The sequence below is a fragment of the Microbacterium pumilum genome (assembly GCF_039530225.1).
In the GTDB taxonomy this organism is placed as follows: domain Bacteria; phylum Actinomycetota; class Actinomycetes; order Actinomycetales; family Microbacteriaceae; genus Microbacterium; species Microbacterium pumilum.
The window spans coordinates 3489027-3604369 of the sequence record NZ_BAAAOH010000001.1; the positions used below are offsets into that span (position 1 = coordinate 3489027).

The 115343-nt window shown below is 68.5% G+C and carries 95 protein-coding genes and 1 tRNA gene (2 of these 96 cut by a window edge); 59 read left to right on the forward strand and 37 right to left on the reverse strand.

Features of this window, described 5'->3' with window-relative positions:
* On the forward strand, nucleotides 1–38 hold the final stretch of the coding sequence (locus ABD188_RS15755) for a sugar ABC transporter permease (protein ID WP_344064356.1). It extends 886 nt beyond the left edge of the window; the window shows 38 of its 924 coding nt (coding positions 887–924); its start codon lies off the left edge, out of view; it ends in the stop codon at nucleotides 36–38.
* A gap of 88 nt (nucleotides 39–126) precedes the next feature.
* Entirely contained in the window at nucleotides 127–3738 is a 3612-nt protein-coding gene (locus ABD188_RS15760) for a glycosyl hydrolase 53 family protein (RefSeq protein ID WP_344064359.1), read from the forward strand.
* Between the two features lie 110 nt (nucleotides 3739–3848).
* Here the strand turns inward: ABD188_RS15760 and rsmI are convergent, their stop codons facing one another.
* Nucleotides 3849–4667 carry a 16S rRNA (cytidine(1402)-2'-O)-methyltransferase gene (rsmI, locus tag ABD188_RS15765; protein ID WP_344064362.1) on the reverse strand — a complete coding sequence of 273 codons (819 nt, stop codon included), beginning with the start codon at nucleotides 4665–4667 and terminating at the stop codon, nucleotides 3849–3851.
* A gap of 23 nt (nucleotides 4668–4690) precedes the next feature.
* Between rsmI and ABD188_RS15770 the strand changes: the two genes are divergently transcribed.
* Nucleotides 4691–6322, forward strand: a complete 1632-nt coding sequence (locus ABD188_RS15770; protein ID WP_344064365.1) for a dolichyl-phosphate-mannose--protein mannosyltransferase — start codon at nucleotides 4691–4693, stop codon at nucleotides 6320–6322.
* 4 nt (nucleotides 6323–6326) lie between these two features.
* Here the strand turns inward: ABD188_RS15770 and ABD188_RS15775 are convergent, their stop codons facing one another.
* Complete coding sequence (locus ABD188_RS15775; protein ID WP_344064368.1) at nucleotides 6327–8165, reverse strand: thioredoxin domain-containing protein; 1839 nt, start codon at nucleotides 8163–8165, stop codon at nucleotides 6327–6329.
* Between the two features lie 97 nt (nucleotides 8166–8262).
* On the opposite strand from ABD188_RS15775, the gene zwf reads away from it, so the two are divergent.
* Together zwf and ABD188_RS15785 are read left to right on the forward strand one after the other, a co-directional pair.
* Complete coding sequence (gene zwf, locus ABD188_RS15780; protein WP_344064371.1) at nucleotides 8263–9723, forward strand: glucose-6-phosphate dehydrogenase; 1461 nt, start codon at nucleotides 8263–8265, stop codon at nucleotides 9721–9723.
* Nucleotides 9720–11582 carry a glycoside hydrolase family 15 protein gene (locus ABD188_RS15785; RefSeq protein ID WP_344064374.1) on the forward strand — a complete coding sequence of 621 codons (1863 nt, stop codon included), beginning with the start codon at nucleotides 9720–9722 and terminating at the stop codon, nucleotides 11580–11582. The genes zwf and ABD188_RS15785 overlap by 4 nt, the downstream gene beginning before the upstream one ends.
* Nucleotides 11583–11594: 12 nt before the next feature.
* Here the strand turns inward: ABD188_RS15785 and ABD188_RS15790 are convergent, their stop codons facing one another.
* Nucleotides 11595–12434, reverse strand: a complete 840-nt coding sequence (locus ABD188_RS15790) for an aldo/keto reductase (RefSeq protein ID WP_344064377.1) — start codon at nucleotides 12432–12434, stop codon at nucleotides 11595–11597.
* 60 nt (nucleotides 12435–12494) lie between these two features.
* Here ABD188_RS15790 and ABD188_RS15795 point away from each other — a divergent pair, with 60 nt between their 5' ends.
* From ABD188_RS15795 to ABD188_RS15805, 3 genes are all read left to right on the forward strand, one after another.
* Entirely contained in the window at nucleotides 12495–16628 is a 4134-nt protein-coding gene (locus ABD188_RS15795; RefSeq protein WP_344064379.1) for a DUF3418 domain-containing protein, read from the forward strand.
* Between the two features lie 29 nt (nucleotides 16629–16657).
* A complete protein-coding gene (locus ABD188_RS15800; protein ID WP_344064382.1) occupies nucleotides 16658–17599 on the forward strand; it encodes a quinone oxidoreductase family protein in 942 nt (313 codons plus the stop codon).
* 82 nt (nucleotides 17600–17681) lie between these two features.
* On the forward strand, nucleotides 17682–19034 hold the full coding sequence (locus ABD188_RS15805; protein ID WP_344064385.1) for an O-acetylhomoserine aminocarboxypropyltransferase/cysteine synthase family protein: 1353 nt from the start codon (nucleotides 17682–17684) through the stop codon (nucleotides 19032–19034).
* Here the strand turns inward: ABD188_RS15805 and ABD188_RS15810 are convergent.
* On the reverse strand, nucleotides 19007–20335 hold the full coding sequence (locus ABD188_RS15810) for a M20/M25/M40 family metallo-hydrolase (protein ID WP_344064388.1): 1329 nt from the start codon (nucleotides 20333–20335) through the stop codon (nucleotides 19007–19009). The two genes, ABD188_RS15805 and ABD188_RS15810, sit on opposite strands and share 28 nt — an antisense overlap.
* 35 nt (nucleotides 20336–20370) lie before the next feature.
* Here ABD188_RS15810 and ABD188_RS15815 point away from each other — a divergent pair, with 35 nt between their 5' ends.
* The 9 genes from ABD188_RS15815 to ABD188_RS15855 all read left to right on the forward strand — a co-directional run bounded on the left by ABD188_RS15815 (nucleotide 20371) and on the right by ABD188_RS15855 (nucleotide 30297).
* Nucleotides 20371–21372, forward strand: coding sequence for a Gfo/Idh/MocA family protein (locus ABD188_RS15815; RefSeq protein ID WP_344064391.1), 1002 nt, complete (start codon nucleotides 20371–20373; stop codon nucleotides 21370–21372).
* A 1-nt stretch (nucleotide 21373) separates the two neighbouring features.
* Nucleotides 21374–22240 carry an NYN domain-containing protein gene (locus ABD188_RS15820; RefSeq protein ID WP_344064394.1) on the forward strand — a complete coding sequence of 289 codons (867 nt, stop codon included), beginning with the start codon at nucleotides 21374–21376 and terminating at the stop codon, nucleotides 22238–22240.
* Nucleotides 22241–22322: 82 nt separating this feature from the next.
* Complete coding sequence (locus tag ABD188_RS15825; protein ID WP_344064397.1) at nucleotides 22323–23510, forward strand: ROK family transcriptional regulator; 1188 nt, start codon at nucleotides 22323–22325, stop codon at nucleotides 23508–23510.
* A gap of 8 nt (nucleotides 23511–23518) precedes the next feature.
* Nucleotides 23519–24610, forward strand: coding sequence for a sugar ABC transporter substrate-binding protein (locus ABD188_RS15830; RefSeq protein ID WP_344064400.1), 1092 nt, complete (start codon nucleotides 23519–23521; stop codon nucleotides 24608–24610).
* A 17-nt stretch (nucleotides 24611–24627) separates the two neighbouring features.
* Nucleotides 24628–25518, forward strand: a complete 891-nt coding sequence (locus ABD188_RS15835; RefSeq protein ID WP_344064403.1) for an ATP-binding cassette domain-containing protein — start codon at nucleotides 24628–24630, stop codon at nucleotides 25516–25518.
* A complete protein-coding gene (locus ABD188_RS15840; RefSeq protein WP_344064406.1) occupies nucleotides 25515–26774 on the forward strand; it encodes a sugar ABC transporter permease in 1260 nt (419 codons plus the stop codon). Before ABD188_RS15835 ends, ABD188_RS15840 begins: the two co-directional genes overlap by 4 nt.
* Nucleotides 26775–27055: 281 nt before the next feature.
* Nucleotides 27056–28135 carry a substrate-binding domain-containing protein gene (locus ABD188_RS15845; RefSeq protein WP_344064409.1) on the forward strand — a complete coding sequence of 360 codons (1080 nt, stop codon included), beginning with the start codon at nucleotides 27056–27058 and terminating at the stop codon, nucleotides 28133–28135.
* 87 nt (nucleotides 28136–28222) lie between these two features.
* On the forward strand, nucleotides 28223–29029 hold the full coding sequence (locus tag ABD188_RS15850) for an ATP-binding cassette domain-containing protein (RefSeq protein WP_344064411.1): 807 nt from the start codon (nucleotides 28223–28225) through the stop codon (nucleotides 29027–29029).
* Nucleotides 29026–30297, forward strand: coding sequence for a sugar ABC transporter permease (locus ABD188_RS15855; protein WP_344064414.1), 1272 nt, complete (start codon nucleotides 29026–29028; stop codon nucleotides 30295–30297). The genes ABD188_RS15850 and ABD188_RS15855 overlap by 4 nt, the downstream gene beginning before the upstream one ends.
* Nucleotides 30298–30346: 49 nt before the next feature.
* Here the strand turns inward: ABD188_RS15855 and ABD188_RS15860 are convergent, their stop codons facing one another.
* The gene (locus ABD188_RS15860; protein ID WP_344064417.1) at nucleotides 30347–31045 is read right to left on the reverse strand and encodes an NAD-dependent deacylase; all 699 of its coding nucleotides are present in this window, start codon (nucleotides 31043–31045) and stop codon (nucleotides 30347–30349) included.
* Nucleotides 31046–31059: 14 nt separating this feature from the next.
* On the opposite strand from ABD188_RS15860, the gene ABD188_RS15865 reads away from it, so the two are divergent.
* Entirely contained in the window at nucleotides 31060–32352 is a 1293-nt protein-coding gene (locus tag ABD188_RS15865; protein WP_344064420.1) for a DUF4921 family protein, read from the forward strand.
* Nucleotides 32353–32355: 3 nt separating this feature from the next.
* Here ABD188_RS15865 and ABD188_RS15870 read toward each other — a convergent pair whose 3' ends face one another.
* Complete coding sequence (locus tag ABD188_RS15870) at nucleotides 32356–32742, reverse strand: DoxX family protein (protein ID WP_344064423.1); 387 nt, start codon at nucleotides 32740–32742, stop codon at nucleotides 32356–32358.
* A 173-nt stretch (nucleotides 32743–32915) separates the two neighbouring features.
* On the opposite strand from ABD188_RS15870, the gene ABD188_RS15875 reads away from it, so the two are divergent.
* Nucleotides 32916–34370: an MDR family MFS transporter gene (locus ABD188_RS15875; RefSeq protein ID WP_344064426.1), complete on the forward strand. Its 1455-nt coding sequence runs from the start codon at nucleotides 32916–32918 to the stop codon at nucleotides 34368–34370.
* Nucleotides 34371–34393: 23 nt separating this feature from the next.
* Here ABD188_RS15875 and ABD188_RS15880 read toward each other — a convergent pair whose 3' ends face one another.
* From ABD188_RS15880 to ABD188_RS15890, 3 genes are all read right to left on the reverse strand, one after another.
* Nucleotides 34394–35911 carry an ATP-dependent DNA ligase gene (locus tag ABD188_RS15880; RefSeq protein ID WP_344064429.1) on the reverse strand — a complete coding sequence of 506 codons (1518 nt, stop codon included), beginning with the start codon at nucleotides 35909–35911 and terminating at the stop codon, nucleotides 34394–34396.
* A gap of 51 nt (nucleotides 35912–35962) precedes the next feature.
* Nucleotides 35963–36388, reverse strand: a complete 426-nt coding sequence (locus tag ABD188_RS15885) for a DoxX family protein (protein ID WP_344064431.1) — start codon at nucleotides 36386–36388, stop codon at nucleotides 35963–35965.
* Nucleotides 36389–36450: 62 nt separating this feature from the next.
* A complete protein-coding gene (locus ABD188_RS15890; RefSeq protein WP_344064434.1) occupies nucleotides 36451–37191 on the reverse strand; it encodes a DUF1684 domain-containing protein in 741 nt (246 codons plus the stop codon).
* A 114-nt stretch (nucleotides 37192–37305) separates the two neighbouring features.
* On the opposite strand from ABD188_RS15890, the gene ABD188_RS15895 reads away from it, so the two are divergent.
* The gene (locus tag ABD188_RS15895; RefSeq protein ID WP_344064437.1) at nucleotides 37306–37773 is read left to right on the forward strand and encodes a heme-binding protein; all 468 of its coding nucleotides are present in this window, start codon (nucleotides 37306–37308) and stop codon (nucleotides 37771–37773) included.
* A gap of 36 nt (nucleotides 37774–37809) precedes the next feature.
* Here ABD188_RS15895 and ABD188_RS15900 read toward each other — a convergent pair whose 3' ends face one another.
* From ABD188_RS15900 to ABD188_RS15920, 5 genes are all read right to left on the reverse strand, one after another.
* Nucleotides 37810–38688, reverse strand: coding sequence for an LLM class flavin-dependent oxidoreductase (locus tag ABD188_RS15900; protein WP_344064441.1), 879 nt, complete (start codon nucleotides 38686–38688; stop codon nucleotides 37810–37812).
* Between the two features lie 92 nt (nucleotides 38689–38780).
* A complete protein-coding gene (locus ABD188_RS15905) occupies nucleotides 38781–39728 on the reverse strand; it encodes a hypothetical protein (RefSeq protein ID WP_344064444.1) in 948 nt (315 codons plus the stop codon).
* A gap of 288 nt (nucleotides 39729–40016) precedes the next feature.
* Nucleotides 40017–42674 (reverse strand): ATP-dependent Clp protease ATP-binding subunit, encoded by a 2658-nt coding sequence (locus ABD188_RS15910; RefSeq protein ID WP_344064447.1) that lies wholly within the window; start codon nucleotides 42672–42674, stop codon nucleotides 40017–40019.
* A 108-nt stretch (nucleotides 42675–42782) separates the two neighbouring features.
* Entirely contained in the window at nucleotides 42783–43634 is an 852-nt protein-coding gene (locus tag ABD188_RS15915; protein WP_344064450.1) for a hypothetical protein, read from the reverse strand.
* Nucleotides 43635–43757: 123 nt separating this feature from the next.
* Nucleotides 43758–44789 (reverse strand): NAD(P)-dependent alcohol dehydrogenase, encoded by a 1032-nt coding sequence (locus ABD188_RS15920; protein WP_344064453.1) that lies wholly within the window; start codon nucleotides 44787–44789, stop codon nucleotides 43758–43760.
* Between the two features lie 104 nt (nucleotides 44790–44893).
* Between ABD188_RS15920 and ABD188_RS15925 the strand changes: the two genes are divergently transcribed.
* Nucleotides 44894–45607: a TetR/AcrR family transcriptional regulator C-terminal domain-containing protein gene (locus tag ABD188_RS15925; RefSeq protein ID WP_344064456.1), complete on the forward strand. Its 714-nt coding sequence runs from the start codon at nucleotides 44894–44896 to the stop codon at nucleotides 45605–45607.
* Between the two features lie 40 nt (nucleotides 45608–45647).
* The gene (locus tag ABD188_RS15930) at nucleotides 45648–46781 is read left to right on the forward strand and encodes a class I SAM-dependent methyltransferase (RefSeq protein ID WP_344064459.1); all 1134 of its coding nucleotides are present in this window, start codon (nucleotides 45648–45650) and stop codon (nucleotides 46779–46781) included.
* Between the two features lie 7 nt (nucleotides 46782–46788).
* On the opposite strand, the gene ABD188_RS15935 is transcribed toward ABD188_RS15930, so the two are convergent.
* The 5 genes from ABD188_RS15935 to nrdH form a co-directional block, all read right to left on the reverse strand.
* Nucleotides 46789–47514: a hypothetical protein gene (locus ABD188_RS15935; RefSeq protein ID WP_344064461.1), complete on the reverse strand. Its 726-nt coding sequence runs from the start codon at nucleotides 47512–47514 to the stop codon at nucleotides 46789–46791.
* Between the two features lie 157 nt (nucleotides 47515–47671).
* The gene (gene nrdF / locus ABD188_RS15940) at nucleotides 47672–48649 is read right to left on the reverse strand and encodes a class 1b ribonucleoside-diphosphate reductase subunit beta (protein ID WP_344064463.1); all 978 of its coding nucleotides are present in this window, start codon (nucleotides 48647–48649) and stop codon (nucleotides 47672–47674) included.
* Nucleotides 48650–48683: 34 nt separating this feature from the next.
* Nucleotides 48684–50840: a class 1b ribonucleoside-diphosphate reductase subunit alpha gene (gene nrdE / locus ABD188_RS15945; RefSeq protein WP_344064467.1), complete on the reverse strand. Its 2157-nt coding sequence runs from the start codon at nucleotides 50838–50840 to the stop codon at nucleotides 48684–48686.
* Nucleotides 50822–51256, reverse strand: coding sequence for a class Ib ribonucleoside-diphosphate reductase assembly flavoprotein NrdI (gene nrdI, locus ABD188_RS15950; RefSeq protein WP_344064470.1), 435 nt, complete (start codon nucleotides 51254–51256; stop codon nucleotides 50822–50824). Before nrdI ends, nrdE begins: the two co-directional genes overlap by 19 nt.
* A 33-nt stretch (nucleotides 51257–51289) precedes the next feature.
* The gene (nrdH, locus tag ABD188_RS15955; RefSeq protein ID WP_344064473.1) at nucleotides 51290–51523 is read right to left on the reverse strand and encodes a glutaredoxin-like protein NrdH; all 234 of its coding nucleotides are present in this window, start codon (nucleotides 51521–51523) and stop codon (nucleotides 51290–51292) included.
* A gap of 382 nt (nucleotides 51524–51905) precedes the next feature.
* Between nrdH and ABD188_RS15960 the strand changes: the two genes are divergently transcribed.
* Nucleotides 51906–53111 carry an MFS transporter gene (locus ABD188_RS15960; protein ID WP_344064476.1) on the forward strand — a complete coding sequence of 402 codons (1206 nt, stop codon included), beginning with the start codon at nucleotides 51906–51908 and terminating at the stop codon, nucleotides 53109–53111.
* A 77-nt stretch (nucleotides 53112–53188) separates the two neighbouring features.
* Nucleotides 53189–54076: an intradiol ring-cleavage dioxygenase gene (locus ABD188_RS15965; protein ID WP_344064479.1), complete on the forward strand. Its 888-nt coding sequence runs from the start codon at nucleotides 53189–53191 to the stop codon at nucleotides 54074–54076.
* 41 nt (nucleotides 54077–54117) lie between these two features.
* On the opposite strand, the gene ABD188_RS15970 is transcribed toward ABD188_RS15965, so the two are convergent.
* Nucleotides 54118–54537 (reverse strand): pilus assembly protein CpaE, encoded by a 420-nt coding sequence (locus ABD188_RS15970; protein ID WP_344064481.1) that lies wholly within the window; start codon nucleotides 54535–54537, stop codon nucleotides 54118–54120.
* A 54-nt stretch (nucleotides 54538–54591) separates the two neighbouring features.
* Between ABD188_RS15970 and ABD188_RS15975 the strand changes: the two genes are divergently transcribed.
* Complete coding sequence (locus ABD188_RS15975; protein WP_344064484.1) at nucleotides 54592–55353, forward strand: alpha/beta fold hydrolase; 762 nt, start codon at nucleotides 54592–54594, stop codon at nucleotides 55351–55353.
* A gap of 12 nt (nucleotides 55354–55365) precedes the next feature.
* On the opposite strand, the gene ABD188_RS15980 is transcribed toward ABD188_RS15975, so the two are convergent.
* Nucleotides 55366–56364, reverse strand: a complete 999-nt coding sequence (locus tag ABD188_RS15980) for a TIGR00341 family protein (protein WP_344064487.1) — start codon at nucleotides 56362–56364, stop codon at nucleotides 55366–55368.
* A gap of 183 nt (nucleotides 56365–56547) precedes the next feature.
* On the opposite strand from ABD188_RS15980, the gene ABD188_RS15985 reads away from it, so the two are divergent.
* From ABD188_RS15985 to ABD188_RS16005, 5 genes are all read left to right on the forward strand, one after another.
* Complete coding sequence (locus tag ABD188_RS15985; RefSeq protein WP_425561380.1) at nucleotides 56548–57669, forward strand: acyl-CoA dehydrogenase family protein; 1122 nt, start codon at nucleotides 56548–56550, stop codon at nucleotides 57667–57669.
* Nucleotides 57670–57832: 163 nt separating this feature from the next.
* Entirely contained in the window at nucleotides 57833–59104 is a 1272-nt protein-coding gene (locus tag ABD188_RS15990; protein WP_344064493.1) for a DUF445 domain-containing protein, read from the forward strand.
* 53 nt (nucleotides 59105–59157) lie between these two features.
* A complete protein-coding gene (locus ABD188_RS15995; RefSeq protein ID WP_344064495.1) occupies nucleotides 59158–59499 on the forward strand; it encodes a gamma-glutamylcyclotransferase family protein in 342 nt (113 codons plus the stop codon).
* Complete coding sequence (locus ABD188_RS16000) at nucleotides 59499–60392, forward strand: arginase family protein (protein WP_344064497.1); 894 nt, start codon at nucleotides 59499–59501, stop codon at nucleotides 60390–60392. Before ABD188_RS15995 ends, ABD188_RS16000 begins: the two co-directional genes overlap by 1 nt.
* On the forward strand, nucleotides 60389–60892 hold the full coding sequence (locus ABD188_RS16005; protein WP_344064499.1) for a SixA phosphatase family protein: 504 nt from the start codon (nucleotides 60389–60391) through the stop codon (nucleotides 60890–60892). Before ABD188_RS16000 ends, ABD188_RS16005 begins: the two co-directional genes overlap by 4 nt.
* A 19-nt stretch (nucleotides 60893–60911) precedes the next feature.
* On the opposite strand, the gene hutI is transcribed toward ABD188_RS16005, so the two are convergent.
* From hutI to hutH, 3 genes are all read right to left on the reverse strand, one after another.
* Entirely contained in the window at nucleotides 60912–62216 is a 1305-nt protein-coding gene (hutI, locus tag ABD188_RS16010) for an imidazolonepropionase (RefSeq protein WP_344067174.1), read from the reverse strand.
* A 151-nt stretch (nucleotides 62217–62367) separates the two neighbouring features.
* Entirely contained in the window at nucleotides 62368–64020 is a 1653-nt protein-coding gene (hutU, locus tag ABD188_RS16015) for a urocanate hydratase (protein WP_344064502.1), read from the reverse strand.
* Nucleotides 64021–64052: 32 nt separating this feature from the next.
* Nucleotides 64053–65669: a histidine ammonia-lyase gene (gene hutH / locus ABD188_RS16020; RefSeq protein ID WP_344064505.1), complete on the reverse strand. Its 1617-nt coding sequence runs from the start codon at nucleotides 65667–65669 to the stop codon at nucleotides 64053–64055.
* Nucleotides 65670–65730: 61 nt separating this feature from the next.
* On the opposite strand from hutH, the gene ABD188_RS16025 reads away from it, so the two are divergent.
* A complete protein-coding gene (locus tag ABD188_RS16025) occupies nucleotides 65731–66540 on the forward strand; it encodes an IclR family transcriptional regulator (RefSeq protein WP_344064508.1) in 810 nt (269 codons plus the stop codon).
* On the opposite strand, the gene ABD188_RS16030 is transcribed toward ABD188_RS16025, so the two are convergent.
* Entirely contained in the window at nucleotides 66527–67528 is a 1002-nt protein-coding gene (locus ABD188_RS16030) for a LacI family DNA-binding transcriptional regulator (protein WP_344064511.1), read from the reverse strand. The two genes, ABD188_RS16025 and ABD188_RS16030, sit on opposite strands and share 14 nt — an antisense overlap.
* 197 nt (nucleotides 67529–67725) lie before the next feature.
* On the opposite strand from ABD188_RS16030, the gene ABD188_RS16035 reads away from it, so the two are divergent.
* The 4 genes from ABD188_RS16035 (at nucleotide 67726) to ABD188_RS16050 (ending at nucleotide 72960) form a co-directional block, all read left to right on the forward strand.
* Entirely contained in the window at nucleotides 67726–68985 is a 1260-nt protein-coding gene (locus ABD188_RS16035; RefSeq protein ID WP_344064514.1) for a sugar ABC transporter substrate-binding protein, read from the forward strand.
* A gap of 2 nt (nucleotides 68986–68987) precedes the next feature.
* A complete protein-coding gene (locus ABD188_RS16040; protein ID WP_344064517.1) occupies nucleotides 68988–70112 on the forward strand; it encodes a carbohydrate ABC transporter permease in 1125 nt (374 codons plus the stop codon).
* Between the two features lie 119 nt (nucleotides 70113–70231).
* Complete coding sequence (locus ABD188_RS16045) at nucleotides 70232–71023, forward strand: carbohydrate ABC transporter permease (protein ID WP_344067177.1); 792 nt, start codon at nucleotides 70232–70234, stop codon at nucleotides 71021–71023.
* Nucleotides 71020–72960: a glycogen debranching N-terminal domain-containing protein gene (locus ABD188_RS16050; protein ID WP_344064520.1), complete on the forward strand. Its 1941-nt coding sequence runs from the start codon at nucleotides 71020–71022 to the stop codon at nucleotides 72958–72960. Before ABD188_RS16045 ends, ABD188_RS16050 begins: the two co-directional genes overlap by 4 nt.
* Nucleotides 72961–73064: 104 nt before the next feature.
* Here ABD188_RS16050 and ABD188_RS16055 read toward each other — a convergent pair whose 3' ends face one another.
* Nucleotides 73065–73547 carry a YbaK/EbsC family protein gene (locus ABD188_RS16055; protein ID WP_344064523.1) on the reverse strand — a complete coding sequence of 161 codons (483 nt, stop codon included), beginning with the start codon at nucleotides 73545–73547 and terminating at the stop codon, nucleotides 73065–73067.
* Nucleotides 73548–73762: 215 nt separating this feature from the next.
* On the opposite strand from ABD188_RS16055, the gene ABD188_RS16060 reads away from it, so the two are divergent.
* The 4 genes from ABD188_RS16060 (at nucleotide 73763) to ABD188_RS16075 (ending at nucleotide 78572) form a co-directional block, all read left to right on the forward strand.
* Nucleotides 73763–74836 carry a Glu/Leu/Phe/Val dehydrogenase family protein gene (locus ABD188_RS16060; protein WP_344064526.1) on the forward strand — a complete coding sequence of 358 codons (1074 nt, stop codon included), beginning with the start codon at nucleotides 73763–73765 and terminating at the stop codon, nucleotides 74834–74836.
* Between the two features lie 187 nt (nucleotides 74837–75023).
* Nucleotides 75024–76616 (forward strand): AMP-binding protein, encoded by a 1593-nt coding sequence (locus tag ABD188_RS16065; protein ID WP_344064529.1) that lies wholly within the window; start codon nucleotides 75024–75026, stop codon nucleotides 76614–76616.
* A gap of 65 nt (nucleotides 76617–76681) precedes the next feature.
* Nucleotides 76682–77809: an epoxide hydrolase family protein gene (locus ABD188_RS16070; RefSeq protein WP_344064532.1), complete on the forward strand. Its 1128-nt coding sequence runs from the start codon at nucleotides 76682–76684 to the stop codon at nucleotides 77807–77809.
* Between the two features lie 4 nt (nucleotides 77810–77813).
* Complete coding sequence (locus ABD188_RS16075) at nucleotides 77814–78572, forward strand: ZIP family metal transporter (protein ID WP_344064535.1); 759 nt, start codon at nucleotides 77814–77816, stop codon at nucleotides 78570–78572.
* 116 nt (nucleotides 78573–78688) lie between these two features.
* Here ABD188_RS16075 and ABD188_RS16080 read toward each other — a convergent pair whose 3' ends face one another.
* The 4 genes from ABD188_RS16080 to ABD188_RS16095 all read right to left on the reverse strand — a co-directional run bounded on the left by ABD188_RS16080 (nucleotide 78689) and on the right by ABD188_RS16095 (nucleotide 84938).
* The gene (locus ABD188_RS16080; RefSeq protein ID WP_344064539.1) at nucleotides 78689–80083 is read right to left on the reverse strand and encodes an HNH endonuclease signature motif containing protein; all 1395 of its coding nucleotides are present in this window, start codon (nucleotides 80081–80083) and stop codon (nucleotides 78689–78691) included.
* A 216-nt stretch (nucleotides 80084–80299) separates the two neighbouring features.
* On the reverse strand, nucleotides 80300–82315 hold the full coding sequence (locus ABD188_RS16085; protein WP_344064542.1) for a glycosyl hydrolase family 28-related protein: 2016 nt from the start codon (nucleotides 82313–82315) through the stop codon (nucleotides 80300–80302).
* 310 nt (nucleotides 82316–82625) lie between these two features.
* Nucleotides 82626–83459 (reverse strand): MerR family transcriptional regulator, encoded by an 834-nt coding sequence (locus tag ABD188_RS16090; protein ID WP_344064545.1) that lies wholly within the window; start codon nucleotides 83457–83459, stop codon nucleotides 82626–82628.
* 234 nt (nucleotides 83460–83693) lie between these two features.
* Nucleotides 83694–84938, reverse strand: coding sequence for a glutamyl-tRNA reductase (locus tag ABD188_RS16095; protein ID WP_344064548.1), 1245 nt, complete (start codon nucleotides 84936–84938; stop codon nucleotides 83694–83696).
* An 18-nt stretch (nucleotides 84939–84956) separates the two neighbouring features.
* On the opposite strand from ABD188_RS16095, the gene hemE reads away from it, so the two are divergent.
* The 5 genes from hemE (at nucleotide 84957) to hemL (ending at nucleotide 90081) form a co-directional block, all read left to right on the forward strand.
* Nucleotides 84957–86009: a uroporphyrinogen decarboxylase gene (gene hemE / locus ABD188_RS16100; protein WP_344064551.1), complete on the forward strand. Its 1053-nt coding sequence runs from the start codon at nucleotides 84957–84959 to the stop codon at nucleotides 86007–86009.
* Between the two features lie 205 nt (nucleotides 86010–86214).
* Nucleotides 86215–86898 (forward strand): hydrogen peroxide-dependent heme synthase, encoded by a 684-nt coding sequence (gene hemQ, locus ABD188_RS16105; protein WP_344064554.1) that lies wholly within the window; start codon nucleotides 86215–86217, stop codon nucleotides 86896–86898.
* A complete protein-coding gene (hemC, locus tag ABD188_RS16110) occupies nucleotides 86895–87806 on the forward strand; it encodes a hydroxymethylbilane synthase (RefSeq protein ID WP_344064558.1) in 912 nt (303 codons plus the stop codon). The genes hemQ and hemC overlap by 4 nt, the downstream gene beginning before the upstream one ends.
* On the forward strand, nucleotides 87803–88768 hold the full coding sequence (gene hemB / locus ABD188_RS16115) for a porphobilinogen synthase (RefSeq protein ID WP_344064561.1): 966 nt from the start codon (nucleotides 87803–87805) through the stop codon (nucleotides 88766–88768). Before hemC ends, hemB begins: the two co-directional genes overlap by 4 nt.
* A gap of 41 nt (nucleotides 88769–88809) precedes the next feature.
* Entirely contained in the window at nucleotides 88810–90081 is a 1272-nt protein-coding gene (hemL, locus tag ABD188_RS16120) for a glutamate-1-semialdehyde 2,1-aminomutase (RefSeq protein WP_425561381.1), read from the forward strand.
* Nucleotides 90082–90247: 166 nt separating this feature from the next.
* On the opposite strand, the gene ABD188_RS16125 is transcribed toward hemL, so the two are convergent.
* Both ABD188_RS16125 and ABD188_RS16130 read right to left on the reverse strand, forming a co-directional pair.
* Nucleotides 90248–92680, reverse strand: a complete 2433-nt coding sequence (locus ABD188_RS16125; RefSeq protein ID WP_344064568.1) for a glycoside hydrolase family 2 TIM barrel-domain containing protein — start codon at nucleotides 92678–92680, stop codon at nucleotides 90248–90250.
* A 29-nt stretch (nucleotides 92681–92709) separates the two neighbouring features.
* Nucleotides 92710–93405, reverse strand: a complete 696-nt coding sequence (locus ABD188_RS16130) for a TetR/AcrR family transcriptional regulator (RefSeq protein ID WP_344064571.1) — start codon at nucleotides 93403–93405, stop codon at nucleotides 92710–92712.
* Between the two features lie 210 nt (nucleotides 93406–93615).
* On the opposite strand from ABD188_RS16130, the gene ABD188_RS16135 reads away from it, so the two are divergent.
* From ABD188_RS16135 to ABD188_RS16175, 9 genes are all read left to right on the forward strand, one after another.
* Nucleotides 93616–95160, forward strand: coding sequence for an ABC transporter substrate-binding protein (locus ABD188_RS16135; RefSeq protein WP_344064574.1), 1545 nt, complete (start codon nucleotides 93616–93618; stop codon nucleotides 95158–95160).
* Nucleotides 95161–95225: 65 nt separating this feature from the next.
* On the forward strand, nucleotides 95226–96167 hold the full coding sequence (locus tag ABD188_RS16140; RefSeq protein WP_344064577.1) for an ABC transporter permease: 942 nt from the start codon (nucleotides 95226–95228) through the stop codon (nucleotides 96165–96167).
* Nucleotides 96164–98026: a dipeptide/oligopeptide/nickel ABC transporter permease/ATP-binding protein gene (locus ABD188_RS16145; protein ID WP_344064580.1), complete on the forward strand. Its 1863-nt coding sequence runs from the start codon at nucleotides 96164–96166 to the stop codon at nucleotides 98024–98026. The genes ABD188_RS16140 and ABD188_RS16145 overlap by 4 nt, the downstream gene beginning before the upstream one ends.
* Complete coding sequence (locus ABD188_RS16150; protein ID WP_344064583.1) at nucleotides 98023–98877, forward strand: ATP-binding cassette domain-containing protein; 855 nt, start codon at nucleotides 98023–98025, stop codon at nucleotides 98875–98877. Before ABD188_RS16145 ends, ABD188_RS16150 begins: the two co-directional genes overlap by 4 nt.
* Entirely contained in the window at nucleotides 98874–101306 is a 2433-nt protein-coding gene (locus ABD188_RS16155; protein WP_344064586.1) for a beta-glucosidase family protein, read from the forward strand. The genes ABD188_RS16150 and ABD188_RS16155 overlap by 4 nt, the downstream gene beginning before the upstream one ends.
* Nucleotides 101303–102436, forward strand: a complete 1134-nt coding sequence (locus ABD188_RS16160) for a serine hydrolase domain-containing protein (RefSeq protein ID WP_344064589.1) — start codon at nucleotides 101303–101305, stop codon at nucleotides 102434–102436. Before ABD188_RS16155 ends, ABD188_RS16160 begins: the two co-directional genes overlap by 4 nt.
* A gap of 16 nt (nucleotides 102437–102452) precedes the next feature.
* Nucleotides 102453–103970, forward strand: a complete 1518-nt coding sequence (locus tag ABD188_RS16165) for a glycoside hydrolase family 43 protein (RefSeq protein WP_344064592.1) — start codon at nucleotides 102453–102455, stop codon at nucleotides 103968–103970.
* The gene (locus tag ABD188_RS16170; RefSeq protein ID WP_344064595.1) at nucleotides 103967–106792 is read left to right on the forward strand and encodes an alpha-L-rhamnosidase; all 2826 of its coding nucleotides are present in this window, start codon (nucleotides 103967–103969) and stop codon (nucleotides 106790–106792) included. The genes ABD188_RS16165 and ABD188_RS16170 overlap by 4 nt, the downstream gene beginning before the upstream one ends.
* Before the next feature lie 17 nt (nucleotides 106793–106809).
* A complete protein-coding gene (locus ABD188_RS16175) occupies nucleotides 106810–108594 on the forward strand; it encodes a DUF5605 domain-containing protein (protein WP_344064598.1) in 1785 nt (594 codons plus the stop codon).
* Between the two features lie 26 nt (nucleotides 108595–108620).
* Here ABD188_RS16175 and ABD188_RS16180 read toward each other — a convergent pair whose 3' ends face one another.
* Entirely contained in the window at nucleotides 108621–109202 is a 582-nt protein-coding gene (locus tag ABD188_RS16180; protein ID WP_344064601.1) for a dihydrofolate reductase family protein, read from the reverse strand.
* A 195-nt stretch (nucleotides 109203–109397) separates the two neighbouring features.
* Between ABD188_RS16180 and ABD188_RS16185 the strand changes: the two genes are divergently transcribed.
* The 3 genes from ABD188_RS16185 (at nucleotide 109398) to ABD188_RS16195 (ending at nucleotide 111509) form a co-directional block, all read left to right on the forward strand.
* Nucleotides 109398–110129 carry a hypothetical protein gene (locus ABD188_RS16185; protein ID WP_344064604.1) on the forward strand — a complete coding sequence of 244 codons (732 nt, stop codon included), beginning with the start codon at nucleotides 109398–109400 and terminating at the stop codon, nucleotides 110127–110129.
* Nucleotides 110130–110202: 73 nt separating this feature from the next.
* Nucleotides 110203–111000: a DUF222 domain-containing protein gene (locus tag ABD188_RS16190; RefSeq protein ID WP_344064607.1), complete on the forward strand. Its 798-nt coding sequence runs from the start codon at nucleotides 110203–110205 to the stop codon at nucleotides 110998–111000.
* Complete coding sequence (locus ABD188_RS16195) at nucleotides 110991–111509, forward strand: HNH endonuclease signature motif containing protein (RefSeq protein ID WP_344064610.1); 519 nt, start codon at nucleotides 110991–110993, stop codon at nucleotides 111507–111509. Before ABD188_RS16190 ends, ABD188_RS16195 begins: the two co-directional genes overlap by 10 nt.
* A 91-nt stretch (nucleotides 111510–111600) precedes the next feature.
* Here the strand turns inward: ABD188_RS16195 and ABD188_RS16200 are convergent.
* From ABD188_RS16200 to galU, 4 genes are all read right to left on the reverse strand, one after another.
* Nucleotides 111601–111676: transfer RNA gene (locus tag ABD188_RS16200), tRNA-Ala, on the reverse strand.
* A 52-nt stretch (nucleotides 111677–111728) separates the two neighbouring features.
* Complete coding sequence (locus ABD188_RS16205) at nucleotides 111729–112604, reverse strand: large exoprotein (RefSeq protein ID WP_344064613.1); 876 nt, start codon at nucleotides 112602–112604, stop codon at nucleotides 111729–111731.
* 56 nt (nucleotides 112605–112660) lie between these two features.
* Nucleotides 112661–113290 (reverse strand): GNAT family N-acetyltransferase, encoded by a 630-nt coding sequence (locus tag ABD188_RS16210; protein WP_344064616.1) that lies wholly within the window; start codon nucleotides 113288–113290, stop codon nucleotides 112661–112663.
* Nucleotides 113291–113314: 24 nt separating this feature from the next.
* Nucleotides 113315–114202 carry a UTP--glucose-1-phosphate uridylyltransferase GalU gene (gene galU, locus ABD188_RS16215; protein WP_344064618.1) on the reverse strand — a complete coding sequence of 296 codons (888 nt, stop codon included), beginning with the start codon at nucleotides 114200–114202 and terminating at the stop codon, nucleotides 113315–113317.
* 105 nt (nucleotides 114203–114307) lie between these two features.
* Between galU and ABD188_RS16220 the strand changes: the two genes are divergently transcribed.
* The 3 genes in view from ABD188_RS16220 to mscL are tightly spaced (at most 32 nt apart) and all read left to right on the forward strand, a layout consistent with a single transcriptional unit that may run on beyond the window.
* Nucleotides 114308–114904 carry a 5-formyltetrahydrofolate cyclo-ligase gene (locus ABD188_RS16220; protein WP_344064621.1) on the forward strand — a complete coding sequence of 199 codons (597 nt, stop codon included), beginning with the start codon at nucleotides 114308–114310 and terminating at the stop codon, nucleotides 114902–114904.
* Nucleotides 114905–114920: 16 nt separating this feature from the next.
* A complete protein-coding gene (locus tag ABD188_RS16225; protein WP_344064624.1) occupies nucleotides 114921–115247 on the forward strand; it encodes an FmdB family zinc ribbon protein in 327 nt (108 codons plus the stop codon).
* A gap of 32 nt (nucleotides 115248–115279) precedes the next feature.
* Nucleotides 115280–115343 carry the start of a large conductance mechanosensitive channel protein MscL gene (mscL, locus tag ABD188_RS16230; protein WP_344067180.1) on the forward strand. The gene runs 359 nt beyond the window's last position, so the window shows 64 of its 423 coding nt (coding positions 1–64); the start codon lies at nucleotides 115280–115282; its stop codon lies beyond the right edge, outside the window.

Here is a 115343-nt window from a genome sequence, read left to right on the forward strand (position 1 = left end):
TCGTCGGTGGTCTGACCACCGGAGCCGTCAAGGGCTGATCGGTCGGCGCCCGCCGGTCGCCGACCCCTCGACACAACGCCGCGTCGCCCGCCCGACGCACCCGCATTTCGAACAATCGGAGCAGAAGTGGTATCTCGCTACATCGGATTGGGACCGGTCACAGCCCTCGTGGTCGCCTCTCTCCTCACCGCCGGAGTGACGCCGGCCGCAGCCGCGATCCCGGCCGACGGTCCCGTCGAGGCGGGCATCGTCGTCCAGAAGGTCGAGAACCTTCCCGCGGACTTCATCAACGGCGTCGACGTGTCGTCGGTGATCGCCGAGGAGGAGTCCGGCGTCGTCTTCCGCGACGACGCAGGGAACCCGGCCGACTTGTTCGACGTCCTGGCAGATCACGGCATCACCGATGTGCGCGTCCGCGTGTGGAACGACCCCTTCGATGCGGATGGCCACGGCTATGGCGGCGGAACGGTCGACGTCGCACGGGCGGTCGAAATCGGCGAACGCGCGACGAACGCCGGACTCCGCGTACTGGTCGACTTCCACTACTCCGACTTCTGGGCGGACCCTGCGAAGCAGAAGTCGCCGAAGGCCTGGACCGATCTCTCGATCGCCGACAAGGCCGCGGCCGTCACCGACTTCACGACCGACGCACTGCAGCAGATGAAAGCCGCCGGCGTCGACGTGCGCATGGTGCAGGTGGGCAACGAGACCAACAACGCGGTGGCCGGAGTGACCGGCTGGCCGGGAATGGCGCAGATCTTCTCCGCGGGATCCGCCGCGGTGCGCGCCGTCCTGCCTGACGCGCTCGTCGCGGTGCACTTCACGAACCCCGAGACGACCGGCCGATACGCCGATCTCGCGCAGAAACTCGACGTCAACGACGTGGACTACGACGTGTTCGCCTCGAGCTACTACCCCTACTGGCACGGCACGCTGACGAATCTCACGTCCGTGCTGAAGAAGGTCTCCGACACCTACGGCAAAAAGGTCATGGTCGCCGAGACATCGTGGGCGTACACGCTCGAGGACGGTGACGGCCACGGCAACACGATCGACCTCCCCTCCGAGGCTACGCAGTACCCGGTGAGCGTGCAGGGACAGGCGACCGCGGTGCGCGACGTCATCCAGGCCGTGGCGAATGTGGGCACCGCCGGCATCGGCGTCTTCTACTGGGAGCCTGCGTGGCTGCCGGTCGGCCCTCCGTCGGAACTCGCGGCGAACAAGGTGAAGTGGGAGACCGACGGCTCGGGATGGGCCACAAGCTATGCCGGGGACTTCGATCCGGACGACGCAGGTGTCTGGTATGGCGGGTCGTCCTGGGACAATCAGGCGCTGTTCGGTCACGACGGCACACCCCTCGAGTCGCTCAACGTGTTCACGTACGCCCGCACGGGTGCGACCGCGCCACGCGAGGTGACGGATGTCGAGGACGTGACCCTCACGATCACCGAGGGATCCCCGATCGAGCTTCCTGCCACCGTCACGGTGTCGTACAACGATGGTTCTCAGGAAGAGCAGGCCGTCACGTGGTCGGATGCCGCGGAGTGGATCGGAGGACCGGGCGAATACCGCGTGAGCGGCGTCACGGCGTCGGGGCACGCGACATCCGCCACCGTCGTCGTCACGCAGGCGAACCTGCTCCGCAACCCCGGGTTCGAGGACGCGGACGTGAGCATGTGGAGCAAGACCGGCACGGGGCTGACCGTGAGAGCGACGGACGATCCGCACAGCGGCACCAAGTCCGCGCACTTCTACTCGTCGAGCGCATACGCGTTCTCGCTCTCGCAGACGGTGACCGGCCTCGAGGCGGGCACGTACGTCGCGCGCGCCGCGCTGCAGGGCGACGGGGAGGATGCCGCGAGCACCGTCGTGCTCTCGCTGTCGAATCAGACCGGCGACATCGCATCGTCGCCGTTCGCGATGACGGGATGGCGGGTCTGGTCTACTCCGACAACGGGATCCATCACTGTCCCCGCGGGCGGATCGGCGACCGTGACCTTCACTGCGAGCCTGCCCGCCGTGGCGTGGGGAACCATCGACGACTTCGAGCTGGTCCGCGCCACCGCCACCGGCGGAGCCGACGCCGCCGACCTCGAAGCCGCGGTCGCACGCGCCGGTTCGCTCAATCGATCGGTGTTCAGCGCGGAGTCGCTTGCCGCGCTCGACGACGCGGTTGAGATCGCCGAGGTCGTGCTCGGCGCCGCATCGCCCACGCAGGCTCACGTCGACGACGCCCTCGACGTCATGAACGCCGCGTTCGACGGGCTCGAACTGGTCGGCGAGGCACCCGCTCCGGTCGTGACTCCCGTCGCGCTCACGGTCGTCGACGGCGACCCGATCGCCCTCCCGTCCGCCGTGAAGGTGACGGCCTACGACGGCGCGGTGGCCAGCCAGCAGGTGACGTGGTCGAGTGCAGTGCAGTGGATCGCGGGCACCGGCACGTACTCGATCCCGGGGGTCACGGCATCCGGTCTCGCGGCGAAGGCGACCATCACGGTCACCGTGCGCAACTGGCTGCGCAACGCCGGCTTCGAGGACGCCGACACGTCGATGTGGGAAGTCGTCGGCGATGGTGCGGCGATCAAGACCTCGGCGGATGCCGCATCGGGCGCGCGTGCCGTGGACTTCTGGCTCGACCGCGGGTACACGTTCACCGTCCGCCAGGAGCTCACCGGCCTGCCCGCCGGGGACTACATCCTTTCGGCGACGACGCAGGGATCGGACTCTCCGGCGACGGATGTCCGCACGCTCGAGGTGCACACCACCGTGGGCGCGGCGAGCGCGCCGCTGGAACTCGCCGGATGGCGGGCCTTCCGAACCGCCACGACCGCGCCGGTCACGGTGGGAGCGGACGGCAAGGTCTCGGTCTCGGCCTCGCTCAAGCTCAGCGCGGCCGCATGGGGCACGATCGACGCCTTCACGCTCATCCGGGGCGGCTCGGCCGACGTCGACGCCTCGGCGCTCGAAGCCGACATCGCGGCCGCCGAGGCGGCGGATCGCAAGGCATACACACCGGAATCCGTGGCCGTCCTCGTGGCGGCGATCGAACGCGGGCACGTCGTGCTCGGGGCCGACGCCCCGTCGCAGGGCGCCGTCGACGGGGCGCGCGCAGCGATCACCGCTGCGACGGAGGGTCTGCTGGTGCGCGACTCGGCACGCAAGGCACCGGCGCGCGGACTCCTGGTGCACGACAACGGCTGGGACAACGGCCTGCGCGATGGCACATACAACGTGCGGATGCACCTGTGGTGGGGCGAGAACGCGACGAAGTTCCGGCTGTTCGAGAACGGTGTCCTCATCAAGACGGTGGCCCTCACGTACGCCGGCGTCGCGCCGCAGTCGGCGGTGGTGGCGATCACGGGCAAACCGAACGGCACCTACGTGTACACCGGAGAACTCATCAACTCGAAGGGGACCACCAAGGTCCTGCCGGTGACCGTGAAAGTGACCCAGGCGAATCCGTCCACACCCGTCCTCAGTCATGACAACTCCGACGGCGACGGGAGCTACACGGTGACGGCGAAGCTCGCGTGGGGCACCAATGCCACCTCCTACCGGTTCTTCGAGAACGGCGTGCAGGTCTCCCAGGGCACCCTGAAAGCCGCGACCCCCGGTCCGCAGCAGGCGGTGCTCAAGGTCAGCGGCAAGGCCAAGGGCACGTACGAGTACCGCGTCGACTTCGTGAATGCGGCGGGGTCGACCTCGAGCAAGGTGCTGAGCGTGAAGGTCAAGAGGTAAGTCGGCTCACTGCGTTTCGTCTCGCTTCGCTCGCTCAACGACCGAAACCCCCGGTCGTTGAGCGAGGAGCGCAGCGACGAGACGAAACGCCGTGACGCATCCGGGACGCGTCAGCCGCGCACGGCGAGGGCAGCTTGGTAGAGCTCGCGGCTCGAGTGACCGGTGTGAGCCGAGACCTCGGCGGCGGCATCCTTCAATCGCGTGCCCGATCGGACGATCTCGAGCACCTGCGTGACAGCGTCGGGGAACGGGATGTCGCGCGGCGCGGCGCCCGCCACGACGATCACGACCTCGCCCCGCACCCCCGCCTGCGCCCACTCGACAAGCTCGCTGAGAGGGCCTCGCGCGACCTCCTCGTAGAGCTTCGTCAGCTCGCGGCAGACGGCGGCCCGACGATCCGCACCGAATGCCGACGCCATGTCGGCCAGCGTCACGGCGACGCGGCTCGGCGCCTCGAAGAAGACCATGGTGCGCTGCTCGCCGGCGAGGCCTCGAAGCACGGCACCCCGCTCTCCCGGCTTGCGCGCGACGAACCCCTCGAATGTGAACCGATCGGTCGGCAGGCCGGACACCGCCAGCGCCGTCAGCACCGCACTGGGTCCGGGAATCGCGGTCACCGCAACCCCCGCCGCCGCCGCGGCCGCGACCACCCCGTACCCCGGATCGCTCACTGTCGGCATACCGGCATCGCTCAGCAGGAGCACATCCTGCCCACGTGCGAGCTCGACCAGCTCGGGTGCCCGGTCCTTCTCGTTGTGGTCGTGCAGCGCGATCAGTCGGGGCCGGTTCGCGATGCCGAGGGCGGCCAGCAGGCGCTGGGTCGTGCGGGTGTCCTCCGCCGCGATGACCGTGGCATTCTCGAGCGCCTCGATGAGCCGCCGCGAAGCGTCCCCCAGGTTTCCGATGGGGGTCGCAGCGAGGATGATCACGCGCCCAGCCTAGACTTGACCGGGTGACCCACGCCGCTGAGCAGGAGGCTGCACCGCCCTCCGAACCGCTCTGGCCGGCGACGCGTCCGAGCCTCTACGACCGGTTCTCTGCACGTCTGCAGTCCGATCCTCGCGCGATGAGACTGTACTCGTGGCTCGGCCCGACCATCGTCGTGCTCGTCGCGGCGGTACTCCGGCTGTGGGACCTCGGCAACGCCCACGACCTGATGAACCAGTTCGACGAGACGTACTACGTGAAAGACGCATGGACGCTCTCGAGGCTCGGGTACGAGGGCTCCTGGAAGGCGGAGGGAGATGTCACGGCGAACGACCGCTTCCTGTCGGGCGACGTGAACAGCTTCTCGACCGATCCGTCTTTCGTCGTGCATCCGCCCCTCGGCAAGTGGCTCATCTCGCTCGGCATGATGGCGATCACGCCGACGAACGGCTGGGGATGGCGCATCACGACGGCGCTGCTGGGCACGGCGGCCGTGCTGGTGCTGATGCTCATCGCCAAGCGGATGACGCGCTCCACCACCTTCGCGGTCATCGTCGGCCTCCTCATGGCGATCGACGGACTGGCGATCTCGATGAGCCGCGTCGCCCTGCTCGACACTCCCCTGCTGTTCTTCGTGCTCCTCGCGTTCTGGTTCATCCTCAAGGATCGAGAACGCACCATGACCCGCATCGCCGAGACGGTCGCGGCGCGATACGAGGGCGACCAGGCGCCGCTGTGGGGCCCCATCCTGTGGAACCGCCCGTGGATCGTCGCCGCCGGCGCGGCCCTCGGCGCCGCATCCGCCGTCAAGTGGTCGGGGGTGTGGGTGCTCGCCGGACTCGGCGTCTACCTCGTCGTGACAGACGCTCTCGCCCGCCGCAGGGCAGGCGTGCTGGTCTGGACGACGGATGCGCTGCGGCAGGCGGGTGCGACGTTCGTGCTGCTCGTGCCGGTCGCCTTCGTCGTGTACCTCGCCTCCTGGACCGGGTGGCTCGTGACCGACGGCGGCTACGACCGGCACGCTGCCGACGGGTCCCCGGCGACCGGTATCTGGTCGTGGGTGCCGCTGCCGCTGCAGAGCCTGTGGATCGACCACGTCACGATGTACAACGCGGCTGCCGGGATCGTCAGCGATCACGTCTACAAGAGCCCGGCCTGGCAGTGGCCCCTGCTGCTGAGACCCACCGGGATGTACTACCACCACGACGCCCTGGGTCAGAACGGCTGCGAGAGCGTCAACGGCTGCTCGGCGGTCATCGCGAGCATGCCGAATCCGCTCATCTGGTACGCGGGCGTCGCGGCCGTTCTCTACCTGGCCTACCGATTCGTCATCGTCCGCGACTGGCGCTACGCGCTCGTGCTCACCGGCGTCGTGGTGACCTACGTGCCGTGGCTGTTCTTCCCCGAGCGCACCGTGTTCCAGTTCTACACGGTGCTCACGCTGCCCTTCATGCTGCTCGCTCTCACGTTCGCGCTGCGAGACATCGCGGGCCCACGGCACGCTGATCCGTACCGTCGGCTCACGGGACAGCGATTGGTGTGGGTCTTCCTCGTGGTCGCCATCGCGCTGTCGGTGTTCTGGTATCCGGTGATCTCGGCGATGGCGGTGCCTTACGACTTCTGGCACGCGCATATCTGGATGACGGGCTGGGCCTGACAGATCAGGGGATGAGGTCCTCGGGGTCGGTGACCGGCAGCCGGCAGGCGAAGTTCTGACAGTCGTAGGCCGTCGCCGCGCCGCCGCGCATCGACTTCTCGGCGAAGAGCGAGAAGCCGTCCGCCGTCCACGCCTTCGCCTGGCCCGCGTCGACGACGGCGACGACGTCTGCCGGGATGCCGCGCGCGGCCACGGCGAGCGGATGCGAGGCATCGGCGGCGATCACGACGATCTGTCTCGGCGGCACCGACAGCAGCGCAGCGACGCGCAGCAAAGCACCATACGCGAGCGGCTGGGCGAGCGCCTCCGCCGAGTGCGCAGCGACGATCCGTTCAGCGAGGGCGCGATAGTCGTCCCCCGCGCCCAGCAGCCACAGCGCCGCAGCCGCATCGGCGAGCGCCGAGGCGCCTGAGGGCTCATCCCCGTCGGACGCGGCATCCGGCGCTGCCACCCCCTGTGCTGCCAGTACCGGATCCCCGCCGCCAGGAACGCCGAGCGCGGAGCCATCGGAACATGCGTCCACGAGCGCGCGGGCTCGCACGGCATAGAGCGGCTCCCCGGTCGCCACGGCGAGCGCGGTGAGCCCCGCCGCGAGCTGCCCGTAGTCGGCCAGCGTCGCTCGTGCTCGCGAGGGGATCTCGTCGAGCGACGCGCGCACGAGCCTGTCGTCGGCATCGGCGTTCGTCTCGAGCACCGCCTCTGCCGACCAGCGCGCCGCTTCGAGCAGGGTCGGATCGTCGAGCCGCGCGCCGGCGCGCGCGAGCGCGCCGATCGCCAGCCCGTTCCAGCCCGTGACCACCTTGCCGTCGACCGACGGCGGCTCGAGTTCGGCACGGGATGCGGCATCCCGTTGGTAATAGCCGCCCTCGCTGCGCGCGCCGTCGATCCAGGATTCGGAGTCCTGCGCCGCACCGAATCCCCCACCGGGTCGCTGGAGCACCTCGAGCAGAAACCCTGCGACGTCGCGCGCCACGTCCGTCCGACCCGCATCCAGCGCCACGTCGAGAAGCTGTGCGTTGTCGGCCAGCATCCGCTCGTAATGCGGCACCGACCAGTCGCGCCGCGTCGCATAACGGAAGAAGCCGCCCTCGACGGGATCGCGGAGCGCCGAGGCTGCCATCGCCGCGAGTGCGCGATCGGCGACGGCGGATGCCTCGGCCGACACCTCCCGGATCGCCCGGGCCTGAAGAAACCGCAGCGCTGTGGCGACGGGGAACTTCGGCGCTGCCGGATCCGGCCCGCCGAAGCCGCCGAACTCGCGATCCTCTCGTGCGGCGACGGCAGCCGCGGCGAGGGCGAGCTCGTCGATCTTCGGCGCGGTGGCGCCCGCGTCGAGTGCCGCTCCGGCCTCGGCGAGTGCCGAGACGATGGCGTCCGCGGTGCCGTCGATCTCGTCGCGTCTCTCGGTCCACGCCTCGCGGACGGCGGCGAGCACCTGCCGGAAGGCGGGAAGGCCCGACCGAGGCTCGGGCGGGAAGTAGGTGCCCGCGAAGAACGGTCGCCCCTCCGGCGTGACGAACACCGTCAGCGGCCAGCCGAGGTGCGGTGTGAACGCGGCCGCCGCTGCCATGTACGCCGAATCGACTTCGGGATGCTCTTCGCGATCGACCTTGATGGCGACGAACCCGGCATCGAGATCGGCCGCGGTCGCGGCATCCTGGAACGACTCGCGCGCCATCACGTGACACCAGTGGCACGTGGAGTAGCCGATGGAGACCATCACCGGCACATCTCGCTCCCCGGCGCGCGCAAACGCGTCTGCGCCCCACGCCCACCAGTCGACGGGATTGTCCTGATGCTGCCGCAGATAGGGACTCGTCGCAGCCGCCAGCCGATTCGTCACGACATCCTCTTTTCATCCCGCTGGGGTGACGCGGACCACCGGCGCAGCTTGCTTTGATGTTCGCGCCCCAGGTCGTAAACCGAGTATGGAGGCTTCGATGGCTGATTCGACTGCACCGGCGACATCCGATACACCGGCTCCGTTCTCGTCGGTCGCCGACGTGCTGGTGGTCTTCGGGATCACCGGCGACCTCGCCAGGGTGATGACGTTCCGCTCGCTGTACCGGCTGGAACGGCGAGGGATGCTCGACGTGCCGATCGTGGGCGTGTCCGTCGACGACTGGACGCTGGATCATCTGGTGCAGCGGGCACGGGACTCGATCGTCGCCACCGGCGAACCATTCGATGAGGACGTCTTCCCCCGGTTCGCCGCGCGACTCTCCTACGTGCAGGGCGATTTCGGCGATGCGGCGACCTACCAGCGTGTGGGCGACGCGATCAGCTTCGCGCAGCATCCGGTGTTCTACCTGGAGATTCCGCCGTTCCTCTTCGGCCGAGTCGTCAAGGGCCTGGCAGAAGCCGGATTGACCACCGATGCACGGGTCGTCGTCGAAAAGCCGTTCGGCCACGATGTCGAATCCGCGAAGGCTCTCGCGGCCGAGCTGCACGAGTCGGTCGATGAGGCGCAGCTGTACCGGATCGACCACTACATGGGGAAGATGGGCTACGAGGAGATCCTCTACCTGCGGTTCGCCAACACGATCCTCGAGCCGCTCTGGAGCAGCGCCCACGTGGAGTGCGTGCAGGTCACCATGGCCGAGGCTTTCGGGGTCGAGGATCGCGGTCATTTCTACGACCCGGTGGGGGCGCTCCGCGACGTGGTGGTGAACCATCTCATGCAGGTGGTGGCGGCCACCGCGATGGAGCCGCCTTCAGCGACGGGCTCCGAGGCGCTGCACGACGCGGCGGTCGAGCTGTTTCGTGCCGTCAAGGCTGCCGATCCTGCGCATTACGTCCGTGGCCAGCACGACGGCTACCTCGACGTCACGGGCGTTGACCCCGACTCCACCACCGAGACCTATGCCGCGCTGCGGCTCGAGATCGACAACGCGCGCTGGGCGGGCGTGCCGTTCTACATCAGGACGGGCAAGCTGCTGGCCGTCACGCAGACCGAAGTGCGAGTCGTCTTCAAGGAACCGCCGCTGCTGCACCTCGGGCTCGGCGCCGGTGAGAACCGGCAGCCGGCGCGCGACGAGTTCGTGATCAAGCTCGACCCCGCGACCGGCGCTCGCCTGATCGTCGACGCCCACCGCGCCGATCAGGAAGGCCCGGGCGCGATCACGCTCGATGCCGAATTCGCCGACGAGGGCGGCGAGGGCCCCACGCCGTACGAGGTGCTGCTGCACGCGGCGCTCGTCGGGGACTCCGGCCGCTTCAAGCGGCAGGACGTCGTGAACGAGAACTGGCGGATCATGCAGCCGCTGATCGACAGCCCCCCGCCGGTGCACCCTTATGCACCCGGTTCGTGGGGTCCCGACGCCGGAACGACGCTGGTCGCGGACCACGGCGGATGGCAGGGCCCGTGGATCGTGGCGCCCGTTGCGGAGGCGACGACATGAGCCTGCCGGCGTCGCCGTTCCCGCCGATCGCCGACTATGCGTTCCTCTCGAACTGCCACACCGGGGCCCTGATCGCACCTGACGGATCGGTGGACTGGCTGTGCGTGCCCGCCTTCGACTCGCCGAGCGCGTTCGGCAATCTGCTCGACCGCGGCGCGGGATCGTTCCGCTTCGGCCCCTACGGCATCAACGTCCCCACCCAGCGCACGTACGTACCGGGCACGAACGTGCTCACCACGACGTGGCACACGCCCAGCGGGTGGCTCGTGGTGCACGATGCCCTCACGGTGGGGCCGAGCAACGGGGCCGACCACGTGACCCCGCACACCAGGCCACCGGCGGACGATGACGCCGAGCACGTCCTCGTGCGACTCGTGGAATGTCTCGAAGGGTCGGTCGAGGTCGAACTCGTCTGCGAGCCCGCGTTCGACTACGGGCGCGAGCCGGCCACGTGGTCCCTCGTCGATGACGACCGCCACGCCGCCGATGCCACGGGCGCCGGCCAGACGTTCCGACTGAGCAGCGACCTCTCGATCGGGATCGAGGGCAGTTCGGCGCGAGCGCGTCACACGATCTCGAAGGGCCAGAAAGCGTTCTGCGCTCTCTCATGGGCCGAGGAGTTCGCCTCGCCTGCTGACGTCGACGACGCCGCCGAGCGGATCGCGCGAACCGTGGACTTCTGGCGGCGGTGGCTCTCCCGCGCGCGCATCCCCGACCACGCGCTCCGACACCCGCTGGAGAGATCGGCGCTCACCATCAAGGGCCTGACCTACATGCCGACCGGCGCCACCGTGGCAGCGCTGACCACCTCGCTGCCGGAGACCCCCGGCGGAGAGCGCAACTGGGACTACCGCTACACCTGGATGCGCGACACCACGTTCACGCTCCAGGCGCTGCATTTCCTCAACCTGGACTGGGAAGCCGACGAGTTCATGCAGTTCGTCGCCGACCTGGAGCCGAATGAGGACGGCGGCCTGCAGATCATGTACGGCATCGACGGCAGACGCGACCTCACCGAGACGACCCGCGACGAACTATCCGGCTACGAGGGCGCGAAGCCCGTCCGGCTCGGCAACGGCGCATACGACCAGCGCCAGAACGACGTCTACGGCGCCGTCCTGGACTCGCTGCTGCTGCACACCCGGCGCAGCGAGCACCTGCCCCGCCGACTCTGGCCTCTGGTGAAATCCCAGGCCGAAGGCGCGCTGGCGTCCTGGCGTGAGCCCGACCAGGGCATCTGGGAGGCACGCGGAGCGCCGCAGCACTACGTGTCGTCCAAGCTCATGGGCTGGGTCGCGCTCGATCGCGCTGCCAAACTCGCCGCCATCCGCGACGACCCCGAGCTCGAGAAGACCTGGGCCGACGCAGCCGAAGAGATCCGCGCCGACATCCTCGAGCACGGCGTCAGCAAGCGCGGCGTGTTCCGCCAGCACTACGACACCGACGCACTGGACGCCTCCACGCTGCTCTCGGCGATCTTCGGCTTCCTCCCCGGCACCGACGAACGCATGAAGAACACCGTCGACGCCATCGGCTCCGAACTCACCGAGCACGGCTTCGTGCTGCGCTACGTCACCGGCGAGACCGACGACGGACTGTCCGGCAAAGAGGGAACATTCCTGATCTGCTCCTTCTGGCTCGTCTCAGCGCTGTCGATCGTCGGCGAACGCCAGCAGGCAACCGATCTGCTGGAGAGGCTGCTGCGGATCGCGTCGCCGCTGGGCCTGTACGCCGAGGAGTTCGAGGTAGACCGTGCACGACACCTCGGGAACTTCCCGCAGGCCTTCTCCCACCTCGCACTCATCGAGGCCGCGGCCCGGATCATCCTCGCCGACCGCCTCGACGAGCTGTCGCTGTAGCCCTTTGGCAGTTCAGTTCACCTCGTCGGGGTGGGCGCTCACACGTCCCATACCGTCCCCCGGGTCGATGCCATCGATCGCCGCCACCTCGGCATCGCTGAGCTCGAAGTCGAACACGTCGAGGTTCTCTGCGAGCCGTTCGCGCCGCACCGACTTCGGGAAGACGATGAAGCCCTTCTGCAGATGCCAGCGAAGCACCGCCTGGGCGGGCGTCTTGCCGTGCGCCCGCGCGGCGTCAGCGACCGGGGAGGTGCCGAACAGGTCGTACTTGCCCTGACCGAGCGGACCCCATGCCTCGATCTTCACGTCGTGGGCAGCGGCCCAGTCGGTGACATCCCGTTGCTGGTGAGCGGGGTGGAGCTCGATCTGGTCGACGGCGGGAACGACGCCGGTCTCGGCGACGATGCGCTCCAGGTGCGGCACCAGATGGTTCGAGACGCCGATGCTGCGCGCGAGTCCGGCATCCCGGATCTCGATCAGCTTCTGCCACGCGTGCACGTAGTTGTCGGCGGCGGGGGTCGGCCAGTGCACGAGGTAGAGGTCGACCTGTGAAAGACCCAGCTTGGCAAGGCTCTCGGCGATGGCCTCGTGCGGCTGGTCACCGTCGTGCCGGGTGTTCCAGAGCTTCGTGGTGACGAAGAGCTCATCACGCGGGATGCCGCTCACGGCGATGGCCGCGCCCACACCCTCTTCGTTGCCGTAGATCGCCGCCGTGTCGATGTGCCGGTAGCCGACCTCGAGAGCTTCGGCGACCGCCCGCTCGGTGTCTGCCGGCGGAACCTTGAAGACGCCGTAGCCGAGCTGCGGAATGCTGTGACCGTCGTTGAGAAGGATCTGGGGGATGGATGCCATGGCACCAAGCCTAGGAGGGTACGGAATCGGCAGGACCCGGAAGAGTTACGATCGAACGCTATGCCTGCGCCCGAACCCGTCATCGTCTATCCGCCGGAGCTGCCCGTCAGCGCAGCGCGCGACGAGATCGCGCACGCCATCCGCGACAACCAGGTCGTCATCGTGGCCGGAGCGACCGGGTCGGGCAAGACTACGCAGCTGCCGAAGATCTGCCTCGAACTCGGCCGCACCCGCATCGCCCACACCCAGCCGCGCCGGATCGCCGCGCGTACCATCGCCGAGCGCATCGCCGAAGAGATGCAGGTGCCACTCGGGTCGACCGTCGGATACAAGGTGCGCTTCACCGACAAGGTGTCGGAAGACACGCGTGTCGCGCTCATGACGGACGGTATCCTGCTCAACGAGATCCACCGCGACCGCCTTCTGCGTCGCTATGACACGATCATCGTGGACGAGGCGCACGAGCGGTCACTGAACGTGGACTTCTTGATCGGGTACCTCCGCCGCATCCTGCCGAAACGGCCTGATCTCAGGGTGATCGTCACGAGCGCGACGATCGATCCCGAGAGCTTCGCGAAGCACTTCTCGGATGCCGCAGGTGGACCTGCGCCGATCATCGAGGTCTCCGGACGCACGTACCCGGTGGAGATCCGCTACCGCCCCCCGACGGAGTCCTCGACCACCCCCGCCGACGGCGACGACGTGGACGGGATCGTCGCGGCCCTCCGCGAGCTCGACCGCGAGCCGGCGGGCGACGTGCTGGTCTTCCTCCCGGGCGAAGCCGAGATCCGGGATGCGGCAGATGCCGTTCGGGGAATGTACGCGAAGGATGCAGCCCCTACCGAGGTCCTCCCGCTGTACGGCCGGCTGAGCTCGGCCGAGCAGCACCGTGTCTTCGAACGGTCGAGCATCCCCGGCGTACGCCGGCGCGTCATCCTCGCCACCAACGTCGCGGAGACGAGCCTGACCGTTCCCGGCATCCGTTACGTGGTCGACACCGGCAGCGCGCGCATCTCGCGCTACAGCAACCGGACGAAGATCCAGCAGCTGCCCATCGAGGCGATCTCGCAAGCATCGGCGCAGCAGCGCTCAGGTCGCGCCGGACGAACCGCGCCGGGGATAGCGATCCGCCTGTACGCGGAAGAAGACTTCGCGACCCGCGACGAGTTCACCGAGCCCGAGATCCTTCGCACCAGCCTGGCTTCGGTCATCCTGCAGATGCTCTCGCTCGGCTTCGGCGACATCTCGGCGTTTCCGTTCCTCACTCCCCCCGATTCACGAGGGGTGAAGGCGGCGCTCGAGCTGCTCGTCGAACTGGGCGCAGTGCGCCTTTCGACAGGCTCAGCGACCGGAGGTCGGTCGGTGAGCGCCCTTCGACGGGCGCAGGAACCGCGATCTGACGAGACGAAACGCGACACCGACTCGACCTCGACCTCGACCTCGCTGACGGATCTGGGTCGTGAGATCGCGCGTCTGCCGATCGACCCGCGCTTCGCCCGGATCCTCATCGAGGCGAAGCGGGTCGGCGTTCTGCCCGATGTGCTCGCGATCGTGGCCGGCCTGTCCATCCAGGACGTCCGCGAGCGCCCCGAGGAACGCCGCGAAGAGGCCGACCGCATGCACGCCCGCTTCACGGATCCGACAAGCGACTTCCTCAGCCTGCTCAACCTGTGGAACCACCTGCAAGAGCAGCAGGCCGCGCTCGGCTCGAGTGCCTTCCGACGACTGTGCCGTGCCGAGCACCTCAACTACGTGCGGGTGAGGGAATGGGCCGATGTCCACCGGCAGCTGGGCGCGCTCGTCGGAGCGCCGCGACGCACTGCGGAACGGATTCCTTCCGCCGCGGCGCCGGGCGACGCGGCCGACCAGATCCACCGCGCCATTCTGTCCGGCCTGCTGTCGCACATCGGCATCCTCGATGAACGAACCGCGCCGCAGCACAAGCGCCAGGGGGCGGGCGGTGACGCGAAACGCCGCCCCGACCCCCGCGGCAACGACTACATGGGAGCACGCGGCACGCGATTCGCGATCTTCCCTGGCTCGGGGCTGCGCAAGAAGCGCCCATCGGCGGTCATGGCCGCAGAACTGGTCGAGACCTCGAGGCTGTTCGCCCGGACCGTCGCCTCGATCGACCCGGCGTGGGCCGAGGATCTCGCGGGCGATCTCGCGAAGCGCCAGCTGAGCGAGCCGCACTGGTCCAAGGCGGCGGGGGCCGCATCCGCCTACCAGAAGGTGACCCTGTTCGGCGTCGAGATCATCCCGCGCCGGCGCGTGCAGCTGGCCCGCTTCGACCGACCGTTCGCACGTGAGCTGTTCGTGCGACACGCTCTCGTGGAGGGCGACTGGGATGTGACGCACCTCGACAAGCGCCTCACCGCGTTCGAGCGACGCAATCTCGAGCTGCGTCGCCGACTCGAGAAGATCGAGGAGCGCGAGCGTCGCCGCGACATCCTTGTCGGCGATGAGGCCGTCTTCCGGTTCTACGACGCTCGCATCCCGCGCGACGTCTTCGACGCGCGCTCGTTCGAGACATGGTGGCAGGATGCGGCCACCCGCACGCCGCGGCTGCTCGACATGACCGAAGCCGACCTGGTCGACGAGGCGTCGCGCGGTGACGAACGGGACTTCCCGGCGCGTTGGCATCAGTCCGATCAGGTGCTCTCCCTCGCCTATCGTTTCGAGCCCGGTGCATCCGACGACGGGGTGACGGCGATCGTGCCGCTCGCGCTGCTCGCGCAGCTGCGCCCGGAGGGATTCGACTGGCAGGTGCCGGGGATGCGCGACGAACTCATCGCGGCGCTGCTGCGGTCGCTCCCCAAGCCGATTCGCCGCAACGTCGTGCCCGCGGCGGACTGGGCGGCGAAGTTCTCCGACGAGCTCGCCGGCCAAGGCCCCGAATCGCACGACGGGGTGCCGCCGACGCGACTTCTGGACGCGCTCGCGACTCGCATCCAGCGCGTCGCGAATCAACCGGTGACCGCCGCCGACTTCGACCTCGAGCGGGTGCCGGGCCATCTGCGCATCTCGTTCCGGGCGGTCGACGAGCGCGGCCGGCCGGTGGGAACGGATCGCGATCTCGGCGCCCTGCAGAGCCGGCTCGCCGGGCGCGCCCGCGACTCAGTCGCAAAGTCGCTCGCGAGAGCGGACTCGCCCCCATCCCCCGAGTCCCCTCGGTCCTTGAGCAAGCAAAGCGAGACGAAACGTCCCACACCGCGCGCACATGCGGATTCCGGGTTCGCGGAACGCTCGGGCCTCACCGAGTGGTCGTTCGGCGAACTGCCCGAGGTCGTCGACACGCGCGTCGCCGGTGGAGTCGTGCGCGGCTACCCGGCACTCGTCGACGAGGGCGCGACGGTCGCGCTGCGGATCGAGTCCACGCCCGAAGCGGCGGCATCCGCCACGAAGGCGGGCGCGCGGCGGCTCCTGCTCCTCTCGGTCCCCTCGCCGTCGGCCTATGTGCTCGACCACCTCACCGCGAACGAGAAGCTCGCGCTCGCGGCATCCCCCTATCCGTCCGCGAAGGCCCTCGTCGAGGACTGCCGCGTGGCGGTGGCGGATGCCGTCATCGCGCGCACTGGGCTGAACGGGGCTCCGCCCCAAACCCCCGGCTCGCTGACGCACGCCCTCAATGGGGCTCCGCCCCAAACCCCCCGCTCGCTGACGCACGCCCCGGGCGGCGTCATCCGCACCCGTGCTGCATTCGATGCCGCCCGCGACGCGCTGTCGGCGGTTGTCGTCGACGAGCTCTTCCAGGCGGTGTCGCTGACCGCGCGCATCCTCACCGCCGCGCGCGAAGTGGATCGCGCCCTTCGCGCGCAGAACTCGCTCACGCTGCTCGGCGCGCTGAACGACGTGAAGGGCCAGGTCGCCGGCCTGGTCTTCTCAGGATTCGTGTCGCGGACCGGGATCGCGCGGTTGCCGCACCTGCACCGCTACCTGCAGGGCGCTCTGGAACGGGTGCGCGTGCTCGGCGACAACGCCGGCCGTGACCGGCAGCGGATGTCGGAGTTCGAGCGAGTCGCGACGCTGTACACCGAGGCGGGCGGCACCGTGCCGCTGCCCGAGGACGCGTCGCCCGCGCTGGCACACGCACGGTGGCTGCTCGAGGAGTACCGCGTGAGCCTGTTCGCGCAGCAGCTCGGCACGGCCGAGCCGGTGTCTCCGCAGCGGATCCAGAAGGCGTTGCGGGAATAGCCGCATCCAGCCGCTGTGTTGGCCCTGCCATGGCGAGCGCAATCGTGTACACCGAGTTCGGCGGACCCGAGGTCCTGCATCCCATCGAGATCCCCGACCCGATCCCTGGCGAGGGCGAGGTTGCGATCCACGTCGAGGCGGCAGGGGTGAATCCGATCGAGTGGAAGATCCGTGCGGGCTTCCGACCGTCCGACCCGATCGCCGAGCCGCGCCGTATCGGCGGTGACGGCGCCGGCGTCATCACGGCCGTCGGCGAAGGCGTGGACGGCTTCCGCCCTGGCCAGACCGTCGTCTTCTTCGGGGCCTCTGGTGCCTACGCATCCGACGTCGTCGTCGCGGCGTCCCGCGTCACTCCTCGGCCCCCGCAAGTGAGTGCCGCCGAGGGTGCCGCGCTCGGCATCCCCGCCGGGACCGCCTACCAGACTCTGCGCTCGCTCGGCGTCGGCACAGGCGACACCCTGCTGGTGCACGCCGGCTCGGGCACCGTCGGCCAGACCGTCATCCAGTACGCCGTGCTGTGGGGTGCCACCGTCATCGCGACATCGTCCGAGTTGCGGTTCGATCGCATCCGCCAGCTGGGCGCGACCCCGGTCGCGTACGGCGAGGGTCTGGCGGACCGGGTGCGCGAGGCGGCGCCGCAGGGCATCAGCGTCTCGATCGATCTGGCGGGCACCGACGAGGCGCTGCAGACGTCGCTCGACCTCGTGGCCGATCGCGATCGCATCGCGACGCTCGTGCGAGGGCGGGATGCCGCATCCCTCGGCATTCGCGCATTCTCAGGCGGATCGCCCGTCCCCCTCACCGCACAGCAGCTCGCATGGCGCGCCGAGGCGGTGCCGGTGACCCTCGCCCTGATGGCGGCGGGGCGGTTCTCGGTCGAACTGGGCCCGTCCTTCCCCCTCGCGGATGCCGCAGAGGCCCATCGAGTGGGGCAGGCCGGCGCCGCCGGCAAGATCGCCCTCATTCCGTAGCGGTTCGCCCGTCACGCTCGCCATTCGCAACAGTTCGACATACGGCTCGGTGGGCCGACCCGTTGGCCGCGACAATGGATGGATGCCCGAGACCCCGCGTTCTTTCGCGACGACGCAGGTGCAGGCGGGGTACCGGCCCGGTGTCGCCGAGAACACCGCGGTGCCCCCCATCCACCAGTCGAACGCGTTCGAGTTCGCCTCGCTGAGCGAGGCGCGCGACCTGTTCGCGCTCCGCCGCGACGGCAACATCTACAGCCGCGCCGCGAATCCGACTGTCCTGGTCTTCGAGCGCCGCGTGGCCGAGCTCGAAGGCGGCATCGCGGCTGCGGCCGTCGCATCCGGGCAGGCCGCCGTCGCGATCGCCCTCTTGGCGCTCGCAAAGCAGGGCGAGCACATCGTCGCCGCCCGTCAGCTCTACGGCGGCACCGTGGATCTGCTGCAGGACACCTTCGCGGATTGGGGCATCGAGGTCACGTTCGTCGATCAGGACGACCTGGACGCGTGGGCCGCCGCGGCGCGACCGCAGACGCGGGCCTTCTTCGCGGAGTCCATCACCAACCCGATCGCCCAGGTGCTCGACGTGCGGGCGGTGTCCGACATCGCCCACCGCGCGGGGGTGCCGCTCGTGATCGACAGCACGGTCTCGACTCCCTACCTGCAGCGCGTGAAGGATGTCGGCGCCGACATCGCGGTGCACTCCGCGACGAAGTTCCTCGGCGGACACGGCACGTCGCTCGGCGGCGTCATCGTCGATCTCGGCACCTTCGACTTCGCCGCGGAGCCTGAGCGCTGGCCGCAGCTGACCGGACCGTACCGCCGCGTGCCCGGCGGCAGCCTCGTCGAGCGCTTCGGCGAGACCGGGTCGCCGTTCGTGACGCTGGTCAAGACCAAGTACGTGCACGACCTCGGTCCGTCTCTCTCCGCGTTCAACGCCTTTCAGCTGCTGCAGGGCCTCGAAACCCTCGACCTGCGCGTCGCGCGCCACACTGAGAGCGCGCTCGGAGTCGCACGCTTCCTCGAGCACCATCCGGCCGTCGCGCGCGTGCACCATCCTGGTCTGGAGTCGAGCCCGTGGCACGAGCTGGCGCTCACCTACCTGCCACGCGGCGCGGGGTCGGTGTTCTCGTTCGATCTGCAGTCGACCGGCGACGATGACGAGGACTTCGCGCGCGTCGAGGAGTTCATCGATCGCCTCCGGGTCGTTCGTCTCGTCGCGAACATCGGCGACGCACGCAGCCTCGTCGCGCACCCCGCCTCGATGACCCACAGCCATATGACCCCGACGCAGCTGGCCCAGGCCGGTATCGGCCCGACAACGGTGCGGCTGTCGATCGGTCTCGAGGATCTCGGCGACATCCTGGCCGACTTCGAGACCGCCCTCGCCGGGGCGCTCGTGCCCGAGCTCGATCAGCTCGACGCGATCAGCGCGCGGTAGAACTCGATCCCCCGCAGCCACACGTCGACGCGGATGCGCTCATCGTGGGCGTGCAGCGCGTCGCGCTCCGACCTCGTGAGGTGGAACGGCGTGAAGCGATAGACGTGCTCGCTCACCGTCGTGAACCAGCGGCTGTCGCTCGCCCCGAGCTGCAGATACGGAGTCGTCACGACGTCGGCCCCGAGCGATGTCGTGACCGCGGTGGCGAGCCGACGCCATGCCTCCCCCTTCCACGGTGACACCGGCGACGGCTCCGACGCGTGTCGCACCTCCAGCTGCACCGCTGGATCGGCGATGATGCGGCGCACGTGCTCGACCGCCCCGGCGATCGAGTCGCCGGTGAGCAGCCGGATGTTGACCGCGGCGCGCGCCGTCGTGGCGAGGACGTTCTCGCCCGGTGCACCGCTCAACTCGGTCGCCACCGCCGTGGTGCGGACGATCGCATTCGTCTCCGGGCCGAGCCGCGCCAGCACGCGGGCGACGAGCGGCCCTGTGAGGCGGAGGCTCTGAAAGACCGTCCGCAGCGGCTGCGGGGCCCGCGGGGCAACGGTCGCGAGCATGGCGCGGACCGGCGGTGACAGGCGCACCGGAAACGGATGCCGGTGAAGCCGGTGGATCGCCCGCGCCAGGCGCGCCGTCGCCGGGAACGCCGACGGCGTCGAGGCATGCCCGCCGCCTTCGTGCGCCGACATGACGAGCGTCATCACGCCGCGCTCTGCAACGCCCACCATGGCGGTCGGCACCGCGACCCCGGGGATCGCGCCCTCGACCACCGCGCCGCCTTCGTCGAGGACGAGCGCCGGGCGGATGCCGCGCTCGGCCAGGAGCGCCGCGATCGCCTGCGCTCCCCCGCCCGCGGTCTCCTCGTTGTGCCCGAACGCCAAGTAGACGTCGCGCTCGGGGGTGAAGTCCCCAGTGACGAGGGCGTCGACGGCTTCGAGGATCGCCACGAGAGAGCCTTTGTCGTCGATCGCGCCGCGCGCGTGGATGGCGGCATCCGGCCCATCGCCCACGATCTCGGCTGCGAACGGCGGATGCCGCCACTCGTCGTCGACGACGGGCACCACGTCGATGTGCGCCATGAGCACGAGCGGCTCGCCCGGCACGGAGCCCGGCCAGCGGTACAGCAGCGAATGCCCGTCGACGACGTCGAACCCGAGCCGCTCATGCATGGCGGGATAGAGGCGCTCGATGGCCGCGCGGAATTCGTCGAACCGGGACCAGTCCACCGCGGACTCGTCGGTGTGCGACACGGTGGGGATGCGCAGCAGTTCGCGAAAGCGTTCGACGGCGGCGGTCACGCGTCGAGCCTAGGCGCACAGGCTAACCTCGGACCATGACCGAACCTCGCACCTCAGGCCTGCGCTGGGGCATCCTCGCCACGAGCGGGATCGCACACGCGTTCACCCGGGACTTGAGGACTGCGGGGCTCGATGTCGCCGCCGTCGGCTCGCGCCGCGCCGACTCGGCGGCAGAGTTCGCGGCCGAGTTCGGCATCCCGCGCTCTCACGGATCGTACGAAGATCTCGTCGCCGACCCGGATGTCGACATCGTCTACATCTCTACGCCGCACCCGTTCCACGCCGAGAACGCGATCCTCGCACTGGAGGCCGGCAAGCACGTCCTGGTCGAGAAGCCCTTCACGCTCAACGCCGCCGAAGCCGCGCGCGTCCGCGCTGTCGCCGCCGAGCGGGGGCTGCTGGCGATGGAAGCGATGTGGAGCCGCTACCTGCCGCACATGGTCCGCATCCGCGAGCTGCTGGCGGATGGCGCACTCGGCGATGTGCGCGCCGTCCTCGCCGACCACACACAGCGGATCACGAGCGACCCGACGCACCGCCTGAACGCGCTGGAGCTCGGCGGCGGCGCGCTGCTCGACCTCGGCATCTACCCGATCTCGTTCGTGTGGGACGTGCTCGGTGCCCCAGCCACCGTGACGGCGAGCGCGACGATCGCAGCCACCGGCGCCGACTCGGAAGTCGCGACGATCTTCACCTACGCGTCCGGCGCGATCTCGACGACCTTCTCGGCGTCTCACTCCGCCGGGCCGAACACGGCGCACGTGATCGGCACCGAGGCCCGCATCGACATCGACGCCGTCTGGTACGACGGGGCGACCACGTTCCGCCTCGTCGCCCCCGACGGCGCAGTGCGCGAAGAGTATGTGTCGAAGCTCGAAGGACGCGGAATGCAGTACCAGGCGCTCGCCGCCGAGCGATACATCGCCGAGGGCACCAACGACAGCGACATCCTGCCGATCGACGAGACCGTGGCGATCATGGGCACTCTCGACACTGTGCGCTCGATCATCGGCGTGCGCTACCCCGGGGAGGAGTGACATGCCCGACTTGGAGAACCAGCGCGTCGCGGTCTACCTGGACTTCGACAACATCGTGATGTCCTGGTACGACCGCGTGCACGGACGCAACTCGTACTCGCGCGACCGGCAGCGCATCTCGGAGAACCCGACCGAGCCCGAGATCGCCGAGCGCCTGTTGGCCGCGACCATCGACGTCGGGGCGATCATCGACTACGCGGCATCCTTCGGCACACTCGTGCTCACTCGCGCCTACGCCGACTGGTCCGCGCCGGTCAACGCGGTGTATCGATCGCAACTGGTCGCGCGGGCGATCGATCTCGTGCAGCTGTTCCCCGCCGCGGCATACGCCAAGAACGGTGCCGACATACGTCTCGCGGTCGACGCCGTGGAAGACATGTTCCGCCTGCCCGACCTCACCCACGTCGTGATCGTGGCGGGCGACTCCGACTACGTGCCTCTCGCGCAGCGCTGCAAGCGGTTGGGCAGGTTCGTCGTAGGCGTCGGCGTCGCGGGTTCGACCGCGAAGTCGCTCGCGGCGGCGTGCGATCAGTTCGACGCCTACGACGCGCTCCCCGGCGTCGCCCGGCCGACGGTCGAAGCCAAGAAGGACGCCACGTCGCCTCGCACGCGCAAGAGCAAGCCGGCGGCGGACCCCTCGGCTGACCTCCTCGAGCGCGCACTGCGGCTCGAGAGCGACAAAGAGGACGCCGATTGGCAGCACGCGTCGGCGGTCAAGAGCCTGATCAAGCGGATCGACCCGTCGTTCAGCGAGAAGGCGCTCGGCCACAAGAGCTTCTCGGACTTCGTGAAGGCGCATCCGGATGTCGCGGAGGTCGACGAGTCGGGCAATATCGTGCTGATCCGGCTGGCTCCGGCGCGCGGCTGAGGCGTTCTGACCGGGTCTGCCGCAGGCGTCGCAGAGCGTCTCGCGAGGCGCCCGAGTTGCGACATCCGGTACAGTGTGGCCTGTGTCACGCCGCAGAGTCCCTCCCGGCTCGCAGTCTTCACTTCGTGAAGCCAACCGAGCCCGGCTTGTCGAGTCTCTGAAACGGCACGGTCGCCTGACCCAGGTTGAGCTCGCCGGCAGCACGGGCCTCTCCCCCGCCACCGTGTCCAACATCGTCAAGGAGCTCACCGCTTCGGGGCTGCTCCACACCTCGTTCACGTCGCGCAGCGGCCGCCGCGCGACACTCGTATCGCTCGCCCGCCAGCTCGGACTGGTGGCGGGCGTGCATTTCAGTTCGCGGCAGCTGCATGTGGCGATCGCGGACGCCACCCGGACGATCGTGACCGAGAGCTCGCTGCCCCTCGCCCTCGATCACCGCCACGATGCCGAGCTCGATCGCCTCGCGATCCTGCTGAGCGACATGATGGAATCCCTCGGCGGCTCGGTCTCCGACATCCTTGCGGTCGGACTCGCACTGCCTGCACCCATCGACCCGCGCACCGGGATGGTCTCCACCCCCGGTCTGCTGCGCGGCTGGGAAGGGGTCGACGTCGCCGAGAGCCTGCGAGCGCGCATCGGCCGACCCGTCTTCGTCGACAGCGAGGCGAACCTCGGCGGACTCGCCGAGGCGCGCGAGGGAAACGCGCGGACGGTGTCATCGTCGGTGTTCATCCGCGTGGGTCACTCCATCAGCGCCGGGCTCATCGTGAACGGCGATCTCTTCCGCGGCGTGAACGGCAAGGCGGGCCAGATCGGGCACGTCACGATCGACGAGAACGGCCCGATCTGCCGCTGCAGCAACCGAGGATGCCTCGAGACGTATGCCGGCGGTCCTGCCCTGCTCTCGCTCTTCCCTCCCGGGGAGGGCATGCAGCGCCTGGGAGACCTGCTGCAGGCCGCCGAGGCCGGCGACGGCAGCGCCCGCCGGGTCATCGCGGACGCGGGTCGCCATATCGGAGTCGCCGCCGCGAGCCTGTGCAACCTGTTCGACCCTGAGCTCATCATCATCGGCGGAGAGCTCTCGCAGGCCGGCGAGATCCTCATGGCGCCGATGCGGCACTCGCTCGAGCGTTCGGCCCTCGCCGCCGACGGCGGGCTGCCTGAGATCATCGGCACATCCTTCGGCGAATGGGCTGAGACGCGCGGCGCAATCGCCGTCGCGCTCGACCACGTCACGGTCGAGGCCGAAGCGATTCCCTTCTCGGCTTAGGATCTGACGTGGCTTTCCCGGCGTCGATGCGACGCTCTCCTCGATCGCGCCGTGCACGCGCCGTGCTGATCGCAGCCCTCCTGGCTGTCAGCCTCACGGGCTGCACCGGCGAGCCCGGCGGCACGGGCGCCGGATCGGCTGGCAAGATCGCGCTCCTGCTTCCCGACGCCAAGACCGCGCGCTACGAGACTTTCGACCGGCCGATGTTCGAGAACCGGATCGCCGAGCTCGGCCCGTACCAGGTGCTGTACGCCAACGCGGATCAGGATGCCGCGAAGCAGCAGCAGCAGGCCGAGTCCGCATTGGCTGCCGGCGCCGAGGTGCTCGTGCTCGACCCGGTCGACTCCCACGCCGCCATCACGATCGTGAATGAGGCGAACGCCCAGGATGTGCCGGTGATCGCGTACGACCGCCTGATCGCCGGAGGCGACCTCGCGTACTACGTCTCGTTCGACAACGAGAAGGTGGGCACACTGCAGGCGACGGAACTCGTCGACGCTCTGGATGCCGCCGGCGATGACTCGGCCGGCATCCTGATGGTCAACGGATCACCCACCGACAACAACGCGAAGCTCTTCGCCGAGGGCGCCCACGCCATCATCGACGACACCGATCTGCGCATCCTGGCCGATTACGAGACCCCGGACTGGAGTCCCGACAAGGCGCAGTCGTGGGTGGCAGGACAGATCTCGCAGTACGGCGATGCGATCGCCGGGGTGTACGCGGCCAACGACGGGATCGCGAGCGGAGCGATCTCGGCCTTCCACTCGGCGAACGTGGAGCCCATACCGGTCGTCACCGGCCAGGACGCCGAGCTGTCGGCCATCCAGCGGATCCTGATAGGCGATCAGCGTATGACGGTTTACAAGGCCATCAAGCCGCAGGCCGAGCTCGCCGCCGAGGTCGCCGTCGCGCTCATCGAGGGCGACGAGGTCACCGCGCCGATGGAGATCGAAGGAACTCCCGCCACGCTGCTCGACCCGGTCGCGGTGACGGTCGACAACATCATGGAGACTGTGATCGCGGGCGGCTTCTGGACCGTCGACGACATCTGCACGCCGGCGTACGAGAAAGCCTGTGTGGCGGCGGGGCTGCGATAGTCCTGGCATCATTGAGCATGATGTCGTCGACACACCCGCGAACGGGCCGGACGCGCGAACGTGTGCTCACGATGCGCGGCATCGGCAAGCACTTCGGTGCCGTCAAGGCGCTGACCGATGTCGAGTTCTCGGTGAATGAGGGCGAAGTCGTCGCTCTGATCGGGGACAACGGCGCCGGCAAGTCCACGCTCGTCAAGGTGCTCGCGGGCGTTCACGCACCGGATGCCGGAACCATCGAGTTCGATGGCGAACCGGTCGAGATCGCGAGTCCCGCCGACGCTCAGGATCTCGGCATCGCGACGGTGTTCCAGGACCTCGCGCTGTGCGACAACCTCGATGTCGTGGCGAACCTGTGGCTCGGGCGCGAGTTGCGCAGCGGCAGCACCCTCGACGAGGTCGGCATGGAGGAGCGCACCTGGACGCTGCTGCGCGAGCTTGCGGCCAAGATCCCGTCGGTGCGCATCCCGGTCGCATCCCTTTCGGGCGGACAGCGTCAGACCGTGGCGATTGCGCGATCGCTCATCGGCGAGCCCCGCATCATCATCCTCGACGAGCCGACCGCGGCGCTCGGCGTCGCGCAGACGGCCGAAGTGCTGAACCTCATCGAGCGACTTCGCGAGCGCGGCCACGGCGTCATCCTCATCAGCCACAACATGGCGGACGTGTTGGCGGTCGCCGATCGCGTCGTGGTGCTGCGCCTCGGGCGCAACAATGGCGTCTACAACGTCGTCGACGTCACCAGCGAGACCTTGATCGCCGCCATCACCGGTGCGGTCGACGGCACCGGCAAGCGGCCGGAGGCTGGCAAACAGCGTACCGAGGAACCGCCGGAGTCCCGGGAGGCGAAGATCATCCCGATGCCGACCGGCCCCCGCCGAATGCCCGACGCCGCGGACGGTGACGAATGACTCCCTCCAAGAAGCCCGCCACCGCGTCGCTGCCCACGCTCGAGACGCCGGAGGAGCGGATCCTGAGCCCCGGCGGCATCCGCGTGGCCTTCGCGCGTCTGGTCACACGGATCCGAGGCGGCGACCTCGGGTCGCTGCCGGTCATCGTCGGCCTCGTAGTGATCTGGAGCGTCTTCCAGATCCTCAACCCGGTGTTCCTCTCGAGCCGCAATCTCGTCGACCTCACGATGCAGTGCGCCGCGATCGGCACGATCTCACTTGGCATCGTGCTCGTGCTGCTCCTGGGGGAGATCGACCTGTCCGTCGGCTCGGTGTCGGGGCTGGCCGCGGCCGTCCTCGCGGTCACGTTCGTCGAGCTGCAATGGAACCTCGTGCTCGCGCTCGTGGCAGCCGTCGGGATCGGGTCTCTTGTGGGCCTGCTGTACGGATACCTGTATACGCGCTTCGGGGTGCCGAGCTTCGTGATCACCCTCGCCGGATTGCTGGGGTTCCTCGGGCTGCAGATCTGGGTGCTGGGTGACGCGGGGACGATCGGGATTCCGACGGACTCGTGGATCGTGGAATTCGCCCAGCAGATGTTCCTCCCGCCGTGGCTGTCGCACGTGCTCTCGGCCCTGACCGCCGCGGCCTACGGATGGACCCTCGCGCGGCGGGCGAGGCTCCGAGCTGCCGCGAATCTCGTCAGTCAGAGCTACCGCGAGATCGCGCTTCGCACCGGGGCACTGCTCGTCGGACTCGTCGCGGCCGCGTGGTACCTCAACCTCTGGCGCGGCGTCGGCGTCATGTTCCTGTTCTTCCTCGCACTCGTCGTCGTCGTGAACTTCGCGCTCACCCGCACCCGATGGGGTCGCGCCGTGTACGCGGTCGGCGGCTCGGTGGAAGCCGCTCGTCGCGCCGGCATCCGCGTGAATCGCATCTACATCTCGGTGTTCATGCTCTGCTCCAGCCTCGCGGCCGTGGGCGGCATCCTCGCAGCGGCACGGCTCGGGTCGGCGAACCAGAGCTCCGGCGGCGGTGACACGAACCTGAACGCGATCGCCGCTGCGGTCATCGGAGGTGCGAGCCTCTTCGGCGGGCGGGGATCTGCGTTCTCGGCTGTCCTGGGGATCATCGTGATCCAGTCCATCTCATCGGGTCTGACATTGCTCAGTCTCGATGCGTCGATAGCCTTCATGATCACCGGGGTGGTCCTCGTGCTCGCCGTGATCGTCGACTCGATCTCGAGGCGGACCCGGGCGGCAACGGGTCGCGCTTAGCCCTGAATTCATTGGAAAAACTCTCCGCTGCTCCTAGGCGAGAGATTCCGCGCAAGACATGCACATATTGCGTTGCTTGGCGGGCATGGATTACGCAATCTGCGCCGGCTTCAGGCCCGACGTGCGACCAAGACGCTGTGCTCGGCGAGGCGTTCCCTGCCGTTGCCAAAGCGTTACGTTCATAACTTGACGCCAAGGTTCAACCCGGGGAGGATCGCATCAGCGCGAAGTGCGCCAGGTACGATCCTGGGGCTCGCACCTTCAATGACGAAAGGCAAAAGATGAAGAAGTCTGCATTTCTTCCCGCAGTAGCACTTGCCGGTGCTGCCGCGGTGATGCTCGCCGGCTGTTCCAGCGGCGGCGGCGGCGGAACCCCGAGCGAAAGCGGCGGCGGCGACGCCGCAGGCGGTCGCGCATGTGTCATCCTCCCCGACGCGGCATCCTCGCCGCGCTGGGAGAACTTCGACCGCAAGTACCTGCAGGAGACTCTCGAGGGCGAAGGCTTCGAGGTCGACATCCAAAACGCTCAGGGTGACGTCGCGAAATACGCGACCATCGCCGAGCAGCAGCTGACCCAGGGTTGCGACGTGATGCTTCTCGTCGACTACCAGGGTGCCGCTGAAGCCGTCGCCACCAAGGCGAAGGCCGAAGGCATTCCCGTCGTGGCCTACGACCGCCCGTTCAAGGGCGCCGACGTCTACGTGTCGTTCGACAACGAAGAGGTCGGGCGCATGCAGGGGCAGATGGTGCTCGACGGTCTCGAGACCGAGGGCATCGCGCCTGCGGACGCAATCGTCGTCTACATGGGCGGCGACCCCACCGACGGCAACGCGAAGATGTTCCACGACGGCGCAGTCGAGGTCATGGAGGCCGCGGGCATCACCGCAGCCGCCGAGCCTCCGGGGGTGTGGAGCCAGGAGGACTCGCAGACCAACTTCGAGCAGGCGCTGACCGGGCTCGGCGGCAAGGTCGACGGCGTGTGGGTGGCGAACGACACCAACGCGGCGGGCGTCATCAAGGTTCTTCAGGACAACAACCTCAAGGGCGTCGCGGTTTCCGGTCAGGACGCGAACGTCGCGGGTCTGCAGAACATCCTCCTCGGGTGGCAGACCGCCACGGTCTGGAAGCAGGTCAACCTCGAGGCGGACGCCGCGATCGCTGCTGCGATCGCGCTGGTGAACGGCGAGACGCCTGACGCTCCCGCTCAGCTCGACGACGGAACTCCCTACATCACGGTGCCGCCGACTCGCGTCGGTGCGGATGGCGTCAAGGACGTGGTCGCCGCCGGCGACGCCGCGTACGACGATGTCTGCACGCCCGATGTCATGGCCGCCTGTGAGGAGAACGGCGTAACCGAGTAACGTACGGATCACAGCCGCGAGGGCGCCGCGTCATCGAAGGCGTGGCGCCCTCTGCGCGCCCCGGAGCGACAGCGCAAGGAAGCGAGTATGTCAGACACGACAACTGCAAAAGAACCGATCATCGAGCTGGTCGGCGTCAAGAAATCATTCGGACCCGTCAGCGTCCTCAAGGGCGTCGACCTCAAGGTCTACCCCGGCAAGGTGACCGCCCTGGTCGGCGACAATGGCGCCGGCAAGTCCACCCTCATCAAGGGACTCGCGGGGGTGCAGCCCTATGACGAGGGTGAAGTTCGCATCGACGGCGAGCACCGAGATCTGCACACTCCCCGCGACGCCGGCGCGCTCGGCATCGAGGTGGTGTACCAGGACCTCGCCCTGTGCGACAACCTCGACATCGTGCAGAACATGTTCCTCGGCCGCGAGGAGCTCGCGACCGGCACGTTCGACGAGGGCCGCATGGAGAAGGATGCGTCCGACACGCTGCGGTCGCTCTCGGTCCGCACCGTGAAGTCGGTGCGGCAGAAAGTGTCGTCGCTCTCGGGTGGCCAGCGCCAGACGGTGGCGATCGCCCGAGCCGTGCTGAAGAAGGCGCGCGTCGTCATCCTCGACGAGCCGACCGCCGCTCTCGGCGTCGCCCAGACCGAGCAAGTGCTGAACCTCGTCAAGCGGCTCTCGGACCAGGGTGTCGCCGTCATCCTGATCAGCCACAACCTCGCCGACGTCTTCGAGGTCGCCGATGACATCGCGGTGCTCTACCTCGGCCAGATGGTGGCTCAGATCAACGTTGCGGACACGACCCGCGACGATGTCGTCGGGTACATCACCGGCACCAAGACCCTCGGCGGTGTCCAGCATATGGGCACGACGACCATCGTGGCAGGAGGAGCGGCATGACCGCCACAACGAGGACCGAAGCGGCACCCGATCCGCTCGCCAGCGACCTGATCGGCAGCGGCGTCGAAGGCGGCCTGGGCGACCAGATTCAGGCGTGGTGGCAGCGGATCCGCAGCGGCGACATGGGCGCCCTGCCCGCCGTCGGCGGCCTGGTCGTGCTCGGCATCCTGTTCTCGGTACTGAGCCCGTTCTTCCTCACTGAGCGCAACTTCGCCAATCTGCTCAACCAGGCGGCGACGCTCGTCGTCCTGGGCATGGCGCTGGTGTTCGTCCTGCTCCTCGGGGAGATCGACCTGTCGGCCGGTGTCACCGGCGGCGTGGGAATGGCGCTGTTCGTCGTGCTGAATGCCCAGTTCGACGTCCCGTGGCCGCTGGCCCTGCTGCTCGGGTTCGGCTTCGGCTTCCTCATCGGCGCTCTCATCGGCTTCTTCGTCGCGAGGGTCGGCATACCGTCGTTCGTCGTCACGCTGGGTCTGTTCCTTGGTCTGCAGGGCCTCGCGCTCGTCGTCATCGGTCCGGGCGGGCTCTTCCGCGTGGAGGTGCCCGAACTGATCGCGCTGCAGAACGGCAACCTGCCGGTCTGGGCAGGATGGGCGCTGCTCGTGATCATGCTCGCCGTGTCTGCGGGCACGTCGTTCTGGGATCGCGCGCGTCGCACCCGCGCGGGCGTCCCCAACCGGGCGATATCGCTCGTCTTCATCAAGCTCGGCGTGATCCTCGTGATCGGTGGAGCGGTCGTGTTCATCCTCAACCAGGACCGCGGACAAGGGGTGAACGCCGTACAGGGTGTTCCGAACGTGGTTCCGATCGTGCTGGTGATCCTCTGGATCGGCACCTTCGTCCTCGACCGGACGAAGTTCGGCCGCTACCTCTACGCGATCGGCGGCAACGCCGAGGCCGCACGCCGCTCCGGTGTCAAGGTGCGGTGGATCAAGTGGTGGGCGTTCGTGATCTGCTCGAGCCTCGCGGTGTTCTCCGCGCTGCTGAGCGTGTCGCGCGTCGGATCCGTGGATGCGACTGTGGGTCGCGACATCGTGCTGAGCGGCGTCGCAGCGGCCGTCGTCGGTGGCGTCAGCCTCTTCGGCGGGCGCGGCCGGCTGATCCACGCCGCGATCGGTGCGCTCGTGATCGCGGTGATCACCAACGGCTTGGGTCTGCTCAACCTACCGGCCGGCGTCAACCTGCTGGTCACCGGCGCGGTGCTGATCCTCGCTGCGACGGTCGACGCACTGTCGCGACTGCGGTCCGGCGGCGGTTCACGAACCTAGCCGCATGGTCATCGAAGCGCCGGAGCCGCCTGTCGGCTCCGGCGCTTCGTCATGCCGGTGGGGCGCCGAGGACCTCGTCCACCCACGCCGGCACGAGCACGCTCGCGAACCCGGCACGCGCGTCGTCGAAGGGCACGAGCGCATCGCTCGGCTCCAGGTTCAGTTCCACGGTCCGGGCGCCGAACGCCGCCGCAAGGGCGGCATAACCCGCCGCGGGGTAGACGGCGCCCGAGGTTCCGACCGAGACGAAGACATCGCACGCCAGGACCGCCCGCTCGATGCGGTCCAGGTCGTACGGCAGTTCGCCGAACCATACGACATCCGGGCGCAGCGTCCGTGCACCGCATACCGGACACGGAGGGCGGTCGATGAGGTCGGCGTCCCACTCCGGCCGCGAATCACATGTCGCACAGAGTGCCCGACGGAGCTCGCCATGCATGTGGGCCAGCCTGCGGGCGCCGGCACGCTCGTGAAGATCGTCGACATTCTGCGTCACGACGAGCACTTGGTCGCCGAGGCGCTCTTCGAGCCGTGCCAGCGCGTGGTGCGCCGCGTTGGGTGAAGATGCCGATGCGTCTCGCCGCCGCGCGTCGTAGAAGCGCAGCACCGTATCGGGATCGCGCTCGTAGCCCTCCGGAGTGGCGACATCCTCGACGGAGTACCCCTCCCACAACCCGCCCGCATCACGGAAGGTCCGGATCCCGCTCTCGGCCGAGATGCCCGCGCCGGTGAGGACCACGATGCGCATGACACCATTGTCGCGTGAGCGATGCCGCAACTGGGAGAATGCCGCTGACCCGCCTTCCGGACGGGACGGTCAAGCAGATCGGGCCGCTCACGGGCACCCGGGTCTGGACCGTACCGGGCAGGGCGAATCGGCCGATCACGGTCGCGCGGGACGAGCCACGCGCGCTCGGGCCCGGCGAGACCGAACGCCTGTGCGCGTTCTGCGAAGCCCGCGTCCTCGAGACGACGCCCGAGAAGTCGCGGCTGGTGGGCGACGACTACCGGGAACTGCGTCGCGTTCCCGCATCGGAGCTCTTCGACACCGTCGCCGAGTTCCGCCGTTTCGGCAACCTGTTCGAGATCGTCTCGGCAGAGTACTGGCGCGAGAACCACGGCTTCCGCCAGCCCCCCGACGTCGTCGGGTGGGCCCGCGACTACCTGCAGGATCCGGTCGGACGACAGCACATCGAACTGCTCGCAGCCGTGCGGGCCGCCGCATCCGGCGTTCACCAGAGTCTCGAGGAAGCCGCACTCGACCTCGTCGGCGGATCCCACGACGTCGTCGTCGCCCGCCGCCACGTGGTCGACGGCGCGACGGACGACGATCAGCTCTTGTCCTCAGGACTGCTCACGCCGCGCGCGCACGCCGAGTACTTCGCGTTCACCGTGCGGTCGCTCGACGAGATCGCGCGCGCCCAGCCTCACGCCGCGTACGTCGCTGTCTTCCAGAACTGGCTGCGACCCGCGGGTGCGTCGTTCGAGCACCTGCACAAGCAGCTCGTCGCGATCGACGAACACGGCCCGCAGGTCGATCACGAACTCCGGCTGCTCGCGGGCGACCGCGGCCTCTACCAGCACGCCATCGCCGACCTCGCCGTGCAGCACGGGCTCATCGTCGCTGCCAATGAAGGCGCCGTGGCATTCGCAGGGGTGGGGCACCGATATCCCGCGTTCGAGGTCTATTCGCGATCGGCCGCGAACCTCCCTCACGAGCATTCGCCCGCGGCTGTCCGCGCAATGTCCGACATCGTGCATGCGCTCCACGCCGCGACGGGAGTGCACGTACCCACCAATGAGGAGTGGCACTACCGACCGCCCGGAGCGCCCTGGCCCATGCCGTGGCGCATCGTGCTCAAGTGGCGCATCTCGAACCCGGCAGGGTTCGAGGGTGGAACGAAGATCTACGTCAACACGATCGATCCCTGGGAGCTGCGCCGGCGGACGATCGGGCGGTTGACGCACCTGCGGCTCGTGGGGCGTCTCGCAGCCGGCATCCGGATCGGCGACGAATGCGCGCCACAGGATGCCCGGCTCGCGTACGCCGACTGACGATCACGCCGGCCGGCGGGTGGTCCATATCGCGAGCGCGACGAGGACCGGCTGGAAGAACAGCCGAACGAGGCGCCGGGCATCGGTGTCGAGGCCGAAGCCGTCGCGGCGCTTGACGTACTGCTCGACGTTGCCCGGAAAGACCGCAACGAAGAACGCGGCGAGGATGACGCCGATCCGGCTCCGCTCCTTCGGGAAGACGACGAGCGACGCACCCAGCAGGATCTCCACTGCGCCGGACGCGACGACCACGCCGTCCTTGTCGATCGGCACGACCTCGGTCGTCCAGTCCGGCACCTGTGCCTGGAATTCGCGGCGACCCCAGAAGAGGTGCGTGAGGCCGGCGAACACCATCGAGGCGGCCAGGAACCAGCGAAGTGCAGTGCGCATCCGTCCACTCAACCGGATCCTGGCGTCCGGTTCGAGTGGTTGCGTCGCGTCGCGGCTGGTGATACCGGAGCGCGAGCGGATGCCGCGACGCACTGTACGACGGAGCCGACACGGCCCTCGCTCCCCCGCGGCTGTGGTTGGCTGGTTCGGTCGGTGTCGAGGCGGCGAAGGGAATGCGCGTGTCAGACGGTGTGGGGCTGCGCTCGGAACGGGGCCCGATCCTTCTCGCGCTGATGCTGTCGACGTTCCTCATCGCGATCGACTCGACGGTGCTCTCGACCGCGGTGCCGACGATCGTGGACGAGTTCGGCGGATTCGAGCAGTTCGCGTGGCTCTTCTCGATCTACATGCTGGCGCAGGCGGCATCCGTGCCCGTGTACGCGAAGCTCAGCGACATCATCGGCCGGCGCCCCGTCATCTACATCGGAATCGTGCTGTTCCTGATCGGGTCGGTGCTGTGCGCGTCGGCGTGGAGCATGGGTTCCCTCATCGCCTTCCGCGCGGTACAGGGTCTCGGCGCCGGTGCGATCCTGCCGACCACCATGACCATCGCGGGCGACATCTACACGGTTCGCGAGCGTGCCAGGACACAGGGCTACCTGGCCAGCGTGTGGGCGTTCTCGTCGGTCGCCGGCCCGACCCTCGGCGGACTCTTCTCGCAGTTCCTGTCGTGGCGCTGGATCTTCTGGATCAACGTCCCGCTGTGCCTGCTCGCTCTCTGGATGCTGTGGCGCAACTACCGTCAGCCCTATGAGCGGCATCGGCGACCGATCGACTACGCCGGCGCGCTTTTGCTCACTGCCGCGCTGGTGCTGATCGTGCTGGCACTCCTCGAGGGCGGCAACGGCTGGGCGTGGATGTCGTGGCAGAGTGTCGGGGCGTTCGGTCTCGGCGGCGTGCTGCTCATCGCGTTCGCGTTCGTGGAGCGTCGAGCCGTAGATCCGATCCTCGCGCCGTGGGTCTTCTCCAGCCGGATCGTCGTCAGCACATCCGTCGTGTCGCTCTTCGTCGGTGTCGTCCTGATCGGCCTCGTCTCGTTCGTTCCGACATTTCTCCAGTCCACGGCGAACGCCGTGCCACTGGCCGCGGGACTCGCGGTGGCGGCGCTGACGCTCGGCTGGCCGATCTCAGCGGGCTTCGCGGGGCGCTTCTATCTGCGCATCGGATTCCGCGCGACGACGCTCATCGGCAGCGTGCTCGCGATCATCGGCGCGGGCTTGCTCACCGTGTTCGCCTTCTCGCCGTCCATTCCCCTCACCGCGGTCGCCTGCTTCGTCGTCGGGCTGGGTCTCGGTTTCGTCGCCGCTCCGAGCCTCATCGCCGCGCAGTCATCCGTCGACATGCGCCGACGCGGCGTCGTGTCGGGCACCAACATGCTCGCGCGATCGATCGGCAGCGCGGTCGGTGTCGCCGTTTTCGGGGCGATGGCGAACGCGATGATCGCCGCGAACGGCGGTGCCGACAGTCCCGCTGCGATCCGGGCCGGCACGATCGCGGTATTCGTCGGCGTCGGTTCGGCGGCGATCGTCATGCTCATCGCGTGCGTGTTCATCCCGCCGGTCCACATCGCCGAACCTGAGACGGAGCCGTCGACGGAGCGCGCGACGGTGGCCCCGGCGGAGGACTGAGAGCCGGCACCCGCGGCGGGGACTCAGCCGCGGAGCATGCCCCGCAGAGTCTGAATCGTGTCGGCCTCGGCGGGGCGTTTGTCGTCCCGGTATCGCTTGACCCGAGCGAACCGCAATGCGATCCCGCCGGGGTAGCGCGTGGACCGCTGCACGCCGTCGATCGCGATCTCGACGACGATCTCCGGAGCGACCCAGACCGTGCCGGGCGTCTCGCGCACCGCGATCTCGGGGAAGCGGGTCGTCTGCCACGTCAGCAGCGCGTCGGTGAGTCCCTTGAAGGTCTTGCCGACCATCACGAATCCCCCGCCGAACTCTCCTGTCTCGTCGAGCGCGCCGAGGTGCAGGTTCGAGAGCCAGCCTTGCCGGCGCCCGTAACCCCACTCGGCTGCGAGCACCACGAGGTCGAACGTATGGACGGGTTTGACCTTGATCCAGCTCGATCCGCGACGTCCTGCCGCGTACAGCGAGTCGATCGCCTTGACCACGACGCCCTCGTGGCCCGCGGCGAGGGCCTCTTGCGAGACGCGCTCCGCAGCATCCGGATCACTCGTGACCTCGCCGGGAATACGGTGTTCCGGCGCGATCCTGCCGAGCTCATCGCGCCGCATGCGCAGCGGCTCGTCGATCAGGTCTCGGCCGTCGACATGGAGCACGTCGAAGAACCAGGGATGCAGCACGGTCTCGCGAGCCGCCGCGGCCCCGAACCGCGACATCGTGTCTTGGAACGGCCGCGGCGCGTCGTTCTCGTCGAGGGCGAGTGTCTCGCCGTCGAGAATGACGGCGGTGACCGGCATCGCCTTCACGACCTCGACGACCTCGGGCAGCCGATGCGTGATGTCGGCGAGGTTGCGGGTGAAGATGCGCACATCGTCGCCGTTGCGGTGCACCTGGATGCGGGCGCCGTCGAGTTTGAACTCGACGGATGCCTCGCCCACCGCACCGATCGCCTCCGAGGGCGTTGCGGCCGTCGAGGCGAGCATCGGCGACACCGCGCGACCGACCACCAGCCCCACGGCGTCCAGCTCTTCTGCGGTCCCGGTCAGGGCGAGCAGCGCCGTCTCACCCAAATCGCCCGAGAGCATCGCGGCACGGCGGACGGAGTCCGCGGGGCGTCCGGCGGCGCGTGCGATGGCATCGAGCAGCACGCCCTCGAGCGCTCCTGTGCGGAGCTCACCGAGGATGACGCGGCTGAGGAAGTCCCACTCCGCCGTGGTCGCCTGCTCGGCGAGTTCACGCAGGGTCGCGCCTCGTGCCGCGACGGACCCGGATCCGGATGCCGCCACCAGCGCGTCGAGCGCCTCGTCGACCTGGTCGATGGTCAGCGTCGGATCCATCGCGTGGACGGCATCGAGCGATGCGATCCCCCGCCAGCCGACCCCGACCCGCCCCTGCCTGGGACTGGCGGTGAGGAAGCCGACCACCGGACCGATCTCATCGACCCGCAGGCGACGCAGCACGGCAGCGAGTGCCTCGATCTTGGCGAGGCGCGAGCGTGTCGCCGTGACGGTCTCGACGGTGTCGACCAGGTCCGCGAGCAGCATCCTCGCATTCTCTCAGCAACCCGCGACATCCCGGCTCCGGGTGCAGCCGGATCAGCGCGCTGACCGGGACCGAGTGCTCCAGATGGCCCATGCGACGAGCGGGAGCTGCAGGAAGAGGCGGACCAGCCGAGCCCGGTCGGTGCGCAGCATGGGGGCCGACCGCCCGGTGCGCCACTGGTGGACGTTGCCGGGGAACACCGCGACGAAGAACGTCGCGATCGCCCAACCGATGCGCTCCCGCTCCTTGGGCAGGGTCGCCAATGCCGTTCCGAGTGCGATCTCGGCGACACCCGACGCGACGACGATCGCGTCCTTGTCGAGCCCGGTCACCCGTGGCGCCCAGTCCGGAACGACGATCCGGTATCCACGGCGTCCCCAGGTCAGGTGCGAGACGCCCGCGGTCACGAGCAGCGCGGCGAGCAGCCAGAGGGCGACGGTGCGGATGACATGCAGAATTGACTGGCCCGAACGACTCATCACGCCAGTGTGCCATCGGATCGGCGGCGTGCCAGCGGGTGCCGCGCCGGACGCGGGCGACGCTAGAGCGAGAACCCGTCGGCGAACCGGACCTGCTTCTCGCCTGCGCGAACGGCGAAGGGCAACCTGTTCTGCGGCGGCGGAAGCGGGCAGTTCATGTGGTTGGAGAACCCGCAGGGCGGCACGATCGCCCGGTTGAAGTCGATCGTGATCGGGATGCTGTCGCCCGCCGTCATGCCGACGCCCGGAGCCGGGTGATCGAGGAACAGGAATCGCCCCGCGGCGTAGCTCTCGGCGCCGTTGGTGCTGTCGCCGAAGACGAGCTGCAGCTGAGCGATCCGGCCGTTGTCTGTGTCGAACGCGCTCAGCCGGTACTCGGTGCCGTCATGTTCGAAGACCAGATCGCCCGAGACCGGAAGGGACCGCGTCGCACCGTCATCCTTCAGGTGCTCGAACGGGACCACCCGCTCCTCGTCGACCAGCTCGAATCTGCCGCGGATGACCCAGGCGGGGTCGTACTCGTAATACTCGATCGCCTCGAACGCCCGCTGCGCGGGCGACTCCGGATCCCAGACGCGGAAGCCCTCTTGGGTGACACCCGAATGGATGTCGGTGCGCTGCAGCCTCGTGACGGTCGCATCGATGGACTGCCCGGCGCGAGCGACGGCATCCGTCACGGCGGGAGCGCCCGGCGGCTCCCAGTGCGTCAGCACGAGCGAGAGGGCACCGCGAGGGCTGGTGACGGCCCTCCGCCGAGCATCTATCCAGTTCGTGTGCGCCTCGGGCGCCTGCGTGCTCACCATGTCAGCAGAGCAGAACGCCTGCCGGTCCGCGAAATTCCATGACGCCCGGTTTCCCGGCGATAGGCTGTGCGCGCGGGCCATCGAACCCGACTTCCGACCCGATCGAGGAGCACCATGTCGGACCTGCCTGTCTTCACGCTGGAGGATCTCGAGCGCACGCCACGTGTCGAGCTCACCTCATTCGACAACGATGCGGCCGTGTCGCTGGGCGAGGTCGCCGTGGACGTCATCCGCGAGCGGGGGCTGAACCTCGCCGTGCGGATCATGGTCTCGGGCGATGTCGTCTTCGTCGCCAAGCTCGGCACGACGGGTCCCGGCAACGATCCGTGGCTGCGGGGCAAGGCGCTCGTCGCCGAGAAGTTCGGCGAGCCGTCGCTGCTCGTCCGCCGACGCCACCAGGCCGCCGGCACGCCGTTCGAGGATCGCGACGATGTCGACCACGACGCGATGCGCGCGCATGGCGGATCCATTCCGATCTTCGTCAGCGGAGTCGTCGCGGGCTCCATCACGATGTCAGGCGAACCGGACGTCGTGGACCACGACACCGCCGCCGAGACCCTGCGGCGGTACCTCGAGGACTGAGCCCTGCGACTGCCAGATGCCGCCGCATCCGAACGCTCAGGTCGTGAGCCGCGCCACCTCGGCGACACCGCCGAGGAACGCGGCATGGTCTGCGTCGGTGTGGAGCGGCTGCAGGATGACGGCATCCGCTCCTGCCGCGTGGTACTCCGCAACACCGGCGGCAACCTGCCCGGGGTCACCCACGAGGATGCGGTCGATCTCGCCGGGCATCCCCCACGCTTCGAGCTGTGCCGCCGCTCGGGCGGGGGCATCGCGCCCGAACGCCACTGCGACGTAGACCACCACCTCATGGTCGGCGGGGTCACGCTGTGCGGCCGCCCGACCCCGCGCGATCAGCTCGCGGGCCGCGACCACCTGCGCTGTCGTGGTCCCGCCGGTGAGGACGGTGCCCTCGGCGACTTCGCCACTCAGCGCGAGCGTCTTGGGTCCCTCCGCCGCCGCGAACACTCGCGGCGGGACGGTGGGCGGCCAGTCGAGTCGAACGTCGTTCAGCTGCACGTACCGACCTGCCGTGGTCACGGTCTCGCCGGCGAGCAGCGTGCGAAGCGCCGGCACGTACTCCCGCATCAGGGTCAGCGGCGACGCGACGCGGGCGCCGACCTGCCCCATCCACGACAGCACGCCGTGCCCCACCCCCGGGATCAGGCGTCCCGGAAACATCCGCTCGACCGACGCGATCTCCATCGCGGTGAGCGCGACATTGCGGAGGGGCATCGGCGAGATGCCGATGCCGATGCGCAGCCTCTCGGTCCATGCCAGGGCTGCTGCGGCGCTCGCGAACGCACCCTCCTGAAAGCAGTCCTCCCAGAGCCATATCTCGTCGACTCCCGCATGCTCTGCGGTCAGCACGAACTCGCGCAATTGCTCGGGCGGATGGTCGGGAAGGAAGATCGCTCCCACGCGGCGAGATGTCACCGCGTCATCTTCGCATCGGGGGCCGACATCCCACACGCGAAGGTGATCCCCGCACCCGTGCCTCGCGGCAAATCGACGGATCCCCGCCTGACTCAGGGTGAATAGGGCACTTCCTGGTAGCTGTCATCGAGGCACATCGGACTGTCGCCGAGCATCTCGGCCGGGAATCGCGCTGCCGTGAGAGTGGCGCAGTCCGGAAGATTCTGATGCACGAGCAGCACCTCCCAGCTTCCATCACGCTGGGACCACAACACGTCGGCACCACCCATCGGCTCCGCGCACTCCTCGGCGCCCACGGCGAACCCGTCGAGTCGCAGTCTGCTCACCCGGATCACGCCTTCGCAGCCGGGGCCGTCCAGCTTCTGCTTCTCACTCCACACGAAGTCTCTGAAGTCCTGCGGGGCACCTTCGAGGTACTCCAGATCTGCCACCTGCTGGACGTGGACGGACGGATCGTAGACGATCAGGTCGCCGTCGACTCGTGCGCCCCTCGACGGCAGTGTGACGGGCGGCTCACCCGTTGCCACCACGCCGCTCGCGACGAGACTTCCGTAGACGAAGGCGATGGACGTCCATCCCACCCCGCTCGGACAGCATCGCGAGTCCTCGTCTGTGAGGTAGTTGCCGGTGAGCAGGATCTGGCCGTCGACGAACGACACGGCGTCGGGGACCAGGAACGAGCCGCTCGGAGACACGCCGAGCGCGCTGGTGTCGAGAATTCCGAGCAGCTCGGCGCCGCTCGCACCCGCCGTGAACACCGCGATCGGGAAAGCACCGACGCCATTCGCGTCGTGGAGCAGGCAGGAGTAGCGGATGATGGCGGCGGGACGTCCCGCGAGATCACCGTAGTCCGGCGGAAGCTCGGCAGTGACGGTGTACGCCGTCACCTCGTCCACCGTCACTTCGCCCGTGCCGTCGACGAGCGTGATGTCGCCGGTCGCCTCAGGATCGCACGACGAGGCAGGGAGTGTCAGCGAAGTCCAGTCGTACGAACTCAGGACTTCGGAATCGGCCGGATCGGCGGAAGCCGTCTCGGACACTGTGGCGGAGGGTTCCGCCGCGGGGGCCGCAGAAGGGGCTGCGGCGGTGCACGAAGTGAGGGCGATCGACACGGCCGCGAGCACGCCGATGATCCCCAGGGGCGGCGCCTGGCGACGCGACCATACTCTCCGACGTGCCTTCACCGCTTCCCCAGTCTGATCGGCGGGCCATCTGATGAGGATGGTACCGCTGACGCTCCGACGAGGGAACGACGTCTCGTGCCGGCGCGCCCGGATCATGCCAAGACCCCCGCAGGATATCCCGCGGGGGTCTTGCACGATCGGAGGTCAGGCTGCGGCAGGCACCGTCGCGGCGACCGCTACGACGAGCGCGCCGGATGCGGCATCCACCGTCACGGCTCCGCCGTCGACGAGCGCCCCGCTGACGAAGAGCTCGGCGATGCGATCGTCCACCTGGCTCTGGATGAGCCGGCGCAGCGGTCGGGCACCGTACTCGGGCTCGTATCCGTTCTCGGCGAGCCAGTCGATCGCGGCCTCCGTCACGTCGATCGTGACCTCGCGGGCGCCGAGGCGCCTCTCGGTCGCGCGCAGCAGCAGCGAGACGATCTCGCGAAGCTGCGGCTTGTCGAGCTTGCGGAAGAGCACGACATCGTCGATGCGGTTGAGGAACTCGGGCCGCATCGCCTCGCGCAGCTTGCCCATGACACGGTCGCGCAGATCCTTCTCGGACCCGAAGCCCGTCGGGCCGCCGCCGTCCGCGATGAAGCCGATCGCTCCTGCGCGTGACGCGAGGAACTCGCTGCCGATGTTCGAGGTCATGACGACGACGGCGTTTCGGAAGTCGACGGTGCGCCCCTGGCCGTCGGTCAGCCGCCCGTCGTCGAGTACCTGCAGGAGCAGGTTGAAGACGTCGGGGTGAGCCTTCTCGATCTCGTCGAACAGCACGATCGAGTACGGATTGCGGCGTACGCGCTCGGTGAGCTGGCCGGCCTCGTCGTAGCCGACGTAGCCCGGAGGGGCGCCGATGAGGCGCGACACGGTGTGACGCTCGCCGAACTCGCTCATGTCGAACCGGACAACGGCGGTCTCGTCATCGAACAGCGAGGCGGCCAGCGCCTTGGCCAGCTCGGTCTTGCCGACGCCCGTCGGGCCGAGGAAGAGGAACGACCCCACCGGACGGTTCGCATCGCCCATGCCGGTGCGGTTACGCCGCACCGCCTTGGCGACGGCTGTGACGGCGTCATCCTGACCGATCACACGCCCGTGCAACTCGTCCTCCAGCGAGGCGAGGCGATCCCGCTCGCCCGCGGTCAGACGATTGACGGGGATGCCCGTGGCCCGGCTGATGACAGCCGCGATCTGCACGTCATCGACCACGGCCGCGGTCCCTGAGCTTGCCGCGGTCCCTGAGCTTGCCGCGGTCCCTGAGCTTGCCGCGGTCCCTGAGCTTGCCGCGGTCCCTGAGCTTGCCGCGGTCCCTGAGCTTGTCGAAGGGCGCGAGGTCGCCTCGTCGAGACGCGCCTGCACCTCTGCGATCTGGTCACGGATGCGGGAGGCCTCTTCGTAGTGCTCGTGCGAGACCGCCGCGTTCTTGTCGGCCTCGAGGGTCGCGAGGCGCTCCACAAGCGCGCTGACGTCGACCTTGACACCCAGGCGAAGCCGCAGGCGGGCTCCGGCCTGGTCGATCAGGTCGATGGCCTTGTCGGGCAGCACGCGCTCGGTGAGGTACCGATCGCCGAGCTCCACGGCGGCGCGGAGCGCGTCATCCGTATAGGTGATACCGTGGTGCGCCTCGTAGGCGGGTCGGAGTCCGCGCAGGATCAGCACTGCGTCCTCGACGGACGGCTCGCCGACCTTCACCGGCTGGAATCGCCGCTCGAGAGCAGGATCCTTCTCCACCACTCGGTATTCCTTGAGCGTGGTCGCACCCACCAGGTGCAGATCACCGCGCGCCAGGCGCGGCTTGAGGATGTTGCCGGCGTCCATGGCACCCTCGCCGCCGCCACCGGCGCCGACGACGGTGTGCACCTCGTCGATGAAGACGATCAGCTCCGCCTTGCGGGCGGCGACCTCATCCATTGTCTTGGTGAGGCGCTCCTCGAAGTCTCCGCGGTAGCGCGTGCCAGCGAGCATTGCAGGCAGGTCGAGGGCTATCACTCGCTTGTCTCGCAACTGCTCGGGAACCGCACCCGCGACGATCGCGGAGGCGAGACCTTCGACGATGGCCGTCTTGCCGACGCCCGCCTCACCGACCAGCACCGGGTTGTTCTTCGTCCGGCGGCTCAGGATCTCGATCGTCTGCTCGATCTCATCGGCGCGGCCGATGACCGGATCCAGCTCACCGGCCCGAGCGCGAGCGGTCAGGTCTGTGCCGTACGTGTCGAGCATGGGGGTGTCGGATGCCGCGGCATCCGTTCGACCGTCGCTCTGTGTCGCGGCGCCCGGCGTGACCGTCTCGCGCATGCCCTGAGTCAGCGCCTCTGCGGTGACCCCGGCGTGTGCCAGCACCTGCCCCGCCGGCGTGTCCTGCGCGAGGACCAGGGCGAAGAACAGGTGCTCGGGGTCGACGTACGTCGAGCCCGCCGAGCGCGCCACCTGGAAGGCGTGGAAGAGCGCGCGCTGCACCGACGGGGTGACCACGGCGCCGTCGACGTCTGCGGGGGCGGATGCCGCGGGCAGACGCTCCTCGGTCGCGCTGAGGATCGCGCCCGCATCGCCACCGATACGCTGCACGGCCTCCTTCGCGGGGTCCTCGGCGACGAGGACGCGCAACAGGTGCAGCGCGTCAAGCTCCCGCTGTCCGCGTTCGAGTGCGAAGCGTCCGGCGCGCTGCAGCACGTCCTGCGTCCGCGCGCTCAGGAAGCGGCTGAGGTCGATCGACCGCTCCGCACGCGCACGCTCACCCGCCATGTAGCGGGCGAGGAACTCGTCGAACGTGCTGCCGCTGTCGTCGGAGCCGCTCGGCGGGGTGAAGTCTTCGGGCATTCCATCTCCAAGGAAACTTGAGTCTAAATCTGTCAATTTTACAAACTTGAGCAGAGTCGTATCAAGTTCAAACCCTGGGGATCCGCCGATATTCCCGCATCCGTCGATTCAGATGATCGAGGGGTCGACCTCATCCCATTTCTGCGCCGTCTGAGCCAGCCAGAACATCGCGAAAAGTCCCAGCGCGGCGCACTCGCCGACCAGGATGAGTGGGACGCCGGTCTCCCCGACCGGATCCGCTCCGACCAGATTCAACACCGACACCGCAGCCACGAAGAACAGGCTGAGGGTGAACAGCACCGCGAAGACGAGGTACAGCGCCCGGAAGCTCGTGCCGCCCGCTCCGGCAGCGGCCGCGACCGAAACGACCGCCATCAGGCCCAGGAAGGTTCCGGTCGCGACCACGTGCGCCCATGGCACGAAGCTCTCCGGACTCATGGCCCACCACAGGGTCGCGCCGAGGATGATCGCGGCAGCGATCGCGATGACGGCGAGGAGGCCCTTCGAAACCGTCTTCTGAACTATGGCGAGGACCACCGCGAGCACCACGCCCGCACCCCCGATCACGGCGAAGGTCACCATGCCGTTCGCGATGTCGGGCAGATACTCGACGGGAACGCAGGGTGCTGTGTCGGGGCACGCACCGGTGAGACCGGGAACATCACCCTCGGCGATCACCGTGGGCACGATCGCGATGAGTGGACCGACGACCGCCGCGAGGTCGAGCAGGCCCTGCTCCAGACTGTGACCCGAGAGCGCCAACAGGCCCAGCGTGACGGCGAAGAGGGCGCCGACGAACACAGTGCGCCCGGGCGTGTAGTAGAGGGCGCTGATCGACGTGGGCCAGCCGTACGTCGTGCCGATCGCGATGAGCGAGACGAAGATCGCCGCGACAGCACCGATGATTCCGAGCCGGACGTAGCGGTACGTCCGCTGGGTGGACGTGCTGGCGAGCTGCATGTCGACACCGTCGCTCTCTTGGAGGGCGTCCGCGATGAGCCCTTCCGAGACCGATCATCCCGCGACGCCGGCATCCGCTCGCTGCACCCGGGCCGCGTGTCGTGCCACGTCCGGACGCCACGGTCAGTCTCCGGCTGATTCCCCACCGATCCGCACCACGACACTGCCCCGCTTTCTGCCGGTGTCGACGTAGCGGTGAGCCTCGACGATATCGGCGAGGTCGTACGTCCGATCGACCACCGGTCGAAGGTCGCCCGCCTCGGCGTGCCGCACGATCTCGGCCATGACCGGCGCGCCGAACATCGAGCCGGTATGCGTGACGAGCTTTCCGCTGCGCCGCGACTGGATGCGCTCGCCCAGCATGCCCGGCAGGTCCGAGATCACGAGCAGCAGAGCCGCGCCGGGCTTCATCACGCGGCGGCTGCGACTGAAGGGTGCGTTGCCGACGCACTCGACGATGACGTCGTATCGCTCGTCGCCGGCCGCGAAGTCCTCCGTCGCATAGTCGATGACGCGGTGCGCGCCGAGGGAACGGACGAGATCGGCGTTGCCCTGGCTGCACACCCCGGTCACGCGGGCGCCTGCCTGCGACGCCAGCTGCACCACGGCAGTCCCCACCGCACCCGAGGCGCCGTTCACGAGGATGTCGGTCCCCGGCCCGAGCTCGACACGGTCGAGGAAGGAGATCGCGGTATAGCCGCCGAACACCAGGGCGGCGGCATCCTCGAACGACATGCCCGCTGGCTTGGGTGCGATGCAGCCGTTCGCCTTGACGGTGACGTATTCCGCATGGCAGCCCATGCGGGGTCCCTGCATCACGATGACCTCGTCGCCCGGCGTGAATCCCGTGACGTCGGCGCCGACAGCCTCGATCACGCCGGCGCCGTCCATCCCGAGGATGGCGTGCCGCGGGCGGAAGACCCCGAGGGCGACGACGGCCAGCAACCCGAGTCCCCTCGGCAGATCCTTCGCGCGCAGGCGGTGGTCTGCGATGCTCACGGTCGAGGCACGCAGGCGTATGAGCACCTCGTCGTGCGCCGGCACCGGCCTGGGAACGCGCTCGACGGCCACGACCTGCGGTGGCCCGAACCGGCGGGCCACAGCGGCGGTCATCATGGTGACGGTGGTGGCTGACCCCATCGTGTCTCGAGTCATCGCAATCCCCTTACTCTGTAAGTATTACACCGTAAGGTACTCTGAGATCCTCGCTTTGTCCATCGCCAGCCTGACGTTGTACGGTGATCGAAGGAGGTGGGTCGATGACGGTTTCGCGCAAGGCGGCCGAACGCGCTCCCCTCACGAAGGACCGCGTGCTGTCGGCGGCGTCTGCCATCGCCGACGACGACGGGCTGGACGCGCTCACGATGCGCCGTCTCGCCGACGATCTCGGCGTCGAGGCCATGTCGATCTACTACCACCTGCCCAACAAGGATGCGATCCTCGATGGCCTCGTCGAGCTCGTGTTCGGCGAGGTCGAGGCGGAGGTCGGCGGCTTCGCACATAGGACCGACGTCGGCGCGGAGTCGGTGGATGCGTGGCAGAGCGCACTGCGCGCCCGGATCCTCGGCGCGCGTCGCGTACTGCTGCGGCATCGCTGGGTGCCGAGCGTGATGGAGTCGCGCTCGGTGCTCGGCCCGACGATGGCGCGCTACATCGACGGGATCGTGGGCATCATGCGCGCCGGCGGCCTTTCGTTCGACCTCATCCACCATTCGCTGCACGCGCTCGGCAGCCGGATGTACGGCTTCTCGCAGGAGCTGACGATGGACAGCGGGGCCGCCACGCCGACTGGCGATGACCTGACGCAGATGCGGGCGTTCGTGCCGAACCTGGCGGCGATGCTCGACGATGTCGTGCACGACGATCCGGAGTCGACGCTCGGCTGGTGCGACGATCAGACCGAGTTCGAGTTCGGCCTGGACATCCTGCTCGACGGCATCGCACGGCGCGGCGCCGAGACGGACACCCGCTGATGCGTGAACCCTTGCTCTCTGGTGACCATGGAGCATTGACGTGAGCTTCTCGCTCGACGCGATCCGGCGATGGCCCGACATCGAGAGTCCTGACCTGCCGGCGATCGATGCCGCCGATCGGCTGATCTTGGATGAATCCGCCGTTGCTAGAGCCGGGGTGGGCGAGTCGAAGCTCGTGGTCATCGGCGACGGATACGGCGCCCTGACGCTGGGTGCGGCAGCAGCCGCCGTGGAGCGAGGGACGGATGCGGCTGCCCTCGACATCCGGGTCCATCAGGATCCGCTCACGGGCGAGCAGGCGTTGGCCGCGAACGCCGAGCGCGTCGGCCTTGCCGGCACGTGCCGCTCGCTGCCGCTCTCGGCCGAGCTGGTGGGAGGCGCCGGCGTCGTGGTCATGCGGCTCCCCCGGTCGCTCGAAGCGCTGCGGGAAACCGCGGGCTTGATCGCCGCTCATGCGTCACCGGATGTCGAGGTGTACGCGGGTGGCCGGCTCAAGCACATGACCCTCGCGATGAACGATGTGCTCCGCGAGCATTTCGACACTGTCGACGTGAGCCACGCCCGGCAGAAGTCGCGCGTGCTGATCGCCCGCGGCCCGCACGACGGCTGCGATCCACAGCCGCGGCGGGCCGTCCACGACGGGCTCGTGGTGTGCGCCTTCGGCGAGACGTTCGCGGGCACGTCCATCGACATCGGCACCCGGCTGCTGCTCGAGAGCCTGCCCGTCGACATCCCGTCAGACGACGCCGTGGTCGACATGGCGTGCGGAAGCGGAGTCGTCGCGGCATGGCTTGCTCGCCGGCATCCTGAGCTGCGGGTCTACGCAACCGACCAGTCCGCGGCCGCCGTGGCGTCGGCGCGGGCGACCGTCGAGGCCAACGGGGTGGGCGATCGGATCACCGTGGAGCGGGATGATGCACTGTCACTCGTGCCCGACGCGAGCGCGACGCTCATCGCACTCAACCCGCCGTTCCACCTCGGCGGCGCCATCCACGAGGGAATCGCGCCGCGCCTCTTCGCCGACGCAGCCCGTGTGCTGCGGCCCGGCGGGGAACTATGGACCGTGTGGAACTCGACCCTCTTCTACCGCCCGGCCCTCGAGCGGCTCGTCGGCCCCACCCGTCAGGTCGCGCGCAACGCGAAGTTCACCGTGACTGCTTCGGTGAAGGGGTGAGCCGCGCTCAGCCGTCGGTGCCCGAGTCCTCGCCGTCCGAGTCATCGGTCGGCTCGGGCGTGGGGAGGCTGTTGTCCGGGACCGGCGTCGGCCCGAACAGGGTCCAGGCGCCACCGCTGCACTGGTAATACTGGTTGACCTCGGTGTCGATGTACACATCTCCGTCGGTCTGACACGTCTCGTCGTCGGGTGCACCGACGCCGAGAAGGACCTGCGTGCCCGCCGTGCCGGGTGCGCCCGGTTCGCCGGGAGCCCCGGGCGTGCCGGCGGGGCCGGTCTCGCCGGTCAGATTCTCGGCGGCATTGGCCTTGATGTTGCCGACCCAGACCCAGTCGTCTCCCTGGAAGACGTACACGTCCGCGTTCGAGCGATCGATGTAGACGTCGCCCTCGTAGCCCTTGCCGGACTCCGGCGCCCCCGTCCCCGCCCGCACGGCCGATCCAGCCGGCAGGAGGTCCTCGACGATGGCTTCGTAGTCGGGCGGAGCGGTCTCGCTCGGAGTTGCAGCGGGTGTCTCCACGGCGGATGGCGTGGGCTCGGCCGCCGCCTCGTTGCCGGCCGATCGCGCAAGCCATGAGCCGAGGAATGCCGCGACGAACGAGAGGAGGACGACGGCGACACCGATCCAGATGAGCGCCCCACGGCTCACGCCTGACGTCGGCGGCTTCGGGGCATCGACGGGCGCCGGTGCACGGGTGATCGGCGGGGTCTGGTCGTTCTGGCCAGTGCTCATGGGGACTTCCTTCCGGCATGCACCGCACCGCATACACGGGCGATTTCGCCGAAAGCCTACGGTGCACCTCGCACGCGGCAATCACCCTGGCCGGATGATCTGGTACCTGCTGGAGGGTTGCTGTGCCGGCGGCAACGGTGGCGGCGCTACGTGCTGATCAGAAGTCCCAGTCCTCGTCTTCGGTCGCCTCGGCCTTGCCGATCACGTAGGACGAGCCTGAGCCCGAGAAGAAGTCGTGGTTCTCGTCGGCGTTCGGCGAGAGCGCGGACAGGATCGCCGGGTTCACGTTCGTGACGGTGGCGGGGAACATCGCCTCGTAGCCCAGGTTCATCAGCGCCTTGTTGGCGTTGTAGTGCAGGAACTTCTTGACGTCCTCGGTCAGGCCGACGCCGTCGTAGAGGTCCTGCGTGTACTGGATCTCGTTGTCGTAGAGCTCGTACAGCAGCGAGAACGTGTAGTCCTTGATGTCGTTGCGCTCGGTCTCGCTGACCCGCTCCAGTCCCTTCTGGAACTTGTAGCCGATGTAGTAGCCGTGCACGGCCTCGTCGCGGATGATGAGGCGGATCAAGTCGGCGGTGTTCGTGAGCTTCGCTCGGCTAGACCAGTGCATCGGCAGGTAGAACCCCGAGTAGAACAGGAAGCTCTCGAGCAGGGTCGAGGCGACCTTGCGCTTGAGCGGGTTGTCGCCCTGGTAGTACTCCATGACGATTTGAGCCTTCTTCTGAAGGTTCGGGTTCTCGACCGACCAGCGGAAGGCCTCGTCGATCTCCTTCGTGGAGCACAGCGTTGAGAAGATCGAGGAGTACGACTTCGCGTGCACCGACTCCATGAATGCGATGTTCGTGTAGACGGCCTCTTCGTGCGGCGTGATCGCGTCGGGGATGAGCGACACGGCTCCCACGGTCCCCTGGATCGTGTCGAGCAGCGTGAGTCCGGTGAACACGCGCATCGTCAAGAGCTGCTCGTCGGGCGTCAGAGTGTTCCACGACTGGATGTCGTTGGACAGCGGGATCTTCTCGGGCAGCCAGAAGTTGTTGACGAGACGGTTCCACACCTCGACGTCCTTGTCGTCCTGGATGCGGTTCCAGTTGATCGCCTGGACGTGATCGATGAGCTTGAGCTTCTCGGGGGTCATGAGATTCCTCGGTTGTTCGCGGGGCCGGCGGGGGTCACAACATGCACGAGACGCACTCGGACATATCCGTGCCCTCGAGGGCCATCTGCCGCAGGCGGATGTAGTAGATCGTCTTGATGCCCTTGCGCCATGCGTAGATCTGCGCCTTGTTGATGTCGCGGGTGGTGGCGGTGTCCTTGAAGAACAGCGTCAGCGACAGGCCCTGGTCGACGTGCTGCGTGGCAGCGGCGTACGTGTCGATGACCTTCTCGTAGCCGATCTCGTACGCGTCCTGGTAGTACTCCAGGTTCTCGTTCGTCATGAACGGCGCCGGGTAGTAGACGCGGCCGAGCTTGCCTTCCTTGCGGATCTCGATCTTCGACGCGATCGGGTGGATCGACGACGTCGAGTTGTTGATGTAGGAGATCGAGCCGGTCGGCGGCACCGCCTGCAGGTTCTGGTTGTAGATGCCGTGCTCCTGGATGCTGGCGCGCAGCGCCGTCCAGTCTGCCTGGGTCGGGATCGGGATGCCGGCGAACAGCTCCTTCACCTTCTCGGTCTGCGGCTCCCATGCCTGCTCGATGTACTTGTCGAAGAACTCTCCCGACGCGTACGTGGAGTCGGCGAATCCGTCGAAGGCCTCGCCGCGCTCCTTCGCGAGGTTGTTCGATGCGCGCAGCGCGTGGAACAGCACGGTGTAGAAGTAGATGTTCGTGAAGTCGAGACCCTCTTCAGACCCGTAGTGGACGTGCTCGCGGGCGAGGTAGCCGTGCAGGTTCATCTGCCCGAGGCCGATCGCGTGCGAGCGGTCGTTGCCGTCCTCGATTGAACGGACCGACGAGATGTGGCTCTGCTCGCTGACGGCGCTGAGGGCCCGGATGGCCGTCTCGACGGTGGTGCCGAGGTCGCCGCCATCCATCGCCAGCGCGATGTTCATCGAGCCGAGGTTGCACGAGATGTCCTTGCCGATCTCCTTATAGGAGAGGTCCTCGTTGTACGTCGTCGGCGTGTTCACCTGCAGGATCTCGGAGCAGAGGTTCGACATGTTGATGCGGCCCTTGATCGGGTTCGCCTTGTTCACGGTGTCTTCGAACATGATGTACGGGTAGCCCGACTCGAACTGGATCTCGGCGAGCGTCTGGAAGAACTCGCGGGCGTTGATCTTCGTCTTCTTGATGCGGGCGTCATCCACCATCTCGCGGTACTTCTCGGTCACCGAGATGTCGCCGAAGGGCACGCCGTATACGCGCTCGACGTCGTAGGGCGAGAAGAGGTACATGTCTTCGCCGTTCTTCGCGAGCTCGAACGTGATGTCGGGGATGACGACACCGAGCGACAGGGTCTTGATGCGGATCTTCTCGTCGGCGTTCTCGCGCTTGGTGTCGAGGAAGCGCAGGATGTCGGGGTGGTGCGCTGAGAGGTACACCGCGCCGGCGCCCTGACGGGCACCGAGCTGGTTGGCGTAGCTGAAGCTGTCCTCGAGCAGCTTCATCACGGGGATGATCCCGCTGGACTGGTTCTCGATCTGCTTGATCGGCGCACCCGACTCGCGGATGTTCGACAGGAGGAGCGCAACGCCGCCGCCGCGCTTGGAGAGCTGCAGCGACGAGTTGATGCCGCGCGAGATCGACTCCATGTTGTCTTCGATGCGCAGCAGGAAGCACGAGACGAGCTCACCGCGCTGGGCCTTGCCCGTGTTGAGGAAGGTCGGGGTCGCGGGCTGGAAGCGGCCGGAGATGATCTCCTCCACCAGCTCGATCGCGAGCGCCTGGTCGCCGTCGGCGAGTCCGAGCGCCGTCATGACGACGCGGTCCTCGAAGCGCTCGAGGTACCGCTTGCCGTCGAAGGTCTTGAGCGTGTAGCTCGTGTAGTACTTGAACGCGCCGAGGAAGGTGTCGAAGCGGAACTTCTTGCCGTAGGCGAGGTCGTTGATCTTCTGGATGAACTCGAACGGGTACTTCGCGAGCACCGCGGGTTCGTAGTACTCCTTCTCGACGAGGTAGTCGAGACGCTCCTTGAGCGAGTGGAAGAACACCGTGTTGAGATTCACGTGCTGGAGGAAGTACTCGCGAGCTGCGCGCTTGTCGGCATCGAACTGGATCCTGCCGTCCGCGTCGTACAGGTTCAGCATCGCGTTGAGGGAGTGGTAGTCCATCCCCTCGAACCGCGCCTCGGTCTTGAAGTCCTTCTCGCTTACTGCAGCTTCCACCATCGTTCCAATCCGTCGCTCACGCGATCCACGTCTTCTGGCGTGCCGAATACTTCTAGCCGGTACAGGTGCGGCACGTTGCACTTGCGGCTGATGATCTCGCCGGCGATACAGAAGTGCTCGCCGAAATTCGTGTTTCCTGCGGAGATGACTCCGCGGATGAGGGCCCGATTTCGCTCTTCGTTGAGGAACCGGATCACCTGCTTGGGGACCGCACCCTTCTCCTCACCGCGACCCTGGCCTCCGCCGTACGTGGGGGTGACGAGGACGAACGGCTCATCGACGGTGAGGGCGGCATCCGTGGCATGAAGCGGGATCCGCGCTGCTCGCAGTCCCAGCTTCTCGATGAAACGGGCGGTGTTGCCCGAGATGCTCGAGAAGTACACCAGCAGCGGTGCCTGAGTTGCGACCGCGGTCACGGTTCACCCCGGTCCCTGAGCTCCGTCGAAGGGCTACGCGAGTCGCGAAGCGAGCTCGTCGATCTTGTCGGGACGGAAGCCCGACCAGTGGTCCTCATCCGTGATGACGACCGGCGCCTGGAGGTAGCCCAGCGCCCTGACCTGCTCGAGGGCAGCCGGGTCCTCGGAGAGGTCGTGCACCTCGTAATCGATGCCTTTCGAGTCCAGCGCGCGGTAGGTCGCGGTGCACTGAACGCACGCGGGCTTTGTGTAGACAGTGATCGTCATTTCGATCAGTCCCCCTCACATCCGAAGTTCTTACCGGTAGGCCCCCCACCGGGAGTCCAATACTACATATGGGTACCGACATTGGATAGCACCACAAGGGATAGTAGTTACATCCGTGTAGTTTTCCACTGCTCTCCTCAGATACAACACAGGTTGTCCACCGTTTCATCCACAGGCGAGCGAGTTTTCCAAGGCCGGGAAAAGGCCTGGAACACGCCGGAATCGGATGCCGCAGCCACATCCATCCACAGGCATCACGCTATGGAGAGGGTCCGACATCCGATCGCCCTGTGGAATGTCGACCTGGGCGTGTCGGCGTGTCGAGCAGCCGCTGTGGCACCGGCGCCCTCGCCGTGGTGACGGTTGGCGATACCGTGGACGGATGGCCGGCTATCGGGACGTTCTGCGCACCCCCGGGGTCGGGCGCATCATCGCAGCACAGCTGACCGCTCGCTTCCCCAACGGCATGATCAGCCTCGCGGTCCTGCTGTACATCGAGCACGTCACGGGGTCGTACGGCGCCGCCGGGCTGGTCCTGGCCGCCACCTCGATCGGCCAGGCCATCGCGGGCCCGGTCACCAGTCGCTGGATGGGGATCTGGGGCATGCGCCGGGTGCTGACGATCACTCTCGTGGTGTGCGCACTGGCGATCACGACTCTCGCGCTCGTTGAGATGCCGGTTCCCGTGTACATGGCGCTCGGCCTCGTGATCGGCCTCTCGACGCCGCCGATCCAGTCCGCCGCCCGCACGATCTATCCCAAGCTGGTGAGCGCGCGCATGCTCACGCCGCTCTTCTCGCTCGACGCGTCGCTGCAGGAGATCATCTGGATCGTCGCCCCCGTGGTCATCACGCTCGTCGCCACGCAGGTCGGCACGGTCCAGGCGCTCCTGCTCATCGTCGTCGTGCTCGCCGGCGGTGGCGCGTGGTTCATCCTGTCGCCGGAGGTCGGGCGCGTCCGCATCCCGCGCAGCCGGCGCAGCCTCGGCAAGGTGCTGACGAAGCCGCCGGTGCTGCTCGCGACGGTCATCGGGTTCCTCCTCATCGGGGCGTGCGCGGCGGTCGAGGCCGGAGTGGTCTCGACGTTCGGGCATGGCGGACTCGAGGCAGGCATCGTCCTCGCGCTCTTCTCCGTCGGCAGCCTTGCCGGTGGCCTGTCGTTCGGGCACATCCCCATCGGACCGTGGGCGATGGCTCGAAGACTCGCCATCGTCACCATCGGCCTCTCGCTCACGATGCTGTCGCTGCAGGTGTGGTGGCTCGGCGGGACGCTCGTCCTGGCGGGAATCGGCATCGCCCCCGCCCTCGCGGTGCTCTTCGCCATGACTTCGGCCAGCGTCAAATTCAGCGACACGGCCGAGGCCTTCGGCTGGGTCGCCACCGGACAGCTGATCGGCGCGGCCGCCGGCTCGTCGATCGCAGGGTTCCTCATCGACGGCGTCGGCCCGCAGGGCGCGTACGTGGCGGCAACCGGATTCGCAGCCGTCGGACTCCTGGTCGCCATCGTCTTCGTGCGCGGATTCCCGGATCTTCGCCGACGCGATCCGAGCCCGATTCCCGACACGGAGCCCGTGCCGCAGATCACCTGACCCGGAGACGCGGCGATCTGATGCGCCGCTGGGGCCGTCCATAGCCATTGCATAGGATGGCGCGCTTTGATCGGACCATGACCGACGACAATCGCTGGCTCGATGAGAACGGCACCCCCATCGACGAGGACCATCGCGGCCTCGTGTACGACGTGCAGACCCTGATCGACCGACGCCGTGCGCTCGGCATCTTCGGCGGCGTGGCACTCACGAGTCTGCTCGCCGCCTGCGGCGCGCAGCCGACGGATGCCGCGACCACCACGGACGCGGCGTCACCCGCTGCCTCGGCAACCGCCACGCCGAGCGCCTCCCCGAGCGCTAAGGGTCAGGCATCCGAACCCGTGACCGAGGTGCCCGACGAGACGGGTGGCCCGTACCCCGGCGATGGATCGAACGGAGTGAACGTGCTCGACGATTCCGGCATCGTGCGTGCCGACATCCGCTCGAGCTTCGGCTCGTCGACGACGGTGGCCGAGGGCGTGCGGCTCACGATCTCGCTGACGGTCCGGGATGCCGCAACCGGCGAGGCGCTGGCCGGCCGCGGCGTGTATCTGTGGCACTGCGACCGCGACGGCGACTACTCGCTCTACAGCCAGGGGGTCGAGAACGAGAACTACCTGCGCGGTGTGCAGGAGACCGATGCGAACGGCACCGTGACCTTCACCTCCGTCTACCCCGCCTGCTACTCCGGGCGCTGGCCGCACATCCACTTCGAGGTGTACGACGATGTCGCGAACGCCGTCGCGTCCGGCCCGATCGTGAAGACCTCGCAGATCGCGCTCCCCGCCGAGGCGAACACCGCGGTGTACGCGACCAGCGGCTATGAGCGGAGCGTGCAGAACGCCGGGAGCGTGTCGCTGCAGAGCGACAACGTCTTCAGCGATGACGGCGGCATCCACCAGATCGCGACGATCGCCGGCTCGGTCGCCGACGGCTACACCGCATCGCTCACGATCGGCGTGTGAGCTCCGATGATCCGACCGCGCGGCGCTCTGCCGCCCATCACTCAGGCGATGCGGCGCAGCAGCTCCAGTACGGCGAGGGCGTACGCGTCGGCCGGTTCGGGATGCTCGAAGGTCAGCACCTCCTCGTGATCGGTCCCCGAGCCCCACGCGAGCTCGACCTGGTGCGTGTCGTCGAGTCGTCGCAGCGACCGGAACGCGCCCCGCAGCAGCTCGCGCAGCTGATGCTCGTGCGGCAGCCACAGCGCGTCCTCCTGGGCGACGGAGTCCAGCGCCCACTCGGTGGTGCCGTTGAACGCCAGGATGCGCCCGGTCGGATACTCGCGCGGCTCGATCGTCATCTCGCTGACCGTGAACACGTCGGCCTCGAACTCCGGCTCGTCGAGCTGGAATCGGTCGCCCGACCGCGGGTGCCAGATGAGCCCCGCCTCTTTGAGTGCGACTGCCAGTTCCGTCGAGATCATGCCAACCATCTTCGCCTGGATGCGGGGGTTCCGGGCCGCTCCTAGGCTGGGAGGGTGCCCGCTCCCGTCACCCTCCCCCGCCTGTCGTGGGGCGATCCCGCCTCGTCGCGTCGCGCGCTGCTCGTCCACGGGCTCGGGTCGAACGGCGCCCTCATGTGGCGGTTCGGAGTCGCCATCGCGAATGCCGGCTGGCAGGCGGATGCCGTCGACCTGCGCGGCCACGGCGTCGCTCCTCGTACGCTCGACTACCGGGTTGCGGCGTACGCGGCCGACCTGTCGGCGACCTTGGCCGCAGCCCGCGGCGCGTGGGACCTCGTCGTGGGCCATTCGCTCGGCGGCGCCGCATCCGTCGTCGCGGCGGCGGAGCACCCCGAGTGGGCACGCCGCCTCATCCTGGTCGATCCCGCCATCCGGCCGACGCCGCGCGACCTCGAGATCGTCCGCGCCAGTCAGGAGGAGTCCTTCGCCGACCCCAGCAAGGAGGCGGTGCGCAGCGCTCACCCGAACTGGCACGAGCACGACATCGAGCTCAAATCGCTTTCCGCACACCAGGCGAGCCGCTGGGCGGTCGAGCAGACCAGCTCGCAGAACACGCCGTGGGACGTGACGGATGCCGCGGCATCCGTCACGGTGCCGATGCACATCCTCGGATCCGACCCCGATGTCTACAGCATCTACTGGGGTGAGCGGCTGGCGGGACTTCGCGCCGCGAATCCGGCGATCGGCTACTCGTTCGTCGCGGGCGCCGGCCACTCTCCGCATCGTGATCGTCCTGAGGAGACGGTCGCGGAGTTCCTGCGGATCATCGGAGACTGAACGGACTGACGCTCACTGGACGACGTGCTCGACGCCCTGACCGACGTCGACGGTGACGCCGACGTAACTCGGGATGGCCGTCGAAAGGGCGTCCCTGAGGTCGTCGATCGGGGGAACCGATCCGTCATCCGTGGTGAGCTCCACCGTCGCGGACAGCCCGCTCCAGTTGACGTCGTACACGCGCGCGCCCTTCTCGTCCTTCAGCCAGTTGCTCGTGACCTGCTGGATCGTCACCGACCACCGGGCGATCGCGACCGAGGCGATCGAGTTGGCCGCGAGCGGGACGGCGACGACGATCGCGAGCACCGTGACGATCGTGTAGGCGCGGCGGCGGTTCGCGTCGGGCGAGGAACTGGGGTCGCGGGCGTAGCCGCCCATCGTGAACACGATGGTTCCCGCGATGACGAGAGCGACCACGTTCGAGAGGAACAGGATGAGGGCGCCGAACGCGTCCTGCCAGAGACCCTGACCCGCGCACACCCCTACGACCCCGAGAGGCGGCACGAGCGATATCGCGATCGCGACACCGGGCAGGACGGCGCTCAGATCCTTGCGCGACATGGCGAAGCCGCCGGCGAATCCCGTCGCCAGGGCCGCGACCAGATCCATGAGGCTCGGCGACGTCCGGCCGATCACCTGCGAGTTCGTCTCGAGGCTCTCGGGGGTCGAGACGAAGATCGTGAAGAAGAGGCCCAGGACCACGACGATGACGAGCCCGCTCAGCACCCACAGGATCGAGCGGATCACGAGACTGAGGTGGCCGGTCACGATCCCCAGCGCGATGCCGAGGATCGGGGTGCCGAGCGGGGCGATGATCATGGCGCCGATCACCGTGGCGGTCGAGTCGGTGAGCACGCCCGCGATCGCGATCGTGCCCGCCAGCGTCAGCATGATGAGGAAGCCGGTGCGCTTGCTCAGCGCGTCGCCGTAGCTCAGGTCGAGCGCATCGTTGAGTGCCTCGACCGGCTGTCGCTGTGCGGGCGGGATGAGCGTCTGAGTGAAACGCGACATGTTTGCTCCTTGCGGCGGTCTGCGCCCATCGTGGCACGGCCCACGCCCTTCCTCATCGAGCCGACGCGACGCGATCGGCAGTTCGCGACGCTGCCGAACGGACATCCGCGCCGACCCCGCCCCGAGCGGCGCGAGAATGGGTCGGTGACCGACTTCGAACCCGCCGCACACCTCCCCGACGAGATGCTGGAGAGGTTCCGCGAACGGGCTGCGATCCATGACCGCGAGAACACCTTCCCCGACCAGGACCTCGCCGAGCTGAAGGCCGCCGGCTACCTGTCGATCCTGGTGCCCGTCGAGCTCGGCGGCGGCGGACTGGGTATGGCGGAGGCATCCGTTCTGCAGCAGCGGCTCGCCGGCGCTGCCCCCGCGACCGCGCTGGCGGTGAACATGCACCTGGTGTGGACCGGCGTGGCAAAGGTGCTCTCCGACCGAGGCGTCGACGCGCTGCGGTTCGTGCAGGAGGGCGCGGTGGCCGGCGAGGTGTTCGCCTTCGGCATCAGCGAGGCGGGCAACGATCTCGTGCTGTTCGGCAGCGAAACGGATGCCGCGCCCCAGCCGGACGGCGCCTACGCGTTCACGGGGACGAAGATCTTCACCTCGCTCGCTCCGGTGTGGACGCAGCTGGGCCTCCACGGCCTGGATGCGACATCCGCCGACGCACCGAAGCTCGTCTACGCGTTCGTGCCTCGATCGGATGCGGTCGTGACCCGCGACGACTGGGACACGCTCGGGATGCGCGGCACGCAATCGCGCACCACGGAGCTGCACGGAGCCCTCGCACCACCGGATCGCGTCGTGCGCCGCATCGATCCCGGGCCGAATCCCGACCCGATGGTGTTCGGCATCTTCAGCGTGTTCGAGTTGCTGCTCGCATCCGTCTACACCGGGATCGCCCGCCGCGCGCTCGACCTGGCCGTCGAGACGGCCGGCCGACGCCGGTCGAAGAAGACCGGCAAGGCCTACAGCCAGGACCCCGACATCCGCTGGCGCATCGCCGACATGGCACTCGCGTACGACGCGCTGCCGGCCGAGCTCGCGGCGCTGAGCCGCGACGTCGACACGCTCGCCGACCACGGCGCGCGGTGGTTCTCGCTCCTGGCGGGCATCAAGCACCGCGCGGTGACCATGGCCAAGCGCGTCGTCGACGACGCCGTGCTCGTCGCGGGCGGGTCCTCGTACTTCTCGGCCTCGGAGCTGTCGAGGCTCTACCGCGACGTGCTCGCGGGACTGTTCCACCCCTCCGACCCCGAGTCCGCGCACTCGACGGTCGCGAGCGCCTGGCTCGGCCCGGTGCAGGACTGACCGGCGCGCGCGGCGCGGCGGCATCCGCCCTCTGCCGGCTTATCGAAATCAGGACGATCGACGAAGTCAGGACGATGCCGGCCGAATCGTCCTGAATCGGTCGATCCTCCTGATCTGGGCACCACACCGGCCTGCTCTCGGCGGCGCGTGACAGGATGACGGCATGGCGCGCACCCCCACGGCTCTGCTGAGTTCGGCCGATCAGGACCGCCGCCGCGGCCTGCAGCTCATGAAGGGCATCGCGCTCGGCGCGCTGCTGCTGTCGGCTGCGGTCTTCGCCTTCGCGTTCGCCTTCGAAGAGCAGATCCCCTGGCTCGTGTATGTACGCGCCGCCGCCGAAGGCGCGATGGTCGGCGCGCTGGCGGACTGGTTCGCCGTCACCGCCCTCTTCCGGCATCCGCTCGGCATCCCGATCCCTCACACCGCGATCATTCCGAGGCGCAAGGACGAAATCGGCCGCACCCTCGGCGAGTTCGTCGAGACCGAGTTCCTGCGCGGGGATGTCGTGCGCACGAAGCTCGAAGGAACGGCGATCGCGACGAAGCTCGGCGAATGGCTGCGCGAGCCCGTCCATGCCGAGCGGGTCACGGCCGAAGGCTCGGTCATGGCGTCGGGCATCCTCGAGGCGCTGAGCGACGACGACGTACGGGACGTGATCGAAGACCTCGCCCGTGAGCACCTCATCGCGCCCGACTGGGGACCCCCACTCGGTGGGTGGCTCGATCGCATCATCGAGTCGGGCGCGCACCACGGCGCCGTCGACATGGGTATCGACAGCATCGGGACGTGGCTCGAGTCCAACCACTCCTCCTTCACGGGGCTCGTGTCGCGGCGACTGCCGTCGTGGGTCCCCTCGGTGGCGCACCGCTTCGTGGACGACACCGTCTACAACGAGGCGGTGAAGTTCATCGCGGCCGTCCAGGCCGATCCGCAGCATCCTGCCCGTATCGCGATCGATGGCTACCTCTCACGCCTCGCCGACAATCTGCAGCACGATCCGGCAACCATCGGTCGTCTCGAGGACGCGAAGGTCACGCTTTTCGACAGCCCACGCGTGCGTGAGCTCGCCGGTGAGGCCTGGAACACCGCGAAGGCCGGGCTGCTCGCATCCCTCGCCGATCCGCAGAGCGGACTGCGTCGCCGCGCCGCCACGGCGATCGCCGAGATCGGCGACCGGCTGACGACGGATGCCGCGCTCCAGCATCGCGTCGACACCTGGGTGACGGATGCCGCAGTGTTCCTCGTCGACCGCTACCGCAGCGACATCGCCTCGATCATCACCGACACGGTGGAGCGGTGGGATCCCGCCGAAACGACGGAGAAGATCGAGCTGATGGTGGGCCGCGACCTGCAGTACATCCGCCTCAATGGCACGATCGTCGGCGCGCTCGCCGGACTCGCCATCTTCTCGCTGGCTCACGCGCTGCTCGGATGACCGACGGTGACGTCGCCCCCAGCGGCGGGCCCGCGAAGGGATAGCCTGAACCCGTGGCCGCCGACCCGCTCCTCTTCAGCTACGGGACCCTCCAGAATCCCGATGTTCAGCTCGAGATCTTCGGGCGCGTCGTCGAGGCGGAGGATGACGTCCTCCCCGGCCACAGGGTGGACTACGCCGAGATCGAGGATGCGCGGATCATCGACCTGTCAGGGGCCTCGGTCCATCCGATCGTGCGAGCGACCGGCAACCAGCTCGACAAGGTCGTCGGCAAGGTGCTGCGGGTGACCGAGGACGAACTCGACGCCTCGGACGAGTACGAGGTGTCGATCTATCGCCGAGCTTCGGTGGTCCTCGCCTCCGGCCGATCTGCCTGGGTGTACGTGGCCGACTGATGGCTCTCGTCCACGATCCTCTCTGGCCGCGGGCCGGCGGCTGGCCGGCCCCCGAAGCCGTCGCCGGGCGGGTGGATGCCGCGATCATGGGCGTGCCCGCATGGCGCACGTCCCTCTCCCCCACGGGCGCGCACGCCACGCCGGCTGCCGTGCGCGAGGCGCTGGCGCGCTACAGCCCCACCCTGCTCGGGCCGCCGCCGGTCGACCTGAACGAGGCGCTGCGGATCATCGATGCGGGCGACGTGCCGGAGCCCGATGGACCCGCGGGCGAGGCATCCGTCCGCGCTCTGGTGCAGCAGCTCGTGGGCCGTGCCGACCTCGTGATCGCGCTCGGCGGCGACAACTCTGCGACGTACGCGGTCGCGCAGGGCGCGGCGGCTGAGGGGCTCATCACGATCGACGCGCACTTCGACCTGCGCGACGGCGTCTCGAACGGCTCGCCGGTGCGCAGGCTCGTCGAAGACGGGCTCGATCCGCGGCGGATCGTGCAGCTCGGCATCGCCGACTTCGCGAACTCGGTCGCCTACGCGCAGCGCGCCGCGGAGTGGGGCATCACCGTCGTGTCCCTCGACGAGGTCCGGCGCCGCGGTGCCGCCGAGGTGGCGGCCGCGGCGCTCGCCATCGCGGGCGCCGAGGACGGATCGGTACACCTCGACATCGACGTGGACGTGTGCGACCGCTCGGTCGCCCCGGGTTGCCCCGCGTCGGTGCCCGGAGGACTCGCTGCGTGGGAGCTCAGAGCGCTCGTGCGCGCTCTCGCCGGCGACGCGCGCGTGGCGAGCGCCGACATCGTCGAGGTCGACGCCACCGCCGACGCTCCCGACGCCAGAACCGTGCGACTCGCGGCACTGTGCGTTCTCGAACTCCTCGCCGGAAAGGCTGCGCGCACATGACCTCCACACCGGATCGCTCCGATCCCGCCTCGATCCGGCTCGTCCTCATCCGTCATGCCAAGTCGGACTGGGGCGACTCCTCGCTCGACGATCACGACCGCCCACTGGGCGAACGCGGACTGCGGGATGCCCCACGCATGGCGCGAGAACTCACCGAGTCGGGCTTCCGGCCCGACGTCATCCTCTCGAGCACGGCACTGCGGGCACGGACGACCGCAGAGGCCTTCGCAGCCGAACTCGGGGTCGCGGTGACACTCGATCCCGAGCTGTACGGCGCATCCGCGAGCACACTGCTCGCGATAGCGGCAGGCAGCGGGGCTCTCTCCGTCGTGCTCGTCGCCCACGACCCTGGCATGAGCGTGCTCGCCGGACGTCTGTCCGGGGGCCGCATCGAGCACATGCCCACGTGCGCGGTCGCGACCTTCCAGTGGGACACCCGTGACTGGGATGTCGTGGACTCGATCGAGCCGACGGATTGGACGTTCGACTCACCGCGGTGATCCGCGGCGCACGGGTGGCTCAGCCCGCGATTCCGTCCTTCCAGACGGCCGCGATGAGCGGGACTCCGGGTCGGTAGGCGAGGTGCGTGCGGGTCGGCGCATCCAGGAGCACGAGGTCGGCGCGTCTGCCGGGCGCGATGGCCCCGATGTCATTGCGTCGCAGCGCCGTGGCGCCACCCGCCGTGGCGGCCCACACCGCCTCCGCGGTCGTCATGCCCATCTCGCGCACCGCGAGCGCGATCATCAGGGGCATCGAGCTCGTGAAGCTCGAGCCGGGGTTGCAGTCGCTCGCGATCGCCACCGTCACGCCCGCATCGAGCAGGCGACGAGCGTCGGGGTACGGCTGACGCGTCGAGAATTCGACGCCCGGCAGCAGCGTCGCCACTGTGTGCGACCCGGCGAGGGCCGCGACATCCGCGTCGTCGAGATACGTGCAGTGATCGACGGATGCCGCGCCCACTGCGACGGCCAGCTGCACGCCGTCGCCGGAGCCCAGCTGATTGCCGTGCACCCGGGCTTCAAGGCCGTGCGCGATGCCCGCCGTCAGCACCCGGCGGCTCTCGCCCGGATCGAACGCCCCTCGCTCGCAGAACACGTCGACCCACCGGCTGTGCGGGGCGACAGCGTGCATCATCTCGCCGCATACCAGGTCGACGTAGTCGTCGCGGCGATCGGCGAACTCGGCCGGGACGACATGGGCGCCGAGGAACGTGACCTCCGGCGTCACCTCTGCGGCGAGCCGCGCCAGTCGTGCCTCGTCCTCGACGGTGAGCCCATATCCGGTCTTGATCTCGAACGTGGTCGTGCCCTGAGCGCGCAGCTCAGCCACGAACCCGGCAAGTCGCCGCCGCAGCTCGTCGTCGCTCGCTGCGCGCGTCGCCGCGACCGTGCGGCGTATTCCCCCCGCGGCATACGGTGTGCCCGCCATCCGCGCCTCGAACTCGTCGGCGCGATCGCCGCCGAAGACGATATGGGTGTGGCTGTCGACGAATCCGGGGATGACGGCCTTGCCGCCGGCATCCACGACGGTGACGTCGGTTGGGCGCGTTTCGTCTCGTCGCTCCGCTCCCTGCTCGACGACCGGAAGCGGATCCGCGGTGGCGGGTCGCGCCGGTGGGCTCGCGAATCCGCCATTCGACTCAGGCATCGCGCGCTGCGGGATGTTTCGTCCGGAAAGGCGCTTCTCGGCGTCGGCCGCGGAACCGACCCACGCGATCCGGCCGCCCTCGACAAGCACGGCGGCCTCGGTGCGCGTGCCGCACGGGTCTCCGGCGACGGCGACGTTGGTCGTCAGTTCGCCGATGTTCGTGATGAGGGTGGTCATCGCTCGCACCTTGGTCATGTCCCGATCTTCCCGCCTCGTGTCCCGATTTCCACCGTTCGACCGGCTGCGCAGCGGTGGATTTCGGGACATGGATGCCGCGCCACCGGCGCCTCGCCGGTGCCCGAGAGGGCTGCCGGAAGAGGGTCGGGTGTCACAGCATCGGAATCTTGAGGCCCCGCTCGCGCGCGACCTCCTTCGCCCGGTCGTAGCCGGCGTCGACGTGACGCATGACGCCGGTTCCCGGGTCGTTGGTGAGCACTCGCTCGAGCTTCTCGGCCGCGAGGGCAGTGCCGTCCGCGACGGTGACCTGTCCGGCGTGGATGCTGCGGCCGATGCCGACGCCGCCGCCGTGGTGGATCGATACCCACGATGCGCCGCTCGACGTGTTGAGCAGTGCGTTCAACAGGGGCCAGTCCGCGATGGCGTCCGAGCCATCTGCCATGGCCTCGGTCTCGCGGTAGGGGGACGCGACCGAGCCCGAATCGAGGTGGTCGCGGCCGATCACGATCGGCGCCGAGAGCTCGCCCGAGGCGACCATCTCGTTGAACTTCAGCCCGGCGAGATGGCGCTCCTTGTACCCGAGCCAGCAGATGCGGGCGGGCAGTCCTTCGAAGTGCACAGCGTCGGCTGCTTTGTCGAGCCAGCGGATGAGCCCCGCATTGTCGGGGAAGAGCGCCTTGACGGCCTCATCGGTCTTGCGGATGTCTTCGGGGTCTCCCGACAGGGCGACCCACCGGAAGGGACCGCGCCCCTCGGCGAACTGCGGGCGGATGTAGGCAGGCACGAATCCCGGGAACTCGAACGCCCGCTCGAAGCCGCCCAGCTGCGCCTCGCGGCGGATCGAGTTGCCGTAGTCGAACACCTCGGCTCCGGCATCCTGGAACCCGACCATCGCGGCCACGTGCTTGGCCATGCTGCCGCGCGCGCGAGCGGTGAATCCCTCCGGGTCGCGGTCCGCTTCGGCCTTCCAGTCCTCGAACGCGATGCCGACCGGCAGATACGCGAGCGGGTCGTGGGCGCTGGTCTGGTCGGTGACGACGTCGATCGGCACGCCGCGGAGCAGCAGGTCACCGAAGACCTCGGCGGCGTTGCCGACGACCCCGACCGAGAGCGCCTCGCCGGCATCCTTGGCGGCGACGACGCGCGCGATCGCAGCGTCGAGGTCGGTCGTGTACTCGTCGAGGTAGCCGTGCTCGACCCGGCGGGCGAGCCGCGACTCGTCGACATCCACGATCAGCACCGCGCCGCCGTTCATGGTCACGGCCAGCGGCTGCGCGCCGCCCATTCCGCCGCATCCTGCCGTCAGGGTCAGGGTCCCGGTGAGGTCCTCACGACCGAGGCTTCGCGCGACCGCGACGAACGTCTCGTACGTGCCCTGCAGGATGCCCTGCGTGCCGATGTAGATCCACGAACCGGCCGTCATCTGGCCGTACATCGTGAGGCCGAGCTCTTCGAGGCGCCGGAACTCGGGCCACGTCGCCCAGTCGCCGACGAGGTTCGAGTTGGCGATCAGCACTCGAGGCGCCCACTCGTGCGTGCGGAACACGCCGACCGGCTTGCCCGACTGCACGAGCAGCGTCTCGTCGGGCTCGAGCTCGTCGAGGGTGCGGACGATCGCGTCGTACGCCTCCCACGTGCGGGCGGCCTTGCCCGTTCCGCCGTAGACGACGAGGTCTTCGGGGTGCTCGGCGACCTCGGGGTCGAGGTTGTTCATGAGCATGCGCTTGGCGGCCTCGGCCCCCCAGCTCTTGGCGGTGCGCTCGGCGCCGCGCGCGGCGCGGACAACCCGGGTCTGAGTCTGCATGATGTATCCCTTCTCGGCGTCCACCCCTCCGGTTACGGACGGGACACGCCGCCTTCCGTTTCGTCGGCGCGGCGTGTCGCGTCCGTAATCGAGGCTGTGGTGGTTGCGGCGGCGACGACGGCGCCGGAGAGGACGAGCTCGGTCACGGCCTCCATGTCGGGTGAGAGGTAGCGGTCGGCACCGGGACCATCCGCGACGGTGCGAACGAGGTCGCGCACCGCACCGGTGGCGGGGCCGGGCTCGAGCGGCGAACGCAGGTCGACGGCGCGGGCGCCGGTGAGCACCTCGATCGCGAGCACCCGGGCGAGCCCGTCGATCGCACGCCGCAGCTTTCGTGCGGCCGCCCAGCCCATCGACACGTGATCCTCCTGCATCGCCGAGGACGGGATCGAGTCGACGGATGCCGGCGCCGCGAGCCGCTTGAGCTCCGACACGATCCCCGCCGCCGCGTACTGCGCGATCATGAGGCCCGAGTCGACGCCCACCTCGTGGGCGAGGAACGGCGGCAGCCCGTGGCTGCGGGCGGGATCGAGGGCGCGATCGGTGCGTCGCTCCGAGATCGACGCGACATCCGCGACCGCGATGGCGAGGAAGTCGAGCACATACGCGATAGGCGCACCGTGGAAGTTGCCGTTCGACTCGACCCGGCCATCGTCGGTGATGACGGGGTTGTCGACGGCCGAAGACAGCTCACGGAAGGCGATCATCCGCGCGTAATCGACGGTGTCGCGTGCCGCACCGTGCACCTGCGGCGCGCAGCGCAGCGAGTACGCGTCCTGCACGCGGGTGCAGACCGCGGGTTCTCGGTGCGAGGCCATGATCGGCGAGTCCGCGAGGTAGGCGCGCAGATTCGCAGCGGATGCCGCCTGCCCGACCTGGGGACGCAGCGCCATGAGATCGGCCGCGAAGACGGCATCCGTCGCCAGCTGGCTCTCGATCGAGAGTGCGGCCGCGACATCGGCCGTGTCGAGCAGCAAGGACAGGTCGTGCAGCGCGAGCAGCAGCATCCCGAGCATGCCGTCGGTGCCGTTGATGAGCGCGAGGCCCTCCTTCTCGCGCAGTTCGAGCGGGGTGAGGGATGCCGCGGCCAACGCCTCGGCGGCATCGACCTCGGCGCCTGAGCCGTCGCGCACGCGTCCCTCGCCCATCGCCGCAAGGGCCACGTGCGAGAGCGGTGCGAGGTCTCCAGAGCAGCCAAGTGAGCCGTACTCGCGGACGATCGGCGTGATCCCGGCGTTGAGCATCGCGGCGTACATCTCGACCACGACCGGGCGCACGCCGGTGTGCGCCGTGGCGAGCGTCTGCAGACGGAGCAGCTGCAGCGCGCGCACCACCTCGCGCTCCACCTCGGCGCCGGTGCCCGCCGCGTGCGAGCGGATGAGGCTGACCTGCAGCTGCAGGCGGCGTTCGGGCGCGATGAACGTGGTCGCGAGCGCACCGAAGCCGGTGGAGATGCCGTAGTGCGGCTCGGGATCGTCGGCGAGGCCCTCGACCAGAGCGCGGGATGCCGCGACGCGCACCATTGCAGCAGGGTCGAGCTCGACGCGGGCGTCGTGGCGTGCGACGGCGACGACGTCTTCGGGCCGCAGCGGCGCGGCCCCGACGACGACGGTGCCGACGGAGCGCAGGGTTTCGGTGACGGTGGTCATGCCTCGATTCCACACCGTTCCCCTCGCGTGGGACAGGTGGGCGTGGCATCCTGTGTCTGTCATGTCAGACAACTCCCCGGCATCCGAATCCCCCGGACGCCCACAGGTGCCCGCAGCCGATCAGACGCTGCGGATCCTCACGTTCCTCGCGCGACAGCGCGGACCGATCGCGGCGTCCACGCTCGCCACGCACCTCGGCATCCCGCGTTCGAGCATGTACCACCTGCTCGCCACGCTCGAAGAGCACGGGTTCGTCGTGCATGTCCCCTCCGAACGGCGCTGGGGGCTCGGAACCGCGGCGTTCGAGCTCGCGGGTGGCTACGCCCGGCAGCAGCCGCTGGCCCGGCTGGGCCGCCCGCTCGTCGCCGCGCTCGCCGACCGCACCGGCGAGAGCGCGCACCTGGCGGTCATGACGGGCAGCGACGTCCTCTACATCGTCGAGGAGCGCGCGCCGCGCCGTCCCGCACTGGTGACGGATGTCGGAGTGCGCCTGCCCGCGCACCTCACCGCCACGGGCCGAGCCATGCTCGCCGCGCTCCCCCGCGAGCAGGTGAGAGCCCTGTATCCAGGCAGCGCGTCGTTCGCCGATCGCACCGGACGCGGCCCGCGCCGGCCGGGCGAGCTGCGCGAGGTGCTGCGCCAGGTGCGCGTCGACGGATTCGCCACCGAGGACGGCGAGGTGACACTCGGTCTGCGCTCCGTCGGCGTCGCGGTTCGCGACCATGCCGGCTGGCCGGTCGCCGCGGTGGCGGTCACCTGGCCCGACGACAGCGCACAGCAGGCTTCGACTTTCGCCGCATTGCTGGAGGCGGCCGCGGCCGAGCTCCGACGGCGCCTCTATGGCTCGGGGGCCGGCGTCAGCGCACGATGAGCTGCGGAGTCACCAGTACGTGCTCCAGACCCGCGGGATGAGGCCCGACGACGCTGCCGGTCGGCCCCATGAGGAGTTCGAGGGCGCCCAGGGCGACACGCTCCGGCAGCTGTTCGATGCTGCTGATGCCGAGCGCCTCGACCGCAGGGGTGTTGTCGAAGCCGATCACCGGAAGACGGGGGATGCCGGCATCCACTGCCGCGAGATGTACGCCGATCGCGAGCGAATCGCTGGCGCAGACGACAGCATCCGCCTCGCGGGCTGCGAGCGCTCCGGCGACCGCGTCGCGGGCCAGGGCGACGTCATCCACGGCCGTGTACCGCGGACCGGAGCTCGCGGCCACGGCCATCGCCTCACGCCAGCCGCGCTCGCGGTCGTCCCCGGTGCCGGAACCGGACGGCCAGCCGAGGAACGCGATGCGACCGCCCGCAATTGCGAGCGCATGTTCGGTGGCCGCCCTCGTGCCGGCCGCGCCGTCGACGTCGACCCACGGATGCGAGGGCTGTGCGACATCGTCCTCGCCCCAGGGTCTCCCGAACGAGACGAACGGCAGATCCCGTTCATTGAGCCAGTTGGTTCGCGGGTCGCCGTAGAACGTGCCGGTGATGACGACCGCGTCGATCTCGGCGCGATCGGTGAGTTCGGCAAGCCGCGCGAGTTCCTCTTCGGGACTCCGCGCCGCGTACACGAGCATCCGCATGCCGCGCTCGCTCGCCCGCTCGGTGAGCGCGTGGACGAATCGGTCGAGCACGACGCCCGACACTCCCCCGGCGTACGGATCGAGGTGGATGCCGATCGTCGAGCTGCGGCGGGTGCGCAGCATCCGTGCCGCGGCGTGAGGTCGATAGCCGAGCTCGGCGATCGCCGACTCGACCCGCTCGCGGGTGGAGCCCTTGACGATTCCCGGTGAGTTCAGCACGTTCGACACGGTCTGGCGGCTCACCCCCGCGACACGCGCCACGTCCTCGACCGTCGGTGACTTCGCCATGCGGACCTCCTCGTCCCGGCAGAGCCATGAACGTTCAAATCGTTATCCTACGGCGCCCTCAACCACCTTGACAGTGCCATCACGCAGTCGTACCGTGACCCTTGGCGGCATGCTTTGATCGTTCAAATTCCCAGGCGAACGATCGATCGGGCTGAGCCCATGTCAGCCGCCGAGTTGACTCATCAAAGGAGAGAGACATGACACGGCACACCATGCGCGCCGTCCTCGGCGCTGGCGCGCTCCTCATCGCGGGGGCGCTCACGCTCTCGGGCTGTGGCGGATCGGGGTTCGACGAACCTGCGGGTACCGGCGACGCGAGCGACCTCACCTCATCCGATGACGCCCTCACGGTCCTGATCGGCTCGAGTGGAGAGGCCGAGACGACCGCGGTCGAGGATGCGGTCGCTGCCTGGTCAGAGGAGTCGGGCGTCGAGGCGACCGTCTCGGTGGCCAACGATCTCCCCCAGCAGCTGTCGCAGGGCTTCGCCGCGGGCTCGCCTCCCGATCTCTTCTACCTCAACCCCGAGGCGATGACCGGCTACGCGGACAACGGGTCGCTCAAGGCGTACGGCGACCTCCTCGAGAACAAGGACGACTTCTACCCCTCGCTCGTGGAGAACTTCACCCTCGACGGCGAGTTCTACTGTGCTCCGAAGGACTTCTCGACGCTTGCGCTGATCATCAACAACGATCTGTGGACGGCGGCCGGACTCACCGAGGACGACATCCCGACGACGTGGGACGAGCTCACCGCCGTCGCTGAGACCCTGACCACGGAGGGCAGGGTAGGACTAGCTTTCGGTGCGGAGTACGAGCGCGTCGGAACGTTCATGGCCCAGGCGTCGGGCGGGGGGCTGGTCGTCGACGGGGCAGCCGTCGCCAATAGTCCCGAGAACGTTGAAGCTCTCGACTATGTGAAGTCGCAGCTGGAGGCCGGTACCTTCGCTTACGCCACCACGGACCTCGGCCTGGGGTGGGGCGGCGAGGCGTTCGGCAAGCAAGCCGCGGCGATGGTGATCGAGGGCAACTGGATCACGGGGGCGATGACGAACGACTACCCGGACATCTCCTACACTGTCGCGGAGCTGCCTGCCGGACCCGCGGGCCAAGGCACGTTGCAGTTCACGAACTGCTGGGGCATGGCAGCCGACAGCCCCAACCAGGAAGCCGCTCTCAAACTCGCTGAGTACCTGACGGCGACCGACCAGCAGCTGGCGTTCTCGGAGGCGTTCGGCCCGATGCCTTCGATCCAGTCCGCCGCGGATGCGTGGAGTGAGGCCAACCCCGACCTGACCGCGTTCCTGACCGGCGCGGACTACGCTCAGTTCCGGCCGACGCAGGATGGCGCGATCGAGGTGCTCGCCGACTTCAACGCCCAGCTGGAGGGCCTCAAGGCGGGCGATCCCCAAGAGATCCTCGACTCGGTCCAGGCGAACCTCGAGGCCGTGGTCGGCTGACGATGTCCGCCCCCACTCGTCCCCGCGCCGGATCCTCCGCGATCCGGCGCGGGGAAGGCCTCGCCGGATGGATCTTCACGGCCCCCGTGATCATCATTCTCGGCGTCTTCCTCCTGATCCCCGTTCTGATGGCGTTGTGGGTGAGCTTCTCGGACTGGAACGGCCGGGGCAGTCCGCTCTCGCCCCGAGTCGGCTTCGTCGGGCTCGAGAACTACGCCGCTGTGACGACGGGCGGCGGCCTGACGGAGCGCAACTTCGGCATCGCTCTTCGCAACAACGCCTGGTACGTATTCCTCGTCGTGCCCCTGCAGACCATCCTGTCGCTGTTCCTGGCAGTGCTCGTCAGCCGCGCAATCCTCCGCGGCCGCGGCTTCTTCCGCACGGCGTTCTACTTCCCGTCGGTGACGAGCTCCGTGGCCATCACGGTCCTCTGGCTCTTCCTCTTCAACAAGGACGGCGTCGTCAACGAGGTTCTCTCGTGGATCGGGATCAACGGGCCCAATTGGTTCCGCGATCCGCGCGGAATCGTGCATATCGCCCTCGGAAATGTCGGTCCATTGGCCGGCCCCGATTTTCTCGTGCAGAACGGCTTCCTCGGCATCTCCTGGTGGGAGTGGCTCGCCGGGCCGTCCGTGGCGATGACGGCCTTCATCCTGATGGCTGTCTTCACGACGAGCGGGACGTTCATGCTTCTGTTCATCGCCGCGCTCGTGAACGTCGGCGTCGAACTCGGAGAAGCGGGCATGATGGACGGCGCGAACGGCTGGCAACGCTTCTGGCACATCACCTTCCCGCAGCTGCGACCCACGCTGTTCACGGTGCTCACGCTCGGCTTGATCGGCTGCTGGCAGGTGTTCGACCAGATCTACACCGGTACTCAGGGCGGGCCGGCCAAGACGACTGTGACACCCGCATTCCTGTCGTACCAGTCCGCCTTCCTCAACCAGGACTGGGGACAGGGCGCTGCGATCGCATTCATCCTGTTCCTGATCATCATCGTCTTCGCCCTCTTCCAACGCTGGGTGCTGCGCGATCGGCCGGTGTCGAAGCGGCGCGCGCGCCAGTATCAGGTGAAGAGCACCTCCCGGGTCGCAGCTCCGGTACTCGTGAAGGGATCCAAGCCATGACCATTGAACCGGTCGCCGTCGTGCCCGATGCCGCCGCCCCTGCGGTGCCGGAACTCCCGCCAAAGAGCACGAGGCGGTGGACCGGCAAGGCCATCACCGGCCAGGTTCTGCTCTACGCGATGCTGAGCGTACTCGCCCTCATCTACATCTATCCGTTCCTCGTGCAAGTGGCGACCTCCTTCAAGTCGGATGCGGAGGCGACTGCGGATCCGATCTCGCTGATTCCCCAAACCTGGACCCTCGCCGCATACGAACTGCTGTTCACTCGGAGCGACTTTCCGCTGTGGTCCATGAACTCGGCGATCGTCACGATCTTCGTCACCCTCGGACGCGTCTTCTTCGTCTCGCTCGCCGGCTATGCTCTCGCGAGGCTCCAGTTCCGAGGCCGAGCGCTCATCTTCGCGCTCGTGGTAGGGGTGATGGCAGTGCCGGGCGTGGTGCTGCTCATCCCGAAATTCCTCGTACTGAACCAACTGGGGCTCTACGACTCGTACGCCGGCATGATCCTGCCGTTGCTCGTGGACGCCGCAGGGGTCTTCATCATGAAGAACTTCTTCGAGTCGATACCCGTGTCGATCGAAGAACAGGCCCGCATCGACGGCGCCGGACCGTTCCGCGTCTTCTGGTCGGTCGTCCTTCCCATGGCTCGACCCGCGCTCATCACGATCATCATCCTGTCGTTCCAGGGATCGTGGAACGAACTGAATCACTTCATCGTGTCGACCCAGTCGCCCGAACTCACCACCCTGACGAAGGGCGTCGCATCGCTGGCATCCGGCCAGCTCAGTCAAGGCAACCAGTTTCCGATCAAGCTCGCTGCCGCGGCCATAATGACGATCCCTGTCGCGGTCATGTTCCTGGTCTTCCAGAAGCGCATACTGAACACCGCGGAAGGAGCGCTCAAAGGATGAGCGAGCCAGCAGTGGCGGAGCACCCGCTGCAGCCCCTGCTCAACGACTCCGTCATTGTTCTGCGCGCTCCAACCCAGGTCTGGTCCGCGGCGTCCGGCGATCTCGGCTCGGCCCCGATCCACGGCGTGTACCACGGCGACATCCGGCACCTCCGCGAAGCGGTGCTCACGTGCGACGGCGAGCAGCCTGAGTGGATCTCGGTGTCGGCGGACGGCCCATCGCGGGTGGTCTTCGGCGGTCTGCTGCGGGCTCTCGACGACTACTGGCCCGATCCCAAGGTGCGCGTGCTGCGGGAGCGGATCGTGGCGGACGGCGCGGTCGGCGAGACGCTCACGATCGTTTCGCACGTGCCCCACACCGTGCGGACCGCACTGCGCCTGCGCCTGGTGCCCGAGTTCGCCCCGCTGCAGGAGGTGAAGGCGGGCACCCCGACTCCCCGCGCATGGGACGCGACCGGAGCGGTCGGTGTGCAGGCTCCGTTCTCGGTGACATCGGGTGAGCGCTCGTTCACGGTGTCGGCGCCGGGTGCCGACCTCACCGTCGACGATGACACCGTCATCCTCGATTGGGACATGCAGGTCGCACCGGGCAAGAGCACGAGTGTGTCGTGGTCGATCGCGCTCGATGACCCGACCCTCGTCGTGCAGGGCGCTCCACGTTCCTCGAGTGGCCTCACCCCGCTCGATTCCGGATCACACGACCCGCGCATCGCGCGCTGGCAGGATGTCGCGCTCGGCGATCTCGACGCGCTGCGGCTCGTGCTGCCGGATCGTCCGGACGACGAGTTCTACGCCGCCGGAGCACCATGGTTCTTCACTCTCTTCGGACGCGACTCGCTGTGGGCGGCCCGCCTTGCGCTGCCGGTCGACACCGGGATGGCGGCATCCACTCTGCGCGTTCTCGCGCGCCTCCAAGGCGACCGCGTCGACGTGGCGATGGCGCAGCAGCCGGGCAAGATCCCTCACGAGCTGCGCAGCGCGCCGCTCGCGCTGCCCGGCGAGCAGGTGCTCCTTCCGCCGCTCTACTACGGCACCGTCGACGCGACCTTGCTCTGGATCTGTCTGCTCGCCGACGCATTCGACGCCGGGATGCCGCGTGACGAGGTCGTCGCGCTGCTGCCGGCCCTGCGTGCGGCACTGTCATGGACGACCGAATACGGCGACGGCTCGGGCCACGGGTTCATCGACTACATCGACGAGACCGGCCACGGCCTCGCCAATCAGGGGTGGAAGGACTCCGGCGACTCGATCCAGTGGCGGGACGGATCGCTCGCCCGGGGGCCGATCGCGCTGTGCGAGGTGCAGGGCTACGCGTTCGAGGCCGCGATGCGCGGGGCGGGCGTTCTCGACGCCCTCGGCGAGGAAGGCGGCGAGGCACTCCGGAGCTGGGCGACAGCGCTGCGCGAACGCTTCCGGTCTTCGTTCTGGGTGGAGACTCCCGAGGGTCGATATCCCGCTGTGGCCCTCGACGCCGACCAACGGCCGGTCGATACGCTGACGAGCAACATCGGGCACCTGGTCGGCACCGGCATCCTCGACGCCGACGAAGAGGCACACGTGGCGGCGCTGCTGCTCGCGCCATCCATGTCATCCGGTTTCGGCATCAGGACGATGTCCGCCGACGCGTCCGGATACTGGCCCCTCAGCTACCACGGCGGCAGTGTGTGGGCGCACGACACCGCAATCGCGGCGCACGGGATGTCGCGCGCCGGGCTGCATGACGAAGCCTTGCAGGTCGTCCAGGGACTGCTCGCCGCGGCGGAAGGATTCGGCTTTCGGATGCCGGAGCTGCACTCCGGGGATCCTTCGGGTGAGACGCGCACTCCCGCGCCCTACCCGGCCGCGTGCCGCCCGCAAGCCTGGTCGGCTGCTGCGGCCGTCGCGTGCGCTCAGGCCGTGCGGGCCGCGGGCGCCGCTCTGCCCGCCAACGGTCGCTGAGCTTGTCGAAGCGTCGCGCCCGCACCGGGCCCTTCGACACGCTCAGGGACCGATGCTCCTCGCCGCCCCCACGTTCCGTCTCGGTCGCTGGGCTCCCTTGGTCGCTAGTCGGCGTCGACCTTGGAGATCGTGCCGCCGGTCACTCGCACCAGCTCGTCGAACGTGAGCGGGAACACCGTGTGGGGCGTGCCGCCGGCTGCCCAGATCCGCGGATACCCGGCCAGGTCCTCATCGACGATCGTTGTGAGCGCTGCCGGGTGCCCCGTCGGAGCGACACCGCCGATGGCCTGGCCCGTGGCATCTCGCACCTGCTCGGGTGTCGCACGTTGGATGCTGCCTCGCCCGAGACGAGCGGCGAGCGCAGCGGTGTCGACGCGGTGCGCGCCGCTGGTCATGACCAGCAGTGGCTCGCCGTCCGACCAGAACACGAGGCTGTTCGCGATCGCGCCAACCTCGATCCCGAGGGCGGCGGCCGCGAGCGGCGCGGTGTGGGCGGCATCCGGAAGCACGACGATTTCGCCCTCGATCCCCGCCGCGCGGAGCGAGTCGTGCACGAGCCGGGCGCGGGCGGGCAGGTGCGCTGTCACGCCAGCAAGCCTATTGGCGCGATCGCCGCAGTCGGCTGCTGAGGACGCAGCGGCTCCGCAATCTTCCGAAGAATGCGGCATCGACCACGCAGAATGCGCAACGCGCAGCGAGGTGGTTGAACACTACGCCCCACAGTGGTGCAATGGATGCACGGACACCGCAAAGCCGCGGCCCGCAATGCACCGCCCAAAAGGCCCGCTGAGAGAAGACTGCGATGACGCGCACCCTGCCCCTCCCCGATTTCACCCACGAACGCGTCGAGGTGATCACCGGACGACGCAGCGGACTGTTCATCACCGTCGCCCTGCATTCCTCGGTGCTCGGCTCTGCTCTCGGCGGTGCGCGGCTGTGGACGTACCCGCACTGGAGCGATGCGCTCGGCGATGCGCTGCGGCTCTCGGCGGCGATGACCCTCAAGAACGCGGCGGCCGGGCTCGACGCCGGCGGCGGCAAGTCCGTCATCGCCCTCCCGGCGGGTGTGACATTGGATGCCGAGCGCCGACGCGCGGCATTCCTCGACCTCGGCGACGCCGTGGAGTCGTTGCATGGCCTCTATCGCACCGCCGAGGATGTCGGATCGACCACCGAGGACATGCTCACCGTCAGCGAGCGCACGGAGCACGTCGTGGGGCTGCCCGACGCGGTCGGCGGCTCTGGTGAGCCGGCCGGTCCGACGAGCCTCGGGGTGTACGAGTCGCTTCGCGCGACGCTCGAACGGGTCGCCGGCACCTCGGATGTGGCGGGCCGACGCATCACGATCTCGGGCCTGGGCCAGGTCGGCAGCCGTCTGGCTGTTCGTCTCTCCGCGGAGGGCGCCCTGCTGACCATCACCGACGTCAATCCCGCGAAGCGCGATCTCGCCCTCGACCTCGACGCGCAGTGGTGCCTGCCCGGCGAGGAGCACCTCATCGCCGCCGACGTCTTCGTTCCCGCCGGCATCGGCGGCCTCCTGACCGACGAGGTCATCGACGCCCTCGACGCGAAAGCGGTCTGCGGACCCGCGAACAACCCGCTGGCGGCTCGGAGCGGCGCCGACCGACTCGCCGCTCGCGGCATCCTGTACGCACCCGACTTCGTCGTGAATGCCGGAGGGGTCATCTACCTCGATCTCGAGGCCAAGCACATCGGCAGCCGCAGCGAGATCATGGAGCGCGTCGGCGCCATCGGCGACACGGTGCGACGGGTCTTCGACGAGGCGGAATCGCGCGGCGTCACGCCTCTCGAAGCAGCCGAGGGCCTGGCGGCAGAGCGACTCAGTCGCGGTCTGCGCGAGCCCTCGCTCGCCTGACCCCGACCGGTTACGGACGCGACACGCCGCGCCACCGCGTCGTGCGACGGCGCGTCGCGTCCGTAACCGAACGAACGCGGACTCAGTGCCTCGACGTGTGGTACCGAGTCGCACGAGTGGCATGATGTAGGGACCCGTAAGGGATGCCGCACCGGCGCGGCGCACACGATCGTCAAAGGAGAGTTTCGTGTTCACCAGCTCGTTTCCCGATGTCGAGATCCCTGACGTCTCCGTCTTCGACTTCCTGTTCGCTTCGCTCACCGACGACGAGGTCACCCGCGTCGCGCTGATCGACGCGGCATCCGGTGCGGAGACCACGTATGGCGCACTCCGCGCGCAGGCGAGCGCCTTCGCCGGAGCCCTCGCGGCACGTGGCGTCGGCACCGATACGGTGATCGCGCTCCTCTGCCCGAACGTGCCGGCGTTCGCGACGGTGTTCCACGGCATTCTGCGTGCGGGCGCGGTCGTGACCACGATCAACTCGCTCTACACCGCGGGCGAGATCCAGAAGCAGCTGACGGATGCCGGCGCCACCTGGCTCATCACGGTCTCGCCCCTGCTCGCGCAGGCCAGCGCCGCAGCCGAGGCCGCCGGCATCCCCCACGAGCGCGTGATCGTGCTCGACGGCGCGTCCGGGCACCCGAACCTCCGCCAGCTGCTGGCGGAGCAGCGCGTCGCCCCCGAGGTGAGCTTCGACCCGGCCACGCATCTCGCGGTGCTGCCGTATTCCTCGGGCACGACCGGGGTTCCCAAGGGCGTCATGCTCACGCACCGCAATCTGGTCGCGAACGTGCAGCAGTGCCGATCGAACATCGACCTGCGCGACACCGATCGCGTGCTGGCGGTGCTGCCGTTCTTCCACATCTACGGCATGACCGTGCTGCTCAACCTCGCGCTGCGTCAGCGCGCGAGCCTCGTCACGATGCCGAAGTTCGACCTGGTCGAGTTCCTCACGAACATCCAGAAGTACGGCTGCACCTACCTCTATATCGCGCCGCCCATCGCCGTCGCCCTCGCGAAGCACCCGGTCGTCGACCAGTTCGACATCTCCACGGTGCACACGGTGTTCTCAGGCGCTGCACCGCTCGACGGCGACACCGCCGAAGCCGCCGGACGGCGCCTCGGCGCCCGCATGATGCAGGGCTATGGAATGAGCGAGCTCAGCCCCGTGTCGCACGCGATGCCCGCAGACCGGCACGACATCCCCGTCAGCTCGGTGGGCACGATGCTGCCGAATCAGAGCTGCAAGCTCATCGACACCGCGACCGGTGAAGAGATCACGGAGGTGGGCGCCGACGGCGTCACGAAGCCCGGCGAGCTCTGGGTGAAGGGCCCGAACGTCATGCTCGGCTACCTCAACCAGCCCGAGGCCACCGCAGAGACCCTCGATTCCGACGGATTCCTCCACACCGGCGACATTGCGGTCTACCACGAGGGCGACTACTTCTCGATCGTCGACCGCGTCAAGGAGCTCATCAAGTACAAGGGCTACCAGATCGCTCCGGCCGAGCTCGAGGCGCTGCTGCTTTCGCACCCGAAGGTGATGGATGCCGCCGTCATCGGCGTGCTCGACGACGACAAGCAGGAGATTCCCAAGGCGTTCGTCGTGGCGGCTCCCGACTCGGAGCTGACCGAGGAGGACGTCATGGCGTTCGTCGCCGAGAACGTCGCGCCGCACAAGAAGGTGCGTCGCGTCGAGTTCATCGAGGCCATCCCGAAGTCGACCTCCGGCAAGATCCTCCGCAAGGATCTGCGGGCGCGCGAGGTCGCGCACGTCTGACTCTTCGCGCACCCGCGGGCGCGTCCCGTCACGCCGGCCGTCTCGCGTCGGCGCATAATCGGCGTATGACGACATCGTCGTGGCGACCGGCGCCCATCCACGTCGGCGACGACGTACTGGACGACCTCCGTGATCGGCTGCACGCGACCCGCTGGCCGCAGCCGCTTCCGCGCGGGGCGTGGGAGGCAGGCGTCGACCTCTCGGTCGTGCGTGAAGCGTGCCGCGTGTGGGCGGATGAGTTCGACTGGCGTGCGCAGGAGCGATGGCTCAACGCGCTCGATCCGCACTTCGCGCACGTCGACGGGCTGGACCTCCACGTCTTCCGTGCCGCATCCGCGTCGGAGGACGGGATGCCGCTGCTGCTGCTTCACGGCTGGCCGGGGAGCGTCGTGGAGTTCCGTCACGTCATCCGGACGCTCACTCAGGGGTCTCCCGCGTTCGAGCTCGTCATCCCCTCGCTCCCGGGGTTCGGATTCGGCGGCAAGCCGGCCGAATCAGGCTGGGGCGTCACGAGATCGGCCGAGGCCTTCCATGCGCTCATGACCGACGTGCTCGGCCATGAGCGGTACGGCGTGCAGGGCGGCGACTGGGGCGCGATCATCGGTTCGCGGCTCGCGCAGCTGCATCCTGATGCGGTCGTGGGACTGCATACCAACTATCCGCTCAGCGCGAGCGACATCGATCAGGCGTGGGCGGCGGATGCCACACCGCTCGAGCGCGAGTACCTCGCACACCTCGCGGCGTACGCGACCACCGAGCGCGGCTACAGCGCCATCCAGTCGACCAAGCCGCAGACCCTCGCCGTGGCACAGACCGACTCCCCCGCGGGACTTGCCGCGTGGATCCTCGAGAAGTTCGAGACCTGGAGCGACCGCGGCAGCTCGGGGTTCGACGTCGAGGACCTCCTGACGAACCTCATGTTCTACTGGGCGCCCGACTCGGTGGCCTCGTCGGCGGCGATGTACTTCGAGTCGCGGCTCGACCCCGAGGGACGCAGTCATCCCGTGCCAGACGTGCCGGTCGGCGTCGCCAACTTCCCCCACGAGATCACACGGATCACTCGCCGCTGGGCGGAGCCGAAATACCGGATCGCCCACTGGACCGACATGCCCCACGGGGGCCACTTCGCCGCGCTCGAAGAGCCGGTGCTGCTCGCCGACGACATCCGCGCGTTCTTCGCGTCACGAGGGTGACTGCATGGAACTCTGGCTCGCCGCGCTGAGCGGCCTGATCGCCGGCGGCGCACTCCTCGCGGGTTCCGCCGTGGCGTGGTTCGTCCAGATTCCCAAGCGCCGCGTGGCGGCGATCATGGCGCTCGGCGCCGGAGTCCTCATCTCGACGCTCGCGTACGAGCTCGTCGAAGAGGCAGCGGATGACGGCGGGCTCGTCGCGACGATCTTCGGATTCCTGGGCGGCGCGATCCTCTACATCGTGGCGGACTGGCTCGTGTCACGTCCGCGCGGGTCGGCATCGACGTCTGCAGTGACCGATACGGCCAACATCGTCGCTCGCCGCGCCGCGGCCGGCAGCGGCGTGGTGATCGCGATCGGGGCGCTGATCGACGGCATCCCCGAATCCATCGTGATGGGACTCTCGGTGCTGCAGGACGGTGGCCTCAGCGTTCCGATCGTGGCGGCGATCGCGATCAGCAACATCCCCGAGGGGCTCTCATCGACCGCCCAGCTCAAGTCCAGCGGCAAGACCGGAGGATGGATCGCCCGGCTCTGGCTGGGCATCGCCCTCGTGACGGTCATCGCGTCCGTGCTGGGATTCGTCGCGTTCCAATCTGCATCGCCCAACCTCATCGCGGTCATCACCACGATCGCCGCCGGCGGCCTGCTTGCAATGATCTGCAACACGATGATCCCCGAGGCGTTCGACGAGCAGCGTGCCATGACCGGGCTGTGGGCCACGATCGGCTTCCTCTTCGCATTCGTCCTGCACGAGATCGCCTGACGCGTCGTCCAGGGGTGGTCATTGTCATACCGCTGACTCCGTGGTGCCTCGGGCAGGATGCGGTTTCTCGGCGAGCGGTTCGCGTGTCGCTGTGGTCCGCCCGTGGTCGGCAGCCGTCAGACGGGCGGAGGGTCGCCGTCAGGAATGAATCGCAGCGTGGTCGGCGGGATATCGATGTAGGTCAGTCCAGTGGGGCTCGTCCACTCGAGGACTCCGCCGCCCAACTGCTGGACCTTCCATTCCGTGGCGTGTCGGAGCATGTGATGTCGCTTGCACAGACACTCGAGGTTCTCGTCGCACGTCGGACCGCCGAGCGCAGCATCATGACTGTGATCCAGGTCGCATCGCCAGGGCGGCTGCCGACATCCGGGGAACCGACAGTGCTCGTCGCGCACCCATAGGACTCGCTTTATGTCAGCAGTTGCTCGATACCGATCGACCGCGAGGATGGCTCCGGTGACCGGGTGGGTCATCACGCGATCCCAGCCAGGAGCCGTGGCGGCAAGGCGTCGAGCGGTCTCGGGGTCGATCGGTCCGGTGCCGGCCAGATCGGCGCCTTCGTGATGGACTCCGGCGAGGGTCAGCACGGGAATGGACACCTGCACGTGCGCGGTGATGGCATCGAGCCCGTCGCCGGACGCGACCGGAGACCCCGCGAGGGCGAGATCGCTCAGGATGTCTGCACGCAGCTGGTCCATGGTCCGGTCATCATCGACCACGGCGGAGCCGTCGGCTGCGGCATCGACCCCGTCAGCGGCATCGACCCCGTCAGCGCCGACACCGGCTACGGCAGCAGCTGCAACACGGGCGGCCTCAGCCGCGGCAGCCTCAGCACGGGCAGCTCTGCGAACGCGGTGGCCCATCTGTGTGAGCCGGTCGTGGATCCCGTGCGCCAGCACGGCGGGAAGGACCGCGAGGATCTCGGCCATGCCGTCCTCGATGTCGCGAACGAACACGCCGCGCCGCTCGCGTGCGGCTCGATGGCGTTCGGTCATCGAGATCGGGTGAGCCTTCTCGGCGATCGACTGCACGATCGAACGGAGGCGTCCAGCCGTTTCGATCTCGGCGCGATCCAGTGCCGCCAGCTCGAAGACCGCCCGCGCCTCGTCGTCCTGGATCGCCACACCGGCGTCCATGATCACGGTCGCGTGTGCCTGACTGATGCGACCCTCGCTCAGGGCGGTGTGAGTGCGTCCGAATCGAAGCTGCAGGGTCGTGGCATCCGACATCCGGCGCTGAACGGTTCTCTCCGTGATCCGCAGCGCCGAGGCGATCTCGGCGGTCGCCGTCCGCAACGGCATCTCGCGGTCGCGCCGGGCACCCTCCCGCAGGCGTGAAGTCTGCAACTCGACGAGTTCGACCAAAGATGTGTAGAGGGTGGCCTCGCGCGCCTGCAGCCACGCGATCTGGGCCTGGGTGACCTGCAGGCTGGAGATCAGACATCGCACCATCTCGAGCTCCGAGGCGGTCGGATCGGCCGCCGGAAGATCGTCCATGTCAACGAATGTCATGAAAGCATTGTGACAGAACCCTCCGACATTGATACGAGGGCGGATGCCGGAATCCGCGACCGATCCGCTGCCCCGACCACATGGGCTCAGCCCCAAGTCAGTCGCCCGATGCCGACGTCGCGCCTCGCACCACGGATGCCTCGAATGACGGATGCCCCGACCACCATGGCCGAGGCATCCGTCATTCACCGCACCGTGCGGATCAGCCTCAGCCGATCACCACGCCGAGGGCGCCGGGGGCACGACGACCGGGGGACGGTCGTCGCACGTGATGGTGTTCGGCAGTTCCCACGAGGCCATCCACGGACCCGTGGTGCCGCCGCCATCGTTCCCACCCAGGTCGGTCACCGCGAACTCCGAGCCCGCGGGCGTGAAGTTGAACGAGCCGCAGTTGTTGATCCCGACCGCCCCGACGTTGCGCGCATCGACGTTCTGGAACGAGGCACCACCGGCAACGCGCGCGCTCAGCACCGACGTGCCGGTCCCGTCGACCCGGACGTTCGCGAACGCGACATCCGACATCGAATAGAGGTCTTTCACCCCATAGTCGGAGACCAGCATCATCGCGTTGTACGTCGAGTCGAGATAGCTGTCACCGGTGACGTGGATGCCGGAGATCGAGCCCTCGAGGGCGTAGATCCAGATCGACCCGAGCCCGATCTTCCAGTTCAGCTCGAACGTTCCCGCTCTCACCGTCGTGTTGTCGATGAAGTTCAGCGTTCCGCCGAACGGATGCGCGCCGAATCGAGATCCGGCGTGCAGCGCACTGCCCTCGCGGATCGTGTCGGCCACCAGGTTGTTCGAGACGGTGTTGTCTCTGCCGCCGTAGATGGCGATCCCGTTCGCGAGCGTCGGCGTCTGCACCGTGTTGTGGTCGAACACGTTGCGGGCGTTGGTCGCCGTCGTGCCCCCTCGGGACTCCGCCCACATCGCCATCCCGTCGTCCCCGCTGTTGCGGACGAAGTTGTCGCGCGCGACGGAGTCGACGACACCGATGTGGAAGTTCAGGGCATCGGCGATCTGGTCGACGATGATGTTGTCTTCGACGACCACGTTCGACATCGGCCCGTCGAACCAGAGACCGACCTTGGTGTGCTGGATGTGCAGGCCGCTGAACGACGAGTCGTGGAACGCTCCGCCGATCGCGTTCACCTGGTCGGTGTCGATCCGCTCGCGCACATCGCCCTCGATGGCGAAGCCCGAGAGGTGCACGTTGCTGCTGCCACCGACCGCGGCATCCTGCCCGTAGAACCCCACGCCGGTGTGCACCGAGCCGTCCGCCGCAGGCTGGGCGAGTGCGACCTCGCGTCCCTTGATCTTCGTGTACCAGCTGCCGGCACCCTCGATCGTCACGCCGTCGACGACGATGTGGCGGTCGACGCGGTACGTCCCCGGTGGGATGTAGACCGTGAGGCCCTTCTTCTTCGCGAACGCGATGGCCTTGTCGATCGCCGGCGCGGAATCCCTGCGTCCGGTCGGATCGGCGCCGAAGAGCAGCACGTTCGAGGCCACGAGCTTCACGTGCGGCAGGCCGACCTTCTCGGTGTCGATGAGGTCGATGACGGTCCATGCCACGCCGGCAGGGGCGGTGAGGCGGATCTTCTCGCCCGCCTTGTAGGTCTTGCCGAGCAGCAGCCGCTCCTCGTCGTAGAACTTCGTCGGGCGGAACGGCGTCGAGAACGTCGGGGTGGGCGTCGTGAACTGCGGCACGCATGCGCACTCCGTCACCCACCAATCGGGGTGCAGCAGACCGGCGTTCGGGTCGTTCGAGAACGGGTACTGGTTGTACAGGTAGGCATACTGCGACGTCATCGGCAGCGTGGCCTTCTGCGAGCCCGCCTTGACCGCGAGCGCCGCCGTGAGACCGCCGCCGGTGGGCGAATCCGGGATGCTGTAGCGCACCGTGATCGCGTTGGCGGCGGCCGGGAGCGTGAACTCGACGTACTGCCCGGGCAGCAGCTTCACGGCCTTGCGGCCAGAGGCCTCCGCCTCGAGCGTGTAGGCCTCGCGGCCGCCGCCGATCACGGTGCCGTTCGTCGCCGCGTTCTCGGCTTCCTGCTCGAGGAAGCGGACGTCCGCGCCGCGTCCCGCGACCAGCGCCGGGTCGAGCGCCGCGCGCGTGACCACGGAGCCGGACGCAGGCGTCGCCGACGCTGCGGGTGCGATGGCGAGAACGCCGATGGTGAGGGATGCCGCGGCCACAGCCGCGACGAGGGTTCCAGGTCGTGTCATCGTCGACTCGCTTCATCGGGGGCACGGGCGACAGTGCCCGCTCGGCGCCAATCTATGGCCGTATCCTCTCCTATTTCAAGTAGATGTTGTAAATTCCCACGACTCTGTTTGATTCTTGCGTCTGATTGCGGAGATCGCGCAAGACTTGCGGCTCTTGCGCGATCCCGCGGGTTCGGCGCGGTTCGTCTCGCTTCGCTCGCTCAACGACCGAACCCGCCGGTCGTTGAGCGAGGGACACTTCGACTCTCCTTCGGCTCGGTCAGCGCAGGTCTGCGCGACCGAGACGAGACGGGCCGAACCAGCGAGTACGTCAGGCTTTCTCGACGGGCGCCACCAGATCTGTGACCCAGTCCGACTGGTCCTGGGACTCGGCGTCGACGTAGATCTCCCTCGTCGGTCCGACGATGCGGTAGCCGTCCGCCACGATCTGGTCCATGAGCGCCATCCAGGAGCGCCCGATGCTGGGCATGTCACCGCGGTGGGTGAGCACGGCCGCCAGCTCGATCGGCGGCAGCTCGACAACGTCGTATCCCTCGGCTTCCCGCGGTTCAGGGTCCGCGGTGAACGAGACATGCACCGCGAGCTCCTCCGTATCGGGAACGGCTTCGTACCAGAAGATGCCCGGCTCCCGCGGCGCACCTCCGGCGCTCTCGATCGCCTGGATGAGGCCCGGCATGACCTGGTCGATCACTGGTGAGACGTTCTCGGGGCCCATTCCGGGCGCACGTCCCTCGACGGCGTAGACGGTGGCTGCATCGATCGGGCGATATTCGACGGCGGTTGACATGGTTCCTGCTCCTTCTAGACTGCGGAGTCGTTCTGCGATGCGATCGAGCCGCTCGGTATCAGCGGCGACCGATGCCTCGAGCTCGCTGCGTCGATGCACGAGCGCCCGGCGCAGCGCGGCCTGCTGATCGGACGCCGCCAGGACGGCGCCGATCTCATCCAGCCCGCAGCCGAGATCACGCAGCTCGACGATGCGCAACAGCGCACCGAGCTGACGATCGGCGTAGTGCCGGTATCCCGTGCGTTCGTCCACATACTCAGGCGGCAGGATGCCGATCGCGTCGTAGTGACGCAGCATCCGCACGCTCACGCGCCCGATCGCGGCGAACTCTCCGATGGTGTACATGATGGAGACCACGTTCGACCCTGACACAGTGCGAGAGTCAAGCGGGAGCCCCCGACATTCTTGTCGACACAGGCAGCGTCGCAGCCGGAGGTCGCATCAGGGAGCCGAGATCTGCGCGGAGGACGGCTGAAGTCGCTGAGCCCGTCGCCCTTCGACAAGCTCAGGGACCACTTCGTCTCGGCGCCACACCCAGGTCGAACCGCCCGTCGCCCTTCGACAGGCTCGGGGACCACTGGGCGGGCAGAGCTACGCGGTCTCGGACCAGGGTTGGGCGGCCGGCGGCTCGGCCTCGACTTCGACGCCGATCAGCGTTTCGAGCGCCGCGTGGACCTCGTCGATGCGACCGTCGACTGCCAGCTCGCGGATGCGCAGCGACGGACGATGCAGCAGCACGCCCGCCAGGTGCCGGAGCGCCGCCTCGACGTCGTCACCCGCGCCGCGGGCTCGCGCTCGGGCGATCTCGGCATCGACGGTGTTGAGGACTTGTTTCCGCAGCGCCGTGATGGCCGGCCCTGCGGCACGGTCGGCCTCGAACTCCGCGGCGGCATCGCCGACGAGCGCACGAGCATCCGCGTGGGCGCTGAACTCCTCGAGCGGAGCATGGATGCGGATCGTCTCGAGGTCGAGCAGCTCGACGCCGGCGACGGCGCCGACCACGGGGTCGACATTTCGCGGCAATCCGAGGTCGATGACGAGCACCCGGCGTCCCGGCGCAAAGGCATCAGCGTGCACGACCGCGGTCGCCGTGCACGTGATGACGACATCCGCCGTCGCCACTGCGTCGGCGAACGACGACTCTGCCGTCAGCCCGTATTTGGTAGCGAACGCTCCGCCCCGCCCCGATGGCGAGAAGACGTGGAGGTCGACGGCGCCACGACTGCGGACGGCCTCGGTGGTGGTGGCCGCATAGCGGCCGGTGCCGACGATCAGCACCCGTGCGGCCGACCAGTCCGCGATACGGCTCGATGCCAGCTCGAGAGCGAGCCGGACGAGCGAGGAATGCGTGCCCTTGAGACGCGTGCGGCTGCGAACTCCGCGGCTCGTCTGTGCCGCCTTCTGGAACAGTCGCTCGAGCTCACCGCTCGTCGTCCCCTCCGCCCTGGCGGCGTCGAGGGCACGGCGCACCTGGCCCGAGATCTCCTCTTCGCCGACGACGACCGATTCGAGACCGCTCGTCACGGCGAACAGGTGCGTGGCCGCATCCGACCCCTCGTGCACTGCCACCGAGGCGCGCAGGCTGTCGGGAGAGATGTCGCTGGCGGCGGCCATCGCCTCGACGACGGACTCGACGGCGACCGCGCGGCCGCCGGTGAGCGGTTCGTCGATGTCGAGATAGGCCTCGAAACGGTTGCAGGTCGCGAGCACGACGGCTCCCGAAACGAAAAGCTCGTCATTGACGAGGGCGCGCGTAGCGGCCGGTGCGCCGATCGAGAGACGCTCCAGGATGTCCAGGCTCGCGTTCCGATGGTTCGCGGTGAGACACAGAAGCACGAGCCTAATGTTAACCGTGTGTCACTGAATCCAGCGCATCGGGCCGTAGATCTTCGCAACAACCCCCTGATCCGCGCCTACCGCGGCGAGCGCCAGCCGACTCCGCCGGTCTGGTTCATGAGGCAGGCTGGGCGCTCCCTGCCCGAGTATCGCGAGCTGCGCGTCGGCACCGACATGCTCGAGACGTGCCTCACGCCCGAGCTCGCGAGCGAGATCACGCTGCAGCCGGTGCGCCGGCACCACGTCGATGCCGCGATCTTCTTCAGCGACATCGTCATCCCCGTGAAGCTCGCGGGCGTCGGGGTACGCATCGTGGCCGGGCGCGGACCGGTTCTCGAGACCCCGGTGCGAACGGCGGCGGATGTCGCGGCGCTCCCCCCGCTCGACCCCGCTGCCCTCGACCCCATTCGCGAGGCGGTCGCGGCCACTGCCGCCCAGCTGGGCGACATCCCGCTCATCGGCTTCGCCGGAGCCCCTTACACACTCGCCTCGTACCTCGTCGAGGGCGGACCATCGAGGGAGCAGCTGCGCACCCGCGCACTCATGCACTCCGACCCCGCGACGTGGTCCGCACTCCTGGCCTGGTGCGCAGAGGTGACCGGTGCCTTCCTCGCGGCCCAGATCGAAGCAGGCGCATCGGCCGGTCAGCTGTTCGACTCGTGGGCAGGATCACTGAGTCTCGCCGACTACACCTCGCACGTCGCCCCGCACTCGGCGGCGGCGATCGCGCCGGCCCGCGCGCTCGGCGTGCCCCTTGTGCACTTCGGTGTCGGCACGGGCGAACTCCTTGCTGCGATGCGGGATGTCGGAGCCAACGTCATGGGCGTCGACTGGCGCATCCCGCTCGATGAGGCGTCGCACCGCCTCGGGGGCGACGTCCCGCTGCAGGGCAACATCGATCCCGCCCTGCTCGCCGCGCCATGGCCGGTGCTCGAGGCGCATGTGCGCGATGTGCTCGAACGCGGCCTCGCGGCGCCGTCGCATGTGCTCAACCTCGGCCACGGGGTTCCGCCCGACACCGACCCGGACGTCCTCACCCGCCTCGTCGAGTTCGTCCACGAGCAGGCGTGACCTCGTACAGGCCCCGAGCCTGCCGAACGGCCGCCGATCCGCCGACATCCTGCTCGCCAGTCGCAAACCCCGGGTCGCACCCACGGTTCGTGACAGGCGAGCGGGCAGGTCCGGGTAAAGCCTGATGACACGCGAAGAGGCCGCCCGCACGGCCCGTTGTCGCGCGAGATTCGCTTAGCGTGCGGGGACGGGCGAGGATGGAACCATGAGCCAAACCTCGGCAGCACCGAATTCCGAGACCGAGGCGCTCGGCTACACCTTGTGGGCCGTGTTCCGCCGCGATGCCGCCCACCCGGCGCCCGCTGCCGATCTGAGCCCTATCGTGCAGGTCGTCGAACATGCGGGAGTCACGGTGCGGGGGTTCTACGACGTGTCGGGACTCCGCGCCGACGCTGACCTCATGGTGTGGCTGCACGGCAGCGAGCCCGAGGTTCTCCAGTCCGCACTGCGCACGCTCCGCCGGGCCGAGCCGCTCGCGTCGCTGCTGCCGGTGTGGAATGCCATGGGCGTCCACCGCGCCGCCGAGTTCACTGCCAGCCATATGCCCGCCTTCATGCGGGGCAAGGAGCCCGAAGCGTGGCTCACGGTGTACCCGTTCGTGCGGTCGTACGAGTGGTACCTGCTGCCCGATGACGAGCGCCGCCAGATGCTCGCCGAGCACGGTCGCAGGGGCTCGGAGTTCCGCCAGGTGCTGAGCAACACGGTCGCGAGCTTCGCACTGGGCGATTACGAGTGGATCCTCGCCCTCGAGGCACCCGAGCTCGTCGATCTGGTGGATCTCATGCGCGACCTGCGGCAGACCGACGCGCGTCGACACGTACGTGAGGAGATCCCGTTCTACACCGGACGGCGCATCGGCCTCGACGAGATCGCCGAGGTGCTGGCGTGACCGCCCTCAGGATCGGAACCCGTGGCAGCGCCCTGGCGCTCGCCCAGACCGGGCTCGTCGCGGACGACATCGCGACCGAGACCGGCGCCTCGACGGAGCTCGTCACGATCACGACGGCGGGCGACCGGTCGCGCGAGCCGCTCTCCCGCGCCGGCGGGGAGGGTCTGTTCACCGGCGCACTGCGGGATGCCCTGCTGGCCGACGAGTGCGACGTCATCGTCCATTCCCTCAAGGACCTTCCGACAGCTCCGCACGCCGACCTGACGATCGCCGCAATCCCGGTGCGCGAAGACGCTCGCGACGCGCTGTGCGCCCGCGACCACTTCACGCTCGAGACGCTCCCCCACGGCGCGAAGGTCGGCACCGGCTCGCCGCGCCGTGCTGCGCAGCTGCGTCGCCGGCGACCCGACCTCGAGATCGTCGACATCCGCGGCAACGTCGACACGCGTCTCGCGCGCGTGTCCGAGACCGACCTGGATGCCGTGCTGCTCGCGGCCGCCGGACTGCGACGCCTTGGTCGCACCGATGCGGTGACCGAGTACTTCGACCTCACGCGCTGGCCGACCGCACCCGGGCAGGGCGCGCTGGCCATCGAGGTGCGACGCGGCGACGAAGGACTCGTTGCCGCCCTCGACCACATCGAGACGCGTGCCGCCGCCGAGGCCGAACGGCACGTGCTGGCCCTCCTCGAGGCCGGCTGCTCGGCGCCGCTCGGTGCGCACGCGATCGTCGACGCCGGCCTGCTGCTTCTCACCGCGAGCGTCTACAGCCTCGACGGCAGCACCACGCTGACCGCATCCCATGCCACTGAATGGCCCGACCCGACCGCCGCGGTCGACGTCGCGGCATCCGCTTCTCGCGAGCTGCTCGACGGCGGAGCCGCCGAACTGACCGGAGCCGCACGATGATCGAACGCCCCCGGCGCCTGCGCGCGACCCCGGCCATGCGACGCCTGGTCGCCGAGACCCGTCTGCACCCCGCCGACCTGATTCTTCCCATGTTCGTGCGCGAGGGCGCGACCGAGCCCGTCCCCATCTCGTCCATGCCGGGGGTCGTGCAGCACACGCTCGACTCACTGCGACGTGCGATAGCGCAGGCGGCGGATGCCGGCATCGGCGGCATCATGCTGTTCGGTGTTCCGGAGCACAAGGATGCGACCGGCTCGGGCGCGACCGACCCCCAGGGCATCCTCAACGTCGCGACGCGCGCGGCCGTCGCCGAGGCGGGCGACGCTCTCGTCGTGCAGACCGACCTGTGCCTCGACGAGTTCACCGACCACGGTCACTGCGGCGTGCTCGACGCCCAGGGCAGGGTCGACAACGACGCCTCCCTGGAGCGATACCGCGATATGGGCGTGGCGCAGGCCGAGGCGGGGTCGCAGCTCCTCGGCCTCAGCGGCATGATGGACGGCCAGGTCGCGGCCGTGCGCGACGCGCTCGACAGCACCGGGCACACCGGAACGCCGATCCTCGGCTATGCCGCGAAGTACGCGTCGGCGTTCTATGGCCCGTTCCGTGAGGCCGTGCAGTCCTCGCTCGAGGGCGACCGCCGCACGTACCAGCTCGACCCGGCGAACCGCCGCGAAGGCGTGCGCGAGATCGATCTCGACGTGGCGGAAGGCGCCGACGTCGTCATGGTGAAACCCGCGATGTCTTACCTCGATGTGCTGGCGGATGCCGCCGCCGCGTCCCCCGTCCCGGTGTGGGCGTACCAGGTGTCGGGTGAGTACGCCATGATCGAGGCCGCCGCCGCGAACGGCTGGATCGACCGCCGTCGCGCGATCGAGGAATCGGTGGTCGGCGTCCGCCGCGCAGGCGCCGACGCGGTGCTCACGTACTGGGCCGTCGAGCTGGCCCGGTGGCTGCGTTGACTCCTACCAACGAGCAGGAGTTCGCCCGCGCCCAGGCGGCAATGCCCGGTGGCGTGAATTCCCCGGTCCGGGCCTTCGGATCCGTCGGCGCCACGCCGCGCTTCTTCGTCTCGGCTTCCGGCCCGCGCGTCACCGATGTGGAGGGCCGAGAGTACGTCGACCTCGTCGGCTCGTGGGGTCCGGCGATCCTCGGGCACGCTCATCCCGCCGTCGTTCACGCCGTGCAGGATGCCGCGGCCCGCGGCCTCGGCTTCGGAGCGTCGACCCCGGGCGAGACCGAGCTCGCTGAGCTCGTGGAGCGGCGCATCGAGCGGAGCGGCATCCGCCCCATCGAGAAGCTCCGGCTCGTCTCGACCGGCACCGAGGCGACGATGACCGCGATCCGGCTCGCCCGCGGTGCGACCGGGCGCGACCTGGTCGTGAAGTTCGCCGGGCACTATCACGGCCATTCCGACGGACTCCTCGCTGAGGCCGGCTCGGGCGTCGCGACGCTCGCGCTGCCCGGCTCGGCGGGAGTGCCCGCGGCGATCGCGGCGCAGACCCTCGTCATCCCCTACAACGACCTCGACGCCGTCCACGAGGTGTTCGCCGCACGGGGCACGCAGATCGCCGCGATCATCGTCGAAGCGGCCCCCGCCAACATGGGCATCGTGCCGCCGGCCCACGGCTTCAACGCCGCGATCGCCGAAATCGCGCACGCCCACGGCGCTCTGCTCATTCTCGACGAGGTGCTGACCGGGTTCCGCGTCGGCAGCGCGGGCTGGTGGGGCATCGATCCGGTGCCGTTCGCGCCTGACCTCGTGACGTTCGGCAAGGTGATCGGCGGAGGCCTGCCGCTCGCGGCGCTGGGTGGTTCAGCCGGTGTGATGGACCTGCTCGCCCCGCTCGGCCCGGTCTACCAGGCGGGCACGCTGAGCGGCAATCCGCTCGCCGTCGCGGCCGGACTCGCCACGCTTCGAGCCCTCGACGCGGATGCCTACGCCCAGATCGACGCGGCCTCGACCACGATCGCGGATGCCGCAGCCGACGCCCTGACCGCCGAAGGCGTCGCTCACGTCGTGCAGCGATCAGGCAGTCTCTTCTCGATCGCGTTCGCCGCGACGCCGCCGCATGACTACGAGACGGTCAAGGCGCAGGACGCGTTCCGCTATCCGCCGTTCTTCCGCGCGATGCTGGATGCCGGCATCTCCCTGCCCCCGTCGGTGTTCGAGGCGTGGTTCGTCTCCGCAGCGCACGACGACGAAACCGTCGCGCAGATCGTGGCGGCTCTGCCCGCCGCCGCCCGAGCGGCGGCCGCCGCGACGCCGGCCTGAGCCGTCGTTGAGCGAGCGCAGCGAGACGAAACGCCCGGGGCAGGTACGGCGCGTTTCGTCTCGGTCGCTGCGCTCCCTCGCTCAACGACCGCGGATTAGCGGCCCCCGGCTCCGGTCGTTGAGCGAGCGCAGCGAGACGAAACGCGCCCCTTTGCGGGATCTTCGCTCAACGACTGGGGGTTGCCACGTTCACTGACACGGTGGCGGGCTCGAGCCCCGGCGCCTCGACCGCCACGATGATCGTGCCCGGCCCTGTCGGTCGGACGATCGCGAGTGCCCGCCCGTCGTAGGTCGTGACGGACGGGCCGGCGAAGGGTTCCTCGGTGCGAGCCCGCCCCGTGCCGATTCCGGCGAGCGTGCCAGGACCGTCGACCTTCACTGTGACGACACGATCCGCGTCGTTGACGACCACCCCCGACTCGTCCTCGAGAGTGATCCTGATGAAGCCGAGCCCATCGACCTCGACATCCGAAGTCTCGGCGCGAGCCACCAGCCGCGGGTCTCCGGTGGCGGTGCGCAGCGCGTGGCGCCCGACCTCGGTCCCACCGCGCCGAGCGACGGCGACGAGTTCTCCCTGCCGGTAGTCCATCGCGAATCGCGCTCGGAATGCCTTCTCGACACCGACCGCGCCCACGCCGATCGAGACTCCGTCGAGCAGCAGTTCCACCTCATCCGCATCCGCGTAAACGTCCACCACGATCGGGGAGCCGGGCGGCACATCCCACGTCCACGTCGCGAGCGTGTCGTCCCACGACCAGGGGGTGACGGCCGTCGGGCGGCCATGGTGCTGGGGTCGGTGCACCGCGAGATACGGGTCGCCCCGCAACCCGAACACGATCTCGCGGTAGTACGAGATGGTGCGGCGGAACCCGGTGATGTCGAGATCGCCGCACTCCGCGAGCAGATAGGGGTGCGGTCCCGTTGTACCGGTCGGCTCGTACCCCTCGACATCCGTGTAGTCGACGCGCCCGATGCCGGCTTCGCCGAGGTAGTCCCATCCCGTCCAGGTGAAGTCGCCGATGACGTGCGGAAGTCGCGTCACCAGCCCCCACATCACATCGATCTTCGCGGGGAAGGTCTCGGATCCCACGATCACGCGATGGGGGAACAGTTCGGCATCGAGCTCGTAGCGCGAGTCCGCGTAGTTGAATCCGACGATGTCGAGCACCGCGGCTGATTCCTCGGTCGATTCGGTGACGAGAGTAGAGGCGTTCATGAGCGCCATCTGCTCGCCCATGTCGGCCATCATGGTGTTCGGGTCGGCAGCGGTCGCGTCTGCCATAGCCGCAGCCATCTGATCCAGGTTCGCGATGATGCCATTGATCCCGTTCGTGACGAACCGGGTGTCGTCGAGCGCCCTGATGCCCTCGGCGAGTCGTCTGCTCCAGGTCGCACCGACTGGCGACGCGAGCTCGAGGATCTCATTGCCGATCGAGTAGAGGACCACGCTCGGGTGGTTGAAGTCCTTCGCCACGAGCCCCGCGATGTCGTCCTGCCAGCGTCGAGAGAACGTCGCCGATCCGTCGAATGCCGTCTTCGAGCGAGTCCAGACATCCGTGAGCTCGTCCATGACGAGTACGCCGTGCCGGTCGCACGCATCAAGCATCGCGCGGCTCATGGGGTTGTGCGCACTCCGGAGGGCGTTGAATCCCGCGTCCTTGAGCAGTCGCACCCGGCGGTCTTCCGCGGCGTCGATCGTGACCGCCCCGAGCGGGCCGTTGTCGTGATGAACGCAGGCACCGCGGAGCTTCACCACGTCACCGTTGATTCGCAGCCCGTGCCGCGCATCCAGCTGCAGGCGACGGATGCCGAAGGTCGCGGCATCCGTATCGATCTCTGCGCCGTCCGTATCAACGGCCACGGCACGTAGCCGGTACAGGGAGGGATGGTCGGGATGCCACAGCTCGGGAGTCGAGACGGCGAACCGCGCACGGGCGGTGGCCGTCGCACCGGGCAGGACAGTGACCGGCGCGGAGCCGCCGGCTACTTCGATGCCACCAGGCCCGACGATCGACCAGGTGACCCGCACGGTGCGGGTGTGCCGGGTATCGTTCACGACCTCGGAGGCGACCGCGATGACCGCGCCGTCAGCGTCGATGTCGGGTGTGGTGACGCGGAGACCGTTCAGTGCGAAGTGCACCGGATCGGCCACCAAGAGGTGCACCGGGCGGTACATTCCCGCACCGGAATACCAGCGACTGTCCTTGTGCGCCTTCGCCTCGACGGTGATCCGATTCGGCTCGCCGTAGCGCAGGAAAGGGTCGAGGACCGCGGTGAACGCGGCGTAGCCGTTGGGCTCGTGGACGACGAAGTCACCGTTGACGAAGACGACCGCATCGCGGTAGACGCCTTCGAATTCGACCGCGACGGTCTTGTCACGCCATTCCTCGGGCACGTCGATGGTCTTCGCGTACTCGAACACGCCACCCGGGTGATACCCGGTGTGAACGCCCTGCTCGCTCTCGGCCGAGCGTTCGAGGTCGCGGATCGCATCGTGCGGCAGCGTCACCGGCCTCGTCGGTGCGGCACCGTTGAGCGTCTCGAACGCACCGAGCTTCGGCCCGACCGTCCATCCGTCGTGGAAGGGAAGGCGGAACATATCGGGTCTCCTTGAATTCGTGCGCCCGGCTAGCCGATCGCGGCGGCAACAGCTCTCTCGGGATCATCCCGTGTCGTCGAGTAGGACTCGTCCTGCGCCCTCATCGCGAATCCGATGACGAAGCCGCGGAAGAAGACTTCGAGTGCCTGCGCCATGTCGACGACCTGACGATCCAGCAGCCATTGCACCTGCAAGCCGTCCATCATGGCGAGAGTGGCGACCGCGGCCTGCTGCGGCGTGACGCCGGCCATCAGGCGCCCCTCGCGTTCCAGCGTCTCGAACGACTCTCGCAGACTCGTACGGGTCAGCTCGTAACGGCCGGTGAAGTACTCGTGGGCAGGGTGATCCGGTGCTGTCGCCTCGGCCGAGAGCACGCAGTACAGCTCGACGACGCCGGGGATGGACGCGTTGTAGGCGGCGAGATCGATGAGACCCCGCAACGAGGCCTCTCCGGCATCGATGCCGAGCGGAACACGTTCGCGTGAATGCTGGTCGCGTCGATCGAGCACGGCCGCCAGCAGCGAGCTCTTGTTCGGGAAGTGATGCAGCAGGCCGGCCTCGCTCATGCCGACTTTTCCCGCGACGTCGCGGAGCGAACCGGATCTATAGCCGGACTCGGCGAACACCTCGAGCGCCGCATCGAGGATCGCCGTTCGTTTCGCACTCGTCTTCGCGTATTCGCCTCGCGGCTTCCGCGGGCGAGCTGGTGACGGGGTCTGGGTCATCATCTCCACCGTTTCTTCGGACCTTCTTCGGTCTTCTGTTGTTCGACCATCATCCGCCCTATTCCGCCCATTGTGGGGGCATCGCAAGCAAAAACCTAGCGATCACTAACTTTTTATCCCTAAAACCTAGCGATCACTCGGATTTGCTGCTAGCTTCTCGAAACAGAGGTGATCCGCAGTGGAATCGCCCCCTACCAAGAGGACTCGAAGATGATCCGATGGAAGAAGGTCGCGTCAGCAGCGGCCATCGCAGCCGCAGCCGCACTCATAATGACGGGTTGCGCTGGAGGCGGCGGCACCACAGACGGTGGTGGCGGCGACTCCGGTCGCGCAGACCGACTCACACTCACCGCAATCATCGGGCCCACAAGCTACGACATCGGCGCGGGGGCTGAGTACGGCAACCGCAGCCCGTTCTTCCAGGCCGTGTTCGACACCCTCCTGCAGAAGAACAGCAAGGGCGAGATCGAGCCCTGGCTCGCAACCGCGTGGGAGTACAACGAGGACAACACGGTCCTCACCCTCACGCTTCGAGACGACGTGACTTTCACCGACGGCACGCCGCTCGACGCCGCTGCGGTGGTCGGGAGCCTCGAGCGCTTCCGCGACGGCACGTCTCCGCAGGCCGCAACGCTGGCCGGTAAGGAGTTCGCCGCCGTCGATGACACCACCGTCACAATCACCCAGGACGCACCCGACCCGTCACTCGTGAACCTGCTCTCGATCGCTCCCGGTCTGATCCAGGCGCCGTCGTCGTTCGATGACCCGGACTCGGCGACCAACCCGGTCGGCTCCGGACCGTACGTCCTCGACACCGCGGCCTCGGTCACGGGGACGACGTACGTGTACACCGCCAACCCGGACTACTGGAACCCCGATGTCGTGAAGTACGACAACCTCACGATCAACGTCATCGAGGATCCGACCGCAACCCTCAACGCGCTCAAGGCGGGCGAGGCCAACGGCGCGAAGATCGTGACCAACGACACGATCCCCGAGATCGAAAGCTCCGGCTGGACGATCGAGTCCAACGAACTCGACTTCCAGGGACTTCTGCTGTTCGACCGCGCAGGCACGATGGCGCCCGAGCTCGCCGACGTGAAGGTGCGCCAGGCGATCAACATGGCCTTCGACCGCGAGGCACTCCTGCAGGCCCTCCAGTCCGGCTACGGCACCGTGACCGAGCAGGTCTTCCCCACGACGTCTGTCGGATATGACGACGCACTCGACAGCACCTATGCCTACGACCCCGACGCCGCGAAGGAACTGCTGGCGGATGCCGGCTACCCCGACGGGTTCACGCTGAACATGATGTCGACCCCGGCGTTCCAGACGACCTTCGATCTGGTGGCGCAGCAGCTCGCCGACATCGGGATCACGGTCAACTACACCGACCCCGGCGCGAGCAACTTCATCACCGACATGCTCGCTCCGAAGTACCCCGCGACGTGGATGCAGCTTGAACAGAACCCCGACTGGCAGCTGATCAACTTCATGATCGCTCCGCAGGCGACGTTCAACCCGTTCCACTCCGAGGACCCGAAGGTGAACGAGTACATCACGACGATCCAGATGGGCACCGAGGACGAGGCCGCGCAGGCCACCGCCGACCTCAACGCCTACCTGGTCGATCAGGCCTGGTTCGCTCCGTTCTTCCGAGTGCAGGGCACCTTCGCGGTGGACGCCAACACGAACCTCGAGTTCTGGCCGACCAACGCGTACCCGTCGATCTTCGGCTTCTCGCCCAAGAGCTGACCCGATCCGGCCCGTCCGCACGGCATGCCGTGCGAACGGGCCGGATCCCAACGAGGGGAATCGACATGCTTGTATTCATCCTTCGGCGCCTGCTGTCGGGCGTCATCCTCATCGCGGTGATCTCGTTCCTCGCGTACGTGCTCCTCTACGCGGCCGGCGGCGACATCCCGCGCCGCATCCTCGGAGAGAACGCGACCGCCGAGACCGTCGCCAAGAAGGCCGAGGAGCTCGGCCTCGACCGGCCACTGCTGGCGCAGTACTGGGACTGGGTCACATCGATCTTCACCGGGGATCTGGGTCGCAGCTGGTTCAGCGGTGAACTGGTCACGGTGAGCGTCGCAAACCGCATCGCCGTCACACTGTCGATCGTCATCGGCGCCACGCTGGTCTCCGCGATCATCTCGGTCGTCGTCGGGGTTCTCGCCGCTCGCCGTGGGGGGGCAATCGACGGCAGTGTGCAGGTCTTCTCTCTCATCGGCTTCGCAATCCCCGGATTCCTCATCGCGCTGCTGCTGGTGCTCGTGTTCGCGATCAACCTCGGCTGGTTCAAGGCGACGGGCTACATACCTCTGACCACATCGGTTTCTGGCTGGCTCTCCTCCGTCACACTGCCGATCATCGCCCTGTCTATCGGCGCCATCGCGGTGGTCACGCAACAGGTGCGCGGCTCGGTCATCGACGCCATGTCACGCGACTACGTCCGCACGCTGCGCTCCCGCGGCCTGAGCGCCAATTCGGTTGTCTACCGGCACGTGCTGCGCAACGCCGGCGGCCCCGCCCTCGCGGTGCTCGCTGTGCAGTTCATCGGCCTCCTCGGCGGCTCGGTGATCGTGGAGCAGGTCTTCGCCATCCCGGGCATGGGCCAGCTCAGCGTTCGCGCCACAACCCTGGGCGACATCCCGGTCGTCATGGGCCTGGTGATCGCATTCGCGGTCATCGTCATCATCGTGAATCTCCTCATCGATCTCGCCCAAGCGGCGCTGAACCCGAAGGTGCGACTGTCATGACCGCTGTCGACGTTCCTCTGGACGTACCCGTCTCCCCGGTCCGAGTGGCGCTCTGGCGACGCCTCGTGCGCCGCCCACTCGGACTCGCGTCCCTGCTGTTCCTCGCCTTCGTCATGGTCATCGCGATCATCGGCCCGTGGATCGCCCCGCAGGACCCGAACTATGCCGACATCCGCAATGTGCTGGCCGCGCCGAGCGCCGAGCACATCCTCGGCACCGACGGCAGCGGCCGTGACGTCCTGTCACGTCTGCTGGTGGCGACGCAGGTGAGCGTCTTCGCGGCACTGCTCGCGCTCGTCGTCGCGGTGATCCTCGGCGTGACCAGCGGTCTGATCGCGGGCTACTACCAGGGGTGGTTCAACAACACCGCGACGTGGGTGACCGAGCTCACGATGGCCCTTCCCGGCATCGTGGTGCTACTGGCCGCACGCGCGGTGCTCGGCCCGTCGGTGTGGATCTCGATGTTCATCTTCGGCATCCTCCTCGCTCCGGCGTTCTACCGGCTCGTCTACGCGTCGGTCACCGCCGTGCGGTCGGAGCTCTACGTCGACGCTGCACGGGTGTCGGGTCTGAGCGACACCCGCATCATCGGCCGCCACGTGCTGTCGGTCGTGCGGGCGCCGATCATCATCCAGGGTGCGATCATCGCCGGCATCGCGATCGCGATCCAGTCGGGGCTGGAGTTCCTCGGACTCGGCGACATCGGCGTTCCCACCTGGGGGCAGATGCTCAACGACGGGTTCAAGAACATCTACAAAGAGCCCATGCTGCTGCTGTGGCCGTCGCTGGCGATCGCCCTGACGTGCATGGCGCTGACGCTGCTCGCCAACGTGATGCGCGACGAGCTCGAGCGCACGGTGTCGGTTCGGCGCAAGCGCCGCCGCGCAGTCGCAACGGCCACGGGATCGATCGCGGCCGTGACGACCAATGTCTCGACAGGCGGAGGCGACGTACTCGACCTAGACGAGGTGCCGATCTTCGAGAGCACCGGGATCATCGTCCACGAGGACGATGCACGCAGCAAGGCCACTGAGAAAGTGCTCGAGATCCGCGACCTCCGGGTGGGTTACGACCAGCCGGACGGCTCGCATATCGAGGTGGTCCACGGCGTCTCACTCGACATCCGCAAGGGCGAGGTCCACGGCCTGATCGGCGAGTCCGGCTCGGGAAAGACCCAGACCGCGTTCGCCGTGCTGGGGCTCCTGCCCCGCGGCGGCCATGTCACCGCCGGCTCGATCAACTACGAAGGCACTGAGCTTGCCGACGCTTCCGATCGCGTCTACAAGGGCGTTCGCGGTCAGCGCATCGGTTACATCCCGCAAGAGCCGATGAGCAACCTCGATCAGTCCTTCACGATCGGCAGCCAGCTCGTTGAGCCGCTGTGCAAGAACCTCGGGCTCTCGAAGAAGGAAGCGACAGAGCGTTCCCTCGACCTGCTCGCTCGCGTCGGCATCCCGAATCCGAAGCGCACGTTCGACGCCTACCCGTTCGAAATCTCGGGCGGAATGGCCCAGCGCGTGCTGATCGCAGGCGCGGTGTCGACCGACCCCGACCTGATTATCGCCGACGAGCCGACCACGGCTCTCGACGTCACGGTGCAGGCCGAGGTGCTCGACCTGCTCCGCGACCTCCAGGCCGAGCGTCACATGGCGATGCTCCTCGTCACGCACAACTTCGGCGTCGTCGCTGACCTCTGCGACCACGTCACGGTGATGCAGAGCGGACTGTTCGTCGAGCAGGGTCCGGTGCGCGGGATCTTCAACGACGCGAAGCACCCCTACACGAAGTCGCTGTTGGAGGCGATCCTCGATGAGGGTCCCGCCCGACCGGCGCTGGTCACGAAAGGAGCGGGAGCATGAGCGCTCCACTGCTGGAGGTCAAGGATCTCGTCGTCGAGTACCCGGCGAAGGGGTTCCGCAAGGAGCCGTTCCGGGCGCTCAAGGGCGTTTCGCTCGACATCCTCCCCGGCGAGACCGTGGGTCTTGTCGGCGAGTCGGGCTCGGGCAAGACCACGCTCGGCCGGGCCGCGCTCGGTCTCGCGCCGGTCAGCGGCGGGACGATCCATTACGACGGCCGTGAAATCTCGCACCTGAAGCGCGCCGAACGGCGAGCGCTGAGCTCTGAGATGCAGGTCGTTTTCCAGGATCCGTACTCTTCGCTGAACCCTTCGATGACGATCGAGCAGATCCTCACCGAGCCGCTGACCGCGGCCGGGGTTGGTTCGAAAGAGGCGAAGACGAGGGTTCGTGACCTGCTCGACCAGGTGGGACTGCCCGCCGACGCCCGTGACCGGCTGCCCCGTGAGTTCTCGGGTGGCCAGCGACAGCGCGTCGCCATCGCGCGCGCGCTCGCGCTGCAGCCGCGGCTCATCGTGTGCGACGAGCCGGTCTCGGCGCTCGACCTGTCGACCCAGGCGCGTGTCCTGGATCTGTTCATCGAGATCCAGGAGCGCACCGGCGTCGCCTACCTGTTCATCACCCACGACCTCGCCGTCGTGCGGCACATCAGCCATCGCGTGGCCGTGATGTTCCGCGGCGAGATCGTCGAGACCGGCGACGGCGACCAGGTGACGGCACGTCCCGCGCACCCATACACGCAGCGGCTGTTCATGGCCTCGCCCGTTCCCGACCCCGACAAGCAGGAGACGCGCCGCGTCGAGCGCCGCGCGCTGCTCGACTCCGAAGCCGCGGAAGGAGCGGCAGCAGCATGAGCACTCCCGCCACGTCCACGCAGCCCGAGACGGTCGAGCACCTCCTCCCGCTGCTCGACAAGCTCACGCTCGAACAGAAGGCCGCGCTCGTACAGGGCGCGGACTTCTGGACGACGATCCCGCTGCCTGAGATCGGTCTTCGCGCGATGACCCTGTCCGACGGCCCCGCCGGCGTTCGCGGTCCGCGCTGGGACGAGCGCGAGCCGTCGCTGAACATGCCGTCGGGATCGAGCCTCGCGGCATCGTGGGATGTCGAGCTCGCCTACCGCTATGGTGCGGCTGCGGCATCCGAAGCCCGTCGCAAGAATGTGGATGTCGTCCTCGGCCCGACGATCAACCTGCATCGCTCGCCGCTCGGCGGCCGTCACTTCGAGTGCTTCAGCGAAGACCCGGAGCTCGCGGCTGAGCTGGGCGCAGCCTACGTGCGCGGCCTGCAAGACAACGGAGTCGCCGCGACGCCCAAGCACTACGTCGCGAACGACTCCGAGACCGACCGGTTCACGGTCGACGTGAAGGTGGAGGAGCGTGCACTGCGCGAGCTCTACCTCGCGCCGTTCGAGCGAGCCGTCGAGGCCGGGGCGTGGAGCGTCATGAGCGCCTACAACGCCGTCGATGGCGTCACGATGACCGAGAACGACCTGCTCGAGACGCCGCTCAACTCCGAGTGGGGCTTCGACGGGGTGGTCGTCAGCGACTGGACGGCTGTCCGCTCCCTCGGCTCGATCCCCGCTGCACAGGACCTCGCCATGCCCGGTCCGGCGCCGGCGTGGGCCGACCTCGTCGAGGCGATCCGCGACGGGCGTCTGAATGAGGACGACCTCGACCGCAAGGTGCTGCGGGTGCTCCTGCTCGCCGAACGGGTCGGGGCCCTCGAGGGCACGCCGGCCATCGAGCCGGCAGCCATCGACGGCGTCGCGTTCGTCAGAGAGGCCGCGGCGGCGGGCTCCGTGCTGCTCACGAACGACGGCATCCTGCCCTTGGAGCCGCCGTCCGTCACCCGCGTCGCCGTCATCGGCCACAACGCCCTCGAGGCGCGCACGCAGGGCGGCGGCAGCGCCACCGTCCTGCCCGACCACATCGTCTCGCCGCTCGAGGGTCTGCGAAACGCCTTCCCGGGCGTGGAGGTCACATACGAGCTCGGCGCCGTCGTGCAGGAGGGCGTCGCCGAACTCCCGCTCGAGACCATCGTCAACCCGATCACGGGAGAGCCCGGCGTGCGCGTGGCGTTCCTCGATGCCGACGGTGGCGAGCTGTTCGCCGAGGATCGGCGTGCGACCGCACTGGTCTGGTTCGGGGGCGACGCGCCCGTCGAGGCGGCTGCGAAGCTCGTGCTGCACACCATCTATACGCCCCAGACCACCGGCGACGTGCTGCTCGGCTTCGCGGGCGCCAACCCCGGCCGGGTGTTCGTCGACGGTGAGCTCGTTCTCGACGAGAGCCCGGTCATCACGGGCAGCGATCTCGGCGCGGCCTTCTTGAACCCGCCGTCGAGCACCTCTCGAGTCGGTGTGACCGCGGGAACGTCGCTCGACCTGCGCGCCGAGTTCACCATCGAGAACGGCGGGCCACTCGCCGGTGCCCTCAGCGCGACGTTCGGCATTGCGCCGGATGACTCCGACCCCGAGGCGCTCATCGCGCACGCGGCCGCCTCGGCTGCGGCGGCGGATGTCGCGATCGTCGTCGTCGGAACCAACTCCAAGGTCGAATCCGAGGGCTACGACCGCGAATCGCTCGACCTGCCAGGCCGCCAGGACGACCTCGTCCGTGCGGTCGTCGAGGCCAACTGGCGCACCATCGTCGTCGTGAACGCCGGCTCCCCCGTGGCGCTGCCGTGGGCCGACGAGGTGGCAGCCGTGCTGCAGGGCTACTTCGGCGGCCAGCAGTTCGGCGCCGCGCTCGCCGACGTGCTCACCGGCGCGGTCGAGCCGGGCGGGCGACTGCCCACCACCTGGCCTACGGCCCTCGCCGACGTGCCGGTCACCGATGTGACCCCGACAGACGGCGTGCTCGAGTACACCGAGGGCATCCACATCGGCTACCGCGCGTGGCTGAAGGCGGATGCCGCGCCGGCCTTCCCGTTCGGCCACGGACTCGGCTACACGACCTGGTCGTGGGGCGTCGCCCAGCGAGACGGCGACGCTCTCGAGGTGATCCTCCGCAACACCGGCGACCGTGCCGGAAAGCAGGTCGTGCAGGTCTACGCCGAACGCGCGGACTCCGCCGTGGAGCGGCCTGAGCGCTGGCTCGTCGGCTTCGCCGTGGTTCACGCCGGACCGGGCGAGACCGTGACCGCCGAGATCGACGTACCGGCACGCCGCCTCGCGCACTGGGCCGGCGAGTGGGTGGTCGAGCCGGGAACGTACACGCTGCGGGCCGGCGCCTCCGTCGCCGACCTCCCGCTCTCGGCCGAGTGGACGGTCGAGGCGTGACCGATCCCGCCCTCACCGAGCGACTGCGCGGCACCGCCGACAGTCGACTCGGTGAGATCGTCGATCGACTCGACGGGTTCCTCGCGCAAGATCCCGACCTGTCGTTCCAGGTCGCAGCTTTCCACGACGGGATGCCGGTGCTCGACGCGTGGGGCGGACCGCACCTGACGGGCGACTCCGTCACCGTGCCGTACTCGGTCACCAAGAACACGATCGGGCTGTCCATCGGACTGCTCGTCGAGCGGAGCGAGCTCGACCTCGACGCACGGGTCGCACAGTACTGGCCCGAGTTCGCCCAGCACGGCAGGGCGCACGTCACCGTGCGTCAGCTGCTGTCGCACCAAGCCGGGGTGCCACAGGCGACGCCCGCGCTGACCGCAGCCGAACTGCTCGACCACCACCTCGGGGCGGAGCGGCTCGCGGCCTCGCCGCCCTTCTGGTACCCGGGCTCCGCGTTCGGGTATCACGGACTGACCATCGGCAATCTCGCGTCGGAGCTCGTCTTCCGGGTGACCGGGCGCACGCTGCACGAGTACTACGAGGCCGAGATCCGTGCCCCGCACGACATCGACTTCTTCCTCGGCCTGCCGCCGGAGCACGATGCCCGCAAGGCGCCGACGCTTCCGATGATCCGGCCGGTCGCCGACGCATCGCCGATGTACTCCTCGTTGCTGGGGCCGCGCGTGTTCCTCGCGCCCGGCCCACCCGTCGACCTCGCCAACGACGAGGTCAGCTGGCGGTTCGGGCATCCGGCAGCCTCCGGCACCGGCACGGCTCGCGGTCTCGCCCGGCTGTTCGCGGCCGCGGTGACCGGCGTCGATGGCGCGACGCCATTCCTCTCGCCCGAGACCGTGCTCGCCATTGGGCAACAACAGGTGCGGGGCTACGACGAAGTGCTCGGTCAGCCGAACCGGGCGCATGCGATCGTCTTCCAGAAGCCCACGGCATCCCTCGCCTTCGGCGGCCCGCGCGCCTTCGGGCACGACGGCGCGATGGGTGCACTGGCGTGCGTCGACCCCGAGACGGGGCTCGCCTTCGCCTGGACGATCGCGCGCGGCCCGTGGCCGGGCGGCGCCGACCCCCGTGCCCTCGCACTCGCGACCGACCTCGGCATCACCCTCACCGCATAACCGACGAAGGAACGCCATGAGCACCACCCTCTACAACCCCGTGCTGAACGGGTTCCACCCCGACCCGAGCGTCGTCAAGGTCGGCGAGGAGTGGTTCCTGGCGACATCCAGCTTCGAGTACCTGCCCGGCATCCCGATCCATCGCTCACGCGACTTCGAGAACTGGGAGCTCCTGGGCCACGTCGGCGCGACGCCCGAAGTCTTCGGAATCGCCGACGTGCCGACCGCGGGCGGGGTGTGGGCGCCGACCATCCGGCACCACGACGGGGTGTTCCACCTCGTCATCACGGTGGCGATGGGTCGCGGGATGCTGCATTTCACGGCGACGGATGCCGCAGGCCCGTGGAGCGAGGGCGACCTCCTCCTCAGCGCCGACGGCGCCGGGAGTGTCAACGGCATCGATCCCGATATCGCGTGGGACGCGGACGGCAACGTGTACGTCACCTATTCGGGCCTCATCCTGAGCGGACCCGAGCTCGGCACGCACCTCGGCATCCTTCAGGTGAAGGTCGACCTCGAGAATCACATCGCGCTCGAAGAGCCCCGTTCGCTGTGGTCGGGCACGGGCGGGCAGTTCCCCGAGGCGCCGCATCTCTACGAGGTCGACGGCACGTGGTACCTCATGATCGCGGAGGGCGGCACCGAGCGCGGCCACAGCATCAGCATCGCCCGCAGCTCCTCGCCCGAGGGCCCGTTCGACACCGCCCCGCAGAACCCACTGGTCTCGGCGCGCTCGACCATCCGCCCGGTGCAGAACACCGGTCACGGCGACCTCGTGATCGGGCCCGACGGCGAGTGGTTCTGCATCCTGCTCGGTGTCCGCCCCCGCAGCATGACGCGGGCGTTCTCCGCCCTCGGACGCGAGACCTTCGTCACGCCCGTGCACTGGCACGACAACGGCTGGCCGACGATCGATCCGGTGCTGCTCAATCCGCGGCCGGGCACGCGGGTCGACGTGAAGTTCTCGCCGGACGAAGAGCTCGATGGCGAGTGGCTGGCGATCCGTCGCCCGACCGCGGCTGTGGCCGACCTCGCGAGCCGGCCCGGCTGGCTCACGCTGCACGGCGACGGCTCGACCCTCGACGACTCGCATCCGGTCTTCCTCGGACGCCGACAGGAGCACCTCACGAACGCCGTCACGGTGCGGGCGGATGCCTCCTCCGGCGTCGGCGGACTGGCGGTGCGCTACGACGAGCGCTTCCACGTCGAGATCGAGGCCGGCAGCGGCACCGTGACGGCGCGCGCCGTCATCGGCGGACTGCGTCAGGAATGGACCGGCACCTACGCGGGCGAGGTGATCGACCTGTTCATCGACTCCGTCCAGGCCGGCGGCGAGGGGTTCACTCGCACCAGCGACTTCTTCCACCTCGGATTTGCCGAGCCGGACGGCGAACGACTTGAACTCGCGCAGGTGGACGGTCGCTTCCTGTCGTCCGAGACGACGGAGTCCTTCACGGGGCGGGTCATCGGCGCGTACGCCGTGACGGGCCATGTATCGTTTCAATCTTGGATCGCCGAAGGAGACGATGAATGAGCAACGCCCGAGTCGCAACGCTGCGCGCCGAACTCCGTGACGACACCGCATTCGTCGCCACCCCGACCCCTCGACTGAGCTGGACGATCGAATCGGACGAGCCCGGCTGGGTGCAGGCGAGCGCCGAAGTGAGCGATGGCACGCAGACCGCCGCGATCGAAGGCCGAGCGAGCGTTCTGATCGCCTGGCCGTTCGCACCGCTCGCGCCCGGCGAAAGCCGTGACATCACGGTCCGGGTTCGCTCGACGGCCGGCGGCGACACCGGTGTGAGCGAGCCGCTGCGGATCGAGGCGGGGTTCCTGGCCGACGGCGAATGGACCGCCGAGCCCATCGGACTTGGCGCCGCGTCCCGCGAGGCGCAGCCCGCGCTGGTGCGCACGACCTTCACGGTCTCGCAGCCCGTCGACCGGGCGCTCCTGTTCTGGACGGCGCTCGGTGTCGCCGAGCCAGAGCTCAACGGCTCGGTCGTGTCGGACGAGATCCTCTCCCCCGGATGGACGAGCTACCGTGACCGGCTGATCCACGAGACAGTCGATGTGACGGCACTGGTCCACGAGGGCGAGAACGTGCTCGGCGCAACAGTCGCCGGCGCCTGGTACACCGAGAAGTTCGGCTTCTTCACCTTCACCAATCGTCTGTACGGCACACAGCCCTCGTTCATGGCGCAGCTTCGCGTCACGTACGCGGACGGCACCACCGAGACGGTGGCTGCAACCGGCGACACGTGGCGCGCACTCGGCGACGGCCCCGTCGTCGACAGCGGCATCTACGCCGGCGAGCACCAGGATATGCGCGTCAGCCTGCCGGGCTGGTCGGCACCCGGGTTCGACGACTCGACCTGGCAGCCCGTCCGGGTGGGGGCTGCCGCGCTCCCCGGCTACGAGAACGTCCCGGTTCCCGAACCGCGTATCGCCGCCCCGGTGCGACGCATCGAGTCACTCTCGGTCGCCGAGGTGATCGAGACGCCTTCGAGGGGCCGCATCCTCGATTTCGGGCAGAACCTCGTCGGCCGGCTGCGCGTGCGGGTGCGTGGCGAGCGCGGCCAGCAGGTCGTGATCCGTCACGCCGAAGTGCTCGATGAGGGCGAGCTCGCCATCCGGCCGCTTCGCAATGCCACGGCGACGGCGACGTTCGACCTGTCGGGCGCCGACGACGTGCTCGAGAGCCGCTTCTCGTTCTACGGCTTCCGCTATGCCGAGATCACCGGCGCCGACATCGAGGCGGATGCCGTCGAAGCCGTCGTGCTGCACACCGACATGACGCGCACCGGCTGGTTCGAGGCATCCGATCCGATGATCACGAAACTGCATGAGAACGTGGTCTGGGGAATGCGCGGCAACTTCCTCTCGATCCCGACCGACTGCCCGCAGCGGGATGAACGACTCGGCTGGACCGGCGACATCCAGGTCTTCTCACCGACGGCGAGCTTCTTGTACGACTCCGACGGGTTCCTGACGTCCTGGCTGCGCGACCTCGCCCACGAGCAGGCGCGCAACGACGGCGAAGTCCCGCTCGTGATCCCCGCAGCGCTTCCCTCGTTCGGCAGTCTCGGACCGACAGCCGCCTGGGGGGATGCCGCCACCGCCGTCCCGACCGTCCTCCATGCCCGGTTCGGCGACCTGGGCGTGATCGAGGCGCAGTACGCCAGCATGCGGGATTGGGCGGACGCCGTGCTGCGGGATGCGGGACACCACGGTCCGTGGGCGGGTCGCATGCAGTTGGGCGACTGGCTCGACCCGTCCGCTCCGCCGGACAAGCCACAGCAGGCGAAGGTCGACAGCGACATCGTGGCGACGGCCTACCTGGCCCAGTCGCTTCGCCAGGTCGCCGACGCCGCAGCGCTCCTCGGTTTCGACGAGGACGCCGAGAAGTACGCCGCCTACTCCGAGCGCAGCCGCGAGGCCTTCGTCTCGCACTACGTGACGCCGGGTGGTCGCATGATGAGCGACGCCCCGACTGCGTACGCTCTCGCCCTGGAGTTCGGTCTCGTCACCGATCCCGAACTGCGCCAGCGGCTGGCGGATCGTCTTGCAGTGCTCGTCCGCGAAGGCGGGTACCGCATCGCCACCGGGTTCGTCGGCACACCGCTCGTCACCGATGCCCTGAGCGCTGCCGGGCACGTCGATGCCGCCGAGCGACTGCTCTTCCAGACCGAGTGCCCGTCCTGGCTGTATCCCGTGACGATGGGAGCGACGACGGTCTGGGAGCGCTGGGACAGCCTGCTGCCCGACGGGTCGGTCAACCCCGGCGAGATGACGTCGTTCAACCACTACGCGCTGGGCGCCGTCGCCGACTGGCTGCACCGGATCGTCGCCGGCCTCGCACCGGATGCCCCGGGGTACGCGCGACTGCGAATCGCGCCGCGCCCGCTCGAAGGGCTCGACCACGCCTCTGCCCGCCACCTCACGCCGTACGGCGAGGCATCGGTCGCATGGCACCGTGATGGATCGGATGTCGTGGTCCGGGCTGTGGTGCCGCCCAATACGACCGCGATCGTCGACCTGCCGGGAGTCCCGGTCGCTGAGGCGATCGAAGGGTCGGAGGCCGGTTCCGGAACGCACGAGTGGCGCATCCCGGCGCCCGCGAAGTCGGCCCATGGACCGCTGCCAGGGCTCGCGGCATCCCTCGCCGATATCATCGACGACCCCCGCGCCTACCGGGCGCTGCTCGACACCCTCACCGAGATCGACCCGGCCCGTGCCGAGTCCGTTCGCGCCGAGACCGTGTGGGGCGCCGGTCGCCCGCTGAGCGCGGCACTCATGTTCACCCCGCCGGACGTGCTCGCCAAGGTCGACGAGGCCGTCCGCGCAGCCACCTCCTGAAAGACAAGGAATTCCCGATGTTCGATCGCGCCTCCACGTTCGGCGAAGCCCTCGACAACCCCGCCGCCCGCGCGATCCTCGAGCGCTACCTGCCCGGGATCGCTGCGTCCCCGATGGCGACGCAGTTCCGCGGTGGCAGACTGGGCTCGCTCATCGCGCTTGCTCCGACGCTCGAAGATCCTGCGGAGCGCGCGAAGATGTGGGCGGCTCTGGCGGAGGTCGGCGATGATGTCAGTCGCCCGCCGTACGCGCCCGCGATCGACCCCGACCCGTCCTACGAGGGCGAGGATGTGCCCCAGGGTTCGGCATCCGTCATCCTGCCCGCGCCCGTCCCGCGGTGGGATGCCGTGGAGATCCGGCTGGACGGCCCGTCGCACGGCAATCCGTTCGTGGATGTCGAGCTCGACGCCGTGTTCACCCGCGGCGGCGAACAGCTGCGCGTCGGCGGATTCTACGACGGAGATGGCGCGTACGTCATCCGCGCCCTCGCCGATGTGGAGGGCGAGTGGACCTTCGTGACGCATTCGACGGCTCGGTCGCTCGACGGCATCGAAGGTACGGTCACGGTGGTCGGTCCGCGCGCGGGCAGCCACGGCCCGGTCCGCGTCGACGGACTCCACTTCCGTCATGCCGATGGCACGCGGCACCGCCCCCTCGGCACCACGGCATACGCCTGGACCCACCAGCCCGAAGAGCTTCAGCAGCAGACGCTGCGCACCCTCGCCGATGCGCCGTTCACGAAGCTGCGGATGTGTCTCTTTCCGAAGTCCTACCTCTACAACTCGAACGAGCCCGGTGACTTCATCTTTCCCGGGTCGATCGCCGATGGATTCGACCTCGAGCGATTCGACGTGGATCACTTCCGACGACTCGAGAAGCGAATCGAACAGCTCGGCGAGCTCGGCATCGAGGCGGATCTCATCCTCTTCCATGCCTACGACCGTTGGGGATTCGCCGACCTCGGACCCGCTGTCGACGAGCGCTACCTCCGATACGTCGTGCGGCGCCTCGCCGCGTACGCGAACGTCTGGTGGTCCATGGCCAACGAGTACGACCTGCTGTGGTCGAAGGACGAAGCCGACTGGGAGCGCCTCGCATCGGTCGTCGGCGAGGAGGATCCCTTCGCGCACCTCAACTCGATCCACAACTGCCGTCCCTTCTACGACTACTCGAAGCCGTGGATCACGCATGTGAGCGTGCAACGCGTCGACGTCTACCGCACGGCGGAGAACACCGACGAGTGGCGCGAGCGCTGGGGCAAGCCCGTCGTGATCGACGAATGCGCCTACGAGGGCGACATCGACCAGGGCTGGGGCAACATCACCGGCGAAGAGATGGTGCGCCGGTTCTGGGAGGGCGCGGTCCGCGGTGGCTATGTCGGGCACGGCGAGACGTACCTTCCCGTCGCCGCCGGCGGTGCGACGGATGTCTCGAGCTCCGCGGGCGACGATTCCGAGGTGCTGTGGTGGGCCAAGGGCGGCGAGCTGTACGGCACCTCCCCCGCACGCATCGGCTTCCTCGACATGCTGCTCGCCGAGGCGCCGGATGGCGTCTGGGACCCGCTGCCGTCGGACTGGGATGTGCCTTGGGGCGGTGTCGCCGGTCAGCACATCGTCGGCTACTTCGGGTTCAACCGGCCGAGGTTCCGCAACGTCATGCTGCCCGAGGGCGACTGGACCGTCGAAGTGATCGACACGTGGAACCTGACCATCGAGCCGCTCGAGGGCACGCATTCCGGTGCCGTGCGCGTCGAGCTGCCCGGACGTCAGTTCATGGCCGTGCGCGCCATCCGCGTCGCCTGAACTCCTTCGCGCACCCGCTCAGTCCGTCAACGACGCACCTGATAGCGCAGGTGAAGCACCCGGTTGCCCTGGATCGCGACGTCAGGATCCTCCAACAGGTGCTGTGCGTCGACCGACCCGAAGTAGCGCTTGCCCGACCCGAACACGACGGGCACGACGTCCATGCGCACCTCGTCGACCAGGCCTGCGGCAAGCACCTGGCCACCGAGTTCACCGGCGGCGACCTCGACCAGGCGATCACCTGCGAGCTCCTGCGCCTTGGCCACGGCTGCCTCGACCCCCTCGACGAAGTGGAACGGCGCGTCGGGGTCCCAGCCCTCCGGCTTCGGCCGGTGTGTCACGACGACCACGTGGTCGACCCCGCTCGGGGGCTTCCCGTCCCAGCCGTCCGTCATGTCGAACACGTCACGGCCGACGATCGTCACGGCTATCTGGTCCCAGTACGGTCGGGTGTAGTCGTAGGACGTCTGCGACACCTTCAGCACGCCACTGTCATCCAACGGCACGTCACCGCTGAGCAACCAGTCGAACAGCGGTCCCGGCTGGTCTTTCTCGTCCGCGATGAAGCCGTCTACTGACACCGAGCTGTACATGACAACTTTGCCCATGGTCGCTCCTCGCCTTCGGGATGCCCTCACAGTAGAGTTTCGCGGGCTGTCGCTCAATCGGCCGGCAGCGGGCAGCACGTGCTCGGCTGTGCACGCAGGAAATCGGCGCTGATATGCTCCAGCCACGCAAGATCGCGGCAATCGACGCTGGGGAGCGTGCGGATGCGTACGAAACGTGGATGGTCCGCACGTGCCATGGCGACCGCGACGGTCGTGATCGCGTTCACGCTCGCAGGGTGCGCCAGCGGACCCGGCAGTCCGAGTGCGACGACGGATGCCGCAGCCAGCGCCTCGCCCACGCCGAGCGCGACGCCCACACCCACGCCTACTGTCGATTGGGTCAGCTACCAGACACCCGACCAGTCCGCGGCCTGGGAGCTGCCGGCGGGCTGGAGTGTCTTAGTCGGCAGCACCACCTCGTACGCCACCGGGCTCGATGTCCCGACCTACACGATCCTCGATCCAGACGGCGTCGCGAGGATCAGACTCGACGTGCAGATCGGCGGCATCGGCGGCCCCGGGTGCGAAGTGATGTCGCCGTTGTATCCCTATGCCCTGCTCGACACCGCCGATCCCGCGAGCGCGCCCGGTCACATCTGGTTCGAGAGCGTCGACGCGCCCGCGGGGGTTGTCACGGAACTTCAGCTCGTACCGCCCGACGCAGTGAGCCCCACCGAAGCGTGCGGGACCGACTGGGGCTTCGTGCCGACCGAGAGCCTCGGCATCATCTCGTGGCGCGCGCTCCAGCCGCTGCCCGATCCGGTCGATCAGGCCGCTGACCCCGATGCGTACGCCGCGCTCCCGACCGATGAGGCCGGTGCGGTCATCTCCTTCGCCACGGCTGCCGATGCTGAAGCCTTCATGGACACCGAGCTGTATCAGACGCTTCGCCGGATCCTGAGTTCGCTCGACATCGCCGCCGGCTGAGGCGTCATCGTCGGTCATTCGAGCGCTGCTCTGCCCCGACCGAATGTCGGAGGTATGTTCTAAAGTCCTGGGTATGAGCAGCAACGCCGAGTTCTTCGAGGATTCCCCTCCGGACGACGCTCATGGGGATTGGGACGATCTCGCAGTCCCGGCCGTGGTCGATTCCGTCGACCTGGTCGTCGAAGCAGAGACGATGATGTCGGTGTTCGCCGCGCAGCGTCTCGAGCGGGTCGAGTTCATGCGCCGCGACGCGCTGCGCGACGCCGCTCGGCACGGCTATCAACTGACCGAGGTGATAGAGCGATCGGTGCGGCTCGAACTCGCCGCGGCGCTGGGAATGACAGAGTCTGCGGCTGGGCAGCTGCTCGCCCAGGCCGATGCCCTCGTCAACCGCTATCCCGCCGCGCTGGCATCGCTCGGCGGTGCGCGGATGACACAGCGCCACGCGGTGCATCTCGCCCAGGCACTGGATGCGGTCGAGCCGGAGTTCCACGAGAAGCTGCTAGAGCCGGCGGTGGCGCTCGCCGAGTCCGAGCCATTCGGAACGTTCCGTCGCAAGCTCCGGAACCTGGTCGAATCCGTCCGGTCGATCACGATCACCGAACGGCACGAACGGGCGGTGGATGCGAGGCGAGTCGTCTTCGAACCTGCGGAAGACGGCATGGCCTGGCTTCATGCTTTCATCCCGGCGGTGGAGGCGCGTGCGATCCACAACCGGATGAACGCACAGGCGAAGGTCTTGGCGGCCCAGCCCGAAGAGACCCGCACTCTCGACCAGCTCCGTGCTGACGTTTTCGGTGACATCCTCATCGACGGCGTCACGGATGCTCTTCCGCCAGCGCGCAGGGCATTCGGGCCACCGTGGTGGTGACCGTCCCCGCCCTCGCTCTCCTCGACGTCGACGGCGCCGGCGATCGGTTCGCAACCGTCGAGGGGATCGGACCGATCCCGCTCAGCCGTGCTCGAGAATTGTGCGGCAGCGCCGAGGGGTGGATGCGGGTGCTCACGCATCCCGAAACCGGGATGGTGCTCTCGGTCGGTCGCAGGCGCTACCGCCCTCCTCCGGAGCTGAGACGGCTGGTCAAGTGGCGAGCAGAGACCTGCATGGCTCCCGGATGCAACATTCCCGCATCCCGATGCGAGATCGATCACAATCTCGCCTGGGAACGCGGCGGAATCACCGCGCTGACCAATCTCACGCCGTTCTGCAAGGGTCATCACATCGTGAAGCACCACGGCCGATGGTGCGTGGAGCAGATCGAGGGCAGCGGCGGCGCGGTTCTCTGGACATCGCCCACCGGCCGTCGATATCGCGTCGAGCCCGAGCGTCGGGTTCCGGTGTTCCTGCCTGCGGGGGTTGAAGAACCTGCACCGTTCTGATCGAATCGGCCCGCCCGGGTCAGCGGTGCATTGCTGGCCAAGGAACGGCAAAACGCCTGGTCAGAATCTGATCTGACCAGGCGTTTTCGGTTGGTGGACCTGAGGGGACTCGAACCCCTGACCCCCTCGATGCGAACGAGGTGCGCTACCAGCTGCGCCACAGGCCCGTGAACCTCCGTTAGATTATCACGGCTCGGGAGGCCTGCTGAGACGCCGAAGTCACTCGCCCACGGCGCGGCGCGCGAGCAGCTCGCGGACGTGCGCTTCGATCTCTGCATCGTCGACGACGCCCATGCGAGAGAACTCCGAAGCCTTCGCAGCACGCGCCGCAACGATCGACGGCGGACGCTGAGCCTCCGCACGGCGGCGCATCTCCTCCTCGACCGTCACCTGCCGCAGCGCATCGCGCTCGGCTTCGGCATCCAGCACCATCGCCGCACGCGAGCCCGCCGACGCGGTGAGCGGACGAGGCAGGTCTCGCGGAGCCCACTTCTTTCGATCCCCGCTCAGCGGCACATCCTGCAGGAACGCCGCGACGACAGGGGGCGCGACATCCGTCGTCTTCGCAACCGATCGTGCGCCGATGCGCGACATGCGCCGCACGGCAAGACCTGCCACGAGGGCGCCCGCTACTCCCGCCCACAGCATCACCTGCGATCCGGTCGCGACGACCTCGAATCCGCCCCACACCGCGACTCCCACCGACAAGAGCCCGAGGACGGTGAGCGTCAGTCGTGTGCGGCGCCGAGCCCTCGTGCGGCGGGCGACCGGAGTGAAGCGCGCGGCAGCCCGTTCGTTGCGCGCCTGCTCGAGTGCGATCCGCGACCCTTCGAGGGCGGTCTGCTCCCGCTCGGCCAGCGCCCGGCGAGCGAGCCTCTGCTGCGCCAGCGCGGTGCGCGCATTCAGCTCGAGCCGCACCTCTTCAGGAGACTCGTTCGTCTCGGCCAGCACGCGCAGTGCCTGGTTGAGACGCACGGCGTTGCGCTCGGCTGCGTCGTACTGACGCCGGCTGTGCCACGACGGCAGCAGATACACGAGCCACAGCAACACGGCGACGAGCACGATCACTCCCCCGCCCAGCACCTGCCCGCCCATGCCACCCACGGTAAGCGACGGGGTGCCGGAGCCCCGGCATCCTGTCGCGTGTCGCGCTAGGCGTGCAACCTGTCGGCCGGCGGAACGGTGGCCGCCTCTTGCGGAGCTCGACCGTCGATCCACCGCTGCAGGACCCCTTCGGGCACCTCTTCGCTCACCAGGGCGAACGCATAGTGGTCGCGCCAGTCGCCGTCGATGTGGATGTACCGCCGACGCAGACCCTCGTAGCGGAAGCCGAGCTTCTCGACCACCCGGAGGCTCGCGAGGTTCTCGGGCCGGATGCAGATCTCCATGCGGTGGATCCGCAGCTCCGAGAAGCAGATGTCGGTGGCGAGCGCCACCGCGGTCGGCGTGATGCCACGCCCGGCGAACCGCTTGCTGACCCAGTAGCCGATCGTCGCCGACGCGAGCGAGCCGCGCGCGATGCCCCACACGTTGAGCTGCCCCGCCACTTCGCCGTCGTGCTCCATGACGAAGGGCACTCCGGAACCGTCGCGATACTGCTGCAGCAGTCGCCGCACGCCCATCCGCATGTCGAACGAGACCGGCCCGTCGGGGCTGGTCGCCTCCCATGGCCGCAGCCAGGCGCGATTGGACAGCAGCTCCTGCTGCAGCACGCGCGCGTCGCGTTGACGGACGAGCCGAAGGGAGACCTGTCCGTGTCGACGGGGAGCCGTCAGGTCCACATGACCCCCCTCGTACAGGCGGCGTCAGAGTGTCGCCGCGAACTCCTTGAACCAGGGACGCAGATCGGGGCCAAGATCTTCTCGATCGGCCGCGAGCTGCACGATGGCCTTGATGTAGTCCACCTTATCGCCGGTGTCATAGCGACGCCCCTTGAATACGACGCCGTACACGCCGGGTCCGTCGGAGTCGGCAGCGAGCTCCTGGAGTGCGTCGGTGAGCTGGATCTCGCCGCCCTTCCCGGGCTCGGTGTGCTCGAGCACGTCGAAGACCGACGGCGCCAGTACGTAGCGTCCGATCACGGCGAGGTTCGACGGTGCGTCCTCGAGCTTCGGCTTCTCGACCATGCCCGTGATCTTCACGACGCCGGGGTCGTCGGTCTTCTCCGCCACGGCGACGCCGTAAAGGTGGATGTGCGCGGGGTCGACCTCCATCAGCGCGACGACCGCAGCACCGGTCCGCTCGTGCACCGCCAGCATCGTGGTCAGCAGGGCGTCGCGCTCGTCGATCAGATCGTCGCCGAGCATGACGACGAACGGGTGGTCGCCGACGTGCGACTTCGCGCGCAACACGGCGTGGCCGAGGCCCTTGGGCTCGCCCTGGCGGACGAAGTGGATGTCGGCCATGTCCGACGAGTGCTGCACCTTGGCGAGCTTCTCCTGATCGCCCTTGCGCATCAGGTTGCTCTCCAGCTCGGGAACAGAGTCGAAGTGGTTCGACAGGTTGTTCTTGTTGCGCCCGATGATGATCAGGATGTCGGTGATGCCGGCCTGAACGGCCTCTTCCACGACGTATTGGATGGCGGGCTTGTCGACGACCGGCAGCATTTCCTTCGGCACGGACTTGGTGGCGGGAAGGAAGCGCGTGCCGAGTCCGGCTGCAGGGATAACGGCCTTGAAGCTTTTGTCTGGCATGGCGCAACTCTACTTGGGCCGTGTTAAGGCCAGATGACGAGACTGTGGCCACGGAGGGCAGGGCCGACGACCGCACCGGCGACCACCGCCGCCTAGAATCGACCCATGTCCGACGCGATCGCCGATGCCAAGCGTGCCATGCGCGCCGAGCTGCGAGAGCGTCGACAGGTCATGTCGCAGACCGCGAGGGATGCCGCCGCCGACGGAGTCCGCAACCAGCTCGATGCACTCGTCGAACGGCTGCGAGCGCGGTCCATCTCGTGCTTTCTCTCCACCAACACCGAGCCCGGAACACGAGAATTCGTCGCCGCAGCAGTCGATCGCGGCATCCGGGTGCTCCTTCCGATCACCCGCGCGGACGGATTGCTCGACTGGTCGGTCGCCACCCCGGACGGCGACATCGCCGAGGGGCTCTTCGGCCTCCCCGAGCCGGTCGGCGATGTCCTCGGGCCCATCGCGGTGAACGACGTCGACCTGCTCATCATCCCCGCCGCAGCCATCGATCGCCGCGGCATGCGGCTCGGCTGGGGGCGCGGCTACTTCGACAAGACGATCGGCTCGATGGAGCGCTGCCCGCCGGTCTACGGGGTCGTGTTCGACTCCGAAGTCGTCGACGAGGTGCCCAGCGACATCCACGACCAGCCGGTCACCGGCGTCGTGACGCCCACTCAGACCGTCATCCTCGCGCCCGTCCGGCGCTGACTCCCCGAGAGACCGTATGCCTACCTACGCCTATGCCTGCAAAGAGTGCGGACACCGCTTCGACGCGGTCCAGTCCTTCGCCGATCCCGCCCTCGTCGAGTGCCCCGAGTGCGGCGGACCGCTTCGCAAGGAGTACGGCTCGATCGGCGTGACCTTCAACGGGTCGGGGTTCTACCGCACCGACTCGCGCGCCGGCGAGACGAAGTCTCGGGAAGCCGGCGAGAAGAAGTCGACGGATGCCGGTTCCTCCTCGTCATCGTCGTCCTCCGGTAGCGATTCCACGTCATCTTCGACATCATGGAAGTCAGAGGCGAAGGCCTCGCCCGCATCCACGGGTTCGTGACCGGCGAGGCCGGAGACAATGAGGAGCATCACATGATCCAGGGCTTCAAGGAGTTCATCCTCCGGGGAAACGTCATCGATCTGGCCGTCGCGGTCG

What these genes read in the sequence shown, in the direction of transcription:
- ABD188_RS16185 (WP_344064604.1), top strand. Translation starts at nt 109,398, where the DNA reads ATGGCGACCGCGACGGTCGTGATCGCGTTCACGCTCGCAGGGTGCGCC.
- ABD188_RS16225 (WP_344064624.1), top strand. Translation starts at nt 114,921, where the DNA reads ATGCCTACCTACGCCTATGCCTGCAAAGAGTGCGGACACCGCTTCGAC.
- ABD188_RS16130 (WP_344064571.1), bottom strand. Translation starts at nt 93,405, where the DNA reads ATGACCCAGACCCCGTCACCAGCTCGCCCGCGGAAGCCGCGAGGCGAA.
- ABD188_RS16135 (WP_344064574.1), top strand. Translation starts at nt 93,616, where the DNA reads ATGATCCGATGGAAGAAGGTCGCGTCAGCAGCGGCCATCGCAGCCGCA.
- ABD188_RS16140 (WP_344064577.1), top strand. Translation starts at nt 95,226, where the DNA reads ATGCTTGTATTCATCCTTCGGCGCCTGCTGTCGGGCGTCATCCTCATC.
- ABD188_RS15895 (WP_344064437.1), top strand. Translation starts at nt 37,306, where the DNA reads ATGTCGGACCTGCCTGTCTTCACGCTGGAGGATCTCGAGCGCACGCCA.
- ABD188_RS15845 (WP_344064409.1), top strand. Translation starts at nt 27,056, where the DNA reads ATGAAGAAGTCTGCATTTCTTCCCGCAGTAGCACTTGCCGGTGCTGCC.
- hutH (WP_344064505.1), bottom strand. Translation starts at nt 65,669, where the DNA reads ATGACCACCGTCACCGAAACCCTGCGCTCCGTCGGCACCGTCGTCGTC.
- hemL (WP_425561381.1), top strand. Translation starts at nt 88,810, where the DNA reads ATGCCCGGTGGCGTGAATTCCCCGGTCCGGGCCTTCGGATCCGTCGGC.
- hutI (WP_344067174.1), bottom strand. Translation starts at nt 62,216, where the DNA reads ATGACCACCCTCATCACGAACATCGGCGAACTGACGACCAACGTCGCC.
- ABD188_RS15990 (WP_344064493.1), top strand. Translation starts at nt 57,833, where the DNA reads ATGGCGCGCACCCCCACGGCTCTGCTGAGTTCGGCCGATCAGGACCGC.
- ABD188_RS16080 (WP_344064539.1), bottom strand. Translation starts at nt 80,083, where the DNA reads ATGACATTCGTTGACATGGACGATCTTCCGGCGGCCGATCCGACCGCC.
- ABD188_RS16040 (WP_344064517.1), top strand. Translation starts at nt 68,988, where the DNA reads ATGTCCGCCCCCACTCGTCCCCGCGCCGGATCCTCCGCGATCCGGCGC.
- ABD188_RS16170 (WP_344064595.1), top strand. Translation starts at nt 103,967, where the DNA reads ATGAGCAACGCCCGAGTCGCAACGCTGCGCGCCGAACTCCGTGACGAC.
- ABD188_RS16030 (WP_344064511.1), bottom strand. Translation starts at nt 67,528, where the DNA reads ATGGCGAAGTCACCGACGGTCGAGGACGTGGCGCGTGTCGCGGGGGTG.
- ABD188_RS16175 (WP_344064598.1), top strand. Translation starts at nt 106,810, where the DNA reads ATGTTCGATCGCGCCTCCACGTTCGGCGAAGCCCTCGACAACCCCGCC.
- ABD188_RS16005 (WP_344064499.1), top strand. Translation starts at nt 60,389, where the DNA reads ATGACCTCCACACCGGATCGCTCCGATCCCGCCTCGATCCGGCTCGTC.
- ABD188_RS15785 (WP_344064374.1), top strand. Translation starts at nt 9,720, where the DNA reads ATGAGCCTGCCGGCGTCGCCGTTCCCGCCGATCGCCGACTATGCGTTC.
- ABD188_RS16190 (WP_344064607.1), top strand. Translation starts at nt 110,203, where the DNA reads ATGAGCAGCAACGCCGAGTTCTTCGAGGATTCCCCTCCGGACGACGCT.
- ABD188_RS16150 (WP_344064583.1), top strand. Translation starts at nt 98,023, where the DNA reads ATGAGCGCTCCACTGCTGGAGGTCAAGGATCTCGTCGTCGAGTACCCG.
- ABD188_RS15880 (WP_344064429.1), bottom strand. Translation starts at nt 35,911, where the DNA reads ATGCTGCTCGCGGACCTGGTCGACACCGTCGAGACCGTCACGGCGACA.
- ABD188_RS15965 (WP_344064479.1), top strand. Translation starts at nt 53,189, where the DNA reads ATGACCGACGACAATCGCTGGCTCGATGAGAACGGCACCCCCATCGAC.
- ABD188_RS15885 (WP_344064431.1), bottom strand. Translation starts at nt 36,388, where the DNA reads ATGAGTCGTTCGGGCCAGTCAATTCTGCATGTCATCCGCACCGTCGCC.
- ABD188_RS15795 (WP_344064379.1), top strand. Translation starts at nt 12,495, where the DNA reads ATGCCTGCGCCCGAACCCGTCATCGTCTATCCGCCGGAGCTGCCCGTC.
- ABD188_RS15855 (WP_344064414.1), top strand. Translation starts at nt 29,026, where the DNA reads ATGACCGCCACAACGAGGACCGAAGCGGCACCCGATCCGCTCGCCAGC.
- ABD188_RS15850 (WP_344064411.1), top strand. Translation starts at nt 28,223, where the DNA reads ATGTCAGACACGACAACTGCAAAAGAACCGATCATCGAGCTGGTCGGC.
- ABD188_RS16125 (WP_344064568.1), bottom strand. Translation starts at nt 92,680, where the DNA reads ATGTTCCGCCTTCCCTTCCACGACGGATGGACGGTCGGGCCGAAGCTC.
- ABD188_RS15925 (WP_344064456.1), top strand. Translation starts at nt 44,894, where the DNA reads ATGACGGTTTCGCGCAAGGCGGCCGAACGCGCTCCCCTCACGAAGGAC.
- nrdF (WP_344064463.1), bottom strand. Translation starts at nt 48,649, where the DNA reads ATGACCCCCGAGAAGCTCAAGCTCATCGATCACGTCCAGGCGATCAAC.
- ABD188_RS16180 (WP_344064601.1), bottom strand. Translation starts at nt 109,202, where the DNA reads ATGGGCAAAGTTGTCATGTACAGCTCGGTGTCAGTAGACGGCTTCATC.
- ABD188_RS15815 (WP_344064391.1), top strand. Translation starts at nt 20,371, where the DNA reads ATGACCGAACCTCGCACCTCAGGCCTGCGCTGGGGCATCCTCGCCACG.
- ABD188_RS16075 (WP_344064535.1), top strand. Translation starts at nt 77,814, where the DNA reads ATGGAACTCTGGCTCGCCGCGCTGAGCGGCCTGATCGCCGGCGGCGCA.
- ABD188_RS15790 (WP_344064377.1), bottom strand. Translation starts at nt 12,434, where the DNA reads ATGGCATCCATCCCCCAGATCCTTCTCAACGACGGTCACAGCATTCCG.
- ABD188_RS15805 (WP_344064385.1), top strand. Translation starts at nt 17,682, where the DNA reads ATGCCCGAGACCCCGCGTTCTTTCGCGACGACGCAGGTGCAGGCGGGG.
- ABD188_RS16070 (WP_344064532.1), top strand. Translation starts at nt 76,682, where the DNA reads ATGACGACATCGTCGTGGCGACCGGCGCCCATCCACGTCGGCGACGAC.
- ABD188_RS16165 (WP_344064592.1), top strand. Translation starts at nt 102,453, where the DNA reads ATGAGCACCACCCTCTACAACCCCGTGCTGAACGGGTTCCACCCCGAC.
- hemB (WP_344064561.1), top strand. Translation starts at nt 87,803, where the DNA reads ATGATCGAACGCCCCCGGCGCCTGCGCGCGACCCCGGCCATGCGACGC.
- nrdH (WP_344064473.1), bottom strand. Translation starts at nt 51,523, where the DNA reads ATGACGATCACTGTCTACACAAAGCCCGCGTGCGTTCAGTGCACCGCG.
- ABD188_RS15935 (WP_344064461.1), bottom strand. Translation starts at nt 47,514, where the DNA reads ATGAGCACTGGCCAGAACGACCAGACCCCGCCGATCACCCGTGCACCG.
- ABD188_RS15960 (WP_344064476.1), top strand. Translation starts at nt 51,906, where the DNA reads ATGGCCGGCTATCGGGACGTTCTGCGCACCCCCGGGGTCGGGCGCATC.
- ABD188_RS16035 (WP_344064514.1), top strand. Translation starts at nt 67,726, where the DNA reads ATGACACGGCACACCATGCGCGCCGTCCTCGGCGCTGGCGCGCTCCTC.
- ABD188_RS16085 (WP_344064542.1), bottom strand. Translation starts at nt 82,315, where the DNA reads ATGACACGACCTGGAACCCTCGTCGCGGCTGTGGCCGCGGCATCCCTC.
- ABD188_RS15840 (WP_344064406.1), top strand. Translation starts at nt 25,515, where the DNA reads ATGACTCCCTCCAAGAAGCCCGCCACCGCGTCGCTGCCCACGCTCGAG.
- ABD188_RS16205 (WP_344064613.1), bottom strand. Translation starts at nt 112,604, where the DNA reads ATGGGCGGGCAGGTGCTGGGCGGGGGAGTGATCGTGCTCGTCGCCGTG.
- ABD188_RS16220 (WP_344064621.1), top strand. Translation starts at nt 114,308, where the DNA reads ATGTCCGACGCGATCGCCGATGCCAAGCGTGCCATGCGCGCCGAGCTG.
- ABD188_RS16025 (WP_344064508.1), top strand. Translation starts at nt 65,731, where the DNA reads ATGTCAGACAACTCCCCGGCATCCGAATCCCCCGGACGCCCACAGGTG.
- hutU (WP_344064502.1), bottom strand. Translation starts at nt 64,020, where the DNA reads ATGCAGACTCAGACCCGGGTTGTCCGCGCCGCGCGCGGCGCCGAGCGC.
- nrdE (WP_344064467.1), bottom strand. Translation starts at nt 50,840, where the DNA reads ATGGTGGAAGCTGCAGTAAGCGAGAAGGACTTCAAGACCGAGGCGCGG.
- ABD188_RS15860 (WP_344064417.1), bottom strand. Translation starts at nt 31,045, where the DNA reads ATGCGCATCGTGGTCCTCACCGGCGCGGGCATCTCGGCCGAGAGCGGG.
- ABD188_RS15800 (WP_344064382.1), top strand. Translation starts at nt 16,658, where the DNA reads ATGGCGAGCGCAATCGTGTACACCGAGTTCGGCGGACCCGAGGTCCTG.
- ABD188_RS15875 (WP_344064426.1), top strand. Translation starts at nt 32,916, where the DNA reads ATGCGCGTGTCAGACGGTGTGGGGCTGCGCTCGGAACGGGGCCCGATC.
- hemQ (WP_344064554.1), top strand. Translation starts at nt 86,215, where the DNA reads ATGAGCCAAACCTCGGCAGCACCGAATTCCGAGACCGAGGCGCTCGGC.
- ABD188_RS16145 (WP_344064580.1), top strand. Translation starts at nt 96,164, where the DNA reads ATGACCGCTGTCGACGTTCCTCTGGACGTACCCGTCTCCCCGGTCCGA.
- ABD188_RS15870 (WP_344064423.1), bottom strand. Translation starts at nt 32,742, where the DNA reads ATGCGCACTGCACTTCGCTGGTTCCTGGCCGCCTCGATGGTGTTCGCC.
- ABD188_RS15835 (WP_344064403.1), top strand. Translation starts at nt 24,628, where the DNA reads ATGATGTCGTCGACACACCCGCGAACGGGCCGGACGCGCGAACGTGTG.
- ABD188_RS15890 (WP_344064434.1), bottom strand. Translation starts at nt 37,191, where the DNA reads ATGGTGAGCACGCAGGCGCCCGAGGCGCACACGAACTGGATAGATGCT.
- ABD188_RS15980 (WP_344064487.1), bottom strand. Translation starts at nt 56,364, where the DNA reads ATGTCGCGTTTCACTCAGACGCTCATCCCGCCCGCACAGCGACAGCCG.
- ABD188_RS15985 (WP_425561380.1), top strand. Translation starts at nt 56,548, where the DNA reads ATGCTGGAGAGGTTCCGCGAACGGGCTGCGATCCATGACCGCGAGAAC.
- ABD188_RS16000 (WP_344064497.1), top strand. Translation starts at nt 59,499, where the DNA reads ATGGCTCTCGTCCACGATCCTCTCTGGCCGCGGGCCGGCGGCTGGCCG.
- ABD188_RS15915 (WP_344064450.1), bottom strand. Translation starts at nt 43,634, where the DNA reads ATGCAGCTCGCCAGCACGTCCACCCAGCGGACGTACCGCTACGTCCGG.
- ABD188_RS16060 (WP_344064526.1), top strand. Translation starts at nt 73,763, where the DNA reads ATGACGCGCACCCTGCCCCTCCCCGATTTCACCCACGAACGCGTCGAG.
- ABD188_RS15820 (WP_344064394.1), top strand. Translation starts at nt 21,374, where the DNA reads ATGCCCGACTTGGAGAACCAGCGCGTCGCGGTCTACCTGGACTTCGAC.
- ABD188_RS15970 (WP_344064481.1), bottom strand. Translation starts at nt 54,537, where the DNA reads ATGATCTCGACGGAACTGGCAGTCGCACTCAAAGAGGCGGGGCTCATC.
- ABD188_RS16155 (WP_344064586.1), top strand. Translation starts at nt 98,874, where the DNA reads ATGAGCACTCCCGCCACGTCCACGCAGCCCGAGACGGTCGAGCACCTC.
- zwf (WP_344064371.1), top strand. Translation starts at nt 8,263, where the DNA reads ATGGCTGATTCGACTGCACCGGCGACATCCGATACACCGGCTCCGTTC.
- ABD188_RS16045 (WP_344067177.1), top strand. Translation starts at nt 70,232, where the DNA reads ATGCTGAGCGTACTCGCCCTCATCTACATCTATCCGTTCCTCGTGCAA.
- ABD188_RS16050 (WP_344064520.1), top strand. Translation starts at nt 71,020, where the DNA reads ATGAGCGAGCCAGCAGTGGCGGAGCACCCGCTGCAGCCCCTGCTCAAC.
- galU (WP_344064618.1), bottom strand. Translation starts at nt 114,202, where the DNA reads ATGCCAGACAAAAGCTTCAAGGCCGTTATCCCTGCAGCCGGACTCGGC.
- ABD188_RS15910 (WP_344064447.1), bottom strand. Translation starts at nt 42,674, where the DNA reads ATGCCCGAAGACTTCACCCCGCCGAGCGGCTCCGACGACAGCGGCAGC.
- ABD188_RS15920 (WP_344064453.1), bottom strand. Translation starts at nt 44,789, where the DNA reads ATGACTCGAGACACGATGGGGTCAGCCACCACCGTCACCATGATGACC.